The organism is Nocardia sp. NPDC057227, assembly GCF_042669725.1.
In the GTDB taxonomy this organism is placed as follows: Bacteria; Actinomycetota; Actinomycetes; order Mycobacteriales; family Mycobacteriaceae; genus Nocardia; species Nocardia asteroides_A.
Map to the genome: position 1 here is coordinate 223,669 of NZ_JBHUXA010000003.1, position 111,341 is coordinate 335,009.

The 111,341-nt window shown below is 71.9% G+C and carries 104 protein-coding genes and 2 tRNA genes (1 of these 106 running past the window's edge); 36 read left to right on the plus strand and 70 right to left on the minus strand.

What is annotated here, in order from left to right:
* The 4 genes from ACFUJ1_RS06910 to ACFUJ1_RS06925 form a co-directional block, all read right to left on the minus strand.
* Window positions 1-190 carry the beginning of an alpha/beta fold hydrolase gene (locus tag ACFUJ1_RS06910; RefSeq protein ID WP_378643423.1) on the minus strand. It extends 671 nt beyond the left edge of the window, so only the first 190 of its 861 coding nucleotides appear in the window; its start codon is at window positions 188-190; its stop codon lies off the left edge, out of view.
* A gap of 58 nt (window positions 191-248) precedes the next feature.
* On the minus strand, window positions 249-509 hold the full coding sequence (locus ACFUJ1_RS06915; protein ID WP_378643425.1) for a hypothetical protein: 261 nt from the start codon (window positions 507-509) through the stop codon (window positions 249-251).
* A gap of 71 nt (window positions 510-580) precedes the next feature.
* The gene (locus ACFUJ1_RS06920; protein ID WP_378643427.1) at window positions 581-1,261 is read right to left on the minus strand and encodes a uracil-DNA glycosylase; all 681 of its coding nucleotides are present in this window, start codon (window positions 1,259-1,261) and stop codon (window positions 581-583) included.
* Between the two features lie 10 nt (window positions 1,262-1,271).
* A complete protein-coding gene (locus ACFUJ1_RS06925; RefSeq protein WP_378643775.1) occupies window positions 1,272-2,357 on the minus strand; it encodes a thiamine-phosphate kinase in 1,086 nt (361 codons plus the stop codon).
* A gap of 99 nt (window positions 2,358-2,456) precedes the next feature.
* Here ACFUJ1_RS06925 and ACFUJ1_RS06930 point away from each other — a divergent pair, with 99 nt between their 5' ends.
* Window positions 2,457-3,173, plus strand: coding sequence for a DUF3515 family protein (locus ACFUJ1_RS06930; protein WP_378643430.1), 717 nt, complete (start codon window positions 2,457-2,459; stop codon window positions 3,171-3,173).
* On the opposite strand, the gene ACFUJ1_RS06935 is transcribed toward ACFUJ1_RS06930, so the two are convergent.
* Both ACFUJ1_RS06935 and ACFUJ1_RS06940 read right to left on the minus strand, forming a co-directional pair.
* Window positions 3,170-4,261 (minus strand): D-alanine--D-alanine ligase family protein, encoded by a 1,092-nt coding sequence (locus tag ACFUJ1_RS06935; RefSeq protein WP_378643433.1) that lies wholly within the window; start codon window positions 4,259-4,261, stop codon window positions 3,170-3,172. The two genes, ACFUJ1_RS06930 and ACFUJ1_RS06935, sit on opposite strands and share 4 nt — an antisense overlap.
* A 67-nt stretch (window positions 4,262-4,328) precedes the next feature.
* A complete protein-coding gene (locus ACFUJ1_RS06940) occupies window positions 4,329-5,339 on the minus strand; it encodes an NAD(P)H-dependent glycerol-3-phosphate dehydrogenase (protein WP_378643435.1) in 1,011 nt (336 codons plus the stop codon).
* 31 nt (window positions 5,340-5,370) lie between these two features.
* On the opposite strand from ACFUJ1_RS06940, the gene cofC reads away from it, so the two are divergent.
* From cofC to ACFUJ1_RS06955, 3 genes are all read left to right on the plus strand, one after another.
* Window positions 5,371-6,066 carry a 2-phospho-L-lactate guanylyltransferase gene (cofC, locus tag ACFUJ1_RS06945; RefSeq protein ID WP_233019806.1) on the plus strand — a complete coding sequence of 232 codons (696 nt, stop codon included), beginning with the start codon at window positions 5,371-5,373 and terminating at the stop codon, window positions 6,064-6,066.
* A 73-nt stretch (window positions 6,067-6,139) separates the two neighbouring features.
* Window positions 6,140-8,308: an RNA degradosome polyphosphate kinase gene (locus ACFUJ1_RS06950; RefSeq protein WP_378643438.1), complete on the plus strand. Its 2,169-nt coding sequence runs from the start codon at window positions 6,140-6,142 to the stop codon at window positions 8,306-8,308.
* Between the two features lie 38 nt (window positions 8,309-8,346).
* On the plus strand, window positions 8,347-9,261 hold the full coding sequence (locus ACFUJ1_RS06955) for an NUDIX domain-containing protein (protein ID WP_378643441.1): 915 nt from the start codon (window positions 8,347-8,349) through the stop codon (window positions 9,259-9,261).
* Window positions 9,262-9,429: 168 nt separating this feature from the next.
* Here the strand turns inward: ACFUJ1_RS06955 and ACFUJ1_RS06960 are convergent, their stop codons facing one another.
* From ACFUJ1_RS06960 to leuC, 3 genes are all read right to left on the minus strand, one after another.
* A complete protein-coding gene (locus ACFUJ1_RS06960; protein WP_378643443.1) occupies window positions 9,430-10,194 on the minus strand; it encodes an HU family DNA-binding protein in 765 nt (254 codons plus the stop codon).
* A gap of 156 nt (window positions 10,195-10,350) precedes the next feature.
* On the minus strand, window positions 10,351-10,959 hold the full coding sequence (leuD, locus tag ACFUJ1_RS06965; protein ID WP_378643446.1) for a 3-isopropylmalate dehydratase small subunit: 609 nt from the start codon (window positions 10,957-10,959) through the stop codon (window positions 10,351-10,353).
* A gap of 32 nt (window positions 10,960-10,991) precedes the next feature.
* The gene (leuC, locus tag ACFUJ1_RS06970) at window positions 10,992-12,416 is read right to left on the minus strand and encodes a 3-isopropylmalate dehydratase large subunit (RefSeq protein WP_378643448.1); all 1,425 of its coding nucleotides are present in this window, start codon (window positions 12,414-12,416) and stop codon (window positions 10,992-10,994) included.
* 76 nt (window positions 12,417-12,492) lie between these two features.
* On the opposite strand from leuC, the gene ACFUJ1_RS06975 reads away from it, so the two are divergent.
* A complete protein-coding gene (locus ACFUJ1_RS06975; protein WP_378610974.1) occupies window positions 12,493-13,194 on the plus strand; it encodes an IclR family transcriptional regulator in 702 nt (233 codons plus the stop codon).
* Window positions 13,195-13,224: 30 nt separating this feature from the next.
* Complete coding sequence (locus ACFUJ1_RS06980) at window positions 13,225-13,725, plus strand: pyridoxamine 5'-phosphate oxidase family protein (RefSeq protein ID WP_378643451.1); 501 nt, start codon at window positions 13,225-13,227, stop codon at window positions 13,723-13,725.
* A gap of 49 nt (window positions 13,726-13,774) precedes the next feature.
* Here the strand turns inward: ACFUJ1_RS06980 and ACFUJ1_RS06985 are convergent.
* The 4 genes from ACFUJ1_RS06985 to ACFUJ1_RS07000 all read right to left on the minus strand — a co-directional run bounded on the left by ACFUJ1_RS06985 (window position 13,775) and on the right by ACFUJ1_RS07000 (window position 16,398).
* Window positions 13,775-13,847: transfer RNA gene (locus ACFUJ1_RS06985), tRNA-Glu, on the minus strand.
* Between the two features lie 106 nt (window positions 13,848-13,953).
* A tRNA-Gln gene (locus ACFUJ1_RS06990) sits at window positions 13,954-14,025 on the minus strand.
* Between the two features lie 117 nt (window positions 14,026-14,142).
* On the minus strand, window positions 14,143-15,615 hold the full coding sequence (gene gltX / locus ACFUJ1_RS06995; RefSeq protein ID WP_378643453.1) for a glutamate--tRNA ligase: 1,473 nt from the start codon (window positions 15,613-15,615) through the stop codon (window positions 14,143-14,145).
* Window positions 15,616-15,624: 9 nt separating this feature from the next.
* Window positions 15,625-16,398: a fumarylacetoacetate hydrolase family protein gene (locus ACFUJ1_RS07000; protein ID WP_378643456.1), complete on the minus strand. Its 774-nt coding sequence runs from the start codon at window positions 16,396-16,398 to the stop codon at window positions 15,625-15,627.
* Between the two features lie 135 nt (window positions 16,399-16,533).
* Here ACFUJ1_RS07000 and ACFUJ1_RS07005 point away from each other — a divergent pair, with 135 nt between their 5' ends.
* Window positions 16,534-17,730: an MFS transporter gene (locus tag ACFUJ1_RS07005; protein ID WP_378643459.1), complete on the plus strand. Its 1,197-nt coding sequence runs from the start codon at window positions 16,534-16,536 to the stop codon at window positions 17,728-17,730.
* 178 nt (window positions 17,731-17,908) lie between these two features.
* Here the strand turns inward: ACFUJ1_RS07005 and ACFUJ1_RS07010 are convergent, their stop codons facing one another.
* The 7 genes from ACFUJ1_RS07010 to ACFUJ1_RS07040 form a co-directional block, all read right to left on the minus strand.
* A complete protein-coding gene (locus tag ACFUJ1_RS07010; RefSeq protein WP_378643461.1) occupies window positions 17,909-18,916 on the minus strand; it encodes a 3-isopropylmalate dehydrogenase in 1,008 nt (335 codons plus the stop codon).
* 26 nt (window positions 18,917-18,942) lie between these two features.
* Entirely contained in the window at window positions 18,943-20,541 is a 1,599-nt protein-coding gene (gene serA, locus ACFUJ1_RS07015; RefSeq protein WP_378643464.1) for a phosphoglycerate dehydrogenase, read from the minus strand.
* 162 nt (window positions 20,542-20,703) lie between these two features.
* Window positions 20,704-20,910 carry a cold-shock protein gene (locus tag ACFUJ1_RS07020; protein WP_233019819.1) on the minus strand — a complete coding sequence of 69 codons (207 nt, stop codon included), beginning with the start codon at window positions 20,908-20,910 and terminating at the stop codon, window positions 20,704-20,706.
* A gap of 198 nt (window positions 20,911-21,108) precedes the next feature.
* Complete coding sequence (locus ACFUJ1_RS07025; protein WP_378643467.1) at window positions 21,109-22,302, minus strand: McrC family protein; 1,194 nt, start codon at window positions 22,300-22,302, stop codon at window positions 21,109-21,111.
* Complete coding sequence (locus tag ACFUJ1_RS07030; protein WP_378643469.1) at window positions 22,299-23,471, minus strand: McrB family protein; 1,173 nt, start codon at window positions 23,469-23,471, stop codon at window positions 22,299-22,301. The genes ACFUJ1_RS07025 and ACFUJ1_RS07030 overlap by 4 nt, the downstream gene beginning before the upstream one ends.
* Window positions 23,472-23,560: 89 nt before the next feature.
* Window positions 23,561-23,785, minus strand: a complete 225-nt coding sequence (locus ACFUJ1_RS07035) for a hypothetical protein (protein ID WP_378643471.1) — start codon at window positions 23,783-23,785, stop codon at window positions 23,561-23,563.
* Between the two features lie 254 nt (window positions 23,786-24,039).
* Complete coding sequence (locus ACFUJ1_RS07040; protein WP_378643473.1) at window positions 24,040-24,972, minus strand: helix-turn-helix domain-containing protein; 933 nt, start codon at window positions 24,970-24,972, stop codon at window positions 24,040-24,042.
* Between the two features lie 230 nt (window positions 24,973-25,202).
* Here ACFUJ1_RS07040 and ACFUJ1_RS07045 point away from each other — a divergent pair, with 230 nt between their 5' ends.
* Window positions 25,203-25,379, plus strand: a complete 177-nt coding sequence (locus ACFUJ1_RS07045) for a hypothetical protein (RefSeq protein WP_378643476.1) — start codon at window positions 25,203-25,205, stop codon at window positions 25,377-25,379.
* Between the two features lie 254 nt (window positions 25,380-25,633).
* Here the strand turns inward: ACFUJ1_RS07045 and ACFUJ1_RS07050 are convergent, their stop codons facing one another.
* Together ACFUJ1_RS07050 and ACFUJ1_RS07055 are read right to left on the minus strand one after the other, a co-directional pair.
* The gene (locus tag ACFUJ1_RS07050) at window positions 25,634-26,287 is read right to left on the minus strand and encodes a Uma2 family endonuclease (protein WP_378643478.1); all 654 of its coding nucleotides are present in this window, start codon (window positions 26,285-26,287) and stop codon (window positions 25,634-25,636) included.
* A 28-nt stretch (window positions 26,288-26,315) separates the two neighbouring features.
* Window positions 26,316-27,716: a DUF2252 domain-containing protein gene (locus ACFUJ1_RS07055; protein ID WP_378643481.1), complete on the minus strand. Its 1,401-nt coding sequence runs from the start codon at window positions 27,714-27,716 to the stop codon at window positions 26,316-26,318.
* Between the two features lie 219 nt (window positions 27,717-27,935).
* On the opposite strand from ACFUJ1_RS07055, the gene ACFUJ1_RS07060 reads away from it, so the two are divergent.
* Complete coding sequence (locus ACFUJ1_RS07060) at window positions 27,936-28,289, plus strand: hypothetical protein (protein ID WP_378643483.1); 354 nt, start codon at window positions 27,936-27,938, stop codon at window positions 28,287-28,289.
* An 88-nt stretch (window positions 28,290-28,377) separates the two neighbouring features.
* On the opposite strand, the gene ilvC is transcribed toward ACFUJ1_RS07060, so the two are convergent.
* From ilvC to ACFUJ1_RS07075, 3 genes are read right to left on the minus strand one after another with little or no spacing between them, the layout of a single operon-like run.
* Window positions 28,378-29,391: a ketol-acid reductoisomerase gene (gene ilvC / locus ACFUJ1_RS07065; protein ID WP_233019827.1), complete on the minus strand. Its 1,014-nt coding sequence runs from the start codon at window positions 29,389-29,391 to the stop codon at window positions 28,378-28,380.
* A gap of 58 nt (window positions 29,392-29,449) precedes the next feature.
* The gene (gene ilvN / locus ACFUJ1_RS07070; RefSeq protein ID WP_233019828.1) at window positions 29,450-29,953 is read right to left on the minus strand and encodes an acetolactate synthase small subunit; all 504 of its coding nucleotides are present in this window, start codon (window positions 29,951-29,953) and stop codon (window positions 29,450-29,452) included.
* Window positions 29,950-31,875 (minus strand): acetolactate synthase large subunit, encoded by a 1,926-nt coding sequence (locus ACFUJ1_RS07075; protein ID WP_378643486.1) that lies wholly within the window; start codon window positions 31,873-31,875, stop codon window positions 29,950-29,952. The genes ilvN and ACFUJ1_RS07075 overlap by 4 nt, the downstream gene beginning before the upstream one ends.
* Before the next feature lie 283 nt (window positions 31,876-32,158).
* Between ACFUJ1_RS07075 and ACFUJ1_RS07080 the strand changes: the two genes are divergently transcribed.
* The gene (locus tag ACFUJ1_RS07080; protein ID WP_378643488.1) at window positions 32,159-32,857 is read left to right on the plus strand and encodes a PH domain-containing protein; all 699 of its coding nucleotides are present in this window, start codon (window positions 32,159-32,161) and stop codon (window positions 32,855-32,857) included.
* Between the two features lie 161 nt (window positions 32,858-33,018).
* Entirely contained in the window at window positions 33,019-34,860 is a 1,842-nt protein-coding gene (ilvD, locus tag ACFUJ1_RS07085) for a dihydroxy-acid dehydratase (RefSeq protein WP_378643491.1), read from the plus strand.
* Between the two features lie 330 nt (window positions 34,861-35,190).
* Here the strand turns inward: ilvD and ACFUJ1_RS07090 are convergent, their stop codons facing one another.
* Window positions 35,191-36,054 (minus strand): DoxX family protein, encoded by an 864-nt coding sequence (locus ACFUJ1_RS07090; RefSeq protein ID WP_378643493.1) that lies wholly within the window; start codon window positions 36,052-36,054, stop codon window positions 35,191-35,193.
* Between the two features lie 109 nt (window positions 36,055-36,163).
* Here ACFUJ1_RS07090 and ACFUJ1_RS07095 point away from each other — a divergent pair, with 109 nt between their 5' ends.
* Window positions 36,164-37,267 (plus strand): PQQ-dependent sugar dehydrogenase, encoded by a 1,104-nt coding sequence (locus tag ACFUJ1_RS07095; RefSeq protein ID WP_378643495.1) that lies wholly within the window; start codon window positions 36,164-36,166, stop codon window positions 37,265-37,267.
* Between the two features lie 308 nt (window positions 37,268-37,575).
* Here ACFUJ1_RS07095 and gatB read toward each other — a convergent pair whose 3' ends face one another.
* The 10 genes from gatB to ACFUJ1_RS07145 all read right to left on the minus strand — a co-directional run bounded on the left by gatB (window position 37,576) and on the right by ACFUJ1_RS07145 (window position 49,682).
* Complete coding sequence (gene gatB / locus ACFUJ1_RS07100) at window positions 37,576-39,081, minus strand: Asp-tRNA(Asn)/Glu-tRNA(Gln) amidotransferase subunit GatB (protein ID WP_378643498.1); 1,506 nt, start codon at window positions 39,079-39,081, stop codon at window positions 37,576-37,578.
* A 20-nt stretch (window positions 39,082-39,101) separates the two neighbouring features.
* Window positions 39,102-40,472 carry an alpha/beta hydrolase family protein gene (locus ACFUJ1_RS07105; RefSeq protein WP_378643500.1) on the minus strand — a complete coding sequence of 457 codons (1,371 nt, stop codon included), beginning with the start codon at window positions 40,470-40,472 and terminating at the stop codon, window positions 39,102-39,104.
* 136 nt (window positions 40,473-40,608) lie between these two features.
* Window positions 40,609-41,052 carry a hypothetical protein gene (locus ACFUJ1_RS07110; RefSeq protein ID WP_378643502.1) on the minus strand — a complete coding sequence of 148 codons (444 nt, stop codon included), beginning with the start codon at window positions 41,050-41,052 and terminating at the stop codon, window positions 40,609-40,611.
* A gap of 64 nt (window positions 41,053-41,116) precedes the next feature.
* Window positions 41,117-42,151, minus strand: coding sequence for an ATP-dependent 6-phosphofructokinase (locus tag ACFUJ1_RS07115; protein WP_378643504.1), 1,035 nt, complete (start codon window positions 42,149-42,151; stop codon window positions 41,117-41,119).
* Between the two features lie 67 nt (window positions 42,152-42,218).
* Window positions 42,219-43,106 (minus strand): serine hydrolase, encoded by an 888-nt coding sequence (locus ACFUJ1_RS07120; RefSeq protein ID WP_378643507.1) that lies wholly within the window; start codon window positions 43,104-43,106, stop codon window positions 42,219-42,221.
* A 117-nt stretch (window positions 43,107-43,223) separates the two neighbouring features.
* A complete protein-coding gene (locus ACFUJ1_RS07125; RefSeq protein WP_378643509.1) occupies window positions 43,224-43,646 on the minus strand; it encodes a hypothetical protein in 423 nt (140 codons plus the stop codon).
* Between the two features lie 31 nt (window positions 43,647-43,677).
* Window positions 43,678-44,781, minus strand: a complete 1,104-nt coding sequence (locus ACFUJ1_RS07130; protein WP_378643511.1) for an AI-2E family transporter — start codon at window positions 44,779-44,781, stop codon at window positions 43,678-43,680.
* Window positions 44,782-44,965: 184 nt separating this feature from the next.
* Window positions 44,966-47,647, minus strand: a complete 2,682-nt coding sequence (locus ACFUJ1_RS07135) for a protein kinase (RefSeq protein ID WP_378643514.1) — start codon at window positions 47,645-47,647, stop codon at window positions 44,966-44,968.
* Window positions 47,648-47,703: 56 nt separating this feature from the next.
* Entirely contained in the window at window positions 47,704-48,390 is a 687-nt protein-coding gene (locus ACFUJ1_RS07140; RefSeq protein ID WP_378643516.1) for a response regulator, read from the minus strand.
* Window positions 48,387-49,682 carry a sensor histidine kinase gene (locus ACFUJ1_RS07145; protein ID WP_378643519.1) on the minus strand — a complete coding sequence of 432 codons (1,296 nt, stop codon included), beginning with the start codon at window positions 49,680-49,682 and terminating at the stop codon, window positions 48,387-48,389. Before ACFUJ1_RS07145 ends, ACFUJ1_RS07140 begins: the two co-directional genes overlap by 4 nt.
* Window positions 49,683-49,935: 253 nt before the next feature.
* Here ACFUJ1_RS07145 and ACFUJ1_RS07150 point away from each other — a divergent pair, with 253 nt between their 5' ends.
* Both ACFUJ1_RS07150 and ACFUJ1_RS07155 read left to right on the plus strand, forming a co-directional pair.
* The gene (locus ACFUJ1_RS07150) at window positions 49,936-50,640 is read left to right on the plus strand and encodes an ABC transporter ATP-binding protein (RefSeq protein ID WP_233019843.1); all 705 of its coding nucleotides are present in this window, start codon (window positions 49,936-49,938) and stop codon (window positions 50,638-50,640) included.
* A gap of 71 nt (window positions 50,641-50,711) precedes the next feature.
* Window positions 50,712-53,204: an FtsX-like permease family protein gene (locus ACFUJ1_RS07155; protein WP_378643521.1), complete on the plus strand. Its 2,493-nt coding sequence runs from the start codon at window positions 50,712-50,714 to the stop codon at window positions 53,202-53,204.
* A 3-nt stretch (window positions 53,205-53,207) separates the two neighbouring features.
* On the opposite strand, the gene ACFUJ1_RS07160 is transcribed toward ACFUJ1_RS07155, so the two are convergent.
* Window positions 53,208-55,175, minus strand: coding sequence for a serine/threonine-protein kinase (locus ACFUJ1_RS07160; RefSeq protein WP_378643524.1), 1,968 nt, complete (start codon window positions 55,173-55,175; stop codon window positions 53,208-53,210).
* Between the two features lie 265 nt (window positions 55,176-55,440).
* On the opposite strand from ACFUJ1_RS07160, the gene ACFUJ1_RS07165 reads away from it, so the two are divergent.
* On the plus strand, window positions 55,441-56,283 hold the full coding sequence (locus ACFUJ1_RS07165; protein WP_378643526.1) for a hypothetical protein: 843 nt from the start codon (window positions 55,441-55,443) through the stop codon (window positions 56,281-56,283).
* Between the two features lie 4 nt (window positions 56,284-56,287).
* Here ACFUJ1_RS07165 and ACFUJ1_RS07170 read toward each other — a convergent pair whose 3' ends face one another.
* Window positions 56,288-56,950, minus strand: a complete 663-nt coding sequence (locus ACFUJ1_RS07170; protein WP_378643529.1) for a response regulator — start codon at window positions 56,948-56,950, stop codon at window positions 56,288-56,290.
* Between the two features lie 53 nt (window positions 56,951-57,003).
* Window positions 57,004-58,173: a sensor histidine kinase gene (locus ACFUJ1_RS07175; RefSeq protein WP_378643777.1), complete on the minus strand. Its 1,170-nt coding sequence runs from the start codon at window positions 58,171-58,173 to the stop codon at window positions 57,004-57,006.
* Between the two features lie 216 nt (window positions 58,174-58,389).
* Between ACFUJ1_RS07175 and ACFUJ1_RS07180 the strand changes: the two genes are divergently transcribed.
* The 3 genes from ACFUJ1_RS07180 to ACFUJ1_RS07190 are packed head-to-tail and all read left to right on the plus strand — an operon-like array spanning window position 58,390 to window position 60,887.
* The gene (locus tag ACFUJ1_RS07180; protein WP_378643531.1) at window positions 58,390-59,076 is read left to right on the plus strand and encodes a hypothetical protein; all 687 of its coding nucleotides are present in this window, start codon (window positions 58,390-58,392) and stop codon (window positions 59,074-59,076) included.
* Window positions 59,073-60,419, plus strand: a complete 1,347-nt coding sequence (locus ACFUJ1_RS07185) for an alpha/beta-hydrolase family protein (protein ID WP_378643533.1) — start codon at window positions 59,073-59,075, stop codon at window positions 60,417-60,419. The genes ACFUJ1_RS07180 and ACFUJ1_RS07185 overlap by 4 nt, the downstream gene beginning before the upstream one ends.
* Window positions 60,420-60,440: 21 nt before the next feature.
* Window positions 60,441-60,887, plus strand: a complete 447-nt coding sequence (locus ACFUJ1_RS07190; RefSeq protein WP_378643536.1) for an SRPBCC family protein — start codon at window positions 60,441-60,443, stop codon at window positions 60,885-60,887.
* A gap of 59 nt (window positions 60,888-60,946) precedes the next feature.
* On the opposite strand, the gene gatA is transcribed toward ACFUJ1_RS07190, so the two are convergent.
* Window positions 60,947-62,419 (minus strand): Asp-tRNA(Asn)/Glu-tRNA(Gln) amidotransferase subunit GatA, encoded by a 1,473-nt coding sequence (gatA, locus tag ACFUJ1_RS07195; RefSeq protein WP_378643538.1) that lies wholly within the window; start codon window positions 62,417-62,419, stop codon window positions 60,947-60,949.
* Entirely contained in the window at window positions 62,416-62,715 is a 300-nt protein-coding gene (gene gatC / locus ACFUJ1_RS07200) for an Asp-tRNA(Asn)/Glu-tRNA(Gln) amidotransferase subunit GatC (protein WP_378611011.1), read from the minus strand. Before gatC ends, gatA begins: the two co-directional genes overlap by 4 nt.
* Window positions 62,716-62,968: 253 nt before the next feature.
* On the opposite strand from gatC, the gene ACFUJ1_RS07205 reads away from it, so the two are divergent.
* On the plus strand, window positions 62,969-63,616 hold the full coding sequence (locus ACFUJ1_RS07205; protein WP_378611012.1) for an amino acid-binding protein: 648 nt from the start codon (window positions 62,969-62,971) through the stop codon (window positions 63,614-63,616).
* On the opposite strand, the gene ACFUJ1_RS07210 is transcribed toward ACFUJ1_RS07205, so the two are convergent.
* Both ACFUJ1_RS07210 and ACFUJ1_RS07215 read right to left on the minus strand, forming a co-directional pair.
* Window positions 63,613-63,936: a hypothetical protein gene (locus tag ACFUJ1_RS07210; protein WP_378643541.1), complete on the minus strand. Its 324-nt coding sequence runs from the start codon at window positions 63,934-63,936 to the stop codon at window positions 63,613-63,615. The genes ACFUJ1_RS07205 and ACFUJ1_RS07210 overlap by 4 nt on opposite strands.
* A 30-nt stretch (window positions 63,937-63,966) precedes the next feature.
* Window positions 63,967-65,178 (minus strand): ATP/GTP-binding protein, encoded by a 1,212-nt coding sequence (locus ACFUJ1_RS07215; protein ID WP_378643543.1) that lies wholly within the window; start codon window positions 65,176-65,178, stop codon window positions 63,967-63,969.
* A 125-nt stretch (window positions 65,179-65,303) separates the two neighbouring features.
* On the opposite strand from ACFUJ1_RS07215, the gene ACFUJ1_RS07220 reads away from it, so the two are divergent.
* Entirely contained in the window at window positions 65,304-65,687 is a 384-nt protein-coding gene (locus tag ACFUJ1_RS07220) for a hypothetical protein (protein ID WP_378643545.1), read from the plus strand.
* On the opposite strand, the gene ligA is transcribed toward ACFUJ1_RS07220, so the two are convergent.
* The 7 genes from ligA to ACFUJ1_RS07255 form a co-directional block, all read right to left on the minus strand.
* Window positions 65,684-67,774: an NAD-dependent DNA ligase LigA gene (gene ligA / locus ACFUJ1_RS07225; protein WP_378643548.1), complete on the minus strand. Its 2,091-nt coding sequence runs from the start codon at window positions 67,772-67,774 to the stop codon at window positions 65,684-65,686. The genes ACFUJ1_RS07220 and ligA overlap by 4 nt on opposite strands.
* Window positions 67,775-67,916: 142 nt before the next feature.
* Window positions 67,917-68,957, minus strand: coding sequence for a methionine synthase (locus tag ACFUJ1_RS07230; RefSeq protein ID WP_378643550.1), 1,041 nt, complete (start codon window positions 68,955-68,957; stop codon window positions 67,917-67,919).
* Complete coding sequence (gene mnmA / locus ACFUJ1_RS07235) at window positions 68,954-70,054, minus strand: tRNA 2-thiouridine(34) synthase MnmA (RefSeq protein ID WP_378643552.1); 1,101 nt, start codon at window positions 70,052-70,054, stop codon at window positions 68,954-68,956. The genes ACFUJ1_RS07230 and mnmA overlap by 4 nt, the downstream gene beginning before the upstream one ends.
* Window positions 70,054-71,283, minus strand: coding sequence for a cysteine desulfurase family protein (locus tag ACFUJ1_RS07240; protein ID WP_378643554.1), 1,230 nt, complete (start codon window positions 71,281-71,283; stop codon window positions 70,054-70,056). The genes mnmA and ACFUJ1_RS07240 overlap by 1 nt, the downstream gene beginning before the upstream one ends.
* Window positions 71,284-71,316: 33 nt before the next feature.
* A complete protein-coding gene (locus tag ACFUJ1_RS07245) occupies window positions 71,317-73,470 on the minus strand; it encodes a WD40 repeat domain-containing serine/threonine protein kinase (RefSeq protein WP_378643556.1) in 2,154 nt (717 codons plus the stop codon).
* Between the two features lie 230 nt (window positions 73,471-73,700).
* A complete protein-coding gene (locus ACFUJ1_RS07250) occupies window positions 73,701-74,015 on the minus strand; it encodes a DUF5994 family protein (protein ID WP_378643559.1) in 315 nt (104 codons plus the stop codon).
* 207 nt (window positions 74,016-74,222) lie between these two features.
* Window positions 74,223-75,065, minus strand: a complete 843-nt coding sequence (locus ACFUJ1_RS07255; protein WP_378643560.1) for a SigB/SigF/SigG family RNA polymerase sigma factor — start codon at window positions 75,063-75,065, stop codon at window positions 74,223-74,225.
* Window positions 75,066-75,630: 565 nt separating this feature from the next.
* Here ACFUJ1_RS07255 and ACFUJ1_RS07260 point away from each other — a divergent pair.
* The 4 genes from ACFUJ1_RS07260 (at window position 75,631) to ACFUJ1_RS07275 (ending at window position 79,171) form a co-directional block, all read left to right on the plus strand.
* On the plus strand, window positions 75,631-76,353 hold the full coding sequence (locus ACFUJ1_RS07260) for a GAF and ANTAR domain-containing protein (RefSeq protein ID WP_378643563.1): 723 nt from the start codon (window positions 75,631-75,633) through the stop codon (window positions 76,351-76,353).
* An 80-nt stretch (window positions 76,354-76,433) separates the two neighbouring features.
* Window positions 76,434-77,183, plus strand: coding sequence for a GAF and ANTAR domain-containing protein (locus tag ACFUJ1_RS07265; RefSeq protein WP_378643565.1), 750 nt, complete (start codon window positions 76,434-76,436; stop codon window positions 77,181-77,183).
* 108 nt (window positions 77,184-77,291) lie between these two features.
* A complete protein-coding gene (locus ACFUJ1_RS07270; protein ID WP_378643567.1) occupies window positions 77,292-78,434 on the plus strand; it encodes a N(5)-(carboxyethyl)ornithine synthase in 1,143 nt (380 codons plus the stop codon).
* Between the two features lie 101 nt (window positions 78,435-78,535).
* Window positions 78,536-79,171: a vancomycin high temperature exclusion protein gene (locus ACFUJ1_RS07275; protein ID WP_378643569.1), complete on the plus strand. Its 636-nt coding sequence runs from the start codon at window positions 78,536-78,538 to the stop codon at window positions 79,169-79,171.
* A 20-nt stretch (window positions 79,172-79,191) separates the two neighbouring features.
* Here the strand turns inward: ACFUJ1_RS07275 and ACFUJ1_RS07280 are convergent, their stop codons facing one another.
* Window positions 79,192-79,953 (minus strand): GAF and ANTAR domain-containing protein, encoded by a 762-nt coding sequence (locus ACFUJ1_RS07280; protein WP_378643570.1) that lies wholly within the window; start codon window positions 79,951-79,953, stop codon window positions 79,192-79,194.
* Window positions 79,954-80,294: 341 nt separating this feature from the next.
* Between ACFUJ1_RS07280 and ACFUJ1_RS07285 the strand changes: the two genes are divergently transcribed.
* The 3 genes from ACFUJ1_RS07285 to ACFUJ1_RS07295 all read left to right on the plus strand — a co-directional run bounded on the left by ACFUJ1_RS07285 (window position 80,295) and on the right by ACFUJ1_RS07295 (window position 83,192).
* Window positions 80,295-80,993 carry a DUF998 domain-containing protein gene (locus ACFUJ1_RS07285; RefSeq protein WP_378643573.1) on the plus strand — a complete coding sequence of 233 codons (699 nt, stop codon included), beginning with the start codon at window positions 80,295-80,297 and terminating at the stop codon, window positions 80,991-80,993.
* A gap of 226 nt (window positions 80,994-81,219) precedes the next feature.
* Window positions 81,220-82,566, plus strand: coding sequence for an ice-binding family protein (locus ACFUJ1_RS07290; RefSeq protein WP_378643779.1), 1,347 nt, complete (start codon window positions 81,220-81,222; stop codon window positions 82,564-82,566).
* A 38-nt stretch (window positions 82,567-82,604) separates the two neighbouring features.
* A complete protein-coding gene (locus ACFUJ1_RS07295) occupies window positions 82,605-83,192 on the plus strand; it encodes a class F sortase (RefSeq protein WP_378643575.1) in 588 nt (195 codons plus the stop codon).
* On the opposite strand, the gene ACFUJ1_RS07300 is transcribed toward ACFUJ1_RS07295, so the two are convergent.
* The 3 genes from ACFUJ1_RS07300 to ACFUJ1_RS07310 all read right to left on the minus strand — a co-directional run bounded on the left by ACFUJ1_RS07300 (window position 83,156) and on the right by ACFUJ1_RS07310 (window position 86,551).
* A complete protein-coding gene (locus ACFUJ1_RS07300) occupies window positions 83,156-84,205 on the minus strand; it encodes a lysophospholipid acyltransferase family protein (protein WP_378643577.1) in 1,050 nt (349 codons plus the stop codon). The two genes, ACFUJ1_RS07295 and ACFUJ1_RS07300, sit on opposite strands and share 37 nt — an antisense overlap.
* A 5-nt stretch (window positions 84,206-84,210) precedes the next feature.
* Entirely contained in the window at window positions 84,211-85,026 is an 816-nt protein-coding gene (locus ACFUJ1_RS07305; protein WP_378643578.1) for a GNAT family N-acetyltransferase, read from the minus strand.
* A 205-nt stretch (window positions 85,027-85,231) separates the two neighbouring features.
* On the minus strand, window positions 85,232-86,551 hold the full coding sequence (locus ACFUJ1_RS07310; RefSeq protein WP_378643581.1) for an NAD(P)/FAD-dependent oxidoreductase: 1,320 nt from the start codon (window positions 86,549-86,551) through the stop codon (window positions 85,232-85,234).
* Window positions 86,552-86,692: 141 nt separating this feature from the next.
* Here ACFUJ1_RS07310 and ACFUJ1_RS07315 point away from each other — a divergent pair, with 141 nt between their 5' ends.
* Window positions 86,693-87,550 carry a LysR family transcriptional regulator gene (locus ACFUJ1_RS07315; RefSeq protein WP_233019880.1) on the plus strand — a complete coding sequence of 286 codons (858 nt, stop codon included), beginning with the start codon at window positions 86,693-86,695 and terminating at the stop codon, window positions 87,548-87,550.
* Between the two features lie 59 nt (window positions 87,551-87,609).
* On the opposite strand, the gene ACFUJ1_RS07320 is transcribed toward ACFUJ1_RS07315, so the two are convergent.
* The 3 genes from ACFUJ1_RS07320 to ACFUJ1_RS07330 form a co-directional block, all read right to left on the minus strand.
* Window positions 87,610-88,539, minus strand: coding sequence for an aminoglycoside phosphotransferase family protein (locus ACFUJ1_RS07320; protein WP_378643584.1), 930 nt, complete (start codon window positions 88,537-88,539; stop codon window positions 87,610-87,612).
* Between the two features lie 159 nt (window positions 88,540-88,698).
* Window positions 88,699-89,655 (minus strand): electron transfer flavoprotein subunit alpha/FixB family protein, encoded by a 957-nt coding sequence (locus tag ACFUJ1_RS07325; protein ID WP_378643587.1) that lies wholly within the window; start codon window positions 89,653-89,655, stop codon window positions 88,699-88,701.
* A 45-nt stretch (window positions 89,656-89,700) separates the two neighbouring features.
* Window positions 89,701-90,486, minus strand: coding sequence for an electron transfer flavoprotein subunit beta/FixA family protein (locus ACFUJ1_RS07330; protein ID WP_233019882.1), 786 nt, complete (start codon window positions 90,484-90,486; stop codon window positions 89,701-89,703).
* A gap of 160 nt (window positions 90,487-90,646) precedes the next feature.
* Here ACFUJ1_RS07330 and ACFUJ1_RS07335 point away from each other — a divergent pair, with 160 nt between their 5' ends.
* Genes ACFUJ1_RS07335 through ACFUJ1_RS07345 form a run of 3 tightly spaced genes read left to right on the plus strand, consistent with a single transcriptional unit; the run spans window position 90,647 to window position 94,201 of the window.
* A complete protein-coding gene (locus tag ACFUJ1_RS07335; RefSeq protein ID WP_378643588.1) occupies window positions 90,647-91,423 on the plus strand; it encodes a class I SAM-dependent methyltransferase in 777 nt (258 codons plus the stop codon).
* Window positions 91,420-92,937, plus strand: coding sequence for a 1,4-alpha-glucan branching protein domain-containing protein (locus ACFUJ1_RS07340; RefSeq protein ID WP_378643591.1), 1,518 nt, complete (start codon window positions 91,420-91,422; stop codon window positions 92,935-92,937). The genes ACFUJ1_RS07335 and ACFUJ1_RS07340 overlap by 4 nt, the downstream gene beginning before the upstream one ends.
* 10 nt (window positions 92,938-92,947) lie before the next feature.
* Entirely contained in the window at window positions 92,948-94,201 is a 1,254-nt protein-coding gene (locus ACFUJ1_RS07345) for a glycosyltransferase family 4 protein (protein WP_378643593.1), read from the plus strand.
* A 3-nt stretch (window positions 94,202-94,204) separates the two neighbouring features.
* On the opposite strand, the gene ACFUJ1_RS07350 is transcribed toward ACFUJ1_RS07345, so the two are convergent.
* Window positions 94,205-94,744, minus strand: coding sequence for a DUF1697 domain-containing protein (locus ACFUJ1_RS07350; protein ID WP_378643595.1), 540 nt, complete (start codon window positions 94,742-94,744; stop codon window positions 94,205-94,207).
* The gene (locus ACFUJ1_RS07355) at window positions 94,741-95,493 is read right to left on the minus strand and encodes an acyltransferase (protein WP_233019887.1); all 753 of its coding nucleotides are present in this window, start codon (window positions 95,491-95,493) and stop codon (window positions 94,741-94,743) included. The genes ACFUJ1_RS07350 and ACFUJ1_RS07355 overlap by 4 nt, the downstream gene beginning before the upstream one ends.
* A 96-nt stretch (window positions 95,494-95,589) precedes the next feature.
* Here ACFUJ1_RS07355 and ACFUJ1_RS07360 point away from each other — a divergent pair, with 96 nt between their 5' ends.
* Window positions 95,590-96,975, plus strand: coding sequence for a PQQ-binding-like beta-propeller repeat protein (locus ACFUJ1_RS07360; RefSeq protein ID WP_378643597.1), 1,386 nt, complete (start codon window positions 95,590-95,592; stop codon window positions 96,973-96,975).
* On the opposite strand, the gene ACFUJ1_RS07365 is transcribed toward ACFUJ1_RS07360, so the two are convergent.
* From ACFUJ1_RS07365 to ctaD, 8 genes are all read right to left on the minus strand, one after another.
* A complete protein-coding gene (locus ACFUJ1_RS07365; RefSeq protein ID WP_378643780.1) occupies window positions 96,953-98,233 on the minus strand; it encodes a class I SAM-dependent methyltransferase in 1,281 nt (426 codons plus the stop codon). The genes ACFUJ1_RS07360 and ACFUJ1_RS07365 overlap by 23 nt on opposite strands.
* A 27-nt stretch (window positions 98,234-98,260) precedes the next feature.
* A complete protein-coding gene (locus ACFUJ1_RS07370; RefSeq protein ID WP_378643599.1) occupies window positions 98,261-99,238 on the minus strand; it encodes a class I SAM-dependent methyltransferase in 978 nt (325 codons plus the stop codon).
* 11 nt (window positions 99,239-99,249) lie between these two features.
* Complete coding sequence (locus ACFUJ1_RS07375) at window positions 99,250-100,032, minus strand: enoyl-CoA hydratase-related protein (protein WP_378643601.1); 783 nt, start codon at window positions 100,030-100,032, stop codon at window positions 99,250-99,252.
* 31 nt (window positions 100,033-100,063) lie between these two features.
* Entirely contained in the window at window positions 100,064-100,888 is an 825-nt protein-coding gene (locus ACFUJ1_RS07380) for an NUDIX hydrolase (RefSeq protein ID WP_378643602.1), read from the minus strand.
* Between the two features lie 29 nt (window positions 100,889-100,917).
* On the minus strand, window positions 100,918-101,751 hold the full coding sequence (locus ACFUJ1_RS07385; RefSeq protein ID WP_378643782.1) for an ABC transporter ATP-binding protein: 834 nt from the start codon (window positions 101,749-101,751) through the stop codon (window positions 100,918-100,920).
* Between the two features lie 143 nt (window positions 101,752-101,894).
* Window positions 101,895-102,671 (minus strand): peptidyl-tRNA hydrolase, encoded by a 777-nt coding sequence (locus tag ACFUJ1_RS07390; RefSeq protein ID WP_378643604.1) that lies wholly within the window; start codon window positions 102,669-102,671, stop codon window positions 101,895-101,897.
* A 134-nt stretch (window positions 102,672-102,805) separates the two neighbouring features.
* Entirely contained in the window at window positions 102,806-104,011 is a 1,206-nt protein-coding gene (gene serB, locus ACFUJ1_RS07395; RefSeq protein ID WP_378611135.1) for a phosphoserine phosphatase SerB, read from the minus strand.
* Between the two features lie 87 nt (window positions 104,012-104,098).
* Entirely contained in the window at window positions 104,099-105,841 is a 1,743-nt protein-coding gene (ctaD, locus tag ACFUJ1_RS07400) for a cytochrome c oxidase subunit I (RefSeq protein WP_378643606.1), read from the minus strand.
* A gap of 142 nt (window positions 105,842-105,983) precedes the next feature.
* Here ctaD and ACFUJ1_RS07405 point away from each other — a divergent pair, with 142 nt between their 5' ends.
* The gene (locus ACFUJ1_RS07405) at window positions 105,984-107,036 is read left to right on the plus strand and encodes an ABC transporter substrate-binding protein (protein ID WP_378643608.1); all 1,053 of its coding nucleotides are present in this window, start codon (window positions 105,984-105,986) and stop codon (window positions 107,034-107,036) included.
* 16 nt (window positions 107,037-107,052) lie between these two features.
* Here the strand turns inward: ACFUJ1_RS07405 and nrdF are convergent, their stop codons facing one another.
* Window positions 107,053-108,015, minus strand: a complete 963-nt coding sequence (gene nrdF / locus ACFUJ1_RS07410; protein WP_378611049.1) for a class 1b ribonucleoside-diphosphate reductase subunit beta — start codon at window positions 108,013-108,015, stop codon at window positions 107,053-107,055.
* A 155-nt stretch (window positions 108,016-108,170) separates the two neighbouring features.
* Here nrdF and ACFUJ1_RS07415 point away from each other — a divergent pair, with 155 nt between their 5' ends.
* The gene (locus tag ACFUJ1_RS07415; RefSeq protein WP_378643610.1) at window positions 108,171-109,076 is read left to right on the plus strand and encodes a hypothetical protein; all 906 of its coding nucleotides are present in this window, start codon (window positions 108,171-108,173) and stop codon (window positions 109,074-109,076) included.
* Between the two features lie 51 nt (window positions 109,077-109,127).
* Here ACFUJ1_RS07415 and ACFUJ1_RS07420 read toward each other — a convergent pair whose 3' ends face one another.
* On the minus strand, window positions 109,128-109,973 hold the full coding sequence (locus ACFUJ1_RS07420) for an intradiol ring-cleavage dioxygenase (protein ID WP_378643784.1): 846 nt from the start codon (window positions 109,971-109,973) through the stop codon (window positions 109,128-109,130).
* 279 nt (window positions 109,974-110,252) lie between these two features.
* Here ACFUJ1_RS07420 and ACFUJ1_RS07425 point away from each other — a divergent pair, with 279 nt between their 5' ends.
* The gene (locus ACFUJ1_RS07425; RefSeq protein WP_378643613.1) at window positions 110,253-110,507 is read left to right on the plus strand and encodes a type II toxin-antitoxin system Phd/YefM family antitoxin; all 255 of its coding nucleotides are present in this window, start codon (window positions 110,253-110,255) and stop codon (window positions 110,505-110,507) included.
* Window positions 110,500-110,919, plus strand: a complete 420-nt coding sequence (locus tag ACFUJ1_RS07430; protein WP_378643616.1) for a type II toxin-antitoxin system VapC family toxin — start codon at window positions 110,500-110,502, stop codon at window positions 110,917-110,919. Before ACFUJ1_RS07425 ends, ACFUJ1_RS07430 begins: the two co-directional genes overlap by 8 nt.
* Window position 110,920: 1 nt before the next feature.
* Here the strand turns inward: ACFUJ1_RS07430 and ACFUJ1_RS07435 are convergent, their stop codons facing one another.
* Window positions 110,921-111,316, minus strand: a complete 396-nt coding sequence (locus tag ACFUJ1_RS07435; RefSeq protein ID WP_378643618.1) for a RidA family protein — start codon at window positions 111,314-111,316, stop codon at window positions 110,921-110,923.
* Window positions 111,317-111,341: the final 25 nt, after the last annotated feature.

Sequence of the window (111,341 nt, forward strand, 5' to 3'; positions counted from 1 at the left end):
TCAGCACGCGCAGCTCGGCGGCGGCGAGCCGCACCCCGGTGCGCTTCCAGGAGTGCCTGGTCTGGCCGCCGCCGTGCAGGAAGACGACCAGCGGGCCGTCGGCCGGGCCGAACAGGTCGCCCGCCAGCTCCAGCCCCGACCCGGGTAGCCGCGCGGTCACGGGCCCGGCGATATCGTTCGCAGTACTCACGAAATGCAGAATGGCACAGGTTCCGACTGGAACCTGTGCCATCCGGCGAAAACGATCGTCAGCAATCCAGCCGCATCGCACTGAACGTGCGCTGGAAGAGGCAGGCGACCTTGGCGTTCACCGACGACGAGATCGTCGAGGAACCGGTCGAGGTGAACTCCTCACCGATCGGAGCGGGCGCGCTCTCGGTGACCGCGGGCTGGTAGGGCTCCAGCGGAATCGGGGCAGCGCTCGCGGTCGCGGCGCCGCCGGTCACGGCTGCGGCGACGGCGAAAGCGGCCGCCGTTCCGCGCCAGGCGCGGACGGAGGGTCGGGTCATGCGGGTTCTCCTCACTCGGTTGTGCACGCGCGTGATGTCGCTCGCACGTCGGTCTTTCCTCCGGCGCCCGCTCAGGGCAGGCGCCAGTCCACCGGCTCCGCACCGAGTTCGTCGAGCAGTTCGTTGACGCGCGAGAACGGGCGGGAACCGAAGAAGCCGCGCGACGCCGAGAGCGGCGACGGGTGCGCGGATTCGATGAAGGGCACTTCGCCCTCGGCCAGCAGCGGCTTCAGCGACGCCGCGTCCTTGCCCCAGAGGATCGCCACGAGCGGCTCGTCGCGGCCGACGAGCGCGCGGATGGCCTGCTCGGTGACGGCCTCCCAGCCCTTGCCTCGGTGCGAGGCGGGCTGGCCGGGGCTCACCGTGAGCACCCGGTTCAGCATGAGCACGCCCTGGTCGGACCAGGGGCTGAGATCGCCGTTGGAGGGGGTCTCGAAGCCGAGGTCCTTGGTGTACTCGGCGAAGATGTTGGCCAGGCTGCGCGGCACCGGCTTGACGTCCGGCGCCACCGAGAAGCTCAGCCCCATGGCGTGGCCGGGGGTCGGGTACGGGTCCTGCCCGACGATCAGCACGCGGACCGCGGCGAACGGGCGCTGGAAGGCGCGTAGCACGTTCTCCCCGGCCGGGAGGTAGCCGCGGCCCGCCGCGTTCTCCGCGCGCAGGAACTCGCCCATTTCACTGATCCGGCCCTCGACCGGGGCCAGGGCCTGCGCCCAGCCCGCATCGATGATGTCCGCCAACGGTTTCGCCACGGCCGACAACCTATCGCGGATCACCGACAGGCGGCGACTCCGCCCCGGAGAACGATTCCCAGCCGCGGGGGCCCGCGTGCCCGGCGCCGTCGACGGTGACGCCGCTGCCTGCGGTGACGCGGCCGATCGCGCGCCAGCCCGGCGGGAGTTCGGTCTCCGCCTGCCAGGTCGCGACGAAGGCGTGATCCTCGCCGCCGGTCAGGATCCATTGCGCCGCATCGCGTTCCAGTGCGGTCGCGAGTTCGGCGAGGGCGGGGTCGGCGAGCGCGGCTGAGTCGAGGTCGACGGCGACGCCGGAGGCTTCGGCGATGTGCGCGAGATCGGCGAGCAGGCCGTCGGAGGTGTCGGCCATCGCCGTCGGGCGCGCGCCCGCCCGCAGGGCGTCGAGCACCGCCGCGTACGGCGGTCGCGGAACGCGGTGCGCGGCGAGCGCGGCGGTGCGCAGGGCATCGATCCGCGGGGCGGTGCCGAGGCCGGCCTCGGGCGCGTCGCCGCCTGCCGCGCGCGCGCCCCGGCCGACCCTCCGTGCCGCGGGTGTCTCCGCGAGCAGGATGTCCAGCCCGGCGGCCGACCACCCCGACCGACCGGCCACCGCAACCACGTCACCGGCCCGCGCGCCGGAGCGCAGCACCGGCGCCCGGCCGGCGAGATCGCCGAAGGCGGTCACCGCGATGACCAGCTCCGGGCTGCGCACCAGATCACCGCCTGCGATGGAGGCGCCGCAGGCACGGGCCCCCTCGGCCCACATCCCGGCGGTGAGGCCGTCGATCACCGCGACCGGCGTCTCGCCGGGGCAGCCGAGCGCGACGACGAAGGCGGTCGGCACCGCGCCCATGGCGACCACGTCGGCGGCGTTCTGCGCGATCGCCTTGCGGCCGATCTCCTCCGGCGCCGACCAGTCCAGCCGGAAGTGCCGGTTCTGCACCAGCATGTCGGTGGTCACCGCCAGCCTGCCGTCCGGCGCGGCCAGCACGGCGGCGTCGTCGCCGGGGCCGAGCAGGACGCCGGGCGCCTGCGCGCGGCCCGCGTTGATCCGCGCGATGAGCGCGAATTCGCCCAGTTCGCGCACGGTCGCGGTGCTGTCGTCGGCGCCGATGACCCCTCCTCGCCGTCCCGGTCGGAAACGCCCCGACGGTACCCTGGGCGGGCCCGCGCACACCGCGCCGGGCCGGACGACCAGGAGGGAGCGGTTGGCATGGCCGCCGACGCGCCGGATCGGAACGAGGGCGAGCACCCGGCAGGCACGCCCGGCCAGGGCCTCGGCGAGCGCGAGGCCGGGTCGCGGGCCCCGGAGGACAGCGAGCCGATCGAACCCGGCCACAGCCCGGCCGAGCACAGGGCCGACGGCGACCCGACGCCCCCCGGACCGGCCACCCGCCCCTATCCCCCGGCCCTGATCGCCACCGCCGTCGCCCTCCCGGTGACGCTGATCGTCGGCATCCTGGTCGCCGCCTTCATCGCCGCCCGCACCCCGGTCGAGCGCGAACCCATCGCCCTCGGCCCGGTCCCCGCCCCGCAGGCCGACGGCCCCGCCTGCACCGCCCTGCTCCCTGCGCTCCCGGACGACATCGACGACTACCGCCGCGCCGAACTGGTCGACCCGGTACCGCCCGGTACCCGCGCCTGGCAGCGCGACGACCCCGCCACCGAGCCGATCGTGCTCCGCTGCGGCCTGGACCGCCCGCTGGAGTTCAACCGCGCCTCGGCGCTGCAGATCGTGAACAACGTGCAGTGGTTCGAGATCCGCGACCCGGCGGCCGCGGGCAGCACCTGGTTCGCGGTCGACCGCGAGACCTACCTCGGCTTCACCGTGCCGGACGGCTCCGGCCCGACCCCGCTGCAGGCGGTCTCGGACGCGATCACCGCCACCATGCCGGAGCGCCCGCTCGACCCGAACCCGCTGCCGAACTAGCGCAGCCCGGTCCCGCGGGCCAGCGCCGTCTCGATCAGCGTGCTGACCAGCGCCGGGTACTCCACCCCGGTCGCCTCCCACATCCGCGGGTACATGGAGATGGGGGTGAAGCCGGGCATGGTGTTGATCTCGTTGATCACCGGCCCGCGCTCGGTCACGAAGAAGTCGACCCGGGCCAGCCCGGTGCAGTCCAGCGCGCGGAAGGCGCGCACCGCGAGCTCGCCGATCTCGGCGGCGACATCGTCGTTCAGCTTGGCGGGCACGTCGAATTCGCAGACCTCGTCGAGGTACTTGGTCTCGAAGTCGTAGAAGTCGGGGGCGGCGGTCTCCGGCATCCGGATCTCCGCGGGCACGCTGGCCGCGACCCGCCCGTCCGGGAACTCCAGCACCCCGCACTCCACCTCGCGCCCGAGGATCGCGGCCTCCACGATCACCTTGGGGTCGTGCTCGCGCGCCGTCGCGATCGCCGCGTCCAGCCGGTCCCAGTCGGCCACCCGGGTGATGCCGATCGAGGAGCCGCCGCGCGCGGGCTTGACGAAGACCGGAAGGCCGAGCGCCGCACGCTGCTCCGCGGTCAGCGTCGGCACGCCGGGGCGCAGCACGACCTGCTCGCCGACCGGGAGGCCGTCGGCGGCAAGCAACTTCTTGGTGAACTCTTTGTCCATGCCCGCCGCACTCGCCAGCACCCCCGGCCCGACGTAGGGCACCCCGGCCAGCTCGAGCAGCCCCTGCAGGGTGCCGTCCTCGCCCCATGGCCCGTGCAGCACCGGGAAGACCACGTCCACCGCGCCGAGCACCGCGGCCGGGTCGTCCAGCGCGACCAGGGCGCCGGGGCGGCTCGGGTCGGCGGCCAGCGCGAGCGCGGTGCCGGTGCCGTCCACCGCGGGCAGCGCGCCGTGGCTCATGCCGAGCGCGGCCACCTCGGCGCCGCCGAGCACCCAGGTGCCCTCGGTGGTGATGCCGATCGGTACCGCCTCGAAGCGCCGCGGATCGAGGTGACGCAGCACACTGCCCGCCGACACGCACGACACCGCGTGCTCGCTGCTCCGCCCGCCGAAGACGACGGCGACCCGAATCCGGTTCGTCATGCTGGGAACCGTACCTGTAAAGGGGGCACGCGTGAGCTGCCCCGGCCCGCACCGGGTGGTGCAGCTCTCACTCCGGCTTGATCCGCCTGCCCAGCAGGTTGCCCACCGCCTCGCGCACCGACAGCCCCTCGTGGCAGACCAGGTTCACCGCGTCGGTGAGCGGCATCTCGACGTCGTGCGCGGCCGCGAGCGCGCGCACCGATCCACAGGACTTGACACCTTCCGCCACCTGCCCGTGCGTGGCCTCCTGCGCCGCCTCCATGGACCCGCCCGCGCCGAGCACGTGCCCGAACGAGCGGTTGCGGGAGAGCGGGGAGGTGCAGGTGGCGACCAGGTCACCGACGCCTGCCAGCCCGGCGAGGGTGACCGGCTCGGCGCCGAGCGCGACCCCGAGCCGGATGATCTCGGCGAGCCCGCGGGTGATCAGGCTGGCCACCGAGTTGTCGCCGAGCCCCATGCCGGAGGCGATGCCGCAGGCCAGCGCGATGACGTTCTTGCAGGCGCCGCCGATCTCGCAGCCGACCACGTCGACATTGGTGTACGGCCGGAAATACCCGGTGGCGCAGGACTGCTGCAGCGCGACCGCGCGCGCCTCGTCGCTGCAGGCGATCACCGTCGCGGCGGGCTGGCCGGTGGCGATCTCCCTGGCCAGGTTCGGCCCGGAGAGCACCGCGACGCTGCCCGGGTCGGCGCCGGTCACCTCGGCGATCACCTGGCTCATCCGCAGCAGGGTTCCGGTCTCGATGCCCTTGGCCAGGCTGAGCAGCGAGGCGTCGTTCTCGTCGAGGGCCCTGCGCAGCGCGGGTTTCCAGTGCTCGAGGTTGCCGCGCAGCGACTGCGACGGCACCGCGAGCACCACGATGTCGGCGCCGTCCAGCGCGCGCTCGTGGTCGTCGGTGGCGGCAACGGTGGGGAGCTGCACGTCGGCGAGGTAGAACGGATTGCGGTGCTCGGTGGCGAGCGCCTTCGCCACCTCCGGCCTGCGCGCCCAGATCGTGACCTCGGTTCCGGCGTCGGCCAAGACCTTGGCGTACGCAGTACCCCATGAACCCGCACCCAGTACCGCCGCCCGTGTCATCCGCCCAATATGTCATGGAAGGATCGGGGTCATGCGTCCGCACGCCGTGCACGCCGTCATCGCGGTGAAGAGCCTGGACCGCGCCAAGAGCCGGTTGGCCGATCGGCTACGCCCGGAACATCGCTCGCGGCTGGCGCTCGCCATGCTCACCGACACCGTGCACGCCGCGCTGGCCGCGGCGCCGATCGATTCGGTCACCGTGGTCACCCCGGACGAGGCGGTGGCCGCGCTGGCCCGTGCGCTCGGCGCCGTCGCGCACCCCGACCCGGGCGGCCCCGGCGCGGGGCTGGCCCCGGACGGGCTGAACAACGCCCTGACCGCGGCCGCCGAGGCGGTGCGGCGCCGCCACGGCCCGGTCGCGCTGGTGGCGATGCAGGCGGATCTGCCCGCGCTGCGCCCGGCCGAGCTGGCCGAGGTGCTGGCCGCGGCGCCGCCCGGCCGCCGCGCGATGGTCACCGACCACACCGGCGAGGGCACCGCCGCGCTGCTGCAGCTGGACGGATTCGCGCCGCTTGCGCCACGATTCGGGCCGAGTTCCGCGCTACGTCACGTGACCGGTGGCGCCTTCCCGCTGGACGGCGACTGGCCGGGGCTGCGGCACGACGTGGACACCGGCGCCGATCTGGAGCTGATCCTCCGGCTCGGGGCCGGTCCGGCGACCACTGCTGTCCTGACCGACATCGGGTATCCGAGCGCCGTTCACGAACCCGTCCACCCGGTATGCTAGATGGTCGCCACGGCCCGGGTGAGACACGCGGCATTCACCGATGCCACACTGCGCACCGAGCGGTTCGTAGGGGATGATCGAAGACGTGAGCGATACGGAAACCGTCAAGCAGCAGTTGCTCCCCTCCGCCCCCCCGGCTGCCACCCCGCTGCTGGCCGATCCGGCGACTGCTCAGTTGCCACGTGATCGCTACCTCAACAGGGAACTCAGCTGGCTGGACTTCAACGCCAGGGTGTTGGCGCTCGCGGAGGACGAGTCGCTGCCGTTGCTGGAGCGCGCCAAGTTCCTCGCGATCTTCGCATCGAACCTGGACGAGTTCTACATGGTGCGGGTCGCCGGGCTGAAGCGGCGGGCGGAGACCGGGTTGCTGGTGCGCTCCGCGGACGGCCGGTCGCCGAGCGAGCAGCTCGAGCTGATCGCCGCGCGGGCACGGGAGATCGCGCAGCGGCACGCGGGCGTCTTCCTCGACTCGGTGGATCCGGCGCTCACCGAGGAGGGCATCGAGATCATCTGCTGGGGCGACCTCTCGGTCGCCGAGGCCGAGAAGCTGTCGGGCTACTTCCACGACCAGGTCTTCCCGGTGCTCACCCCGCTCGCGGTCGACCCGGCGCACCCCTTCCCGTACATCAGCGGGCTGAGCCTGAACCTGGCCGTCACGGTGAAGGACACCACCACCGGCGGCGAGCACTTCGCCCGGGTCAAGGTGCCGGACAACGTGGATCGCTTCGTCCGGGTGCGGCGCACCGAGACGGCCACCCCGATCGCGGCCTTCCTGCCCATGGAGGAGCTGATCGCGGCCCACCTCGACCTGCTCTTCCCCGGCATGACGGTGGTGGAGCACCACTCCTTCCGGATCACCCGCAACGCCGATTTCGAGGTCGACGAGGACCGGGACGAGGACCTGCTGCAGGCGCTGGAGCGCGAGCTGGCCCGGCGCCGCTTCGGCTCCCCGGTGCGGCTCGAGGTCTCCGACGACATGACCGAGCACATGCTCGACCTGCTGCTGCGCGAGCTCGAGGTCGACCCGCGCGACGTCATCCAGGTGCCGGGGCTGCTCGACCTCTCCTCGCTCATGCAGGTCTACGGCGTCGACCGGCCGAATCTCAAGGACACCCCGTACGTTCCGGCCACCCCGGCCGCGTTCGGCGAGCGGGAGACCCCGCGCAACGTCTTCGCCGCGCTGCGCGAGGGCGACGTGCTGGTGCACCACCCCTACGACTCCTTCTCCACCAGCGTGCAGCGCTTCATCGAGCAGGCGGCGGCGGACCCGCAGGTGCTCGCCATCAAGCAGACGCTGTACCGCACCTCCGGCGACTCGCCGATCGTGAACGCGCTGATCGACGCCGCCGAGGCGGGCAAGCAGGTGGTCGCGCTGGTGGAGATCAAGGCGCGCTTCGACGAGCAGGCCAACATCAAGTGGGCCCGCGCGCTGGAACAGGCGGGCGTGCACGTGGTCTACGGCCTGATCGGGCTCAAGACGCACTGCAAGACCTGCCTGGTGGTACGGCGCGAGGGCTCCACCATCCGGCGCTACTGCCACATCGGCACCGGCAACTACAACCCGAAGACCGCGCGGCTCTATGAGGACGTCGGGTTGCTCACCGCCGCACCGGAGATCGGCGCCGACCTGACCGACCTGTTCAACTCGCTCACCGGCTACTCCCGCAAGGAGGACTACCGCAACATCCTGGTCGCCCCGCACGGCGTGCGGGCCGGGATCATCGAGCGGATCCAGCGCGAGACCGAGCTGGCGCAGCAGGGCGAGCAGGCCCGGATCCGATTGAAGGCCAATGCCCTCGTCGACGAGCAGGTGATCGACGCGCTCTACCGCGCCTCGCAGGCCGGGGTGCAGGTGCAGATCGTGGTCCGCGGCATCTGCGGGCTGCGCCCCGGCGTGCCGGAGATGAGCGAGAACATCGAGGTGCGCTCGATCCTCGGCCGGTTCCTCGAGCATTCCCGGGTGATGCACTTCCGCGCGCAGAACGAGTTCTGGATCGGCTCGGCGGACATGATGCACCGGAACCTGGACCGCCGGGTCGAGGTCATGGCCCAGGTGAAGGATCCCAAGCTGCGCGAGCAGCTGGACGGGGTCTTCGACTCCGCGCTGCACCCGGCCACCCGGTGCTGGGTGCTCGCCGCGGACGGCAGCTGGCTGGCGCAGCCCAGCGGCGACCCGGACGACGTGCAGGTGCGCGACCACCAGGAATCGCTGATGCGGCTGCGGAGGCCGGAACAGCAGTGAGCGGGACGCGGGATGACAGCTCCCTCCTGGATCCTCGCGTGACCGCCGACATCCACGCCGCGGGCGCCGTGCTGTGGCGCCCGGCGCGGGCGGCGCGCGGGGGCGAGATCGAGATCGCGCTCGTGCACCGGCCCAAGTACCGGGACTGGTCGCTGCCGAAGGGCAAGCTGGAGCCGGGCGAGTCGCCGGTGCTGGCCGCCGTGCGCGAGATCACCGAGGAGACCGGCGTGCGCTGCGTGCTCGGCCGCTACCTCGGGCACGTGAGCTACCCGGTCACCGGGCACAAGCTCAAGCGGGTGGACTACTGGGCGGCGGAGGCCGGCGAGGGCGAATTCGACCCCGGCGACGAGATCGACGACCTGGTCTGGCACTCGCCGGACAAGGTGATGCGGGAACTCTCCTACCCGATGGACCGGCAGGTGCTGCGCACCTTCGGCAATCTGCCCCCGCGGACGAGCACGCTGCTCCTGGTCCGGCACGCCAAGGCCGGGCAGCGCGGCAAGTACGCGGGCCCGGACCGGGAGCGCCCGCTGGAGCCGGCCGGCGCCGAGCAGGCGCTGACGCTGGTGCCGAACCTGCTCGCCTTCGGTGCGCGGCAGGTGTTCTCGGCCGACCCGGTGCGCTGCGTGCAGACGGTGGCCCCGCTCGCCGGTTCGCTCGGGGTCGAGGTCGGGCTGGAGCCCGCGCTCTCCGAGGACGCCTACGCCGCCGATCCGGCGGCCGCGCTGACCCGGATCCGGGAGCTGGTGTCGGACAGCGCCGTCCGGGTGGTGTGCAGCCAGGGCAAGGTGATCCCGCACCTGATGCGCGAGTGGGCGGCGGCCGACGGCCTCACGCTGCCGCCCGCGCGGAACCGCAAGGGCAGCGTCTGGGTGCTCTCCTTCGTCGACGGCCGCATGGTGGCCGCCGACCACCTGGACCGGCGGCTCTACGTGGACGACACCGAGGAGTAGCGGGCGCGAGAACGGCCCCGGGGTCGGTGTCCCGGGGCCGTTTTCCGTCTGCCTGCGGGCCGGGAGGACGATCTGGTCTTCCGGCTGCGCCGCACCGCGTTCCGATGGCACCGACCGGTCGCGGTGGACGCCGGTACGGATGTCACGGACACCGTCGTGAGCTGGGTTTCAGCTGCTACGGCGGGCCGGTGCCTTCTTGGCCGCGGTGGTCTTCTTCGCCGCCGTTGTCTTCGCCGCGGTGGTCTTGGCCGCGGTGGCGGTCTTCTTGGCGGGGGCCTTCTTCGCCGCCGCCGTCTTGGTGGCCGCCGCCTTGGTGGCGGTGGTCTTCTTGGCCGGAGCCTTGGTGGCGGCCGTCTTCGTGGCCGCGGCGGTGGTCTTCTTGGCCGGAGCCTTCTTCGCCGCGGTCTTGGTGGCGGTGGCCTTGGTGGCCGGTGCCTTGGTCGCGGTGGTCTTCTTGGCCGCGGCCTTGGTGGCGGGTGCCTTGGTCGCCGCCTTGCGGGCGGTGGTCTTGGCCGGTGCCTTGGTGGCGGCGGCGGTGGTCTTCTTGGCCGCCGTCGCCTTCTTGGCCGCCGCGGTCTTCTTGGCCGCCGTCTTCTTCGCGGCCACCGGCGCATTCACGCCGCGCTTCACGGCCGGGCCGCTCGCCGCGAGTTTCTGCTTGCCCGCGATGACGGCCTTGAACTGCGCACCCGGCCGGAATGCCGGCACCGAAGTCGGCTTCACCTTGACGGTTTCGCCGGTGCGCGGGTTCCTGGCGACGCGCGCCGCGCGCTTGCGCTGTTCGAAGACGCCGAAGCCGGTGATGGTGACGCTCTGACCCTTGTGGACGGCGCGGACGATGGTGTCGACCACGTGCTCGACTGCCGCGGTGGCCGTGCGCCTGTCCGTACCCAACTTTTCGGTCAGAACGTCGATCAGTTCCGCCTTGTTCATTGAATCCTCCGCAGACTAATGGCCCGTCGTCGGACCGACTAGGTACCACGGTAAACCCAGTTTGGGCAAGAGTCTATGTGCCACGCCAAAATTCATGTGGTTTAGCACACGTCCAGCTACCGGCCTCCATGTAGCGCAGCTAACGGCCCGAGGTGATTACGCCTGCGAAATACGCTCCGGAAGGGTGGCGGGTTTCCATGCCGGCCTTTGGCTTTCATAGGCCCCGATCCGGGCTTCCTGGCGGAGTGTCAGTCCGATATCGTCCAGACCCTCCAGGAGACGCCACCGAGTGTAGTCGTCAATGTCGAACGGCAACACGACGGTTCCTGCCGTCACGGTGCGTGCCCGCAGGTCCACAACCAATTCCAACCCCGGCTGTTCCTCGAGCAACTTCCAGAGCATTTCGACATCATTCTGTGACATCTGCGCGGCGACCAACCCGCCCTTACCCGCATTCCCACGGAAGATGTCGGCGAAACGCGACGAGATCACCGTTCGAAAGCCGTAGTCCGACAGTGCCCACACCGCGTGCTCACGGGACGACCCGGTGCCGAAATCCGGTCCGGCGACCAACACGCTGCCCCGATCATAGGGCGCGGTGTTCAGAATGAAGTCCGGATCGGTCCGCCAGGCCGCGAAGAGCCCGTCCTCGAATCCGGTGCGGGTGACGCGCTTGAGGTAAACCGCGGGAATGATCTGATCGGTGTCGATGTTCGAGCGGCGCAGCGGCACGCCGATGCCCTTGTGCACGGTGAACGGTTCCATGGAAATTCCTCCGGGTGGGGTTCGGGTGGTCGTCAGTCCAGATCCGCGGGTGAGGAGAGCGTTCCGCGCACCGCCGTCGCGGCGGCGACGAGCGGCGAGACCAGGTGCGTCCGGCCGCCCTTGCCCTGCCTGCCCTCGAAGTTGCGATTCGAGGTCGAGGCGCAGCGCTGACCCGGCTCCAGCTGATCGGGATTCATTCCCAGGCACATCGAGCAGCCCGCCTGCCGCCATTCCGCGCCCGCGGCGGTGAAGATATCCCCGAGCCCCTCCTGCTCGGCCTGCGCGCGCACCCGCATACTTCCCGGCACCACGAGCATGCGCACGCCGTCGGCGACACGCCTGCCCTGCAAGATATCGGCGACCGCGCGCAGATCCTCGATCCGGCCGTTGGTGCAGGAGCCGACGAAAACGGTGTCGACGGTGACCTGGCGCAGCGGGGTGCCGGGAACGAGATCCATGTAACGCAGCGCCTTGGCGGCTGAATCGCGCTCGGACTCGTCGGCGATCTCCGCCGGGTCCGGCACCGTCGCGCCGAGCGGCAGCCCCTGGCCCGGGTTGGTGCCCCAGGTGACGAACGGGGTCAGCGCGGCGCCGTCGATGTGCACCTCGGCGTCGAATACCGCGCCCTCGTCGGTCGCCAGCTGGTCCCAGGCCGCGACGGCGGCATCCCAGTCGGCGCCCTGCGGCGCGTGCGGGCGGCCCTTCAGGAATTCGTAGGTGGTCGCGTCCGGGGCGATCATGCCCGCCCGCGCACCCGCCTCGATCGACATATTGCAGACCGTCATCCGCGCCTCCATGGACATGGCCCGGATCGCCTCGCCCCGGTACTCAAGGACGTAGCCCTGGCCGCCGCCGGTGCCGATCTTCGCGATCACGGCCAGGATCAGGTCCTTGCTCGTGACGCCTGCGGGCAGCTCGCCGTCCACGGTGATGGCCATGGTCTTGAACGGGCGCAGCGAGAGCGTCTGGGTGGCGAGCACGTGTTCCACCTCGCTGGTGCCGATGCCCATGGCGATCGCGCCGAAGGCGCCGTGCGTGGAGGTGTGGCTGTCGCCGCAGACCACCGTCATGCCCGGCTGGGTGAGCCCGAGCTGCGGGCCGACCACGTGCACGATGCCCTGGTCCAGGTCGCCCATCGGGTGCAGCCGGATGCCGAACTCGGCGCAGTTGTGCCGCAGCGTCTCCACCTGGGTGCGGGAGACCGGGTCGGCGATCGGCTTGTCGATGTCGGTGGTCGGGACGTTGTGGTCCTCGGTCGCGATGGTGAGGTCCGGCCTGCGCACCGGGCGCCCGGCCGCGCGCAGCCCGTCGAAGGCCTGCGGGCTGGTCACCTCGTGCACCAGGTGCAGGTCGATGTAGATGAGGTCGGGCTCGCGGGCGGCGCCCTCGCCCTCCCCGCGCGCGACGATATGCTGCTCCCACACCTTCTCGGCCAGTGTGCGTGGACGATCGGCCATTCTTGGATCACCTTCCGTACCAGGGGCTGGTGGATTCGTTTTTGAATCCCAGAATACGAGACGTTAGTATCGTTCTATGAGACAGCATAGCGGCATCGGGGTCCTGGACAAAGCCGTGACGGTGTTGTACGCGGTGGCCGAGGAGCCGTGCGGCCTGAACGAGCTCTGCGCCCGCACCGGGCTGCCGAGGGCCACCGCGCACCGGCTGGCCGTCGGCCTCGAGGTGCACCGCCTGCTGGCCAGGGACAACCAGGGCCGCTGGCGGCCGGGCCCCGCCCTCGCCGAGCTGGCCGTCGGGGCGACCGACCCGCTGCTCGACGCCGCGGGCGCGGTACTGCCCCGGCTGCGCGAGATCACCGGCGAGAGCGTGCAGCTCTACGCCAGGGACGGCCACTCCCGGGTCTGCGTGGCCGCGCTGGAGCCGCCGGTGGGGCTGCGGGACACCGTTCCGGTGGGGTCGCGACTACCGCTCACCGCCGGTTCGGCGGCGAAGGTGCTGCTGGCCTGGGCCGACCCCGAGCTGCAGCGCGACCTGCTCGCCGAGGCGGTCTTCGGCGAGCGCGCGCTGGCCGAGGTGCGCAGGCGCGGCTGGGCGCAGAGCGCGGCCGAGCGGGCGGCGGGCGTGGCGAGCGTCTCGGCCCCGGTGCGCGACGTCTCCGGCGCCGTGGTCGCGGCGATCTCGGTCTCCGGCCCGATCGATCGAATGGGCCGCAGGCCGGGGGCGCGCTGGGCCGCCGACCTGGTCGCGGCGGCGGAGGCGCTGCAGAAGCGGCTCTGAACCGACTGCAACACGTTCTAGAGTGGCGGCATGGGAGTCAACCAACGCACGCAGATCGTGATGGCCGAGGCGGAGATCACCCGCTTCCTGGAGACCAGCCGGGTCGCCACCTTCGCCACCATCGGCAAGGAGGGCGTGCCGCACCTGACCGCGATGTGGTACGCCCTGCTCGACGGCGAGGTGTGGTTCGAGACCAAGGCGAAGTCGCAGAAGGCGGTGAATCTGCGCCGCGATCCGCGGGTGACCTGCCTGGTCGAGGCCGGCGACACCTACGACCAGCTGCGCGGGGTGTCGATCGAGGGGCGCGCCGAGGTGGTGGACGACCCGGAGCGGCTCTTCGCGGTGGGGGTGAGCGTCTGGGAGCGCTACACCGGCCCGTACACCGATGACCTCCGGCCGCTGGTCGAGCAGATGCTGCACAAGCGGATCGCGGTGCGGGTGGTGCCGGAGCGGGTGCGCTCCTGGGATCACCGCAAGCTGGGGATGCCCGCCATGCCGCTGGGCGGGAGCACCCTCGGCGAGCCCTCCTGACGAAAAGCGCGAGGCCCCCGATCCGAGTGGATCGGGGGCCTCGCGGTTGTAGCCCCGACGGGATTCGAACCCGCGCTACCGCCTTGAGAGGGCGGCGTCCTAGGCCGCTAGACGACGGGGCCAGGACTTGCTTGTGCTTCCCTTCCGGGAGGCGGTTGCCAGCTTAGCTGGCGGGAGCCCGGCGACCAAATCGCCGGGGTCCGAACGCTTTCGGCGATCGGCTCTCCGCTGGGGTACCAGGACTCGAACCTAGAATGGCTGAACCAGAATCAGCTGTGTTGCCAATTACACCATACCCCAATGACCAGGCGACCCCGACCTCGCTTCCGGCTGAATGCGAGAGGGCGTTTTCCGGCCGGGAAGAAGAGTACCAAAGGGGCCGGGGTAAACTACAAATCGCCTGGTCAGACCCCTGTTTCAGCCCTCGGGGCGCCACTCCAGCGCGGCGTTCAGCCGGGCCAGTGAGAGTTCCCGCCCGAGCAGCTCCATCGACTCGTACAGCGGCGGGCTGATGTGCGACCCGGTGATCGCCACCCGCACCGGCGCGAATGCCTTCCTCGGCTTCAACTCCAGTTTCTCGATCAATGCGACGCGCAGCGCCTCCTCGATCGCGGCGGTGGTCCATTCCGGCAGCGCCTCGAGTGCGCCGAGCGTGGCCCGCAGTACCGGCTCGGCGGGTTCGCCGAGATTCTTCGACCCGGCCGCGGGGTCGATCGAGAACTCGCCTGCGGGGGCGAACAGGAATCGCAGCAGCCCCCACGCGTCGTCCAGAACCACGATCCGGGTCTGGACCAACTCGGCGGCCGCGGCGAAGACCTTCTCGTCGATTTCCGCGCCGATCCGGCCCTGCCCGGTCAGGAACTCCCGGAGCCTGCGGGCGAAATCTCCGGCTTCCAGCAAACGGATGTGTTCCGCGTTGATCGCGTCGGCCTTCTTCTGGTCGAAACGGGCCGGGTTGGAATTCACCGAGGAAATGTCGAACGCCTCGACCATCTCCGTCATGGAGAACACGTCGCGGTCGTCGGCGAGGCCCCAACCGAGCAGCGCGAGGTAATTCAGCAAACCTTCGGGAACAAAGCCGCGATCGCGATGGGCGAACAGGTTGGACTCCGGATCCCGCTTCGACAACTTCTTGTTGCCCGGCCCCATGACGAAGGGCAGGTGACCGAACTCGGGGGTGAACTCGGCGACCCCGATCCGGCGCAGCGCGGCATAGAGCGCGAGCTGCCGCGGGGTGGACGAGAGCAGGTCCTCGCCGCGCAGCACGTGGGTGATCCGCATGAGCGCGTCGTCGACCGGGTTGACCAGCGTGTACAGCGGATCCCCCGACCCGCGGGTGAGCGCGAAATCGGGCACCGTCCCGGCCTTGAAGACGGTCTCCCCGCGCACCAGGTCGTGCCAGCCGAGGTCCTCGTCCGGCATCCGCAGCCGCACCACCGCGGGCCTGCCGTCGGCCCGGTACGCCGCGATCTGCTCGGCCGTGAGCTCCCGGTCGAAGTTGTCGTAGCCGAGCTTCGGATCGCGCCCCGCGGCGCGGTGCCGAGCCTCGACTTCGTCCGGCGTGGAGAAGGATTCGTAGGCCTCACCGGCCGCCAGCAACCTCTGCACGACCTCCAGATGCTGCCCCCGGCGCAGGGATTGGCGGTACGGCTCGTAGGGCCCGCCGACCTCGGGGCCCTCGTCCCAGGTGAGGCCGAGCCAGCGCAGCGCGTCCAGGATCGCGGCGTACGACTCCTCGGTGTCGCGGGCCGCGTCGGTGTCCTCGATCCGGAAGACGAAGGTGCCGCCGTGGTGCCGGGCGAACGCCCAGTTGAACAGCGCGGTGCGCACCAACCCCACGTGCGGGGTCCCGGTGGGCGACGGGCAGAAGCGGACCCGAACTTCGGTCATGGCTCTCTTTCAGCGTTTCGTGGCAACGGGATTGGTCAGCGTACCGATTCCCTCGACGGTCACGGAGACGTTCTGGCCCGCCTGCACCGGGCCGACGCCCTCGGGGGTGCCGGTCAGCAGCACATCGCCGGGGAGCAGCGTCATCACCGTACTGACGAACTCGATCAGCGTCGGAATGTCGTGCAGCAGCAGGGATGTCCGGCTGCGCTGGCGCACCTCGCCGTCGAGCTCGGTGACGATCTCCAGATCGCCCGGGTCCAGCTCGGTCTCGATCCACGGCCCGAGCGGGCAGAAGGTGTCGTACCCCTTGCCCCTGGTCCACTGCCCGTCCGACTTCTGCTGGTCACGCGCCGTGACGTCGTTCGCGACGGTGTAGCCGAGGATGACGTCGCGCGCCTTCGCGGCGGGCACGTCCTTGCACGGGCGGCCGATCACCACCGCCAGCTCACCCTCGTAGTCGACCCGGGAAGAGCTGGGCGGCAGGATGATCGGGGCGTTCGGGCCGACGATGGCGGTGTTCGGCTTGAGGAAGATGACCGGCGATTCCGGGGCCTCGCCGCCCATCTCCGCGGCGTGCGCCGCGTAGTTCTTGCCCACGCACACCACCTTGCTCGCCAGGATCGGCGCGAGCAGCCGCACGTCGGCCACCGGCCAGCTCCGGCCGGTGTAGGTCGGGCTGCCGAACGGATGCTCGGCGATCTCCCTCGCGACACTCTCGGATCCCTCGCCCTCGATACGGGCGAAGGCGACTCCGTCGGGACTGGCTACTCGACCTAGGCGCATGGCCGCAGTCTATCGACCCGGTGCCACCTGCTCGAACACACCCGACCGAGCGGTCCGCTCCGATCCGGTGTACCGTGACCTCGATGTTCAGTTTGTGAGATTACAATCCCGAAATATGGGAATGCGAGGTGGCTCATGGTGGCGACGACGGCGGCCGTCGGCGAACGGCGGCGCTGGGCCATGCTCGGGCTCGGGGTGTTCGCGCAGGCCGCGAGCGCCGTCTTCATCCACGGCGTGCCGTTCCTGCTCCCCGCGCTCACCGACGGCGGGATGGCGCTGCCCACCGCGGGGCTGCTGGTCGCCATGCCCACCGTCGGGCTGGTCTGCACGCTGATCGCCTGGGGCTGGGTGGTGGACCGGATCGGCGAGCGCAAGGTGCTCGTGGCCGGGCCGCTGATCACCGCCGCCGCCGGCGGCGCGGCCGCGTTCACCGCGCACCCGATCGCGCTGGGCGCCTTGCTCTTTCTCGGCGGGGCCGGGGCGGCCAGCACCAACGGCGCGAGCGGGCGGGTGATCGTCGGCTGGTTCCCGCCGCACCGGCGCGGGCTCGCCATGGGCATCAGGCAGACCGCGCAGCCGCTCGGGGTCGGGATCGGCGCGCTGGCGATTCCCGCGGTGGCCGCGCAGCACGGTGTACCCGCCGCGGTGCTCGTCCCGGCGGTCATGGCGTTGCTGGCGGCGGCCGCGTGCGCGGTCGGGATCATCGATCCGCCGCGGCCGCAGCGCTCGGAGGCCGATCCGGGGCTGCTCGCCAACCCCTACCGGGGCGACGGCACGCTGTGGCGGGTGCACCTCGTCTCGGTGCTGCTGGTGGTGCCGCAGGGCACGCTGTGGACCTTCGCGCTGCTCTGGCTGCACCGGGACGCTGGCTGGTCGCTGGCCGCGGCCGGGCTCCTGGTGACCGGCACCCAGGTCCTCGGCGCGATCGGCCGGATCGGCGCGGGCGCCTGGTCCGATCGGGTCGGCAGCAGGCTCGGCCCGCTGCGCACGGTGGCGATCGCGGCGGTCGTCTCGATGGCGGCGCTGGCGCTGGCCGCCTGGACCGAGTGGTGGTGGGTGGCGATCCCGCTGCTGGTGGTGGCGTCGGTGATCACGGTGTCGGACAACGGGTTGGCCTTCACCGCGGTCGCCGAGATCGCCGGGCCGTACTGGAGCGGGCGCGGGCTCGGCGTGCAGAACACCGGCCAGAACCTGGCCATGGCGGCGGTGCCGCCGGTCTTCGGCGCCGTCATCGACGCCGCAGGCTTCCCCGCGGTCTTCATCGCCGCCGCGGTGATCGCCACGGTAGCGGTCCCCTTGGTCCCGCGGGACCGCCGGCACACGGACCACTGAACCGCGCCATCCCGACATCAGCGGCCTCGGCTTGCCTGCGCGCGGCGTCCCCGACTCCTCGCGGGAGCGCGGCGTCGCGTTCCCGACGCGCTCCGGCCCGCCGCGGGCCTCCGGTGCGGAGCCCCGCTGAGACAGCTGTGCCCCACCCGAACCCGGGTGGGGCACGAGCCTGGGAACCCTAGACCGCGGCCGCGATCCGATCCCCGACCTCGACGGTCGAGGCCGAACCGGAGCGCCCGGCCAGATCCTTCGCCACCGCGCTCTCGATCCGCCCCGCCTGCTCGGTCTGCCCGAGGTGGTTGAGCAGCAACGCCACCGAGAGAATCGCGGCGGTCGGATCCGCCTTCGACTGCCCGGCGATATCCGGCGCGCTCCCGTGCACCGGCTCGAACATGCTCGGGTTGGCCCCGGAGGCGTCGATGTTGCCGCTCGCCGCCAGCCCGATCCCGCCGCTCACCGCGGCCGCCAGATCGGTGATGATGTCGCCGAACAGGTTGTCGGTGACGATCACGTCGAAGCGGCCCGGGTCGTTCACCAGGTGGATGGTGGCGGCATCGATGTGCTGGTACGCCGTGGCGACGTCCGGGAACTCGGCCCCCACCTCGGCCACCGTGCGCTGCCAGAGCGACCCGGCGAAGGTGAGCACATTGGTCTTGTGCACCAGCGTGAGGTGCTTGCGCCGCGCCTGCGCCTTGGCGTAGGCGTAGCGCACCACGCGCTCGATGCCGAAGCGGGTGTTGGTGCTCACCTCGGTGGCGACCTCGTGCGGGGTCTCCACCCGGATGGCGCCGCCGGTGCCGGTGTACGGCCCCTCGGTGCCCTCGCGCACCACGACGAAGTCGATATCCGGCGACCCGGCCAGCGGGCTGGAGACCCCCGGGTACAGCTTCGACGGCCGCAGGTTCACGTGGTGGTCGAGCGCGAACCGGGTGCGCAGCAGCAGCCCGCGCTCCAGGATCCCGCTCGGCACCGACGGGTCGCCGATCGCGCCGAGCAGGATGGCGTCGTGCTGCTTCAGCTCCGGCAGCACCGAGTCCGGCAGGATCTCGCCGGTCGCGTGGTACCGCTTCGCGCCCAGGTCGTACTCGGTGCGCTCGACGCCGGGCAGCACCGTGTCCAGCACCTTGAGCGCCTCGGCGACGACCTCGGGGCCGATTCCGTCACCGGGGATGACAGCAAGCTTCATGGTTGCTCCGTTGCTTTCCGGGCCGCTCAGGACAGGTCGATCTGCGCGATCTTGGTGGCCCCGACCGCCTCCGCGATGGCGCCCTGCACGTCGGCGGGGACCTCCTGGCCGACCCGAAGGATCACCGTCGCGCCGTCCTTGTCCGCGTCCTGGGTGAGCTGCGCGGCCAGGATGTCGACCCCGGCCTCGCCGAGCCGGGTGCCGATCTTGCCGAGCGCGCCCGGCTGGTCGTCGTAGTTCAGGATGGCCAGGTTCAGCCCCTCGGCACGCAGGTCGTAGTTGCGCCCGTTGATGTTGACGATCTTCTGCACCTGCTGCGGCTCGGTGAGCGTGCCCGCGACATTGAGCGTGCGGCCGTCGCCGAACACCGCGCGCAGGTCGACCAGGCTGCGGTGGCTCGGGCTCTCCGACACCGTGGTCACCTCGGCGCTGATGCCGCGGTCCTGCGCGAGCGCGGGCGCGTTCACGAAGGTCACCTGGTCCTCGATGAGCGCGGAGAAGATGCCGCGCAGCGCCGCGAGCTGCAGCACCGCGACCTCCTGGGCGGCCAGCTCGCCGCGCACCTGGATCTCCAGGCTCACCGGCAGCTCGTCGGAGAGCCCGCCGAGCAGGGCGCCCTGCTTGCGCACGATCTCCAGCCACGGCGCGACCTCGTCGGCCACCGCGCCGCCGGTGACGTTCACCGCGCCCGGCACGAACTCGCCCGCCAGCGCCAGCAGCACCGACTTGGCGACATCGGTGCCCGCCCGGTCCTGCGCCTCGGTGGTGGAGGCGCCCAGGTGCGGGGTCACCACGACCTGCGGCAGCTCGAAGAGCGGGCTGTCGGTGCACGGCTCGGTCTCGAAGACGTCGAGCCCCGCCGCGCGCACGTGCCCGGAGGTGATGGCCTCGGCCAGCGCGACCTCGTCGACGAGCCCGCCGCGCGCCGCGTTCACGATGATCACACCCGGCTTGGTCTTGGCGATCGCCTCACGGCCGATGATGCCCTTGGTCTCCGGGGTCTTCGGCAGGTGCACCGAGATCAGGTCGGCCCGCTCCAGCAGCTCGTCCAGGGGCAGCAGCTCGATGCCGAGCTGCGCCGCCTTGGCCGGCGACACGTAGGGGTCGTAGGCGACGATCTTCGTCTCGAACGCGGCGAGGCGAGCGGCGAAGAGCTGCCCGATCCGGCCCAGCCCGACCACGCCGACCGTCTTGCCGAAGATCTCCACGCCGTTGAACTTGCTGCGCTTCCAGGTGTGCTCGCGCAGCGTCGCATCGGCCTGCGGGACCTGGCGGGCGGCGGCGAGCAGCAGCGTGACGGCGTGCTCGGCCGCGGTGTGGATGTTCGAGGTGGGCGCGTTCACCACAAGCACGCCGCGCTCGGTGGCGGCCGGAACCTCGACATTGTCCAGCCCGACCCCGGCCCTGGCCACGATCTTCAGCCGCTTGCCCGCGTCCAGCACCTCGGCGTCGACGGTGGTGGCGGAGCGCACCAGCAGCGCGTCGGCCTCCGGCACCGCGGCCAGCAGGGCCGGACGGTCCGGGCCGTCCACCCAGCGGACCTCGACACCGTCACCGAGCGCGTCGACGGTCGACTGGGCGAGCTTGTCGGCGATCAGGACAACAGGACGGCCAGCTTGGCTCACGGTGGGTTACTCCTGGGGAAGGGGGTTGGTTGCCACCGAGCAGCTTAATAGCCCAGGACAGCGCCGTGGACGCCCCCCTCGGCCGCAGCCGCCGTCCTGTGGCCGAACACACCTCGGGCCCCGCACCTGTCCAGGTGCGGGGCCCGAGAGAGACCTGAGGGATCAGGGGACGAGGCGCACGTCCTGCGCCTGCGGACCCTTCTGACCCTGCCCGATCTCGAACTCCACCCGCTGCCCCTCATCGAGGGAGCGGAAGCCGCTGCCGCTCACAGCCGAGTAATGCACGAAGACGTCGGGGCCCCCGCCGTCCTGCGCGATGAAGCCGAAGCCCTTCTCGCTGTTGAACCACTTCACAATGCCTTGAGCCATTTCATTCTTTCCTGTAGACGAGCCGGGAAACTTCTGTTGCAACTCCCGGTCTCGCCGTCCAGCTTGCCAGGTGCAGGGGGATTCCTCCACCTGGAAGAGGTGGGGGAAGTGTGAGGTAGATGACGTGGCGGGGGGTGATTTCCCATGTATGACCGGGGCATCTGCCGCACTCGCGTGATGTGAAGCTGGCTGTCCGGGTCATCCCTGAGAAATTCTCAGGATTCGTACCGCGAGTGCGTCGATGTGTTCGAGCATGGTGTCCGGTTCGGCTGCCAGATCCAGCGCGTGGCAATAGATCGTGATTCCGCAATTCCGGATCGGGTGCACGCTCTCCGGTTCGTGCCCCCTGGCGTAGACGAGATGGCCCTGTCGAAGTCCGAGCACGGAGCAGTAGGCGAGCATCTGATAGATGTCCCCCTCGGGATATGTCCGATTCCGGCCACTGCCCTGCTCCACCTTGTACTTGGCGTCGATCACCGCGACCGGCGCGCCGTCGGCGGCGTAGCACACCAGATCGGGCCGCAATCGGATCGTGGAGTTCGTCGTCAGGAGGTGCTGGTCCTGCGTCGCCACCCGGAACCCGCGTGGCGCGATCGCCGCCCGGAGCGCTCCGGTCACGAAGTCCTCATAGATCCGCCACATGTCGAAGAGGAACGCCCGGACCGTGAGCGCTCCTCTGCTCAGCTCGAACGAGCCGCCGTCGAGAATCACGAGCGATAGGCGCAGTACATCGTGGTAGGCCCGGTTTCCGCGATCGAAGGCGAAAGTCGGCCGCGGCTCGCTGCGCGACAGAATCCGCACATCCTGGAGTGAATGCGCGATCTTCCGCAGCTTTCGCAGGGTGGCGACCGGCAGCTCCGGCAAGCCCTGCAGCAGCCGCGTCGCCGCGAGCAGGATCTGGTTCTCCGCCGTGTCCACCGTGTATTCGTCGCGTTCGATATGAATCGGCACCGCGACGCCGAACTGCCGGGTGGCCTGTTCACGGACGCGCATTCGCCCCGAAGGGATGGCGGATACCGTCGTTTCAGTTCGGTACCGCCGCAGCGGTCCCCGGGCGAGAGCGCGCGAAGCGAGCTGCACGAAGGAATCGGCGAAAGCGGTGGAGAATCCGCTGACGGCTTCCAGTCGCACGAACTCCGGGCGCCAAACATCGCCGCCGGTGTTGTACCCGAGCAGGAACGGAACTCTTCTCAATTCGGTCACTTTGGGATGCAGGACCAACTGCAGATCCCCGAGCCTGATCGCGCCGACCTTGCCCTTCGGATTGAGCTGATACCGCTCCGAGAACAGGGGCGTCACCGCGATGGAATCGAGCGCCCGAATCGCTTCGTACTGTGACCTGGTGAGCTCGACCTCGGTGTTCGCGTGTTCGACCAGATCGATCGATCTCACTCGCTGTCGCCCCAGTCGCCGAGTTCGGTGCTCATGCGGCTCTCGATCTCGGAGAGCGCGTAGCGCGCGTCCACATCGACGTCGGGCTCGTTGAGGTGGTAGTCCTCCAGCAGCGGGATGATCCTGGTCTGCCAGGTGATCTCCATTTTGTGCCTGGACTGCGCGGCCGGCCCCATCAGATACGAGGGGCCGAGCTTGAAATCGTCGTCGTCGATCGAACTGTTCAGCACGTCCAGGAGTTCGGCGATCACCCGGGAGTGGCCGTTCTTGTCGAGCCAATTCCGGAGCAGATCCCTCGTCGGTTCTCGGCTCGGATGCAGGTGCACGAAGGAGAAGCGCCGGCGCATCGCCGTGTCCAGCGAGGCCACCGAGCGGTCCGCGCGGTTCATCGTGCCGATCACGAGGATGTTCTCCGGCAGTCGGAAGGGCATCCGCTCCCCGGAGTACATCAGCTGGATGGTCTCGTCCCGGTACTCCAGCAGGTAGTACAGCTCGCCGAAGATCTTCGAGAGATTGCCGCGGTTGATCTCGTCGATGACGAGCGCGTGTAGCCGATCCGGTTCCCGCTGCGCCTGCTCGGCGACCTGCCGCAGAGGGCCGTGGTGCAATTCGTAGGTGATCTGGCCGCCCTCGGTCGAGGCCGGGCGCAGCCCCTCGAAGAAGTCCTCGTAGGAGTAGGTCGGGTGGAACTGCACCACGGTCACCCGGTCGCCGCAGAGGTGCTCGGCCAGTTTTCGAGCCAGGTACGTCTTACCGGTGCCCGGCGGCCCGTAGAAGATGAGCTGGGGCCGGTCCCGCAGCAGCTCGATGGATCGCTGCAACCACTCGACCGGCATGAGCAATTCCTCCGCCAGTTCCTCGGTCGCCGGTGCGAACTTCTCGATCACCGGCGCGGCCGTATCGGCCTCCGGGGCTCCGTCCTCCACCCAACCCAGCTTCAGTTCCCGATTGAAGATGCGCACGAGTTCGATGGCGTCCGCGCGGCTCAGCTGGAGCGACTGGCTGCTCTTCGGATTCGACTGCCGACCTTCGGATCCGAACGTCGAGAGGTGCACCAGCGGGTCGCCGTTCTCGTCGCCGATGACTTGCCACTGGCAGGTCACCGCGTTCTCCGGCTTGTGCGCGGCCACCCGCTGCGTGCCCTCCACGATCCTGCGAATACGGGCCATCGCCTGCCACTCCCTCCGGTCCGGTACGCGAAGGCAAGCGTATCCACTCGGTACGAACGAGCGCGTGCCGATCAGTGCGCGAGTTCGGATCAGGAGATTTCCATCGGGAAGGGAAGGGAGGTGCGGATTCCGTTCTCGTCGGCGGCGGTCCACTCGTCGATGACGAGATAGTTGGCGGGGCGGAGAGGCCGCGCGCCGCCGGGAAGGGGTCCGTGACCGGCCGCGAGCGCATAGGCGCGGACCATCTCGATCGCAGTTCCGGTGCGCGCGGTAGCCACCTCCCAGTTGCAGGGAATGTCGGCGTCGGAGGGCATTCAGTATTGCGGTACACGACGAAATCGGGGACCAGGCAATCGAATTCACCTGCGACAGAGAACAAGCGGCTTGGCCGGGCACCGACCGTACTCCCATCGGGGGTCGAGCGCGTGAGCGCGCTCAGTAGACGATCGGCGACATTTCCCCGGGCCAGGACTCGTGCACCGGTACAGGACAGGGCTCCCCGGCACTCCACCAAACGCACTGGTTTCAGCGGCGCATGCCATACACGGGCGCTACACAGACAGGATGCTCAGTGCGGCACGTCGATTTCGCCGCTGGCCGCGGCCCGCCACTTGACCGCCCACGGCGCGCGGCGATGCTCCTCGGGCAGAGCCTCGACGGCTGCGACGACTTCTGCCGATGCCTGTTCGGTCAGTCCGAGTGTGCGCAGCACTCGGGCGCGCTGGAGGCCGTAGAAACCTGGCGTGTACCAGTACCCTGCCTCCGGCGGCGTCTCGTCCTCCGCCGCGGCCTGCGCATGGTCGGCATCGGCCAGCGCCGCCTCAGCGGCACGGGGCTCCCCGGTGAGGGCCAGCACGCGTGCGCGTTGGAATCGTTCGTACACGCCGAGCAGGGGGTGCGCGCCGGGCACGGCTACGGCTGCCGCGCTCAGCGCGTCGGCGGCGGCGTAGTTCGCGCTCTCCGCCTCCACGTAGGCACGGAAGCTCAGTGCGTGGGTCAGCCGGTCCGGGTCGCCACACTCCTCGGCGAGCTTCAGTGCCGTGCTCAGGCTGCGCCGGGCCGCCGGGTCGGCACCCGCGGCGTGTTCCAGCCAACCACGGAATTGGCTGACTTCGGACGCGAGCCGGGCGGCAGGGGCCGCGATGGACCCGCGGCTCACCCCGGCGAACTGCTCCGACATCTCCGCCATGCCGCGCACCGCGGGCAGCACGGCCACCGAGCCCACACGATCCTCCAAACGGCGAGTCGCGGCCAGCATGTCAGCCACGTCGTCCAGCGCCGAGGCGTCCACATGCTGCGGGCTGGCCGTGGCCGACGCCAGCCTTCCCACATCGGCCCCCAGGGTGCCCTCGTACGCGGCCACGATCTCCGGCGTGACCGGTCGTTGGCCGTTCTCCACCTGGGAGAGGTACCCCGGAGAGTAGTGGGCGCACCGGGCCAGCGCGCGCAGCGAGACACCCGCCGCCTCCCGGGCGGTGCGCAGCGCCTTGCCGGATTGCATCGCGTCCCCTCCACGCTTCAGCAGCGAACACCTGCGAACAGCGTAGGGATTCCGGACCCGGAGGCGCACGCATAGCTTCGATTTCGGCTTCGTCGCCGGGCAAGACCGTGAGTCCAGGCAACGTCCGGATCCAGCTCCGACGGCGGGTGCTCACCAATCGAAACGACAGGGGGTGTCGGGCTGTGGGGTTCGGGACATCGAAGGCGGAGACCGCCGTACTCTCCGTGCTCGTGCCGGGCGGAATGCTGACCGCCGCACAGATCCAGCGAGACGCGCAGCTGACCGGCTGGGGCGCGCGCCGCGCGATCGGGCAGCTGGAGTCACGCGGGCTGATCATGGCCGCGCCGTACTCGGCACCGTGGTCGATCACCCCCCGTGGGCTGTCGACTACGCGGGGTGATCGGTGATCGGCGACGGCTGGACCACCGTTGGCATGGCCGTGGCTGTTGGCCTGCCGCTGACAGTGTTGATCGTCGCCCTGGTGTGGCCTTCGGATTAGAGGTCGCCGATGCGCCGCCCGCGGGCCGGCGGTCGCCGCTGGTACCCACCGAAGCATCGTGGCGGCCATCATCGAGGATTCCGACCTTCGCCCGGACATTCGCTGGTAGATCGGGGCGGTCTTCGCACGGACCGTCGAGGCGCAGAGCCCGGTCTCGGCCGATCAGTAGGCCAGCTCGGACCACGGTATGTCGATGGGGAACGGGAAGGCGATACTGACACCGTGCTCGTCGGCTGCGGTCCACTCCCCGACGACACGGTAACTCGCTGGACGAAGAGGGCGAACGCCGTCAGGAAGATGGCCGTGCCCGGTCTCGAGAGCGTAGGCACGAATGGTGGCGATGACGCTTTCCGTGCGGGCAAGGGTCACTTCCCAATACCAGGGAATGCCCGCGCCGGCATAGCGATCCCGTTTCGCCTCCATGTCGGCCCGAGTGTTGGACGGCGACAGGACTTCACCGATCAGCAGAGTGTCGGCTGCGCGGACGTCCTCGTACGAGGAGCCGAGGCATCGGAAGACCAAGAAGTCGGGGGTCAAGAAGTCGGATTTGCCTGTGCTGCCGAGGAATACGTTGGTTTCGATGTCCACCTGCCAGCAGGTTTCAGGCTCGTCGACCATGCTTTTACGAGCACAGCGCTCGATGGCATTCCGCGCGCGGACGGTGAAGCGCTGATGTTCGCTGGGACCGCGACGTACCCACACCACCCGCCCCTCCCAGAGTTCGATCTGTTCGGCGATCTCGTCGGGAAGCTGTTCGAGGTCCTCCCAGGTCATATGATCGGGGAGGTCCGGGCGCTCGATTTCCGGCACGGTCATGTCACCAATCGTAGATCGAGGCGAGTGCCTACCAACCCTTCTCCGCTGCTGCCACTTCACCGGAAGCGATAGCATCCACCAGCCTCTGGTGATCGACGACGGTCTGATCCGCGTACGCCAGCGCGAAACGGCCCATCGCACGGTCGAAGACATCGGAGCTGCCGAGGTAGGAAGCGATGGCGACCCGATCACCGGAGCGAGCGTGCGCGCGGGCCAGGGTGCGGCCGCAGAGTGCGCCGTAGGCGCGGAGGACGCCGGGGGTCATGGTGTCGACATCCGCCGACCCTTTCATGTCCCGCAACTGCCGCCAGTAGAAGAAGCGCCCTTCCGGCCCGCTGCACCACCCGAGGAAGATGTCCGCGGTGGACTGGATGACTCGCTGACCGTGCACCACCCGGCGCCCCTGATGCCGGTACTGACTCGGCTCCAGATGCGCCGCGAGTACGGACTGTTCGGCCTCCTTCACCTGGAGGAACAGCGGGTCCCCGGTATCCCGATCGGCGAGCAGGACGATGAAGCAGCGCGTCCCGACGCTGCCGACGCCGACGACCTTGCGCGCCGCGTCGACCACGCGATAGCGGTCGAGGAGCACCTGCCGATCCTCGGGAAGTGACTCGCGGTAGGCGTGGAAGACGGCGGTGACGGCGTCGGCGTCGATCTGCTCGATGGGGACGAGCAGGGGTGGGCGGTGGCGGATGCGGGGACCGTCCGGCCCGGGCTCGGTGAGTTTGCCGACGGCTTGCAGGGTGGTGCGGGCGCGGGCGGCGTCGAGGGTGTGTTCGACTCGGCGGCGGCGGGCGGGTTTGCGGATGAGGGCGAGGCCGGATTCGGCGTCGGTGCGCTGGTACCAGACCGAGAGGCCGTCCATGGCGGCGTACTCGCGCATGGCGGCGCGGTAGGCGCCCGCGGCGGATTCGGCGCAGCGCACGGCGCAGGTGTCGTCGAGGCCGTTGGCTCGGGCGGCTACCGCGAGGCCGGCGGCCAACCGCTTGACGTCCCATTCGAAGGGGCCGGGGAGGGTTTCGTCGAAGTCGTTGAGGTCGAAGACGAGGGCGCGCTCGGGGGAGGCGAAGAGGCCGAAGTTGACGGGGTGCGCGTCGCCGCAGAGTTGCACGGTCAGGCCGGTGTGCTCGCCGGCGGCCAGGTCGGCGGCCATGACGGCGGGGGCGCCGCGCAGGAACGGGAACATGCCGCTGACCATGCGGGCGTAGCGGATGGGGACCAGTTCGGGCACGCGGGTGGCGGCCTGCTGCTGGAGGATGGCGATGGGGTCGGGGCGGCCGGGGGTGGGCGACCACTCCCCCAGCGCGGAGCGCGGGACGCGGCGCCGGACCTCCTTCGCCGCGGCGCGGTCGGGCGGTGCCGAGCGATCGTTCGGGGTCTTGCCGCCGGAGCCGTTGCGTTCGGTGGAGACAGCCGAAGTCGTCATCGGGACAGTGTCCGCCTCGCGGATCGGCGCCGCAAGGGTTAAGCAAACAGTGGGCTACCACTGGTTGTGTCAGGCCGACCCTCGGTACCGGGGTATCAGGGTTGTCTCATACGAAGGGATGAAACTCTCCCCGAAGCGGGGAACACCCCTGGCTTTTGTCGGATATCCGGAGCAGGGTGAGAGGAGCAATCCTTCCCCGCAGGAGTGAAAGGAACAACCGTGTTCGCTACATCCAGCCCCCGCAAGGCGCTGATCCGCCTGGTCGTCGCAGGCGCGCTCGCCGCGGCGCCGGTGGTCGCGCTCGCCGCGCCCGCCACCGCCGACCCGGCCTCGGGCCCGGTCGTCACCGAGGTCCGCCACGACCGGTACGACCGGCACCAGCGCAACGATCTGTGGCGCGACCCGTTCGCGCGCAACCCCTTCCAGCAGCAGTGCAACTGGTGGAATCCGAACGCTCCCTGGTGGGAGCGGTGCGACTACAACCCCTGGAACAACAACAACCCGTGGAACAACAACCCCTTCCAGCAGCCGTTCAACCGCAACTTCGGGCCGGGCACGTTCGGCAGCAGCTGATCCGGCCGGGCCGGCGGCGGGGCTCCGGCACGGACGAAACGACAGGGCCCGGTCGCCGCAGCGACCGGGCCCTGTGCGTTGCGAGAAGTCAGGCGGTCTCGGTGATCGGCCGGTCGACCCAGCTCATCAGCCCGCGCAGCTTGGCGCCGGTGACCTCGATCGGGTGCTCGGCGTTCTGCTTGCGCAGCCCCTCGAGCTCCTTGTTGCCACCCTCGACATTGGCGACGAGGCGCTTGACGAACGAGCCGTCCTGGATGTCCTTGAGGATGTCCTGCATCCGCTTCTTGGTGTCGGCGTCGATCACCCGCGGGCCGGACACGTAGCCACCGAACTCGGCGGTGTCGGAGACCGAGTAGTTCATCCGCGCGATGCCGCCCTCGTACATGAGGTCGACGATCAGCTTCAGCTCGTGCAGCACCTCGAAGTAGGCCATCTCCGGCGCGTAACCGGCCTCGACCATGACCTCGAAACCGGTCTTGACCAGTTCTTCGGTGCCGCCGCAGAGCACGGCCTGCTCGCCGAAGAGGTCGGTCTCGGTCTCTTCCTTGAAGGTGGTCTTGATGACGCCGGCCCGCGCGCCACCGATGGCGGCGGCGTAGGAGAGCGCCAGCGCCTGGCCCTCGCCCTTCGGGTCCTGGTCGACCGCGATGAGCGCGGGAACGCCCTTGCCGTCGACGAACTGGCGGCGCACCAGGTGGCCGGGGCCCTTGGGGGCGACCATGGCGACGGTGACGAAGGCCGGGGCCTTGATCAGCCCGAAGTGGATGTTCAGGCCGTGGCCGAAGAACAGCGCGTCGCCGTCCTTGAGGTTCGGCTCGATGTCATTGGTGAAGATCGACGCCTGCGCGGTGTCGGGGGCGAGCACCATGATGACGTCGGCCCACTCCGACACCTCGGCGGGGGTGCCGACGGTGAGCCCGGCCTCCTCGGCCTTCGGCCGCGACTTCGAGCCCTCGGCGAGCCCGACCCGGACATCGACGCCGGAATCGCGCAGGCTCAGCGAGTGCGCGTGGCCCTGGCTGCCGTACCCGATGACCGCGACCTTCCGGCCCTGGATGATCGAGAGATCGGCGTCGTCGTCGTAGAACAGTTCGACTGCCACTGTGGTTTCGTCCCTTCTGAAACGGTGAGTCCCCGCGCGGCGGGGAACGATTGTTGAACTAGCGGGTCGCGGTGATGGACTTCGGACCGCGCCCGAGCGCGACCACACCGGACTGCACGATCTCGCGGATACCGTACGGCTCCAGCATCCGCAGCAGCGCGTCGAGCTTGGACCTGGTGCCGGTCGCCTCGACGGTCAGCGCGTCCGGCGAGACATCGATGACCTTGGCGCGGAACAGCGTGACCGCCTCGATCACCTGGGTCCGCACGCTGGCATCGGCGCGCACCTTCACCAGGATCAGTTCGCGGGCCACCGAGGCGTCGGGGTCCTGCTCCACGATCTTGATGACGTTCACCAGCTTGTTCAGCTGCTTGGTGACCTGCTCGAGCGGCAGGTCCTCGACGGTGACGACGATCGTCATCCGGGAGATCTCCGGCACCTCGGTGGCGCCGACGGCGAGCGACTCGATATTGAAGCCGCGCCGGGAGAACAGGCTCGCGACCCTGGCGAGCACGCCCGGCTTGTCCTCGACCAGAACGCTGAGGGTGTGCGTAGTGCTCACTGTTCCTGTCCGTTCTGGCCGTGGGTCAGCGCCTCGTGGATCACGGCGGGCTCGGCGGCCTGCTCGTCCTCGTCGAAGAGCGGGCGGATGTCGTGCGCGAACATGATCTCGTCGTTGCTGGTGCCCGCGGCGACCATCGGCCAGACCTGGGCATCCTTGCCGACGATGAAATCGATCACCACCGGCCGGTCGTTGATCGACTGCGCCTCGCGGATCGCGGCCTCCACGTCCTCTTCCCGCTCCACCCGGATGCCGTGGCAGCCGAGCGCCTCGGCCAGCTTGACGAAGTCCGGGATGCGCAGGGTGTGCGTGCCGAGGTCGGTGTTGGAGTAGCGCTCCTGGTAGAAGAGAGTCTGCCACTGCCTGACCATGCCGAGGTTGCCGTTGTTGATCAGCGCGACCTTGATCGGCACGCCCTCCACCGCGCAGGTGGCGAGCTCCTGGTTGGTCATCTGGAAGCAGCCGTCGCCGTCGACCGCCCAGACCTCCTTGTCCGGCGCGCCCATCTTGGCGCCCATGGCCGCCGGGACGGCGTAGCCCATGGTGCCGAGGCCACCGGAGTTCAGCCAGGTGCGCGGCTTCTCGTACTTGATGAACTGCGCGGCCCACATCTGGTGTTGGCCGACGCCGGCGCAGTAGATCGCGTCCGGCCCGGCGAGCCTGCCGAGTGCGTCGATGACGAACTCGGGGGCGAGCGAGCCGTCGCTCGGCGGGGTCCAGCCGAGCGGGTAGGAGTCGCGGAGTCCGCCCAGGTAGGTCCACCATTCGGCGAGGTCGAGCAGCGGGGTGCGCGCGGCGGCCGGGTCGCCCCTGAGCGTCTCGATCAGCTCGGCGATCACCTCGCGGCAGTCGCCGACGATCGGCACGTCGGCGTGCCGGTTCTTGCCGATCTCGGCCGGGTCGATGTCGGCGTGGATGACCTTGGCGTTCGGTGCGAAGGAGTCGAGCTGGCCGGTGACCCGGTCGTCGAAGCGGGCGCCGAGCACGATCAGCAGGTCCGACTTCTGCAGCGCGGCCACGGCGCCGACGGTGCCGTGCATACCCGGCATGCCCATGTTCAGGGTGTGCGAGTCCGGGAAGGCGCCGCGCGCCATCAGCGTGGTGACCACGGGGATGCCGGTCAGCTCGGCCAGCTCGAGCAGCTTGTCCGAGGCCTCGGCCTTGATCACGCCGCCGCCGACGTAGAGCGTCGGGCTCTTGGCCTCCAGGATCATCCTGGCGGCCTCGCGCACCTGCTTGCCGTGCGGCTTGGTGACCGGGCGGTACCCGGGCAGCCGCAGCTCCGGCGGCCAGCTGAAGGTGGTCTGCGCCTGCAGCACGTCCTTCGGGATGTCGACGAGCACCGCGCCCGGGCGGCCGGAGGCGGCCAGGTAGAACGCCTCGGCCATGATCCGCGGGATGTCGACGCCGTCGGTGATCAGGAAGTTGTGCTTGGTGATCGGCATGGTGATGCCGGAGATGTCGGCCTCCTGGAAGGCGTCCGTTCCGATCAGCCCGCGGCCGACCTGGCCGGTGATGGCGACGATCGGCACCGAGTCCATCTGGGCGTCGGCGATCGGGGTCACCAGGTTGGTGGCGCCGGGGCCGGAGGTCGCCATGCAGACGCCGACCTTGCCGGTGGCCTGCGCGTAGCCGGTGGCCGCGTGCCCTGCGCCCTGCTCGTGCCTGACCAGCACGTGCCGCACCCGGGTGGAGTCGAAGAGGGGGTCGTAGACGGGAAGGATCGCACCGCCGGGAATCCCGAATACCGTGTCGACCTCGAGCTCCTCGAGGGACCGCACGACGGACTGCGCGCCGGTGACCCGCTCGGGCGGGAGCTGGCGACGCGTGGTCGCGGTTGCAGTCGCGACGGGTGTCTGCGAAGTGGCCGAAGGCACAGGCTTGCGGGCCGAGGGCCCGGGCCTGGCGGTAGGTGCGCTCACCGTCTTTCCTCACTGCTTGTGGTCTTGAACCCCGAACACAAAAAAGCCCCCGATCAGCATGGCTGTTCGAGGGTGGCGCGTCGCAACGCGAGCTGTCGTAATCGACTAGGAAGTCGTGCTCAACGCTGGACGCGCCGGCCGAGTACGAGAAGCTCGATTGGATTCACGCGTTCGACGTTAAGCGCGCGTGAACCGTCGAGTCAAACAGCCGACCCTCGCCGTCCCATTATGTGGGAGCACAGTGGTTGCTCGAGTCCGCTCGGCCGAATGCGAGGATGGGGGGGTGTCATCACCGCATCAGTCCGTGCCACCACCTGCATCGTCCCACATCGCCGAGGCGGGATCCGCCACGGGTGGGCGCCTGCGGCGGATCGCGGCGGTCGCGGTGCCGCTGCTCTACCTGGTATTCCTCGCCGTGGCGTTCGCGCTGGACTGGCCGCAGTGGCTGCGCTGGGGCGTGATCCCTCTGGTCGGGGTGCTGAGCTGGCTGCTCTGGCCGCGCTCGCCGCACGGCGTCGAGCCGGGCGTGCGGGTGATCCGGGTGCCGCAGCTGGCCTACATCGGTGTGCTGATCCTTACCTTCAGCGTCTTCTTCCCCTTCGTCGGCTGGCCCTCCCTGCTGTGGCCGCTGCTACTGATCCCGGTCGTGATGCTGCTCTGGGTGGAGCGCACCCGGACCACGGTGACGCCGGAGGGGCTAGAGCTGCGTACGGTCTTCACCACCAAGTCGGTGGAGTGGTCGCGGGTGGCCGGGGTGCGGCTGCCCAAGCGCGGGTTCGTGCGGGCGCGGCTCACCGACGAGTCCGAGGTCAAGCTCCCCGCGGTGGGGTACGACCGGCTGCGCGAGCTGATCGCGGCCTCGGACGGGCGGATTCCGGATGTCTTCGCCCAGGCCGAGGAGGCGATCCGGGAGCAGTCGGCGGCCGAGCGGGCCGCCGCGGCAGCGAACGACGCGGCGGAGCCGTCCGCGAAGGGCGAGTGAACCGCGGCCGGTGACCCGGCGGTGCGTCGGGGGCGCACGACCGGTGACCGGCGGTGCGCGGGGGCGCGAGTACCGTTGAAGCGCCGCAGGTGCGGCCGTCGTGTTTCTCCCCGACCGGCCACCCGCGGTCGCTCCAGCCCGCGACCAGACGAGGACGCCCCATGCCACCGCTTCGTTCCCGCACCACCACCATCGGCCGCAATGCCGCGGGCGCCCGCGCGCTCTGGCGGGCGACCGGGATGACCGACTCCGACTTCGGGAAGCCGATCGTCGCGATCGCGAACTCGTACACCCAGTTCGTGCCGGGTCACGTGCATCTCAAGAACGTCGGCGAGATCGTGGCCGATGCGGTGCGGGCGGCCGGTGGCGTTCCGCGCGAGTTCCACACCATCGCCGTCGACGACGGCATCGCGATGGGCCACGGCGGGATGCTCTACTCGCTGCCCAGCCGCGAGATCATCGCGGACTCGGTGGAGTACATGGCGAACGCGCACACCGCGGACGCGCTGGTCTGCATCTCGAACTGCGACAAGATCACGCCGGGCATGCTGAACGCGGCCATGCGGCTGAACATCCCGGCGGTCTTCGTCTCCGGCGGGCCGATGGAGGCCGGGAAGGCGGTGGTGGTCGGCGGGGTCGCGCAGGCGCCGACCGACCTGATCACCGCCATCTCGGCGAGCGCCAACGCCGCCGTCTCCGACGAGGGGCTGGACGAGGTCGAGCGCAGCGCCTGCCCGACCTGCGGCTCCTGCTCCGGCATGTTCACCGCCAACTCGATGAACTGCCTCACCGAGGCGCTCGGGCTCGCGCTGCCCGGCAACGGCTCCACGCTCGCCACGCACGCCGCCCGCCGGGCGCTCTTCGAGCGGGCGGGCACGGTGGTCGTCGACATCGCGAACCGCTGGTACCGCGAGGACGACGCCTCGGTGCTGCCGCGCACCGTCGCCAACGCCGACGCCTTCCGCAACGCCATGGCGCTCGACGTCGCCATGGGCGGCTCCACCAACACCGTGCTGCACACCCTCGCCGCCGCGCAGGAGGGCGAGATCGACTTCGACCTCGGCACCATCGACGAGATCAGCCGCCGGGTGCCGTGCCTCTCCAAGGTCTCGCCGAACTCCGATTACCACATGGAGGACGTGCATCGGGCCGGTGGCATCCCGGCCATCCTCGGCGAGCTGCGCCGGGCCGGGCTGCTGGCGGAGAACGTCTCGACCGTGCACACCGCGAGCTTCGACGAGTGGCTCGACACCTGGGACATCCGCTCCGGGAAGACGTCGGCGGAGGCGTTGGAGCTCTTCCACGCGGCGCCGGGCGGGGTGCGCACCGTCGAGCCCTTCTCCACCGAAAACCGCTGGTCGTCGCTGGACACCGACGCCGAGGGCGGCTGCATCCGCGATCTGGAGCACGCCTACACCGTCGAGGGCGGGCTGGTGGTGCTGCGCGGCAATATCGCGCCGGACGGGGCGATCCTGAAGACCGCCGGTATCGACGAGGACCTGTTCTCCTTCCAGGGACCGGCCGTCGTGGTCGAGTCGCAGGAGGAGGCGGTGTCGCTGATCCTCGGCAAGCAGATTCAGGCGGGGGACGTGCTCGTTGTCCGCTACGAGGGGCCGTCCGGCGGGCCTGGCATGCAGGAGATGCTGCACCCCACCGCGTTCCTCAAGGGCGCCGGGCTCGGTAAGAAGTGCGCGCTGATCACCGACGGGCGGTTCTCCGGTGGCACCTCCGGGCTCTCCATCGGGCACATCTCGCCGGAGGCGGCCAGCGGGGGCGTGATCGGGCTGGTCCGGAACGGGGATCAGATCCGGATCGACGTCGCCACCCGGGCGCTGGAGGTGCTGGTCGAGGACGCGGTGCTGGCCGAGCGGCGGGCGAAGATGGAGGCGGCGGAGCGGCCGTGGCAGCCGGTGGACCGGGTGCGCCCGGTGACCACGGCGTTGCGCGCCTACGCGGCGCTGGCGACGTCGGCGGACAAGGGTGCGGTCCGGCGCGTGCCGTGAAACGGGAGTCGGCACCCCTCGGGTGAGGGGTGCCGGTCCGGCGCGGGGTGCCGACTCGGCGCGCGGTGCCGACTCGGCGCGTGGTGACTGCGGTGCGCGGGGTGCGCGCACGCGCGTGTTGACGTGGGGCTGCGGCAGGTCGCCCCGGAAGTCGCGGAGCCCGCCGCACCGTCGGGGCTGCTCCGGGCGGAGCGACCCGTCCGCACCGGCGGGGCTGCTCCTCGTGGAGCGACCCGTCCGTACCGGCGGGGCTGCTCCTCGTGGAACGACCCGTCCGTACCGGCGGGGCTGCTCCTCGTGGAACGACCCGTCCGTACCGGCGGGCTGGGGTCAGCCGGCGAGCGGATTGCCGCCGTGCAGGTACCACCAGGTCAGGGCTGCCGCGGCGACGGCGAGGACCAGGATCAGGAGCGAGCCCCAGCTGGGGCGGGTGGCCCAGCCGCGGCCGCGGTCGAGGGACCAGCGGCCGGGGCCGGTGAGCAGCACCGCGACGGCGGTGCCTGCGAGCACGCTCTCCAACTCGACCGCGCCGGGCCCGGCCTTGTACTGGAAGCCGGGGTACATGCCCTGCTTGAAGGCCCATGCGTCGAGGATCACCGCGAGTACCGCGCCGGCGGCGAGCGGCGTCGCGAGGCCGAGCACGAGCAGGATTCCGCCGCCGATCTCCCCGGCGATGAGCAGCGGGGCCGCCAGCGAGGCATGCTCCCAGCCACCCTGGGTCAGGAAGTCCTTCGTGCCGTCGAAGCCGGGCCCGTGGAACCAGCCGAACAACTTCTGCACACCGTGGTAGACGAAGGTCGCCCCGACCACGAGGCGCAGCACGAACAGCCCGAAGTCCAGGGTGCCGCGCCGGTCGTCGCGGTTGCGGCGCAGGCGGTCCGGGTCGGCCGGGGCGTTGGCGGCGGGCGGGATGCTGGCATAGGAGTAGGTCGCGTCGTCGGCGGGCGGCTGCGGCGCGGTGGTTGGCAGCACCTCGGTGCGTGCCTCGGCATTGGGTAGGTCGTCCGGGTCGAGCCCGAGCTCGTCGTCGGTCCGCGGGACCTCCTTGCCCAGGTTCGGGCGGGCGAATTCCTGTGTCACGTGCTGGTCCATGGGGCTGCCGACATTGCCGACGGCGCCGGTCTGCGGGATGGGACCTGCGGGCGACCGGCCGGCGTCACCGGAATCCGGTGCGCCCTTCGACTTCTCCGTCACAACCGTCCACCCTAGGCCGAATCGGGCGACGCGCGGAATGGTTCCCCGCGGTGTGTCCGGTTCGGGGGTGGAGCGGCGTGCCGCGAAGTTCTTCCGTAACGTCTGAACCATGAATGTGGTTGCCGTCGGCCGGGTGGCGCTCGGCCTGGTGCTCGCCTCGACCGTGCTCGCCGGCTGCGCCCGCTTCGACGACTCCGCGTCGAGCCCGTTCACCCCGGAGCCGACCTTCGGTGGCGCCGAGATCGGGCCGAGCGAGAAGCAGCCGCCGTCCTCGACGCCGCGGCCGACCGGGCCGTGCATCGACCCCGATCCGGCGGTTGTCGCGACCTGCCTGGACCCCACCGCGGGGCTGGTCGCCGTCGGTGACGGCGCGCTGGTGGCGGAGCGGCGCACCGGGCGCATCCTCAAGGTGGTTCCGGAGCAGCCCCCGGTCGAGATCGCCAGGATCGACGTGGACGGCTCCGGTGACGGCGGGCTCAACGACCTCGCGCTCTCGCCCACCTACCGGGAGGACGGGCTGATCTACGCCTACATCACCACCGGGTCGGACAACCGGGTGGTGCGGATCGCGGCGGGCGGGCCGCCCAAGGAGATCCTCACCGGCATCCCGAAGGGGGCCACCGGCAACCACGGCGCGCTGGAGTTCGTGACGCCGGAGAAGTTGCTCGTGCTCACCGGCGACGCCGGGAATCCCGGCGCCGCGCAGGCGCCGGGCTCGCTCTCGGGCAAGCTGCTGAGCATCACCAACCCGCGCTCCGGCGGCGGGGTGCGGCCGGAGACGCTGCTCTCCGGGATCGGCACCGCGGGCGATGTGTGCCGGGACGCGGTGGACGGGGTGTGGATCACCGACCGCACCGCCACCGAGGACCGGTTGCAGCGGCTCGGGCCGGACAATACCGCGATCACCGCCTGGACCTGGCCGGATCGTCCCGGCGTCGCCGGCTGCGCGACCACCGCGGACGGGGTGGCGGTCGCGCTCGGCAATGCCAGGGCGCTGGCGCTGGTGACGGCGGATCCGGCGTCGCGGGCGGTGACGACGGCGCCGACGCTCTTCGCGCAGGACAAGTACGGGCGGCTCAACGGGGCGACGCCGGGGCCCGATGGTGCCGTGTGGGTCGGGACCGTCAACAAGGACGGTGGGCAGCCGGGGCCCAATGACGACCGGGTCGTGCGGATTCCGCCGCCCGCCGGTGGTGGAGGTGGTCCGGACTAGCGTCCGGAAAGGGAGGTTTTCCCGGGGGCAGGCCCCCGGACCCCCGGTTCCGCCTGCCGGCGGGGGATGTCGGGCCGGGTGGCCCGACCCGCGGGTGCCCGTCCGGCAGGCCGAGCCGCCGGTGCCGGCCCGGGCAGGCCGAGCCGCCGGTGCCCTCTAGGGCAGGCCGACCCGCGGGTGCCCGCCAGGGCGGCCCGACCCGCCGGTGCCCGCCGGGGCGCCCGAGCCGCCGGTGCCCGCCCGGCAGGCCGAGCCGCCGGTGCCCGCCCGGGCAGGCCGACCCGCGGGTGCCGCCCGGGTAGCTCGGATCAGGCGCAGGCGGCGAGGACGAGTTCGCGGACTCGGGCGGCGTCGGCTTGGCCGCGCGTCGCCTTCATGACGTCGCCGACGATCTTGCCCGCCGCCTGCACCTTGCCGGAGCGGATCTTGTCGGCGATGTCGGGGTTGGCGGCGAGCGCCTTCGCCACCTCGGTCTGCAGCGCGCTCTCGTCGCTGACCATGCCGAGCCCCTTGGCCTCGACGATGGCGGCGGGCTCGCCCTCGCCGTCGAGGACCAGGTCGACGACCTGCTTGGCGACCTTGTTGTTCACCGTCTTGGCCTCGACCAGCCCGATCACGGCGGCTACCTGGGCCGGGGTGATGGGCAGCTCGTCGAGCGCGACCCCGCGCTCCTTGGCCTTCTCGGTGAGGTAGGCGACCCACCAGGAGCGCGCCTCGTTGGCGGGGGCACCCGCGTCGACGGTGGCGATGATGAGGTCGAGCGCGCCCGCGTTCACCAGGTCGCGCATGACCTCGTCGGAGAGCCCCCAGTCGGACTGGATGCGGGCCCGGCGCAGCCACGGGTACTCCGGAATGGTGCCGCGCAGCCGCTCGACCCACGCGGCGTCCGGCGCGATCGGCTCCAGGTCCGGCTCGGGGAAGTAGCGGTAGTCCTCGGCGGTCTCCTTGCGGCGGCCGGGCGAGGTGGAGCCATCGGCCTCGAGGAAGTGCCTGGTCTCCTGCACGATCTCGCCGCCGTCGGTGAGCACCGCGGCCTGCCTGCGCATCTCGTAGCGGACGGCGACCTCGACGCTGCGCAGCGAGTTCACGTTCTTGGTCTCGGTGCGGGTGCCGAAGACGTCGGCGCCGATCGGCATGAGCGAGACGTTGGCGTCGCAGCGCAGCGAGCCCTGGTCCATCCGGACATCGGAGACGTCCAGCGACTTCAAGAGGTCGCGCAGCGCGGTGACGTAGGCGCGCGCCACCTCGGGAGCGCGCTCCCCGGCCCCGGTGATCGGCTTGGTGACGATCTCGATGAGCGGCACCCCGGCCCGGTTGTAGTCGAGCAGCGAGTGGCTGGCGCCGTGGATGCGCCCGGTCGCGCCGCCGACATGCAGCGACTTGCCGGTGTCCTCCTCCATGTGCGCGCGCTCGATGTCGACCCGGAAGGTGCTGCCGTCGTCGAGCACCACGTCCAGGTAGCCGTGCTGCGCGATCGGCTCGTCGTACTGGCTGATCTGGTAGTTCTTCGGCTGGTCCGGGTAGAAGTAGTTCTTCCTGGCGAACCGGCCCCACGGCGTGATCGTGCAGTTCAGCGCGAGCCCGATCCGGATGGCGGACTCGACCGCCTGCTGGTTCACCACCGGAAGCGCGCCGGGCAGCCCGAGGCACACCGGGCACACCTGGGTGTTCGGCTCGGCGCCGAATTCGGTGGGGCAGCCGCAGAACATCTTGGTCGCGGTGGACAACTCGACGTGGACCTCCATGCCGAGCACCGGCTCGAAGCGGGAGAGGACGTCGGCGTAGTCCAGCAGATCGACCGTGGGTGCGCTCATGCGCCCAGTCTAAATAAGGCTCAGCGCGGCGGAATCCGGGTGGTCAGCCAGTCGGTCATGAACGCGAGCGCGGCCGGGTCGATGGTGGTCTCAATGGCCGCGTACTCCGACGGCGAGCCGGTGTTCGCGGGCTGCAGCAGGTGGTTCAGCCCGGGGAAGGTGCGCACGGTCGGGTCGGGGGCGCCGGCGAGCAGGTCGCGCATGGGCTGCTCGCTCTGCGCGGGCGGCACCTGCAGGTCCTTGCCGCCGAAGACGGCGAGCGTCGGCACCCGGACGGCGCGCAGCGCGGGCGCCGGGTCGTAGGCGAGGAAGGAGCGCATCACCGGCGCCTCCTGGGCGTCCAGCGCGGCCGGGGTGCTGCGCTGCTCCGGCGGCAGCGCCGCCTCCTGCCGCTCGGTGGCGGCCCGCGCCGCCGCGGTGTCACCGGCGACGAGCAGCGCCGACCACTCGGCGACGTACTCCTGCTGCGCCCGCGCCTCCTCGGGGGTGGCGCCTGCCGCGGCGAGCAGCAGCCCGTTCTGCTCGATCAGCACGTCCCGGCCGGGCACCGACGGCCCGGCCATGAGGACGAGGAAGTCGATCTGCTCGCCCTGCTTCGAGGCGGCCAGCGGCGCGAGGTAGCCGCCCTCGCTGTGCCCGAACAGCCCGATCCGGCCCGGATCGATCTCGGAGCGGCCGCGCAGGAAGGTGGTGCCCGCGGCGATGTCGCCCGCGAGCACGTCGTAGGTGGCCGTGTTCAGGTCGCCGCCGGTGCCGCCGACGCCGCGATCGTCGGTGCGCAGCACGGCGTACCCGGCGCGGGTCAGGGTGTCGGCGACGAGCAGGAAGACCTTGTGGCCCATCAGCTCCTCGTTGCGGTCCTGCGGGCCGCTGCCGGTGACGAGCTGCACGGCGGGGAACGGGCCGGTGCCCTCGGGCAGCGTGAGGGTGCCTGCGACGGTGATGTCGCCGCTCGAGTAGCCGACGTCCTCGGAGCGGTACGGGAACGGCGGCTTCGGCTCCTGCGGCCGGGCCGGCGGCGGCAGCGCGCCGCGCTCCAGGTTCAGCGGGAAGCTCTGCCCGGCCTGGGTGAAGTCGCCGGTGATCCGGTCGTCGGCATAGCGGCCATGGAACACCGGGTCGCCGGGGATGTTCTGGAGCTTGAAGCCGACGTTCTCGGGATCGGTGGTGACCTCGGTGAGCGGCCCGTCCTGGACACCCTGCACCGGGATGTCGATGGTGGCGCCGCCGTCGGCGAAGGTGACCCCGATCGGTAGCGGCTGCCCAGGCACCTCGATCGAGCCGTGCCACTCCCCCGCCACAGGATCGGGCGGCGCGCTGTCGGCGGAGCACCCGGCGACGAGGGCGAGGATCGCGAGCAGGACTATCGGGAGCAGCCGTCGATCGCGCATGGTTCCAGTCATACCCGTTCCGGGGCGGCCCGGGCGAGCGTCGTGCACGCTCGGGCGCGGCGCGAGAGTTCGCGTCCCGGCCCGAGCACGGCGCGGAAGTCGCGTCCGTGCCGGGCGCGGGAGCTCGAGTCCGGCGCTACAGCCCGCGCGCGTACGCGACCGACTCGGCGATGGCGTCCATGTCCATCCGCAGCGACGGATCCCGCTCCTGCACCTCGGCGAACTCGAGCAGCGCGTCGGCGACGGTGCTGCGCCTGGCCACACCGATCAGCTCCTGCCGGACGTACTCGCCGAGCGGGAGCCCGGCGGCATCGGCCCTGCGGGCGAAGACCGCGACCGCCTCGGTCGGCAGGTCGTAGTGGCTCCACAGCGCGACCGCGTCCGGCTCGGCGAGGCTCGGCTCCGGTACGCCGCGCTCGGCGCGGAACTCGACCACGCCGTCGATCGGCACCCGGCGCCGCGCCAGCGTCAGCAGTTCCTGGCGGACGTGCTGCTCCGGCGAGCGGCCGTCGGCCCTGGCCCGGCGGCGCAGCACCGCCGCGGCCGCCTCCGGTAGTTCGTCCACACGCAGATCGACCATGGCGGACAGGCTAACGGCCCCGGCCGCGGCGCGCAGCCCCCGGTCCGCCAAGCCCCCTGCGCACTCAGCCGAAGAAGGCCTCGGCCTCGCGGTAGCGATCGGCCGGAACCCGCTTGAGCTGCTTGGTCGCCTCGGCCAGCGGCACCAGGTCGATGGCGGTGCCGCGCAGCGCCACCATCTGGCCGAAACGGCCCGCGTGCACCGCCTCGGCGGCGTGCAGCCCGAACCGGGTGGCGAGCACCCGGTCGTACGGGGTCGGGCTGCCGCCGCGCTGTACGTGGCCGAGCACGGTGGTGCGCACCTCCTTGCCGATGCGCCGCTCGATCTCGATGCCGAGCTGCTGCGCGACGCCGGTGAAGCGCTCGTGCCCGAATTCGTCGATGCCGCCCTCGCGCAGCGCGAAGCCGGAGTCCTCGGCCGGGTGCGAGCCCTCGGCGACCACGCAGATGAAGTGCTTGTCGCCGCGCTGGAAGCGGCGCTTGATCATGGCGCAGACCTCGGCCACGTCGAACGGCTCCTCCGGGACCAGGGTGAGGTGCGCGCCCGCCGCCATGCCCGCGTTGATCGCGATCCAGCCCGCGTGCCTGCCCATGACCTCGACCAGCATGACGCGCTGGTGCGACTCCGCGGTGGTGTGCAGCCGGTCGATGGCCTCGGTGGCGATGGAGAGCGCGGTGTCGTGGCCGAAGGTGACGTCGGTGCAGTCGATGTCGTTGTCGATGGTCTTCGGCACGCCGACCACGGGGACGCCCTCGTCGGCGAGCCAGCTGGCGGCGGTCAGGGTGCCCTCGCCGCCGATCGGGATGAGGGCCTCGATGCCGTTGTCGTCCAGCGTCCGCTTGATCTGGCCGAGCCCGGCGAGCAGCACGTCCGGGTTGGTGCGGGCGGTGCCGAGGATGGTGCCGCCCTTGGTGAGCAGCCGATCGGTGCGGTCGTCGTTCTGGATGACGATCTTGCGGTCCTCCAATAGCCCGCGCCAGCCGTCCTGGAAGCCGACCACCGCGTCCCCGTAGCGGCCGTTCGCGGTGCGAACGACGGCTCGGATCACGGCATTCAGTCCCGGACAGTCCCCGCCTCCGGTCAAGACTCCGATGCGCATGGCGTTCATCTTGCCCCGCAGCGCCATCCGGTGCCGCTCCGCCCCCGTGAACCCTGGGTAACGGGAATCAGCGCCTGCACTTGCCGCTCGGCAGCTCCCTCAGGTGCGCCGCGAGCACCGTCGCCATCCGGTTCAGCGTCTGCATGCCGTCGCTGAAGGCGCCGGAGTCCGGCTTGGCGGCGAAGGCCACCGCGACCTGCCCGGACGGCCCGTCCACCAGGCCGAACTGCCGCACCAGGTAGTCGCCGGACGGGTCCGGGCCCCAGCCGCCCTTGAAGTCGGCGCCCGCGATGCTGCCCATCCCCCACCGGTGCGCGGGGACGATCTCGGCCATGAGCGAGGTGACGCCGGCCGAGCCGCTCAGGCAGGGCAGCTTGGCGGCGAACTTCACCTGGTCGGCCAGGCTCCACTCGGTCTGGCCGAAGGCCGAGTGCTCGGTGCGGGGGCGGGTGGCGGGCACCTTCGTGGTGGTGTCGCCGCCCTCGCGCAGCACCGCCTCGACGGCGGTGGCCGCCTCCTGCCCGGAGCCGAGCGACTGCCAGAGCGCGTCGGCCGCGGTGTTGTCCGACTCGGTGATCGCGGCGGTGGCGGCGTAGGTGTTGGTGCCCGGCGCCTTGCGCTGCGCGGCCAGCACCAGCGGGACCTTGATGGTCGACCAGGCAGGGCCGGTGCTCCAGGTGCCGAAGCTCAGCGCCGAGGTGCCGCCGACCGGCATGGCCGCGAGCCCGATCGTGCCGCGGGTGCTCGCCTGGAGCTCGGCGAAGTCGGCGGCGAGAGTGCCTGGCAGCGCGTACGACAGGTCGTGCTGCTCGGTGCGGGCCGCGGCCTCGGTAATGGTGGTCTCGTCGGTCCCGGAGACGTTCGTACCGGCCGCACACGAGGTGAGCAGGGCGGCCGCCGCTAGCACGGCGCAGCCGATGGCCGCGCGGGCACGGCCGGATCGATCAGCAGACATTCCTCGACACATTCTCGTTGCGAAACTTCCGCACAACGTACTGTGTCCGCGCCCGGCGCGCCGCATCTATCGGCGGCCGGGCCTGCCCTCCGGGGTGTGCTCGCGGATCGCCGGGCGTCAATCGCGCAGCGGCCGCCAGGTGGCAACGCCCCAGATCACCACCACGTTCAGCGCGATGACCAGGATCGACCACCACGGGAAGTAGGGCAGCCAGAGGAAGTTGCCGACGATGGAGACCGCCGCGATCACGATCGCCGTCACCCGCGCCCAGCCCGCCCCGGTGACCAGCCCGAGTCCGGCGACCACGAGCAGCACGCCGAGCACGATGTGGATCCAGCCCCAGGTCGTCAGGTCGAAGGCGTAGACGTACTCCGGGCCCGCGACGAACACCTCGTCGTCGAGCACCGCCGAGATGCCCTCCAGCAGCGAGAGCGCGCCGACGGTGAGCAGCAGGATCGAGGCGCCGATGGAGGTGCCCGCCGCCAGGCCCTGCCGGAGTGTGTGGTCCTGCTCGATGTGGGTTTCGGTCGTGTGCGTCATCCTCGACCCCTTCCGTTTGGTGGGCGCGCTCTCACCCTCCCGCCGCGGCCGGGCCGGGCGCCTCATCCGTTTCGGGTGAATCCGCCGCGCGCCCGCTGCTGCCGATGAGCACGTCCACCCAGCGGGTGGAGGGATCGATGTCGAGCAGCAGCGCCTTGGCGAGCAGGGTGAGCGGCACCGCGAGCAGCGCGCCGAGCGCGCCGAGCACCCACCCCCAGAACACCAGCGAGAGGAAGGTGACGGTGACGCTCAGCCCCACCGCGTCGCCGACGAACTTGGGCTGGATGATCGACTGGATCACGAAGTTGATCACCGAGTAGACGACGAGCACCCAGAGCATGAGGGTGGGGCCGCCCTCCAGCAGCGCCAGCGCGGCCGGCGGGATCACGCCGATGACGAAGCCGATGTTCGGGATGTAGTTGGTGACGAAGGAGACCAGCGCCCAGAGCACCGGAAGCGGAACCCCGAGCAACCACAGCGCCGTGCCGTCGAAGACCGCGACCACGAAGCCGAAGATGGTCGAGACCACCAGGTAGGAGCGGGTGCCGTGGACGAAGGTGGCGAAGGCGGCGGCGATGTCGGGGCGCATCCGGGTGACCACAGCCATCCGCGGGCCGATGCTCATGCCGTCGAAGGCCATGAACATCAGCAGCGCGAGCACGAACACCAGGTTCGTGAGCACGCCGAGCAGCCCGCCGAGCACGCCGTCCAGCGTGGCGACGACGGTGCCGACATCGATCTCGCTGAGCGCGGCGTGGATCCGGTCCTCCGAGATGCCCGCGTTCGCCAGCTGCTCGCGCGCGGTGTCGAGCAGGGCGGTCAGCTCGTCGGCGTAGCGCGGCAGCTCGGAGGCGAGCTGCGCCGCCGAGAAGAGCAGCGCGGCGACCAGCGCGACCAGCACCACGACGACGGTGCCGAGCGCGGCGAGCAGCCCGAGCCAGGCCGGGCCGCCGCGCCCGCGCACCCAGCCCTGCACCGGCTGCACCGCGACGGTGAGCATGAGCGCGAGGAAGACCGGGCCGAGCACGCCGGCGAAGGCCCGCATGCCGACCACGACGACAACGGCGCCCGCGCCGGCCAGCAGGACGATCAGCCCGCGCGGGATCGACCAGCCCGCCGCCCCGTCCGGGGACACGGCGGCGCCCCTACCCCGCGGCGATCGGGCCGGGCCGACTTCGTGCGGCGCGGGAGCTGTCCACCCGGTTTCCGGCCACGGGAGCGTCCTTTCGTCCGCGGACGCGCTCCGGTGGCGCGCCCGCGCACGAGGCTAAGCGCGGCTCCGGTGCCGCCGCCTCGCCCGAATCGGGTGAAATCCCCGGTCAGTACACGTAGACCACGGCGTTGTCGCCGCCGGTGCAGGTGACCACCTTGCCGTCCGGGGTGCAGGTCATCGTGTAGCGGCGGCCGGTGACCGGGCTGATCGCCTCCACCGACTGCGGGGTGCCGCCCGCCGCGCTGTACGCCTCCTGCACCGCCTCGGCGAAGCCGCAGCTGGTGGCGCCGCTTCCGGTCGCGGTCCGGGAGTACGGCGTGCTCGCCGAGCCCTGCTCGCACGGCGAGGCGCCCGCGGGCAGGCTGACCGAGCCCGCGCTGGTGGTCGCGGAGGTGGTCGAGGTGCGCGAGGCCGAGGTGGTGCTGCTCCCGGTCGTCGTGCTGCTCGTCGGCGCGGTGGTGGTGGTGGTGGGGTCCGGCCTGGTGGTGGTGGCCGGGCCGGTGGGGGCGGCGGCGCCGGTGAGCCCGGCGGTCGGGGCGACGGCGGTGGCGTTCGGGCCCGCCGCCGACGGAACCGCGCTGTCGCCGCCTGCGAAGCGCTGCCAGCCGATGGTGCCGACGACCGCGATCGCGAGCAGCACGACGACGGTGGCGAGTACCGGCCCGAGCGCCGCGCGGGCGCGCGACCTCGGCTTCGGCTCCTCCTCGTAGTACCCGTCGTCGGCGTAGCCGTCGGGGTCCTGCGGGCCGTACGGGTCGTAGGAGCCGTAGCGGTCGTCGTCGTAGTTCGGGTCGCCGTAGCCCTGCTCGGGGTAGCCGCCGCGGTCGGCGTAGCCGTCGTCGTAGGAGCCGGGGTCGGCATACCCGGCGGGGCCGAGGTACTCGGTCCGCGGGTTGTCCCGGTCGTAGCCGGCCGGGTCGACGGCGGGCTCCACCGCGGAGTACGCCTGCTCCGGGATGTAGCGGGTGGTCTCGGCCGCCGGTGCGGGCGGCTCAGCGCCGTAGCGGCTCGTCTCGGCGGCCGGCCGCGGCGGCTCGGCGGGGTACCGGCGGGTCTCCGGGGCGGCGCCGGTGACCGGCGGGATGTACTGGGTGGTCTCGTTCGCCGTCGCGTCCGGGGGCTGGTAGCTCTCCGGCGGCAGGTACTGCTGGCCGCCCGCGTACAGGTGCGCGTCCGGGAAGGCGCGCATCTGGCCGCTGCCCGGCGGGGGCTCCGGCGCGGGGTCCGGCTCCGGCGGGAGCGAGAACTGCACCTCGCCGAGGCGCACCTCGGTGGCGCCGCTCGGCCGCACCACCTTGTGCTCGCCGGTGGCATCGGCCTTGCGCTCGGATTCCGGGAGCAGGTGGTCGGGCACCCGGACCACGAGCGTGGCGCCGGTGGCCGGGTTCGGCACCGGGGTGCCCGCCGGAACGGGCCTGGCCGCGGCCGGGTCCGCCGGGGCGTCCGGCGGGGTCGGCTGCGGCTGGATGGGGTGGCCGCCGGTCGGCGGGCGGCCGGGGCCACCTGGGTAGGGGCGTGGGCCGGGCGGGGTGATCGGATGTCCTCCGGTACTCGAAAGGTCCGGCTGAGCCGGCGCGGGGCCGGTGCCGGTGCCGCGGAGCGCGGCGGGGGTCGGTGCGGCGTCGTCCGGGGCGCTGGCGCCGCCGAACGGGGTGCCGGGAGGTTGCGCGGAGCCGAAGCCGGGTGCTCCGGCAGCGGCGATCGGCCCCTGCGGTTCCGCGGGAACCGCGGCGGAGCCGAAGCCGGCCGTTCCACCAGCGGCGGGCCCGCCGAAACCGGCGGCGGGCGTGGCGAACGGGTTCACGGTGCCGTTGCCGCGGAGTGCGGCGGGCTCGGGTTCCGGCTCGCCGAAGGCGGAGAACTCCGGTGCTGCGGCGGGCTCGGGCGGCGGCGCTTCGGCGGCGCCGCCCTCGAACCAGGACTGCGGGGCCGCGGCGGCCGGGCGCACCGATCCGGCGGCGCCGCCGACGGCGGCGCGTGCGGCGCGGGCCAGGTCGAGCGCGCCCGCGTACCGCTCCTCGGGCCGCTTGGCCAGCCCGCAGGCGATGACCTCGTCCAGCCCGGCGGGCACACCGGCCCGCTGCAGGCTCGGCCGCGGCGGGGGCTCGGTGAAGTGCGCGCGGATGAGCACGTTCAGTGAGCTCGCCGGGTACGGCGGCACCCCGGTCAGGCACTCGTACAGCACGCAGGTCAGCGCGTAGATGTCGACGGCGGCGGTGACCGGCCCCGAGTCGAAGCGCTCCGGCGCGGTGTAGGCGTAGGAATCCAGCCCGACCCCGACCATGGTGACGGCGGCGTCGCCCTCGGTGTCGGCGATGCCGAAGTCGGTGAGGTAGGCGAAGTCGGTGGCGGTGAGCAGGATGTCGGAGGGCTTGACGTCCCGGTGCACCAGCCCCGCGCTGTGCGCGGCGTCCAGCGCGGCGGCGATCTGCTCGACGACGCCGACCGCGCGCTCCGGCGCCAGCACGCCGTCGCGGGCCAGCACGGCGCGCAGGTCGATCCCGGCGATCAGCCGCATGTCGAGGAAGAGCGTCCCGTCGATGACGCCCCAGTCGTGGATCGGGACGACGTGCGGGTCGGCGAGCCGCGCTGCGGCCTGCGACTCCCGGCGGAAGCGGACCTGGTAGACCGGGTCGCGCGCGAGCTCCTCGGTGAGCAGCTTGACCGCGACCGTGCGGTTCTTGACGGTGTCGAAGGCCTCGTACACCTCGCCCATACCGCCGCGGCCGAGCACCGACCGCAGTTCGTACGGCCCGAAGCGGGTGCCCGTCCGTGTTCCGTGTGCCACGCCGTCGGTCTCCACCCCGTCCTTCCCTCACCGTCCGGTTCCAGACGCGCCGCGCGTCAACCTGTGGATTCTCCTGGGGAAACCACCCCGTGGTCAAACGCGAAGACGATAGCGGCCGCGCGGTCGCGCAGGGCGAGCTTGCCGAAGATGTGTCCCACATGACTTTTCACCGTGACCTGGCCGATTCCGAGCGCCCGCGCGATCTCGCCGTTGGCGAGGCCGCGGCCGATCAGCTGCAGCACCTCGTACTCGCGGGCGGTGAGCTCGGCCAGCCGCCCGGCGTCGCGGTCCACCGCGGGCCGGACCCGCCGGTACCCGGCGAGCACCCGGTCGGTGACCGACGGATCCAGCCAGGAGCCGCCCGCGGCGACCGTGCGCACCGCCCGGATCAGATCCTCGGCGGGCGAGTCCTTGAGCAGGAACCCGGCCGCGCCCGCGCGCAGCGCGCCGGAGAGCAGCTCGTCGTCGTCGAAGGTGGTGAGCACGAGCACCGGGGGCGCGGTGGGGTCGTGCCGCAGCGCGCGGGTGGCGTCGATGCCGCCGACCCGCTTCATCCGCAGGTCCATGAGCACCACGTCCGGGCGGGCGGCGGCGACCGCGGCGGGCACCTCGTCGCCGTCGGCGCACTCGGCGATCGCGAAGCCGTCCCTGCGGCGCAGGATCCGACGCAGCCCGCCGCGGACCAGCTCCTGGTCGTCGACGACGAGCACGGTGACCGGATCGTCCGGCGCGGCCGCCGTCATCGCCGCTCCCGGTCGGCGATACCGCTGTCCAGAGCGCCGCGCACCGGGCAGCAGCCGCCGGAGCGCGCCTCGGCCAGCGGCACCCTGGCCCTGACCGTCCAGTACCCGTCCCGCGCGCCCGCGCTGAGCTCGCCGCCGAGCAGCTCCGCGCGCCTGCGCATACCGGTGACGCCCATGCCGGCGGGGTCGCCCGCCCGGCCGGACGGCAGCGAGTTGCGCACGGTGAGCGTGACGTGCCCGGCGCCGACCGCGAGCCGCACCGCGCCGCTGGCGCCGGGCGCGTGCTTGGCGACGTTGGCGAGCGATTCCTGCCCGATCCGGTAGAGCCCGAGCCCGGCCGCCGCGGAGACGGCGTCCGGGTCGCCCTCGGTGCGGAAGCTCAGGTCGAGCCCGGCCCGGACGAAATCGCCGACCAGGTCCGCGATCTCACCGACGCCCGGCTCCGGCGCCGGGGAGGCGGGGCGGGTGTCGAGCAGCCCGACGGTGCGCCGGATGTCGGCCATCGCCTGCCTGCCGAGGCGCTCGGCGTCGACCAGCGCCTCGGTCGCCTCGGTGACGTCCTCGTCGGTCTGCAGCGCGCGGCGGGCGGCGGTCAGGTGCAGCAGGGTGATGCTCAGCGAGTGCGCGATCACGTCGTGCACCTCGCGGGCGATCCGGCGGCGCTCCTCGTCGGCCGCCTGCGCACTGCGAATGGCCTGGTAGGCCCGCTCCTGGTAGAGGAAGCGGCGCTGGTTGCGCAGCATCTCGCCGCACATCCAGCCGAGCAGGACGCCGACGCAGTACATCGGCAGCCCGGCCAGCCCGGTGTCGAGCCACTCCAGGTTCCCGGCCAGGTCGAAGCCGATCAGCAGCGCCAGCGCCACCAGCGCGCTCGGCACGCTCAGCCGCTTCGGGGTGACGGCGGCGATCTCGCCCACCGCGACCACCAGGATGAACGGCGCGAAATCGCCCTCGACCGGCTGCGCGAGCAGCGCGGCGGTCGCGGCCAGCGCGGGCAGCCCGAGCGTGGCCGGGGTCGGCTCGACGGCGGTGAAGGTGAACAGCGCGAGCGCGCCGAGCAGCAACCCGACCGCGATCACCGGGAGCAGCGTCGGCAGGTAGGCGTGCCGCTGGAAGCCGGCGGCGATCGCGATGGAGAGCATGGCCGCGTCGGCGAGCAGGATCACCGAGGGCGGGTAGTCGACCGGCGGGTTGTCCAGCCTGGCCCGGATCGCGGCGACCGTCCGGTCGCGCAGCGCGGGCAGCCGGTCGCGCACCGCTGCACTCCGCCGCACCGGCTCGGGCACTCCCATCCGCCCAGGTTACCGCCGGGGTGACGGCGCGCACATCGTGCCGGGGCCGGAGCCGCCTCCACCCGTGGGCGGAGCGCGGAAAACGTCCCGGGGCACGAGGACGGGCGGGCACCGCGCGCCGTACCGTGGGAACGGCACCGCACCGATCAGGGGGACCCGTCCGACCGATCCGCCGCCCGCCCGGCGCCGGGATGCTTCGATCGGAGGGGAGCGGGCAACACGCGGGGAATCGCCCCGAGCGAGGGAGTACGCGATGACGCAACCGGCCATGCTGGAGTTGAGCGGAGTCGGCAGGCACTACCGGGTCGGAGATCAGGTGGTGCGTGCCCTGGACGGAATCGACCTCCAGCTACGGAGTGGCGAATTCACCGCGATCGTCGGGCCGTCGGGTTCCGGTAAGAGCACGCTGCTGCACCTGCTCGGCGCGCTGGACCGCCCCGATACCGGATCGATCAGGTTCCGCGGCACCGAGATCGGCGCGCTGGACGAGGAGAAGCAGGCCGAGTTCCGGCGCAGCCAGGTGGGTTTCGTCTTCCAGTTCTTCAACCTGCTGCCCACGCTGACCGCCTGGGAGAACGTCGCCATCCCGAAGCTGCTGGACGGCACCGGGTTACGCCGGGCCAAGCCCCGCGCGCTGGAGTTGCTGGACCGGGTCGGGCTGGCGGACCGCGCCGAGCACCGGCCCGCCGAGCTCTCCGGCGGGCAGATGCAGCGGGTCGCGGTGGCGCGGGCGCTGGTCATGGAGCCGCCGCTGATCCTCGCCGACGAGCCGACCGGCAACCTCGACTCCCGCACCGGCGCCGCCATCCTGGAGCTGCTCGGCGAGATCGCCGGGAACGGGAACGCCGTCGTCATGGTGACCCACGACCGGAGCGCGGTGGCCGCGTGTGACCGCGCGATCACGTTGCGCGACGGGCGGATCGGCTCCGACGAGCGAGCCGGGGCGATCACGGCATGAGCGCGTCAGGCCCGGAGGCGGGAGCGGAGCGTAACCACGAAGGGCCCGCGCGCATGCCGGGACGGCGCAGCATGAGTGCCGGGTGGGATCGGCTGCGGTTGTTCAATCTGGGTGAGCTGCTCGCGCATCGGGGGCGGACCGCGCTGTCCCTGATCGTCATGGCGGTGTCGGCGGCGCTGCTGGTGGCGGTGCTGAGCATCTCCGGCTCGGTCACCGGATCGGTCGACGCGCTCACCAGGAGCCTGGCCGGCGCCGCCGAACTGGAGGTCACCGGCGTGACCGATGCCGGGTTCGAGCAGTCGCTGCTGCCCGCCATCGCCGCGACGCCCGGTGTGGCGCACGCGGTCCCGATGCTGCGCACGCAGGTCGGCACCGGCGCGAACCGGCAGCTGCTGATCGGCGCGGACGCCAGCATCGGCGCACTGGACGGCGCGCTCACCGCGCCGATGGCGGGCCAGGCGGGCAAGCTGCTCACGGTGCCGCGCGGCGTCCTGGTCGGCGCCGCAACCGGGCACGCCGAGGGCGACACCTTCCCGCTCGGCCTCGGCGAGGTCACCGTCGCCGGCGTCCTGGACGACGACACCTCCGCCAAGCTCAACGGCGGCCACCTGGTCGTCGCCCCGCTCCCGCTGGCACAGCTGGTCACCGACCGGCCGGGCAGGCTCGACTCGATCCAGGTGGTGCTCACCCCCGGCGCCGACGCGACAGCGGTGCGCTCGGCGCTCACCGACGCGGTCGGCGGCCGCGCGGTGGTCGCCGATCCGGGGCTGCGCACCGTGCAGGCCAGCGGCGCCATCCAGATCGTGCGCTACTCCACGCTCATGTCATCGGCGGCAGCGCTCATCGTCTCCGCCTTCCTCATCTACAACGCCATGAGCATGGCGGTGGCGCAGCGTCGGCCCACGCTCTCGCTGCTGCGCGCCATGGGCGCGGCGCGCGGCCCGATGGTCCGCGACCTGCTCGCCGAGGCGGCGGTGATCGGCCTGATCGGCGGCGCGCTCGGCGCGCTGCTCGGCACCCTGATCGGGCGCGGCGCGATCGAGGCGCTGCCCGCCGCCATCCTGGAGTCGGTCGAGGCGCGCACCGAGTACCTGGTGCCCTGGTACGCGATTCCGCTCGCCGTCGCGGCCTGCGTCATCGCCGCGGTGGTCGCGGCGGCGGTGGCGGCGCGGCAGGTCTACCGGGTGGCCCCGGTGGAGGCGCTGGTGCCGCTCGACGCCGGGACCACGGAGGCGGATTCGCGGGGGCTGCGGATCGCGGCGGGGGCGCTCGGCGCCGCGCTGGTCGCGGTGGCGATCGTGGTCGCGACCACCGACCTCGGGCGGTACTCGCTGGCGGCGGTCTCGCTCTCGTTCACCGCCTCGGTGCTGCTCGCCTTCGCCGCGACCCGGCCGATCGTCCGGGCCACCGCGGCGGTGGCCGGGCTCTTCGGCGCGCCGGGCACGCTCGGCGCGACCACGCTGGAGCGGGCGCCGCGCCGGGTCTGGGCCACCGCCATGACGGTGCTGATCGGCGTCGCGGCCACGGTCGCGGTCGGCGGCGCGGGCACCAATATGGTCGACTCCGCGACGACGACCTTCGACCAGCTCGCGGAGAACGACTTCTACGTCAGCCCGGCCTCGCTGGAGCAGTTCCCCACCGGCCCGCTGCTGCCGCCGACGGTGCGCGACGAGGTGGCGCGGCTGCCCGGAGTGGCAGCCGTGCGCCCGGCGCAGATGGCCTTCGCCACGCTCGGCACCGGCCGGATCATGCTGCAGGGGTACGCGGCCACCGACCCCGGCTCGCCGAACTGGCGCGCGGTGCGCCCCGACGTTCTGCCCGGGCTCGCCGCCGGCGACGGCGTGGTGATCTCGCGCGACATCGCCCGCACGCTCGACGTCGGGCAGGGCGACCGGATCACCCTGCCGACGCCGAGCGGCACCCGCACCGTGACGGTGCTCGAGGTGATCCCGTACTTCTCCGCCATCTCCGGCGTGGTCATGCTCGACCTCGACCACATGCGCGACTGGTACCAGCGCCCCGGCGAGACCATCCTCGCCGTCGACCTCGCGCCCGGCGCCGACCCCGCCGCGGTGCGCGCCGAACTCGACCGCGCGATCCCGCCCGACCTGTACGTGACCTCGGGGGACGACTCGGTGGCGGCGATCTCGTCGAGCATGCGCCAGGGGTCGGCGCTGAGCACCATGATCCTGTGGATCGTCGTGCTGGTCTCGACGGTGGCGCTGCTCAACACGCTCATGCTCTCGGTGCTGGAGCGGCGCAGGGAGCTGGGGGTGCTGCGGGCCATCGGCACCGGGCGCCGCTTCCTGCTGCGCTCGGTGCTCGCCGAGGCGGCCGGGATCGGGCTGGTCGGGGCCGTGCTCGGGCTCGCGGTCGGGGCGGCGGTGCAGTACCTGGCCACGCTGGCCATGGGGCACGCCATGACCATCGACATCGTCTACCGGCCCGGCGCGATCCCGGTGCTGTACGGGGCGATCGCGCTCGGGCTCGCCATGCTCGGGGCGATTCCGCCCGCGCTGCGCGCGGCCCGGATGCCGGTGGTGGAGGCGCTGGCGGTCGACTGACCGCTACAGCGGGGCCTCCTCCCACCAGTCGTCGACGACGGCCTGCGCGGAGGGGCCGGGGCCGGTGCCGCTCGCCTCGCCGTGGTTGGCGACGGAGATCAGGAAGGCCGAGCGCTGCGGGTCGTCGCCGAAGCTCACGATCAGCCTGGCGGTGCTCTTCGGCTGGGTGAAGGGGCCGGCCGGGTCGGGGCGGAGCCAGCGGTGCAGCGTGACCGGGGCGCCCTCCTTGCGCTCGACGGACCTGGTGTGCGCGGGCAGCGAGTCGATCACGGCGCGGGCCGCGGCCGGGGCGGGGAACTGCAGCACCACGTAGCTCAGCGAGCCGGGGTCGGTGCCGTCGCGGTCGCAGCGCCAGGCGCGGGTCCAGGTGCCGGTGCTCAGCGCGAGCTCCTCGAAGCGGATCCGGTCCTCGTCCGGGGTGACCAGGACGCAGCGGGCGCCGAGGTACCCGGTGCCGTCCGCGTCCCTGCCCGCCGGGACCAGCCGCGGGAAGGCGCGGCGGCTCACCGCGAGCGGGTCGGCCTCCGCCGTCGCCGTCTGCGGTGTCTGCGTCGTCTGTGCCGGGGTCGGGGCGATCGCGCGGCCCTGGGTGGTCGACGAGCCCTCGTCGCCGTCGGTGCGCAGGACCACGAACAGGATGCCGACCAGCACCAGCAGGGCCACGACGACGACCACCAGCCAGCCCAGGAGCAGGGTGCCGATGATCCGACGCCCCCCGCCCCGCCGCCGCGGGGGACGCGGGCCGGGCGTCATCCCGTGACCGGGTCCGGGCGGCAGCGCGCCGCCGTTCCCGTTCCGCGGAGGTCCGGCCGACGGACCACCTTGCGGAGGTCCGGCCTGCGGAGGTCCGGCCGACGGACCGCCTTGCAGAGGTCCGGCCTGCGGAGGTCCGGCTGGCGGACCGCCCTGCGGAGGTCCGGCCTGCGGAGGTCCGCCTTGCGGAGGAGCACCTTGCGGCGCGCCGGGCGGGTTCGGTGGTGGTTTTCCGGGCGGCACCGCTCCCACACCGGGGGCGTTGGGTGGATGAGCGGCGGGTATCGGCGCGGGCGCGTTAGGCGGTATCGGAGCACCCTGAGCCGCGCTCGGTGCTCCCGGCGCGCCGACCGGCGCGACCGCGGCGAGACCACCGCTCACGGGCGCGTTCAACGCCGCCCGCGCCGCGGCGGCGAACTCCCCGCAACTCCCGTACCGGTGCGCCGGATGCTTCGCCATCGCCTTGGCGATCACCAGGTCCATGGCGGGCGCGATCCCGGGCCGCCGCGGCGCGATCGGCGCGGGAACCAGGTTGAGGTGCCCGTGGATGATGTCCGCCGGGTTGGGCGAGTCGAACGGCCCGATCCCGAGCAGCAGCCAGTACAGCGCGCAGGCGAGGGAGTACTGGTCGGTGCGGTGGTCGAGCGGATTGCCGGTCATCTGCTCCGGCGAGGCGTAGGCGAGGGTGGCGGTGAACATCCCGTCCTGGGTGAGGTGCGTGGAGTCCTCGCGCAGCCGGGCGATCCCGAAGTCGGTGAGGAAGACCCGCTCGCCCTGCCCGCCCTGGGAGCGGGCCAGCATGATGTTCCCCGGCTTCACGTCCCGGTGCAGGATGCCCATGCTGTGCGCGTAGTCGAGCGCCGCCGCGACGCCCTCGATGATCTGCACCGCGCGCTCCGGCGGCAGCTCGGTGACGTCGACGGCGCCCGCGTCGACCCCGTCCACGTACTGCATGGAGATCCAGAGCTGCCCGTCCTCGGTGCCGCGGTCGTACACCGCGACGATCGAGGGGTGGTCCAGCTGCGCCACCAGGTCGGCCTCGCGCTCGAAACGCGCCCTGACCTCGGTGTGCGTGAACAGCTCCCGGTTCAGCAGCTTGAGCGCGATCAGCCGGTCCATCCTCGGCTGCCTGGCCAGGTACACCGAGCCCATGCCGCCCGCGCCGAGCAGCCGCTCCACGCTGAATCCCGCGAACACCTCACCGCGCTCCAGCAACACGCCCCCTTCCGGTGACACCCAGGCTGAGAGCCTACCCGCAGCCCCCACCACCACGGAGTTTCGGTTTCGAGCGAAAATCGGTGAAACTGATTCCGCGGGGCGTGCCCCGCGAGTTGTCGAATGGCTTGTCGTGCACCGCCGGAGATCGAACGCACTACGCGGGTGGCAGTTGGTGGTGGGGAGGACGCGCGTTGTGAGGTCGAAGTGGCGGGCCGGTGGCCCCGGGCGACTACGGCGCGGAGCCGGGTGGTCGATCCGGACCCTGATGGTGACCGTCGTCCTGGTGAGCTCCTCGTGCGCGCTGCTCTCCGGCAGAACCGATTCCTCGCCGGTCACCGTGGCCACGCAGACCGGCGCCGCGGACTGGCGGGCCAGGGTCACCTATCGCCCGAACGCGCTGGTGGCGGACTTCAACCGGCTCGAGGAGGATCTCCCCGGCCAGGTCGGGCTGGCGGTGCTGCCGGTCGGCGGCGGCCGGATGACGGTGCTCGGTGACTGGACCTCGGGTGTCGCCTGGTCCACCATCAAGGTCCCGCTGGCGCTGGCCGCGCTGCGCAGGGACTCGGAGGCCGCGTACGAGGCGGCCGAGGCCGCGATCACGGTGTCCGACAACGACGCCGCGTGGGAGCTGTGGCAGCAGCTCGGCGACGACGCCGAGGCGGGCGCCGCAGTGCAGGAGGTGCTCGACGAGGCCGGGCACTCCGCCACCGGCACCGCCGTCACACACCCCGAACTGGACGGCTCCTCCTACGGCAGCACCGAGTGGAGCCTGACCGATCAGGCCACATTCGCCGCCGAGCTGCCCTGCCTCTCCGGCAGCGAGATGGTGACGGCGCTGATGGGGTCGGTCACCCCCGACCAGTCCTGGGGACTGGGCCGCTTCTCGACCGCCCAGTTCAAGGGCGGCTGGGGCCCGGACGACGACACCGGCGAGTACACCGTGCGCCAGTTCGGCACGGTCGGCACCGTCACCGGCCGGGTCGCGGTCGCCATGGCGGCGCGCGCCGACTCCGGCAGCTACGAGGACGGCACCGCGCTGCTCGACACCCTGGCCCAGCTGCTGGCCAGGCACATCGGGACGCTGCCGAGCGGCGGCTGCCCGCACTGAGCGCTCACCCCGGGGTGACGAGGCCCGATTCGTAGGCGAGCACGACGGCCTGCGCCCGGTCGCGCAGGTTCAGCTTCGAGAAGATCTTCGAGACATGGGTTTTCACCGTCTGCTCGGCCACGAAGAGCGTCTCCGCGATCTCGGTGTTCGACATGCCGCGGGCGACCAGCTCCAGCACCTCGCGCTCGCGCGGGGTGAGCTGCTTCAGGTGCGGCGCGGGCTTGACCCGGCCTGCCCGGCGGCGGGTGACGTCGGCGATCAGCCTGCGGGTGACGGTCGGGGCGAGCAGCGCCTCCCCCTCGGCGACCACCCGGACCGCGCGCACCAGCTCCTCGGCGGGCGCGTCCTTGAGCAGGAAGCCGCTGGCGCCGATGCCGAGCGCCTCGTAGACGTAGTCGTCGATATCGAAGGTGGTCAGCATCAGTACCCGGACCGGCGGGTCGAACCCGGCGGCCAGGATCGCGCGGGCGGCATCGAGGCCGTTCATCTCCGGCATGCGGACGTCCATCAGGACCACGTCCGGGCGCAGCCGGGCGGCCTCGGCCACCGCGGCCCTCCCGTCGGCCGCGTCGCCGACCACGCTGATGTCCGGCTGGGCCGCGAGCAGGGCGCCGAACCCCTGCCGCACCATCGCTTGGTCGTCGGCGATCAGCACCGTTATTGCCACGCGCCCACCCTAATTGCCCCGGGGTGCGCGCCCCCGTTTCCGGGGGTGCCGGTTCACCGCTTCCCGAGCGTCGCCGGCTGCGGCACCACCGTCACCCCCGCGGCGAGCGGAAGCCGCGCCCGCACGTCGTACCCGCCGCCGGGGCGTGCCCCCGCCACCAGCTCGCCGCCGACGGCGACCGCGCGGGCGTGCATCCCGGCGACTCCGTGCCCGCCGTTCCCGGTGGGGCCCGGCGTTCCCGGCCCGTTGCCGATCCACACCGCGAGTTCGGTGCCGCACACCACGTCCACCTGCACATCGGCCCCGGCCGCGTGCCTGGAGGCGTTCGACAGCGACTCCTGCACGATCCGGTAGAGCGCGAGCCCGACCGTCTCCGGCACCCCGCTCAGCTCGCCCTGCACGGTCCAGGTGAGCGGCACACCGGCCCGCCGGGTGGCGTCGAGCAGGGCGGGCAGGTCGGCGGCGGTCGGCTGCGGCGCGTGCTCGGGCAGCTGGCCGTCGCTGCGCAGCACGCCGAGCATGCCGCGGATCTCGTTCAGCGCCTCGCGCGCGGTGGCGCCGATGGACTCGAACTCGGCGCGCGCCCCCGCGCTCACCCCATCGACCCGGTACGGCGCGGTCTGTGCCTGCACCACGACCAGCGACATGTGGTGCGCGACCACGTCGTGCAGGTCGCGGGCGATCCTGGCCTTCTCCTCCAGAATGGCCCGCCTGGCCCGCTCCAGCTCGTTCTCCTCCTCGAAGGCGGAGAGCTGCCGCCGGGAGAGCACCAGCCAGCGGATGAGCAGTGCGAAGAGGACGAGCGCGCCGAACCCGAGCGGCCAGCCCAGCTCCGCCCCCGGACCGGGCATGGTCGCGCCGACCAGCAGCGACGTCGCCAACCACGCCACCCCGACCAGCGGCAGCGGCGCGCGCAGCCCGACCGCGAAGAGCAGCACGATCAGGCAGATCAACTGCACCACCTGGAACGGCAGGTCGCTGCCCGGCTGGTGCGGCACCGCCGCCGCGATGAGCAGCGCGGAGCCCGCCGAGACCGCCCAGCCCAGCGCCGGATTCACCCGCACCAGCAGGATCGGGAAGGCGGCGAGCGCGGCCAGGAACGGCTGCACCGGCGGCGTGACCACATGCGTGACGTGCAGCGTCGGCCAGGCCACGGAGTAGAAGGTGACGACGACGACCGCGGTGCAGGCGTCGACCCACAGCTTCGCGGGGATACCCCGCATCCGCCGTTTCACGCCGCGCTCCGCCGCGCGGTTACCCTGATTTCCCTCATGACCTCGACAGTAGGAACTCCGGAGGAGACTGTCCTCACTCCGGCGGATGACGCAACCCCCCTACCCGGGTACGGGCCCCCCGATCCGCTCCCCCACCGGAACCGGTGCGGGAAACCACCCGAGCGGGAGGTTACGACCGGGCCGGCGTCCCTAGCGTCGACCGGCATGAGCAGATGGAAGCGCAGCACCCCGCATCGGCGGCTCGCGGCGGTCACCGCGACCGGGGCGGTGCTCGCCCTCGTCGTCGCCCCCGCCCTGACGCTCACCGCGGGCGAATCGGCGGCCAGCGCGCCCGTGCCCGCCGAGGACACCGACGCGGCCGCCGCTGTGCTCGCGCTGAGCGCCGACGAGCTCGACATCGCCGTGCCGCAGGGATTCCCCGAGCACTTCGGCTACCGGCCCGCCCTGCTCGACGGCCTCGTCGTGCGCCCGGACGGCGACTGCTCCTCCCCCGTCACGCTGCCCGCCGAGTTCGAACTGCCGTGCAAGGGCCACGATCTCGGCTACGACCTGCTGCGCTTCGCCGACCAGCGGGGCGGCCCGCTCGGTCCGTGGGCGCGCCGCGACCTGGACGCCGCGCTCACCGCGCACATGCACCGGGCCTGCGACGTCCGCCCGGACGAGTTCTCCCGCACCCGCTGCCACTTCATGGCCGACGTGGCGAGCGCCTTCGTCCGGGCCAACTCGCGTAGGCAGGACTTCGGGGTCCCGGTGGTCGAGGGGGTGACGGTGCCGGACCCGGAGGGGAACAACGCGGGCATGCTCGCCGGGGCCGGGGTGCTCGCCTCCGGCGCGGTGGCGCTGCGCTTCTCCCGCCGCGGGAAGACGCACGGTACGGGGGCACGGCCGTGATCGTCGACCGCGCCCCGCGGGTCGTCGCCGTGGCGCTCCCCGCGCGCGCCGACGCGCTGCCGCGCGTGACCACCACGCTCGCAACGGGGTTCGCCGTCGTGGCCTCGCTGGCCCCCGGCCTGCTGCCCCGCAGCCCGCTCACCCAGGCGGTCCTCACCGCCCTGCTCGTCGCGCTCGCGCTCGGCGCCGCACGGGTGGTCCTGCACCGCGGCAGCACGTCCGGCGACCCGTCGGAGGTCGCCGATCGCGGCGCGGTCCTCGCGCTCACGGCGTGCGCGGTGCTCGTCGGCTGCGCGGCGGCGGGGCTGTGGCAGAACACGCTGCGCACCGCCATGGACGCGCCCCCGATCACCCCGGTGCACTGGGCGCTCTGGGCGCTGTTCAGCACCGCGCTGCTGACCGCGCCGGCGCTGCTCGTGCGCGGCGTGCGCCTGGCCCCGCGCCGCGCCGCGGTCGGCGCGCTCGCGCTCGGCGTCGCGACCGCCGTCCTGGTCCCGCTGCCGCACGGCGCGCAGGCCGTGGCGAGCCCGAATGCACCGCTCCCATACACCCGCTCGGGCTCCGCGCACTCGACCGTCCCGTGGGACTCCCTCGGCGCCCAGGGCCGCCGCTTCGTCGCCGACGGCAGCGCCGACGCCGTCCGCGTCTACATCGGCCTCGACTCCGCCCCCACCCTGGACGACCGAGTCACCCTCGCGCTGCGCGAACTGCGGCGCACCGGCGGCCTCGCCCGCCGCCACCTCGTGCTCGCCGTCCCCACCGGCTCCGGCTGGCTGGACGCCAGGGCCGCGCAGGGCATGGAGACCCGCTTCGCAGGCGATGTCGCGGTCGTCGCCCTGCAGTACTCCGCCGCACCGAGCTGGGTCACCTTCGTCACCGGCCGGGAGCGGGCGGCGGAATCCGCGCGCGCCCTCTTCACCGCGCTGGAGCGCGAGCTGGCCGCGCTCCCCGACCCGCCGCGGCTCTACGTCTACGGCCAGAGCCTCGGCGCCTGGGGCGGCAGCGCCGCCTTCGCCGACGATGCCGACCAGCAGCGCCGCACCTGCGCGGTGCTGTGGGCGGGCCCGCCCGCGGGCGCGGTGCATCGCGCGGGCGCCACCGTCCTCGCCAACCGCTCCGACCCGGTCGTGCACTGGTCACCCCGATTGCTCTGGCACCGCCCCGATCTCACCGCCACCCGCCCGGACGCCCCGGTCCCCGAATGGCAGCCGGTGCTGTCCTTCCTGCAGACCGGAGCCGACCTGCTCGGCGCCCTCGACGCCCCCGCGGGCCACGGCCACCGCTACGGCACCGACCAGGGCACCGCACTCGGCGACTGCACCGCGCACCTTGCCCCGAAGTGAAACTTGTTCTAGTTTCGCCGCATGGCCTTCGTCCTCGATCACGTCGTCGAGATCGACGCCCCCGCCGAACTGGTCTGGGACGTCGTCACCGACCTGCCGCGCTACGGCGAGTGGAACCCCTTCGTCCCGGAGTGCCGCAGCACCCTGGAGCCGGGCGACCCCATCGACATGCACGTCCGGCTCCGCGGCGCGAAACCGCGCAGGCAGCGCGAGTGGATCGTCGAGCACACTCCAGGCAGCACGCTCGCCTACCGGATGAAGCCGGTCCCGCTCGGTGCCATGCACAGCCTGCGCTCGCACACGGTGACCGCGCTGGACGCCGGGCGCACCCGCTACGCCTCGCACTTCGAGCTGAACGGCTGGCTGCACCCGCTCGTCGCCACCCTGCTCGGCGCCGACCTGCGCCGCGGCTTCAGCGGCATGACCGATGGCGTCAAGACCCGCGCGGAGACGCTCCACGCAGGCTGACATCGCGCGCCCGACCCGCGGTCGACGGGGCACCGCCCGGCGCGCGGGCGGACCCGCCGTCAGGCGATCGGCCCGCGCGCGACCTCGTACGCCGCGCCGACCCGGTACAGCCGGTCGTCGGCGAAGGCGGGCGCCATGATCTGCAACCCGACCGGCATGCCGTCGTCCGCGCTGAGCCCGGACGGCACCGACATGGCCGGGTGCCCGGCCAGGTTGGTGGGCAGGGTGCAGAGGTCGGAGAGGTACATGGCGAGCGGGTCGTCCACCTTCTCGCCCAGCTTCCACGGGGTGAACGGGCTGGTCGGCGAGATCAGCACGTCGACCTGCTCGTAGGCGCGGTCGAAGTCCTGCGCGATCAGCGTGCGCACCTTGAGCGCCTGGCCGTAGTAGGCGTCGTAGTACCCGGCCGAGAGCGCGTAGGTGCCGAGCATGATGCGCCGCTTGACCTCGGGGCCGAACCCGGCCGCCCTGGTCAGCGCCATCACCTGGTCGGCGCTGTGCTTGCCGTCGTCGCCTGCCCGCAGGCCGTAGCGCATGGCGTCGAAGCGGGCCAGGTTCGAGGAGACCTCGGACGGCATGACCAGGTAGTACGAGGACAGCCCGTACTCGAAGTGCGGGCAGGACACCTCGATCACCTCGGCGCCGAGCTCCTTCAGCACCGCGACCGCGGCGTCGAAGGAGGCGAGCACGCCGGACTGGTAGCTGTCCGAGTGCAGCTCCCGCACCACGCCGACCTTCACCCCGGCGAGATCGGCGCGCGCGCCCTCGCGGGCGGCGGCGACCACGGCCGGGATCGGCACGTCGCGGGAGGTGGAGTCGCGCGGGTCGTGCCCGGCGATCACCTCGTGCAGCAGCGCGGTGTCGAGCACGGTGCGACCGCACGGGCCGCCCTGGTCCAGCGAGGAGGCGCAGGCGACGAGGCCGTACCGGGAGACGGTGCCGTAGGTCGGCTTGGTGCCGACGGTGGCGGTGACCGCGGCGGGCTGCCGGATCGAGCCGCCGGTGTCGGTGCCGATCGCGAGCGGCGCCTGGTACGAGGCGAGCGCCGCCGCCGAGCCGCCGCCGGAGCCGCCGGGAATCCGGGTGGTGTCCCAGGGATTCCGGGTGGGGCCGTAGGCCGAGTTCTCGGTGGAGGAGCCCATGGCGAACTCGTCCATGTTGGTCTTGCCGAGGATCGGGATGCCAGCGGCGCGCAGCTTGGCCGTCACCGTGGCGTCGTACGGCGAGATCCAGCCATCGAGGATCTTCGAGGCGCAGGTGGTCGGCATGTCGGTGGTGGTGAAGACGTCCTTGAGCGCCAACGGGACTCCGGCCAGCGGCGAGGCGGGCTCCGCGCCTGCGGCCAGGCTCGCGTCCACCACGCGGGCGGCGGCCAGCGCCGCCTCCGGCGCGATGTGCAGGAAGGCGTGGTACTCGCCGTCCACCTCGGCGATCCGATCCAGGTGCGCGCGGGTGACCTCCTCGGAGGAGAGCTCGCGGGCGTGGATCTTCGCGGCCAGCTCGGCGGCGGAGAGCTGCGTGGCGTCGCTCATTCGCCCTCCCCCAGGATCTGCGGCACCAGGAAGCGCTGCTCCTCGACGGCGGGCGCGCCGGAGAGCGCCTGCTCCGGGGTGAGGCACGGCCGCACCTCGTCCAACCGGGTGACATTGGCGACCGGGTTCGGCGTCGCGGTGGCCGGGACGTCCGCGGCGGCCACCTCGGAGATGGTCCGCACGTGGCTCAGGATCGAGTCCAGCTGTCCGGCGAACTGATCCAGTTCGTCGTCGGACAGCGCGAGCCGGGACAACCGGGCGAGGTGTGCGACCTCGTCGCGGGAGATGGCGGGCACCGCGGGACCCCTTTCGGCGTCGGTGATGGTGGGTTCGAGCAGGTCGTCCCCGGCACGTGGCGCCGGGGGCGACGGACCGCTACAGCCTAGTCCGCGCGGCCGGGCGGATTCCCCCGCCCCGGCCCCGGCGTGAAATCGACTGTGGCGTACGTCACTGCGCCGAGTTCGGGTCGATAACCGCGCCCCACGGGTGTAAGTATTGCGTGACCCGGGTATCCGTACAGAGCCTCGGCTACCAAGGAAAGGAACGCGCGTGTCTTACCTGCTCCGCGTGCAACTTCCGGATCGCCCGGGAAGCCTCGGTGCACTCGCGCTGGCATTGGGATCGGTCGGGGCCGACATCATCTCGCTGGACGTGGTCGAGCGCGGTGCCGGGTTCGCCGTGGACGACCTGGTGGTCGACGTTCCGCCCAACGCGCTCCCGGACACCCTGATCACCGCCGCCGAGTCGATCGGCGACGTCATCGTGGACTCGATCCGCCCCTACTCCGGCCTGCTCGACACGCACCGCGAGCTGGAGCTCATCGACCAGGTCGCGAGCGCGCGCGACGACCGGCTGCAGGTGCTCGTCGACGGCGTCCCCCGGGTGCTGCGGGTCGGCTGGAGCACCATCATCGACACCGGGCTGCAGGGCGCCTACCGGGTGGTCGGCAGCCAGAGCGCGCCGCAGACCCAGGCGGGCTCCGCGCCGTGGCTCCCGCTGGACAAGCCGACCGTGCTCGACCCGGAATCCGAATGGGTGCCGGAGATCTGGCGCGACATGGACACCAAGCTGGCCGCCGCGCCGCTCGGCCACCACGGTCGCGCGCTGCTGCTCGGCCGCCCCGGCGGCCCGGACTTCCGCCCCTCCGAGGTCGCCCGGCTCGGCTACCTGGCCGGGATCGTCGCCGGGGTGCTCTAACCGGGCTTGATGATCTGCCAGCGGTCCGGTTTGCCTGCCGGGTAGATCACCGGCAGGGTGTCGCCGATGGCGGGCCAGTAGGCACCGTCCCACACCAGCCGCTGGTAGACCTGCGTAGCCGCGACACCCGGCCCGGTGAGATTCCCGGTCACGGTGACGAACTGCTCGCCGAACGCCTCCGGCCGCGGGCTCACCCCGGTGATGTGGAGCGAGCCCCGCTCGGGCTCGGCGATCGGCATGCCGCGCCTGCCCCGCCGGTAGAGCACCACCAGCGCGACCAGGGTGGCCGCCATGATCAGCAGCATCGCGAACTCCAGCACACCACCCACCGTACCGGGCAATCCGGGCGCTCAGTCGGCGGCGAGCTCGCTGGTGCCGTGCTCGGTGCGGCGGATGGTCCAGCCGCGCCCGGTGTCGAGCGGCTCGCGGCTGGTGAAGATCAACTGGGCGCCACGGGAATTGATCTCGGGGGCGCGGAAGAGCCCGATCAGGCGCTGCGCGGTGGCGGCGGGGAGCGCGGCGTCGAGCTCGTCGACGGCGAGCACCCGGCCGGTATCGATGGCGTCCAGCACGGCGGGGAGCAGCCGCAGCAGCGCCAGCGCCGACGCCGGTTCGTCGGCGAGCGCGAAGGGCGCGTCGATCCCGGCGTGCAGCAGCCGGACGCCGGGGCCGGAGCGCGCCGCCATCCGGGCGAAGAGCGCGTCGCGGGCGCCGCGCAGCGCGGTGAGCTCCCTGGCCAGCGCGGTCTCGGTGAGCCCGTGCTGCCGCAGCAGCAGGTCGGCGTGGCCGGGGCGGGTCGCGCAGAGCTCGAGCTGTTCGGCGCCGCCCGCCAGATCGCGGTCGAGTTCGGCGAGGTACTCGGCGTAGCGCGGGTCAGGCTCCGGGAGCAGCAGATCGGTGATGCCGAGCCCGGCCTCGCCCGCCAGCTCCAGCAGCCGGACCGCGCCGCGCGGCTCCCTGGAGAGGTAGCCGCCGAGCCGCAGCGCGACCGCCGCCGGGTCGAGCGGGCCGCGCTGCACCTCGAGCAGCGCGGCGAACCAGCGGTAGGCGGGCACCAGCGCCTCCGCGTTCAGCTGCCCGGCCAGCGCGAGCAGCAGCGCGTTCGGCCGGACCAGCGGGACCAGCGCGCCGAGGCCGAACCGCGCGGCCTCGAACGTCGGCCCGATCCGCACCTGCTCGCCCTCGCGCTCGAAGACGATGCGCCTGCGGCCGCGCGGGTGGGTGTGCAGCCACTCGGCGGCGACCTCGGCGTCGGTGAGCCGGAAGCCGTAGCTGTACGGCACACCCTCGGCGACGAAGCCCGCGACGAACTCGGTGGGCCGCTCCGCGAAGGCCGGGTGCGGGGTGCGCGGCGGGCCCGCGTAGGGGTCCCAGCCGGTGACCGAGTGCAGCACCGCGTCCCGCATGCGGTCCAGCGCGTCGATCAGGTTCGACTTTCCCGCGGCCGGCGCGCCGGTGATCCCGGTGACCGGCACCGCGACCGGGCCGCTGCCGCGGGCGGGCCGCAGCTCCTGCGGGTCGGCCAGCGACCTGTGGTTCGTCACCAGGAAACTGCGCAGCATCGGGCTATCGTCGCAGCCTGCGCCCGGCGGGCGAAGGCCGGGCGGGGTAGCATCCCGGGTGCCACGGCCGGTGCCGCTCCCGTGGCTGCATCCTGCCGGACCCGTTGCGAACAGGTGGTCGCCCCATGAATCGAAATGCTGCCGTCACCGCCGTTGCCGCGCCGCGGCCGGATACCGCCGCGGTGCGCTTCGTCGCCGGCGGCTGCGCGGTCGCCGCCGTCGCGCTCGGGCTGGTGCTCGCCGCCCCGGACGCGAAGGCCGATTTCGAGTGCGCCGAGGGCAATGCCCGGATCTTCTTCCACGACTCGACCTACACCTGCCAGACCGGCAGCACCGGCTACGGGCTGAGCCCCGCCGTGGTGAAGGTCTGCTCGAACAGCGGCTCGAATGTCGTGGTCGAGGTGCAGAGCGAGCGCAAGAAGCAGCGCCGCACGGTGGAGCTGAGCAACAACCACTGCGCCAAGTTCGACCCGCGCGGCACCACCGGCGTCACCGTCTCCGTCAGCTAGTCCGCCGCGGGCGGGCGCACCGCGTCCGGCCCGTCCGCGAGCAGGGTGCGGAAGCCGTCCTCGTCCAGGATCGGCACGCCGAGCTCCTCCGCCTTCGCCGCCTTGCTGCCCGGCGCCTCGCCGACCACGACGAACGCCGTCTTCTTCGACACCGACCCGGCCGCCTTCCCGCCGCGCGCCAGGATCGCCTCCCTCGCCTCGTCCCGGGAGAAGCCGGGGAGTGAGCCGGTGACCACGATCGACAGCCCGGCCAGATTCCGCTCGATTCCGGCGTCCCGCTCGTCCGCCATCCGGACCCCGGCGGCGCGCCACTTGGCCACGATCGCCCGGTGCCAGTCCACGGTGAACCACTCGGCCACCGCGGCCGCGATGGTCGGGCCGACACCGTCGGCGGCGGCCAGCTCCTCCAGCGTCGCGGCCTCGATCCGCTCCATGGTCTCGAACTCGGCGGCCAGCGCCCGCGCCGCGGTGGGCCCGACGTGCCGGATCGACAGCGCGACCAGGACCCGCCAGAGCGGCCGATCCTTCGCCGCCGCCAGGTTCTCCAGCAGCCGCCCGCCGTTGGCGGAGAGGCTGCCGTTCTTGTTGACGAACAGCGGGGTGCCGAGCAGCCGCGGCTCGTCCAGGTCGAAGAGGTCGCCCTCGTCGGTGATGGCGCCGGAGCGCAGCAGCTCGATCGCGGCCTCGTAGCCGAGCGCCTCGATGTCGAAAGCGCCGCGCCCCGCCACGTGGAAGACCCGCTCGCGCAGCTGGGCCGGGCAGGAGCGGGTGTTCGGGCAGCGGATGTCGGCGTCGCCCGCGCGCTCCGGGGCCAGCGGCGTCCCGCACTCCGGGCAGTGCGTCGGCATCTCGAAGGCACGCGCGTCGGCCGGCCTTGCGTCCACCACCGGGCCGAGCACCTCGGGGATCACGTCGCCCGCCTTGCGGATGGTGACCGTGTCGCCGATCAGCACGCCCTTGCGCACCACCTCGGCGGCATTGTGCAGCGTCGCCATGGAGACCGTCGAGCCCGCGACCGAGACCGGCGCCATCACCGCGAACGGCGTCACCCGCCCGGTGCGGCCGACGTTCACCTTGATGTCGAGCAGCGTGGTGGTCGCCTCCTCCGGCGGGTACTTGAAGGCGATCGCCCAGCGCGGCGCGCGCGAGGTGGAGCCGAGCCTGCGCTGCAGCGCGACCTCGTCGACCTTGATGACCTGGCCGTCCAGCTCGTGCTCGATGTCGTGCCGGTGCTCACCCCAGTAGGCGACCCGCTCGATCACCGCGTCGATCCCGCGCACCCGCCGGGTGTGCGGGGAGACCGGCAGCCCCCAGGCGGCCAGCGCGTCGTACGCCTCGGACTGCGAAGCAGGCGCGTAGCCGCGGATCCGGCCGAGGCCGTGGCAGATCATCCGGAGCCCGCGCCGCGCGGTGACCGCCGGGTCCTTCTGCCGCAGCGAACCGGCGGCGGTGTTCCGCGGGTTCGCGTACGGCGGTTTGCCGTCGGCGACGATGGCGGCGTTGAGCGTCGCGAAGTCCTCGAGCCGGAGGTAGACCTCGCCGCGCACCTCCAGCAGCTCCGGAATCGGGAACGTCTCGCTCGGGGTGAGCACGTGCGGGATGTCGTCGATGGTGCGCGCGTTCAGCGTGACGTCCTCGCCGGTGCGGCCGTCGCCCCTGGTGGCGCCGCGCTCCAGCCTCCCGTCCCGGTAGACCAGGTTCAGCGCGACGCCGTCGATCTTCACCTCGCACAGGTAGTGCAGGTCGGGCCCGGTCTCCGCCTCCACCCGGCCCGCCCAGGCGCGCAGCTCGTCCAGGTCGAAGACATTGTCCAGCGAGAGCATGCGCTCCAGGTGGTCCACCGGGGTGAAGTCGGTGGCGAAACCGCCGCCGACCAGCTGCGTCGGCGAATCCGGGGTGCGCAGGTCGGGGTGTGCCTCCTCCATGGCTTCGAGGCGGCGCAGCAGCGTGTCGAACTCGCCGTCGGTGACGATCGGCGCGTCCCGCACGTAGTAGCGGAACTGGTGCTCACGCACCTCGTCCGCGAGCTGCTGCCAAGCGCGCTGCTCCTCGGCCGTGGCCGGAGCGGGGGCCTCGGGTTCGGTCACAACTGGCACGATAGTCCAGGGGTATGACCTGTCCGGGACGCACCGCCGCACGTCGACGCGAACCAGGACGCCGAGGTTCTCAGCCGATCGCAAGGCGAAGAATCAGTCGAGCGCGAAGCAGGCGACCTACGCGTACACGGACCTACTCCGCACCGAGCGTCTCCGGCTCCTCGGTATAGGCGCGAGCGATATCAGCGGTGAGATCCAACGCGCGGCGCGCCCACTCGGGCGTCGCGCCCGCCAGCCCACAGGCCGGACTGACCAGCACCCGCTCCGCCAGGGTGCGCCGCGAGAACCCGAGCCGGTCGACCAGCCGAGCCCCTGGCTCAGCGAATTCCCGCCACCCCGGCGCACCCGCCGGCTCCGCACTCGGCACCAGCCCGAGAACCACCAGCTTCCCCGCATCCAGCGTCTCACCGACACCGTCCAGGTCGGCGGTGCGCAAGAGCGCGACGTCGATCGCCAGCGCGGCAGCACCGCTCGCTCGAAACAGCCCGAGCGGCGGCGGTTCGGCGCAACTGTGCACGATCACCGGCGCACCCTGCGCCCGGATCACGGTATCGAGCAGCTCCAACGCCTCCGGCTCGGGCAGCGCGCGCACCGAATCCAGCCCACTCACCCCCCGCAGCGAACCCTCCAGCACCGAACCGGCGAGCGGTTCGTCGAGCTGCAGCACCACCGGCGCGTCCAACCGCTTACCGACCTCGGCGGCATGCCGAGCCAGCCCCTCGGCCAGCGACTCCGCGAGATCCCGCCGGGCACCGGGATCGGTGAGCACCCGATGCCCGTTCACCAACTCGACCTCGGCAGCCAACGTCAAAGGCCCCGCGACCTGTAGTTTCACCGGCCGCCCCGTACCAGGTGCCCCCGCCTTCTCCCACGCCTCCTCGAGCGCGTCCAGATCGGTGCGCAACAGATCATGGGCACGCCGCGCGACCCCACCCGGCCGCGCCGCGAACCGGTACCCGCGGGTCGTACTGTCGAACGGCAGATCCACCAGCAACGCGCACCCGCGACCGAGCAGATCGGCCCCGACCCCGCGCGCGGGCAACTCCACCAGATGCGCCAACCCGGGCAACTCCCCCACCACGGTGGCCGCCGCCTCCCGCGGATCCGTCCCCGGCCAGGAGCCGACTCCCGTGGCGACCCCGCCGCGCAGCGCGGCCTCGACGGCGGCGCTCACCGGGCGCCTGCCAGCGGCGCGGTGCTGTCGGTCCCCGCGATGGTTCCGCTGCCGATGACCTCGTCACCGGCGCCGTCCGGCCGGTAGAGCACCGCGGCCTGCCCGCGCGCCACACCCGTCAGCGGCTCGCGCAGCCGCACGGTGAGCCCGGAGTCGGTCGCCTCGGCCACCGCGGGTGCCGTCCCGCCGTGCGCGCGCACCTGCACAACGCAGTCGATGGCACCGTCGGGCGCGGCCCCTGAGGTCCAGATCGCCCGCTCGGCACGAACCGTCCACACCTGCAACTCCTCGGCAGAGCCCACGCGGACCTCACCGGAGTCCGGATCGATCCCGGTCACGTACCGCGGCTTCCCGTCCGGCCCCGGCCCGGGCAACCCGAGCCCCTTGCGCTGCCCGATGGTGAACCCGTGCACCCCCTCGTGCTCGGCGAGCTTGCGCCCGTCGGCATCGACCACAGCACCCGGCCGAACACCGATCTTCGCCCCGAGGAACGCCCTGGTATCGCCGGACGGAATGAAGCAGATGTCGTGACTGTCCGGCTTGTCCGCCACCGCGAGCCCGCGCGCGGCGGCCTCCGCGCGAATCTCCGGCTTCGGCGTATCACCGACCGGGAACATCGCCCGGCTCAGCTGCGCCGCCGTGAGCACAGCGAGCACATACGACTGATCCTTGTCGGCATCGACGGCCCGCCGCAGCACCCCGTCCGCCAGTCGCGCGTAGTGCCCGGTCGCGACCGCGTCGAAGCCGAGCGCGACCGCACGATCGGCCAGCGCCGCGAACTTGATCTTCTCGTTGCAGCGCAGGCAGGGATTCGGCGTCTCACCCGCGGCATAGGAGGCGACGAAGTCGTCGATCACGTCCTCCTTGAACCGCTCCGCGAAATCCCACACGTAGAACGGAATCCCGAGCACATCGGCGGCCCGCCTGGCGTCTCCGGCGTCCTCCTTCGAGCAGCAGCCCCGCGACCCCGTGCGCAGCGTGCCCGGGGTGGCCGACAGCGCCAGGTGCACCCCGACCACGTCGTGCCCGGCGTCGACGGCGCGCGCCGCCGCCACCGCGGAGTCGACACCGCCGCTCATCGCGGCGAGAACCCGCATCAGTACGCTCCCTTCGCGCTCGTGAGCCCGGCCGCCCTGGCCCGCTCCACCACTCCCGGCAACACCGTGAGCAGCGTCTGCACATCGTCGGCGGTGGAGGTGTGGCCGAGTGAGAAGCGCAGCGAGCAGCGCGCCTGCCACGGCTCGACCCCCATCGCCACCAGCACGTGACTCGGCCCGGAGACCCCGGCCGTGCAGGCCGAGCCGGTCGAGCACTCGATGCCCGCCGCGTCCAGCAGCATGAGCAGCGAATCGCCCTCGCAACCGGGGAAGGTGAAGTGCGCGTTCCCCGGCAGCCGCAGCTCACCGGCGGGACCGTTCAGCACCGCCTCCGGATCCACCGCCCGCACCCCCTCGATCAGCGCGTCGCGCAGCGTGCCCAGCTCCTTGCTGCGCGCGGGCAGCTCCGCCGCGGTCTGCCGCAGCGCGGCCGCCAGCCCGACCGCACCCGGGATATCCGAGGTGCCGGAGCGCAGGTCCCGCTCGTGCCCGCCGCCGTGCAGCAGCGGAACGCACGGCACCTGCCTGCCGAGCAGCAGCACGCCGACCCCGTGCGGCCCGCCCACCTTGTGCCCCGCGAAGCTCGCCGCGGCCAGCCCGACGGCACCGGTGTCGATCGGCAGCTGCGCCGCCGCCTGCACCGCGTCGCTGTGCAGCGGAACGCCGAACTCCCGCGCCACCGCCGTCAGCTCCGCGATCGGCGCGATCGTCCCCACCTCGTTGTTCGCCCACATGAGCGTGACCAGCGCGACCTCGTCGCCCTGCTCGTCCAGCGCCGCCCGCAGCACCGCGGGAGTGACGAACCCCTCGCCGTCCGCCGCCAGCCAGGTGACCTCCGCGCCCTCGTGCCGCTCCAGCCACTCCACCACGTCCAGCACCGCGTGGTGCTCGGTGGCGCCGACCAGAATCCTGCGCCGCCGCGGCTCGGCATCCCGCCGCGCCCAGTAGATGCCCTTGATCGCCAGATTGTCGCTCTCGGTACCCCCCGAGGTGAAGATCACCTCGGACGGCCGGGCGCCCAGATCCGCCGCGATCGACTCCCGCGCCTCCTCCAGCATCCGGCGCGCCGCCCGCCCCGATCCGTGCAGCGAGGAGGCGTTTCCGACCCGGCCGAGGGCAGCGGTCATCGCCTCGAGGGCGGCGGGGTACATCGGTGTCGTTGCCGCGTGATCGAGGTAGACCGTCTTGGGCACCGCGTGCGAGGGGGTGCCCGGGCAAGCCGACTTCATGACCATCAAAGGATAGCGGCCCCGTTCCGCTCCTTATTCCCCGCTGGCCGCCGCCGCCGATTCGCGCCACCCCCGGCGCACCTCGGCCAACTTCCACAACCGCACCTTCCGGTCGTGGCCCGCGGTGGCGAGCAGTTCCCCGTCCGGGCCGAACGCGACCGAGGACACCGCATCGGTATGGCCGGTGAGCGGCCGCCCCACCGCCGCACGGGTCCGGACGTCCCACAACCGAGCCGTCGCATCCCTCGCTGCGGTGGCGAGCAACTCGCCGTCGGGGCTGAACGCGACCGCGGAGACCGCATCGGTATGGCCGGTGAGCGGCCGCCCCACCGCCGCGCGGGTCCGGACGTCCCACAACCGAGCGGTCCCGTCCTCGCCCGCGGTAGCGAGCAACTCCCCATCGGGGCTGAACGCGACCGCGGACACCGCTCCGGTGTGACCGAGCAGCGGCCCGCCCACCGCCCGACGGGTCCCGACATCCCACAGCCGCGCCGTCGCATCCGCACCGGCCGTGGCGAGCACGGCACCGTCGGGGCTGAACGCCACCGTGGACACCGCGTCGGTGTGGCCGATCAGCGGCCCGCCCACCGCCCGACGGGTCCGGACGTCCCACAACCGCACCCGCGGCACGCTCTCCTCCTGAGCGAAACCGGCGGTGGCGAGCAGCAGCGCACCGCCGGGGCTGAAGGCCAGTGCCACGAACCGCTCATCGGCGGCGCCGACGAGCGGCGGGTCCACCGGTTCCCGGCTCCACGGATTCCAGAGGAGCACCTTCGGCTCGGCGTCCCCGAGGCTGAAGCCCGCGGTGGCGAGCAGCGAGCCGCCCGGGCTGAACGCCGTCGCCGTCGCCCGGAATGGGTCCCCGGTGAGGGGACGACCGATCGGAAAGCGGCTGTGCGCGTTCCACAATCGAACCTTCCTGCCCTCGCTGGCGGTGGCGAGAACCTTGCCGTTCGGGCTGAACACCACCGCGAACACCGGCCCGTTGTGCCCGGTGAGCACGTCGAAGTCCGTGCCTGCCGAGTATTCGGGGGCGGTGCTCGGCGGGGCCGGTTCGGGTGCAGGCGGCGGTACCGCCCGTGAGCTCTGACCGACAGCCGGTTCCGGTGGTTTCCGTCGACGGCGGCGTTTGGGCGGTGTCTCGGGAACCGGCGGCGACTCCGGGACCGGTGCCGCGGCCGAACTCCCGCTTCGCCCCTGCGGCGGGGCCACGACGGGACGTTCGCGCGGCGCCTGCTCCGGAACGCGGTGCGCGGTCGCCAGTGGATGCCGGACCTCGGTGGGGGCGAGGCGCCGCGCGAGGGTCGGCGACGGCGCGGACGCCGATGGTCTCGCGGGCGCGGACGGTGGGAGCGCGCGAAGGGCATCCCGGGTCGCGTGCGCGAGGGCTGTGCACGTGGCGTATCGGCCTGCGGGATCCTTGGCCAGGGCGACCGCGATCACGGTGTCGAGCTGCCGGGGCAGCTCCGGCCGGATTCGGCCGGGGGCCGGGGGCGGCTCGGTGAGATGCGCGCCCATGAGCGCGACCGAGTCGGCGTAGGGGAACGGGTGCCTGCCGGTGAGCAGGTGGTACAGGGTGGCGCCCAGCGAGTAGATGTCGGTGCGGTGGTCGACGACGGCGCCGGAGAAGCGCTCCGGCGCGGTGTACGCGAGGGTGCCGAGCGGCGAGCGGAGGGTGGCCGTGCTGTTCACCGCGCGGGCGATTCCGAAGTCCGTGAGCAGCGCGCGCAGCCCGTTGCGGGGATCGTTCTCCAGCATGAGGTTGGCCGGTTTCACATCGCGGTGCAGCACGCCCTGCCGGTGGGCGTAGTCCAACGCGGCGGCGGCGTCGGTGATCAGGTCCACTGCCAGCGGCGGTGCGATTCCCCCCGGGTTCCGGCGGAGCAGTCCGGCGACATCCCCGCCCGGGATGTAGCGCATGACCAGCCACAGCAGCGGATCGTCGGCAGCGCTGCGGTCGTAGACGGGGACGATGTTCGGATGGTCGAGGCTCGCGGCCAGCTCGGCTTCGCGATCGAACGCGGCGTGCGCCTCCCGGTCGGCGACCAGGTCACCCTGCAGGATCTTCAGCGCGACCACCCGCTTCATGCGCGGGTGGCGTACCGCGTAGACGACGCCCCACCCGCCGCGCCCGAGCTCCCCCTCGATCTCGAATCCGGCGAAGACATCGCCTACCCGCAGAGCCACCAGCTTCCCTTGTTCTCCTCGCCGATCCCCGCCCGATGCTTGAAAGTTACCGCAATCCGGGCTCTGCCCGCTCGAGACCGTTTTCCTGGCACTCCGTCGAGGACAGCACGCTGCTGCGGTGTTGCGGGGCCGGACATGGTTGCCCTCGCCACCGTCGGCGACCTGATCGCCCGGGAATGAACCCGCGGGGTTCGGCGGCGCCGAGTTCGGGGGCGAGCGCTCGAACCGGCCTAGGCGGGGACGACCAGCACCACGAGGACGATGCCGTCGGCTCCGTAGACGTACATGGTCTCGGACAGCTCGAAGGTGTACGGATCCAGCCGGACCGTGCCGCCGTCCACCACCAGGTGCGGCGGCGCGGCCGACCAGGCTGCCGGGTCGTAGACCACCCGCGAGATCGGCCAGGATTCGGGCTGGAGCGCGGTGATCAGATCGGGTAGTTCCGTGCCGAGGTCGGTGGAGCGCGGCCACCAGGTGGCATCGACATAGCCGCTCGGGTCCGGATGCTGGGCGAAACGGGATGCGGGGGCAGGTGGCGGCGTCATCGGACGCTCCCGTCGAGGCCGGGGGAAAGGCCGGGTCGTCGATCCGGCGACGACGCAGCCTCTACTGGTCAGCGCGCGGGTTGCCGCCGGATAACGCCGACCCTACGCCGCGCGCGCGGCGGGTCGGGGCACCGACAGGCCGGGAGGGCGACGGTATCCAGGTGGGCGCGGCGGGTTCCGCTTCGCGCGGCGCGGCCGGATCGGCGGTCAGTCCCGTAATGCCTGCTCGCGCAATCGGTTCAGCGTCCTGGAGAGGATACGGGAGACGTGCATCTGGGAGACGCCGAGCACTTCGGCGATCTCGTTCTGGGTGCGGAACTCGAAGAAGCGCATCCTCAGCACCCAGCGGTCGCGCTCGGAAAGCGCCGCGATCAAGGGCTCGACCGCGAGGTAGTCCTCCACGACCTGGTACTCGGGCTCCTCGGCACCGAGCGCGCCCGCCAGCGCCCGGGGCGCCCCCTGATCGTCGTCGAGGGCGGCCGCATCGATCGGCACCGACCGGTACGCGTTGTGGGCGATCAGGGCGTGGGTGACCTCGACGGTGTCGACCCCGAGTTCCGCGGCGATCTCGCGCGCCTTCGGCGGCCTGCCGAGCCGGTGGGTCAGGGCCTCGGTCACGGGGCCGAGCGCCTGGTGGATGTCTTTCACCCGGCGCGGAACCCGGATCGCCCAGGCGTGGTCGCGGAAATGCTTGCGGACCTCGCCCATCACGGTCGGCACCGCGAAGGCGAGGAAATTCGTGCCGCGATCGGGATCGAAGCGATCGATCGCGTACAGGACCCCGACCCTGGCGACCTGGACCAGGTCGTCGAGGCTCTCCCCGCGGCCGGAGTAGCGGCGGGCGATGTGCTCGGCCAGCGGCAGGCACCGCCGGATCGCCAGCTCCCTGAGCATGTTCCGGCGCGGGTCGGCGGCCGCGAGCGCGACCATTTCGGCGAGCAACGGCTCCAGATCGTCGTAGCTGTCGCTGCCGCGGTGCCTGCGAGACGCGGGAGCCGGCGGCGCCGCCAGGAACTCCGAGCCCGTGTGGGTGTCGACGCCGGGGCTCATCGGCCGGCCTCCTCGGCAGCGCGGGCGAACACGACCGTGTCCGAGGGTCGATACCTGTTATCCGATAGCGGTTTCCGCATCGTGCACTCCCTGCGAAAGCAGCATCCGGCGCGCCGAATATCTGGGCGCCGGGCACTGTCGAACGTCCGGTGGGGGAGGCGGTCTCGCTGTTGAATCCCGCGTCCCGGCGACGGCGTCAGCAGGCTCGCGGCGAATGATCGACGCCGCGTCGTCTACCGTGCGGAGATACTCGATCTGTCCCGCAATGACACCGGCTGAAGTCGTGCTTTGTACGACTGCCGGGGTCACGGACAGTGAGGAGAATTTCGAATGTGAGGAACAGCCGTGTCCTCGAGGTCAGTCTAACAGCGATCGCCCCGGCAGGTGAGACAGCGCCGATCGGGGGTACAGCTCGTCGGGTAACCGGCGATCGACGCCGGTACCCCGGCCCGCTGGACTCGGCTCGGTTCCGGTCGCGTCGTCAGGGAGGGGAAACAGTGCGAGCAAGGAACGGGCGACACGACGGAGACCGAGGTCGCACGCCCCCACGGAGAGGTCCCTGCCGGTGACCGGGAGTGACCGGACGAACAACGGGGGCGACGGCCTCCGCGCGGCGCTGCTGCGCGCCCTGGGCGAGAGCGGCGGCGGCCTGGCGGCGGTCACGCGATTGGCCCGGCTGGCGGTGGAGTCGTTGCCGATCGACGGGGCCTCGGTCTCGCTGATGGCCGACACCGGGAACCGCGAAACCCTCTACACCAGCGACGACGTCATCGCGGAGATCGAGAACCGCCAGTTCGACCTCGGTGAGGGGCCGTGCTTCGAAGCCTTCGAGACCCGCCGCCCGGTGCTGATCGCCGATCTCGATTCCCCCGATGGCGCCCGGTGGCCGATCTTCGCCGCCGAGCGGGATGAGCGCATCGCAGCGGTCTACGCCTTCCCCCTGGTCACCGGCGCGACCTGCCTCGGAGTCGTCGCCCTCTACCGCGCGCGGCCGGGATGGCTGTCCACCGCCGACCTCGCCGTCACCCTGCGCATCATCGACGCCGTCACCGTCGCGCTGCTGGAGATGGGCGCCGAGCACCGCACCGCGCCCTGGACCGACCTGCCTGCCAACCACCCGCACATCCATCAGGCGACGGGCATGCTCATCGCGGCTCTCCAGATGCCCGCCCAGCACGCTCTGGCGCGACTGCGCGGCTACGCCTTCAGCACCGGACGCCCGCTCGCCGACGTCGCCGACGACCTCGTCACCCGCCGGCTCGACCCGCACGACCTCGATCAGTGCTGAACCGGCCCCGGACACCCGACGACGACTCGGACGACATGAGTTGCCGAGCACTACGCTCGACACAGAGGAAGGAGACCCGGATGCCTGAGACGATCAAGACATCTGGCGAACGAGAAGCCAGGTTGGTCGACGCCTTCGTGCGGATGGCGGACACCCTGGTCGACGACTACGACATCGCCGACGTCCTGCACGAATTGGTGTCGCACTGCGTCCGCCTGTTCGACGCCGCCGCCGCCGGTATCGTGCTGTCCGACCAGCGCGGCAGCCTGCGGGTGCTGGCCTCGTCCACCGAGCAGACGCGAATGCTGGAATTGTTCCAGCTCCAGACCAGCGAAGGGCCGTGCTGGGACTGCGTGCACACCGGGCAGCCGGTCTCGATCGCCGACCTCCGCGCCGAACGCGACCGCTGGTCCTCGTTCGTGCCGCGCGCGCTCGACTACGGATTCGTCTCCGTGCACGCCATCCCGATGCGACTGCGCCGCGACACCATCGGCGCCATGAACCTGTTCGGCCGCGAACCCGGCCACCTGCCCGCCAGGGACCTGCGCACCGCCCAGGCCCTCGCCGACACCGCGACCATCGGCATCCTGCAGGAACGCGCCATCCACCGCGGCGAGGTCCTGACCGAACAGCTCCAGGCCGCCCTGACCAACCGCATCGCCATCGAGCAGGCAAAGGGAGTGCTCGCCTACGCGGGCGGCGTCGACATGGACCAGGCGTTCCAGGCGCTCCGCGGCTACGGCCGCAGGCGCAGCATCCGGCTCTCCGACATCGCCAGGCAACTGGTCACCGGAGCCGTCACCCCCGACGCCGTGCTCGCCGACCTGTGACCGACACCGGACCCGGTCGGTAGCGGGCCCCGCTACCCACCGCCCGATCCCCAGCTGGCCCGGGTGCTGACCTGCGGATTTCCCTCCGCCGGTGGGTAGACTGGTTCGGTGAAGCAACTGACCATCGGTGTAGTTGCGACCTCCCGCAAAGAGGACGAGCACCGGTTGGCGATCCACCCCGCGCACTTCGATCGGATCGACCCAGGGCTGCGCGCCCGCGTTTTTCTCGAGCACGGCTACGGCGACCGCTTCGGCTACCCCGACGCCGACCTCGCCCCGCTGGTCGGCGGCTCGCGGACCCGTGCCGAGCTGTTCGCCGAGTGCGACGTGCTGCTGCTGCCGAAGCCGGTGGCCGATGACCTGCGGAACCTGCGGCCCGGCCAGGTCGTGTGGGGGTGGCCGCACTGCGTGCAGGACGCGGAGCTCACGCAGCTGGCCGTCGACCGCGGGCTGACCCTGATCGCCTGGGAGGAAATGCACCACTGGACGAAGGAGGGCAACTTCAGCGTCCACGTCTTCCACAAGAACAACGAGCTGGCCGGCTACTGCTCGGTCCTGCACGCGCTACAGCTGCGCGGCTCCACCGGCGACTACGGGCGGCGGATGCGCGCCGCCGTGATCAGCTTCGGCGCGACCGCCCGCGGCGCCGTCCGGGCGCTATCCGCGCTCGGGATCAGCGATGTCACGGTGTTCACCCAGCGCAGCGTCTCCGCGGTCGCCTCGCCGTTCGCCTCGGTGCGGATGCAGCATTTCCAGCGGGATCCGGCCGACTCCGGCCGCGTCCTGGCACTGAAGGCGCCGGAACCGGGCCCGCTGGCGCAGGTGCTCGCCCAGTACGACGTGGTCGTCAACTGCATGCTCCAGGACACCGACGAGCCACTGGTGTTCGTGCGCAACGACGATCTGGAGCTGTTCGCGCGCGGCACGCTGTTCGTCGACGTCTCCTGCGACGCGGGCATGGGCTTCGAATGGGCCCGCCCGACCTCGTTCGCCGACCCGATGTTCACCGTCGGCACCGACCTGCACAACTACGGCGTCGACCACAGCCCCTCCTTCCTGTGGAACTCCGCCACCTGGGAGAACTCCGAGGCGCTCCTGGAGTACCTGCCGACCGTGCTGGCCGGCCCGGACGCCTGGGACGGCAGCGAGACGATCCGGCGCGCGATCGAGATCCGGGCGGGGCGGATCCAGAATCCCCGGATCCTCTCCTTCCAGGGCCGCGCCGCGGCCTACCCGTACGCCGTCGCGTGAGCCGGGTGTCCCCGCGCACCGGGCCGGACACGCAAACTGGACGCATGGAGAAACGAGGGGACGCACGGCGGAAATGGCCACGGCCGCGGACGCTGGTGCGCGTGGGAGCGATCTCGGCCCTGGCGGTCGCCGTGGTGGCGGCGAGCTCGATCGGCTGGGTGCGGTGGCGCGGGGCCGGGACGGACCACACGGTCGCCTCGGTGCCCGCGGCCGATGTGGCGATCGTGTTCGGGGCACAGATCTACGAGAAGGCGGGCGAGCCGTCGCCGTACCTGGCGGCGCGGCTGGATATCGGGCGCGAGCTGCTGGCGGCGGGCAAGGTGCGGGCACTGCTGGTCACCGGGGACAACGGGACGCCGGAGCACGACGAGCCCACCGTGATGCGCGACTACCTGGTGCGCACCGGAGTGCCGGAGCGCAAGGTCGCGCTGGACTACGCGGGGTTCGACACCTACCAGTCCTGCGTGCGGGCCAGGGAGATCTTCGGGGTCACGAGCGCGATCGTGGTGACCCAGGACTTCAGCATGCCGCGCACCATCGCACTGTGCCGCACGGCGGGGATCGAGACCGACGGCGTTGCCGACAGCGGGCAGCCGCGCAATGGAATCTGGTGGAAGTGCTGGGTGCGTGACCAGTTGGCGGCGGGCAAGGCGGCGATCGCCATGATCACGCGGCCCGCCCCCCGTTTCCTCGGGGACCGGGAGACGAGCGTGCGGGACGCGATGAACGCGCCGTAGCGGGTCGCCGAGCGCGGCCGCTACCCGCCGATGTAGTGCTCGCCGAGCACGGTTTCGGGGCTTATCTCGCCGGTGACCAGGTGCTGCGCGATCTCGGCGAGCCGGGCGCCGCGACGCCTGCCGTAGCGCCGCAGTGCCTGGAATGCCTGGTCCATATCGATGTCACCGGCGTGCACGAGCACGCCCTTCGCCTGCTCGATGGTGCTGCGGTTGGCGAGTGCGGTCTGGAGTTGTTCGGCCAGCATCTCGCCGCGACGGATGGCCCGATCCTGCAGGATTCCGATCGTCGCGGTGTCGGCGAGCGCCTGGACCGCGCGGAGGTCCTGCTCCGGCATGGCGCCCGGCATGCGGCCGAAGAGATTGAGCGCGCCGATGGTCTCGCCGCGCAACCGCATCGGGATCGCGTGCACGGACCCGAACCCCTCGTCGAGGGCGCGGGGAACGAACAGCGGCCAGCGGCCTGCTGCGGCGGTGAGGTCCGGGATCAGGACCGATCCGCCGGTGTGCACACAATCCCAGCACGGCCCCGCACTGGTCTGCAGCTGGTAGAGCTCGAGTACGCGCGTCTGCTCGGTCGACGACGCCAGCACCTGCAGGCTGCCCCGCTGGTCGGACAGGACGATGCCCGCGGTGGCGGCGTCGAAGAAGCGCACGCAGTGGTTGACGAGATCGTGCAGAACGTCGACCACGTCGTAGTCGTCGACCAGGGTGTCCGCCATGTGGACGAAGGCGTCGACGAGCCGCGCTTCGCGCTCGTCCGTCGACAACGGGGTACCGGTCATCTACGGTGACTCCTTCGTTCGTGCCGTGCGCTCGGGTGATCGGGCTCCTGTCGATATCGAGCTCTTGCCGCTCCCCCGGCGATCGTCGGCACCACTCTCGACCCTGTGGACATACCCACGAAACCGGCACCTACGTGCGGAGACGCGCAATTGCCCTGCGCTTCCGACGGCGGCGGCGGCACGCCGGACGCCGGCCCGGCGAGATGTGGTGCGGCAGTGCGAAGGATGTCGAACGGCGGATCGCACCGGAGGCTCTAGACTGGCGGAGTGGGGCTACGCCCCTCGCTCTCCTGTCCCTGACCCCGGCAGTCGAACACCCACCTCGATCTGCAGGAGTACGGATGCGGACACACCGCGATCAGTGGCCGGTTTCCCCCGCTCTGCCCGGCCGCCGCCTCGCGGCCGGCGTCGCGTGGAGCCTGGTCTGCACCTATCTGATCGCGGAGATCGTCACCGCCACCGCGTGGCGGCAGATGCCCTACAGCTTCCGCCACGACACCATCAGCGATCTCGGCGTCACCAGTTGCACGCTACACGCCTGCTCCCCGCTGCATCTGATCATGAACGCGACCTTCGTCGCGCTGGGATTGGTGACCATCGCCGGGGCCATCGGTTTCCGTGACTACATCCCGCACGGCCCGCGGCAATGGTCGATCGTCGGCCTCGCCGTCGTCATCGGCACGAGCACGGCCGCGACCGGCATCTTCCCGTCCAACGACGGCATCGTGGTGCACGCTCTCGCGGTGCTGCCCGCACTGGTCTCCCGGCACATCGTGCTGATCCTGCTCGCGGTCTGGCTCTGGAAGCAGCGCAGGCTCGCCGCGGTGTGGTCGGCCTGCTGTGCCTCCGTCGGGATCGCAGGCACGGTCCTGATGGTCGTCGGGCTCGAGATCGGCGTCACCGAGCGGCTCGTCTTCTATCCCCTGCCGACCTGGATGGCCGTCATCGGGGCCGCCATCGTGATCGCGTCGCTCCGAGACGCGGCGCGGCGGCGCCCGGATCGTGTCCCGATGAATTCGCTCCGGACATTACCGACCTGAAGTTTTATTTGGTTCCGAACTCTGCACGGCGTGATGTCGAATTGATCGGAACGCGACGCTTCGCTACGAGGCCGGTCGCTGTCGGATATCTCTCGGGTGCCATGACCCAGCATCCCTTTTCAGGCCAGTCGATGCGAGTCTCCTTTCGCATATCCAGGCCGATCTGCGTTTTTTCGCACTGAGTCTTTACCTTCGGGTAATTTCACTGTCAAGGGATGTGTTTCCTATGGTCATGCCGAATTATGCTGCTCCACCGCCACGAGCTTCGACGCGCAGGCGAATAGGGCTGCTGCTCACCGGCGGTGCCCTGACCGCGGCGGTCGCCGTTTTCGGCGCGCTTGGCGAAACCCCCATCGCCGGCGCCGCGCAACCGCCGGTCGGGCTGGGCACGGCGACGTCGTTCGCGGTCCTGGCAGGCGCCGCCGTCACCAATACCGGACCGTCGGTGATCTCCGGCGATCTCGGGGTCAGCCCGGGAACGGCGGTCACCGGATTCCCGCCCGGCGAGGTGAACTCCGGCACCATCCACTCCGCCGACGCGGTGGCCCTGCAGGCCCAATCCGATCTCGTCACCGCCTACAACGACGCGGCGGGCCGCACCCCGCCGAATATCGTGACCAGCGATCTCGGTGGACAGACCCTGGTGGCCGGGGTGTACCGGGCCGCGTCGGCGATGTCGCTCACCGGCACCGTCACCCTGGACGCACAGGGCGATCCCAACGCCGTCTTCATCTTCCAGGCCGGATCGACGCTGATCACCGCATCCAACAGCACCGTCGCGCTGATCGGCGGCGCTACCGGGTGCAACGTGTTCTGGCAGGTCGGCAGCTCGGCCACCCTGGGTACCAACACCACCTTCGTCGGTACCGTGATGGCCCTGACCTCGATTTCGGTCCAGACCGGCACCAATGTCAACGGGCGGATGCTGGCCCGCAACGGGCAGGTCAGTCTCGACACCAACCGGATCGTCAGGCCGCTGTGCGACACCCCGACACCGACGACGACAACAACGACCACGACCACGACCACCACGGCGACGACGACGCCCGACGTGCCGACCACCACTGTGGTGCCGACGGTTCCCGGGCTGCCCGGGGTGCCGGTGCCCGTCATCCCCGGTGTGCCGACCATTCCGGGGCTGCCCGGTGTTCCGGCCATCCCCGGACTGCCCGGCGGACCCGGCGGGCCCCCGATTCCCGGTCTCCCGGGGAACCCCGGCGGACCGGGTGGACCCGGCGGACCGGGTGGACCGGGCGGACCCGGCGGACCTGAAGGCCCCGGCGGACCCGAAGCTCCCGGTGGACCCGGCGGACCTGAAAGCCCCGGTGGACCCGGCGGACCCGAAGGACCCGGCGGACCTGAAGGACCGGGCGGACCCGGCGGTGAAGGCGAGCAGGGCGCACCGGGACCGGGAGCCACCCCGAGGGGTGCACCCGACACCGGTGAGGGCGGCACAGCGAACCAGCTGATGGGGCTCGGCCTGCTCGTCGTACCCGGCGTCGGTCTGGCAGCGAGCCGGATCGTCCGCGGGCATCGGACCCCGCCCCCGCAGCACGGCCGGAACCGGCGGTGATCCGATCCGCCTCGCCCGAGCACGCACGCCGCTCGCCGGTGTCCCAGCGACACCGGCGGGCGGCGGTGGGGCTGCTGCTCCTCGCCGCGACCGGTCTGCTCACGGGCCTGCGGCAGGCTCCGCCGCCGACGCTCGAACCCGGCCGGGTCGCACCGGTGTCACTCGCGACAGCGGTGCCGGTGAACCTGGACATCCCGGCTATCGACCTCACCGGGCCGGTGATCGAGATCGGCCTCGATCCCGATGGCACCGTTGAACTTCCACCCGCCAACGAGATCACCGGCTGGTACCGCTACGGCCCCGCGCCCGGCGAGGTCGGCGCCGCGGTGATCCTCGGGCACGTGGACTCCTACACCGGGCCCGCGGTGTTCTTCCGGCTGTCCGCGCTCCGCCCCGGGGACCAGATCCACGTCACCCGGGCGGACGGATCGGTCGCGCACTTCCTGGTGCACAACGTGTCCAGCTATCCGAAGTCGGAGTTCCCCACACGGGAGATCTACGAGTCGAAGGGGTTCAGCGCACTGCACCTGGTGACGTGCGGCGGCGAATTCGACACCGGCGCGCGAAGTTATCTCTCGAACATCGTCGTCTACTCCGCCCTCATCGGGATCACCCCGCCGGTGTGAGCGAGCCGCCGCGCGGCCCCGAGTTCCGGGTCCTGCACGCGGGTGAACCCCGCCTCGATCCAGCTGCCGTGCCGGGGGCTGGACTCCCCGCGGACCGCGCGCTCGACCCGGCGGGCCAGGTCACGGCGGTCGGAGCCGGGCAGTTCGCGCGGTTCGAGCACCACCTCGGCGACCATGCCGCGGGCGCGCAGCACCCGCGCGGCGGAGGTGGTGAAGCCGTCGTCGCCGATGAAGGCGGGGACGGTGCAGGAGTTGCCGTTCCCGTCGCGGTAGGCGAGGCGGACCGGCTGGACCGGGGTGCCCGCGTCGATGGCGGCCTGGAAGAGGGCGGGGCGCAGGGAGCCGTAGGCGCGGCCGCACCAGGTGGTGCCCTCGGGGAACGCGGCTACTCGGTCGCCCGCCTGCAGGCGGTCGCGGAGCCGGGTGACGACGTCGGGGAGTTTGCGGAGGCTCTCGCGTTCGATGGGGATCACGCGCATGCGGACCGCGAGTTTGCCGAGAACGGGCCATTCGAGCATGTCGGCTCGGGCTACGAAGCCGACGGGCTGTACTGCTGCCAGTACCAGTACGTCGGACCAGCTGATGTGGCCTGCGATGATCAGCGCGCCCTGGGCGGGTTCGGCGAATCGCGTCCGCTTCGCGACTCGACTGGATTCGCGGCCCGAGTGGGCGTTCGGGTTCGGCGCGATGCTGCCCGGGTCGACCACGGAAGCCGGCGTGGCCCCGGCCGACTGCGGGTTGTCGCGGTTGTCGATCACCGACAGCCGGATGCCGAGCACGCTCAGCATGGCGCGCGCGTACCCGCGGTGCAGCGGCTCCCGGCGGCCCGCGGGGGTGAGGCCGTTGACGACCGGAAAGCTCAGCAGCAGCCCGGCGACCCCGGCAATCCTGGCCGCCACCCGGACGCGGCCGACTCGATCCCCCTCGTCGATGCAGCCGCTCCCGCACGGGCAGGCGGGCATCCAGGCGTGCACGGGCGCCGCCTTGGGCGCGGCGAAGATCTCGGTCACCATGGCGATCAGCCTCCGAAGCCGGCGGCCGCGTCCTGCAGCCGATTCAGGTAGCGGGTGTTGATGGTCGAGAAGCCGAGCATCACGACGAAGTCGGCGACGGCGAAGTCGGGGTCGTGCGCGGGCTCGCCGCAGACCTCGGCGCCGAGGCGCAGGTAGCCGCTCATCAGCGGCGGCAGCTTCGGGCGGCGCGGGGCGGGCAGTTCGTCCAGCGTCCGCCCGTCGACCACCACCGGGTGGTACGGCCGGACCCGGCGCTCGCTCGCGTGCTTCGCCATGACCTGGTCGCGCACGCCGCGCACGTTCACCCCGGCCGGGTCTTCCGGCCGGTCCCGCATCGGGACCGAGACGCAGCCCATGACCCACTCGTGGCCGGTGAGCTGGATGTAGTGCAGGATGCCCGCCCACATGAGGGTGACGACCGAGCCGTTGCGGTGCGCGGGCAGCACGCAGGCGCGACCCATCTCGACGATCCGGTTGCCGTGCGGGTCGAGCGCGCTCAGGTCGAATTCGGTGGCGGTGTAGTAGCCGCCCGCGGCCGCGGCGCTGTCCGGCGGCAGCATGCGGTAGCAGCCGACGTACTCGCCGGTGGCCTCGTCGCGGACCAGCAGGTGGTCGCAGAATTCGTCGAAGCGGTCGGCGTCGAGGCCGGTGCCGGTGTCGGGGATCGAGAAGCCGGGCTCGTCGGCGAAGACGCGGTAGCGCAGCCGCTGCGCGGCCTCGCGGTGCTCGGCATCGGACGAGACGACCAGGGCGTAGCGGGCTCTTTCCACCCCCGCGTCCGACGGTCGAGCCGGGGCTGTCAGCACGGACGAGATTGTCATGTACCCGATGAACTCACCCGGAAACCGCGCAGCGGCGTCCGCGTGGTGTCAGGAGCGTGCCCGTTCGGTTAACGAGATATTCGTCACTCCAGCTGTTCACCGGCCCGTCGGTGCCGGTTCGCCCGCCCGTGCCGCCGCCGATGCCGGGTGCCCGAAATGCGACGATCGCGCCGTCCGAGCGGGACGGCGCGATCGGTCGCGTCGGTCAGGCGGCCAGGCGTTCCCGCTCCAGCGCGGCGATCTCCTCCGGCTCGACCTCGTCGAAGCCGGGGCGGCCGGTGCCGATGAAGGCGACCAGCCAGGAGACGACCGCGGCGAACCGGTTGCGGAAGCCGACCAGGTACAGCAGGTGCACCGCGAGCCACATGAACCAGGCGATGAAACCGCGGAAGGTGATGCGCTCGTTCAGCTTCACCACGGCGCTGAACCGGCTGATCACCGCCATGCTCCCCTTGTCCCAGTAGTGGAACGCGGTGCCCGGCTGCTTGCGCCTGGCGATGACGTCGGCGACGTGCCTGCCCTCCTGCATGGCGACCGGCGACTGCCCCGGGTAGCCGTTCAGCGAGGTCATGTCGCCGATGGCGTAGATGTCGGCGTAGCCGGCGACGGTCAGGTCCGGGTTCACCAGCAGCCTGCCCGCGCGGTCGGTGGCGACGCCGGTGGCCTCGGCCAGCACCGTCGCCAAGCCGCCCACCTGCACGCCCGCCGACCAGACCACGGTCTCGGCCGGGAGCGGGCGCTCCACCCCCGCCTTGTCCTTGACGGTGACCTCGCCGTACTGGATGTCGGTGACGAAGGTGCCGAGCAGCACCTCGACGCCGCTCCCGGCGAGCGTCTCCTTCGCGTACTCCGAGAGCCCGCCGCCGAAGGGCGGGAGCACGGCGCCGGCGCCCTCGACCAGGGTCACCGAGATCTCCTGGTGGTAGTGCCGCTTCGCGAGCTCCTTCAACTGTCCCGCGACCTCGACGCCGGTCGCGCCCGCGCCGACCACGACGAAGCTGAGCAGCTTGCGCCTGGTCTCGGCGTCGGCGTGCTTCGCCTCCGCGAAGACCCGCTCGATCTGGGCCCGCAGCGCCTTGGCGTCGTCGATGGTCTTGAGCGAGAACGTCTTCTCCGCGAACTCGTCGCGGCCGAAGTAGGACTGGCTGGCGCCGGTGGCCGCGATGAGCGAGCCGTAGCGCAGCCTGCGCTGGATGCCGTTCGGGGTGGCGTAGGTGAGCACCGCGGTGGCCGGGTCGACGGCGACGACCGTGCCCTGCCTGACATCGGCCTCCTCGTGCCTGCGCAGCACCGAGGCGATCGGCGGGGCGATCTCGCCGGACTCGAGCACGCCGGTGGCGACCTGGTAGAGCAGCGGCTGGAAGAGGTGCTCCCTGGTGCTGGAGATCAGCACGAAGTTGATGCCCGCCTTGGCGAGGCGCTTGGCGGCGGCCAGGCCGCCGAAGCCCGAGCCGACGATGACGACGTCGGCGTGTTCGACGTTCTCGGTACCGAGCGGAGTGGTGTCGGCCAACGGCTGTTCCATGATCGGTGTCCCCTCACCAGGTGCGGTGTTTCGTTTCCTTCTCTCATTACTAACCGTCATTCATATCGGAGATATTTCACCCGATGGGGCGCATAATCGGGATGACTCTTATCTGACTCGCTCATGAATAGGGGACTTTGCGTGGAGCTGCGTCAGCTGGCATACTTCGTCGCCGTCTGCGAGGAGCTGAGCTTCAGCCGCGCCGCCGCGCGCTGCTTCATCTCGCAGTCGGCCATCAGCCACCAGATCGCCCGGCTGGAGCGCGACCTCTCGGTCCAGCTCTTCGAGCGCACCACCAGGGCCGTGGTCCCCACCGACGCCACCACCCGGCTGCTGCCGCTGGCCAAGCAGATGCTGAGCCTGGAGTCGGCGATCAGGGCGGCGGTGCGCAGCACCGGAAGCCGAATCCGGCTGGCGGCCAACATGTCGTTCGCCACCCGTTCGCTCTCCGCCATCGCCGGGGCGAGGGAGGCGCATCCGGGGGCGGAGATCGAGTTCGTGATCAAGCCGTTCCGGCAGCGGATCTCGGCGGTCGCGGACGGGGATTGCGATCTGGCGCTCATCCGGGGGTCGGTGGACCAGCCGGGCATCGCGGTGGAGCAGCTGTGGGTCGAGGAGCTGATGCTCGCGGTGGCGCCCGCGCACCCGCTGGCCTGGCGCACCAACGTGACGCTGCGCGAGCTCAGCGACTTCCCGCTGCTGCTGCCGCCGGAGTCGGAGCAGGTGCTGCTGCACACCGTGATCCGCTCGGCCTTCGCCGAGCTGCCGGTCGGGCCGACCTACGGCCCGCCGATCCCCGCGGACCACACCGCCACCATGGAGCTGATCAACCATCCGGACGCGTGGACGGTGCTCTACGCGCACAGCCCCACCGACGGGATCGCCACCGTCGAGCTCGCCGATCACCGGCTGCGGGTGCCGGTGAACGCGGTGATCCGGGCCGAGGCGAGGCAGTCCCCGGTGCTCAAGACCCTGCTCGCGGCGCTGCACAGCGCGTGATCCGCACGGCGGTCCCGTGCCGGGCCGATCCCGCGCTCGACGGGATGCGCCGGACCGCGTCAGCGCAGGGCCGCGGCGATGGCCAGGTTGCGGTCGCGGTCGGCGGGGCGGTCGTCCTCGACGGCCCAGGCGACCTCCTCGACGGCGCGCAGGAAGGCCCAGGAGCGGGCGCGGCGCGCACCGACGCCGAGCGCGTCGGCGGTGCGTGTGGTGACGCGGCGAGCCTGATCGGCGCCGGGAGCGCTCGCCACCTGGATGAGCACGAGGAAGCCCGCGTCGAAGGCGGCTTCGCCGAGGTAGGGCTTGGGGTCGATGAGCAGCAAGGGCTCGCGTTCGGCGGCGACGATATTGCCGAGGTGGTTGTCGCGGTTGACCACGAGGAGCGGGCCGTCCGGCTCGGCCAGCTCCGCGCATCGGTCGCGGGCGCGGGAGCGCAGGGGCGGGTCGAGCACCGCGGCAGCGGGTCCGGTCAGCCAGGCGGACCACTCGGCGACCACGTCGGCCACCGTCGGCAGCGGCGGGTAACCGTCGGGTAGCTCTCCCGGCGCGCGGCGGAGGCGCCGGAGCAGATCGCAGGCGAGCCGGACTCTCCCTGCGTTCTCCGGCAGGCCCTCGAGCGGCGTTTCCGGCTGCGGGAGCAGCGGCGTTCCCGGCCGGGCGTACTCCAGCAGGAGCGCTCCCGACCCGGGATCGAAGTCGTACAACCGGACGGCCCCGTCCCCGCCGTACCAGTGCAGCCCCGCCGCCTCCCCCGCGTTCTCCGGGTCACGGACCGGAATCTTCAGCACAGCGAGCGAACCGTCGGCCCGCCGCACCGGCGCAACCCACGAGTGCGTCCCACCCGTCATCGGCGCCCCCACCTGCACCAACCCCCAGGTCGCGCAGAGCCCCCGAAGCACCGCGGGCAGCTCCCCCAGCCACCGCTCCCCCCGCGCCCCGAAGATCTCCACGATATTGCGCACCACGTCCGGCGGCAGAGCCGAGCTCATCCCCGCACCCTGCACGCCTCGTTCCGCCGCGGGCAACCGAATATCGGCGAGCGTGGGAACCGAGCCAACGGCAAACCGGACCGCCCCGGGCGCCGGGGACGACCCCGAACGGCCGGAAGGCCCGGCTCCACAGCGGAGCCGGGCCTTCCCAGGGCAAACTCAGCCCTTGTGCTTCTTCACCTCGTCGGTGAGCTGCGGCGCGACATTGAACAGGTCGCCGACGATCCCGTAGTCGGCGATCTCGAAGATCGGCGCCTCTTCGTCCTTGTTGACGGCGACGATGGTCTTCGAGGTCTGCATCCCGGCCCGGTGCTGGATCGCGCCGGAGATGCCGAGCGCGACGTACAGCTGCGGGGAGACCGTCTTGCCGGTCTGCCCGACCTGGAACTGGCCCGGGTAGTAGCCGGAGTCGACGGCGGCGCGGGAGGCGCCGACGGCGGCGCCGAGCGAGTCGGCCAGCTCCTCCACCACGGAGAACTTGTCGGCCGAGCCGACACCGCGGCCACCGGAGACGACAATGCTCGCCTCGGTGAGCTCGGGGCGGTCGCCACCCTCGATGGGATCGCGCGAGGTGATCTTGACGACCCCCTCCTCCTGCGCGGGCACCTCGACGGTGACTTTCTCGCCCGCACCGGCCTGCGGAGCCGCCTCGATGGCGCCGGGGCGCACCGAGATCACCGGCACGTCGCCGGTGGCCTTGGCGTCGACGGTGAAGGCGCCACCGAAGATGGAGTGCACCGCGGAGCCGTCGGAATTCACCGCGACCACGTCGGTGAGCAGCCCGGAGCCGATCCGGGCGGCGAGCCGGCCGGACACCTCCTTGCCCTCGGCGCTGGCGGCGGTGATGATCGCGGCGGGCGAGGCCGACTCCGAGAGCGCGGCGAGCACGTCGACCTTGGGGGTGACCAGGTAGCCCTCGGCGTCGTCGGACTCGGCGACGTAGATCTTCTCGGCACCGGCCTGGGTCAGCGCGTCGGCCAGCTTGTCGGCGGTGCCGGGGGCGGCGACCACGACGGCGGCCGGCTCGCCGAGCGAGCGGGCGGCGGTGATGAGTTCGGTGGTGACCTTCTTCGGGGCACCCTCGGCGTGCTCGACCAGCACGAGTACTTCAGCCATGTCTTCTCTCTCCTGAAAAGTCCGTGTGCGGGCGGGTGACCCGGATCAGATGACCTTCTGCCCGACCAGGTACTTGGCGATCTTGGTGCCGCCGTCGCCCTCGTCGGTGACCTTCTCGCCCGCGGTGCGGGGCGGCTTCGGGGTGGCCGCGGTGACCGTGCTGCCCGCGTTCGCCACGCCGACCGTGTCCGCCTCGACGCCAAGGTCGGCGAGGGTGAAGGTCTGCACTTCCTTCTTCTTCGCGGCCATGATGCCCTTGAAGGAGGGGAAGCGCGGCTCGTTGATCTTCTCGTTCACGCTGACGATGGCGGGCAGGTTCGCCTCCAGCTTGAACACGCCCTCGTCGGTCTCCCGCTCGCCGGTGACCTTGTCGCCGTCGACGGTGAGCTTGCGGAGGTGGGTCAGCTGCGGCAGGCCGAGGTACTCGGCGATGATCGCCGGAACCGTGCCCATGCGGCCGTCCGTTGCCTCGTTACCGGAGATGACCAGCTCGACGCCCTCGATCTGGCCGAGCGCCGCGGCCAGCACGTACGAGGTCTGCACCACGTCGGAGCCGTGGATCGCCGGATCGTTGATGTGGATGGCCTTGTCGGCGCCCATGGAGAGCGCCTTGCGGATGGCCTCGGTGGCCCGATCCGGACCGGCGGTCAGCACGGTCACCTCGCCACCCTGCGCCTCCTTGATCAGCAGCGCCTCTTCGACCGCGCGCTCGTTGATCTCGTCGAGGACGGCGTCGGCGGCTTCGCGGTCGAGGGTGTAGTCACCATCGCTGAGCTTGCGCTCGGACCAGGTGTCGGGAACCTGCTTGATGAGTACGACGATGTTCGGCATCGGTCTTCGTCGACCTCCTTCTGGGGCACGGGTCGGCGGTCGCCCGGTCTGGCGGCGCCTTTCTAATGGCTCGATCGAGGAGATTACCCTACGTTAAGTTACTCGTGGGTAACTTACTCCGAGCGTACCGGTGGAATGCCCGACCAGTAACGTCGGAACGATGACCGAGGCTGTGATCCCTGCCGCATCGGACGCCGATGCCCCCCTGCCGCTCACCGGCGAGCGCACGGTGCCCGGAATCGCGGAGGAGAACTACTGGTTCCGCCGACACGAGGTGGTCTACGCGCGCCTGCTCGACCGCTGCGCGGGCCGCGAGGTGCTGGAGGCCGGCTCCGGCGAGGGGTACGGCGCGGACATGATCGCCGGCGTCGCGCGCCGGGTCACCGGCGTCGACTACGACGAGTCGGCGGTGGCGCACGTCCGCGCGCGGTATCCGCGGGTGGAGATGGTGCGGGGGAACCTGGCCGCGCTGCCGCTGCCGGACGCCTCCGTCGATGTGGTGGTGAATTTCCAGGTCATCGAGCACCTCTGGGATCAGGGGCAGTTCCTGCGCGAGTGCCTGCGGGTGCTGCGCCCCGGCGGCGAGCTGCTGATCAGCACGCCGAACCGGATCACCTTCTCGCCGGGCCGGGACACCCCGCTGAACCCGTTCCACACCCGCGAGCTGAACGCGGCCGAGCTGACCGAGCTGCTGGTCGAGGCCGGGTTCACGGTGGCCGAGCTGACCGGCGTGCACCACGGCCCCGCGCTGCGGGCCCTCGACGCCAAGCACGGCGGCTCGTTCATCGACGCGCAGATCGAGCGCGCGCTGGCCGGTGAGCCCTGGCCCGAGACCCTGACCGCCGACGTCGCCGCGGTCGGCATCGACGACTTCGCGCTGCGCGCCGACGACATCGACGCCAGCCTGGACCTGGTCGCCATCGCGGTGAAACCGTGACCGCTTCCGTCCCTGGGCAATTCACGCTGGTGCTGCACTCGCACCTGCCGTGGCTGGCCAACCACGGCCGCTGGCCGGTCGGCGAGGAGTGGCTCTACCAATCCTGGGCCGCCTCCTACATTCCGGTGCTCCGGGTGCTGGAAGAGCTTGCCGCCGATGGCCGTTCGAACCTGCTCAGCCTCGGCGTGACGCCGGTGCTCGCGGCCCAGCTCGACGACCCGCACTGCCTCGCTGGCATGCACCACTGGCTCGGCAACTGGCAGCTCCGAGCCGACGAGGCGGCGCTCGCGGGCAAGCCGGCGCTCGGCCGGTACGAGCACCGGCTGGCCACCGCCGCGCTCGCCGATTTCGAGACCCGCTGGCGGCACGGCGCCGCGCCGGTGTGGCGCGCGCTGGCCGAGGCCGGCACGGTGGAACTGCTCGGCGGCCCGCTGGCGCACCCCTTCCAGCCGCTGCTCGAGCCCCGGCTGCGCGCCTTCCAGCTGGACGAGGGGCTGGCCGACGCCCGGCTGCGCTGGGGACACCGCCCCGCGGGCATCTGGGCGCCGGAGTGCGGCTTCACCCCGGGCATGGAGCACGGGTACGCCGCCGCCGGTGTGACGCATTTCATGGTCGACGGCCCCGCCCTGCGCGGCGACAGCAGCCTGGGCAGGCCGGTGCTCGACTCCGACGTGGTCGCGTTCGGGCGCGACCTGCCGGTCAGCTACCGGGTCTGGTCGCCCAAGTCCGGCTACCCCGGGCAGGCCGCCTACCGGGACTTCCACCACTACGACCACGGCACCGGGCTGAAGCCGGCCAGGGTCACCGGCAAATCCGTGGCCGGGCCGGACAAGGCGCCCTACGACCCCGCGCTCGCGGCGGCCGCGATCGAGCGCGACGTGGCCGACTTCGTCGGCACCGTGCGCGAGCGGCTGATCGCGGAATCCGACCGGATCGGGCGCCCCGCGCTGGTGGTCGCCGCCTTCGACACCGAGCTTTTCGGACACTGGTGGCACGAGGGGCCGCAGTGGCTGGCCGGCGTGCTGCGCGCGCTGCCGGAGGCAGGCGTGACCGTCGGGACGCTGGCCGACGCGCGCGCGAACGGCTACGTCGGGGCGCCGGTCGAACTCGCGGATTCCTCCTGGGGATCGGGCAAGGACTGGCGGGTCTGGGCCGGTGAGCAGGTGCAGGACCTGGTCGAGCTGAATGCCGACGTGGTCCGGCTCACGCTCGACACGCTGGACAAACTGCATGCCGGGCGCGGCGAGCACGGGCTGCGCGACCGGGTCGCCGACCAGCTGGTGCGCGAGGCGATCCTCACCGTCTCCAGCGACTGGGCCTTCATGGTCAGCAAGGACTCCGCGGCGGGGTACGCGCGGGAGCGGGCGCACCGGCACGCGCACGCCGTCCGGGAGATCGCGGGGGCAGCCACCGCGGGACAGCTCGCCAAAGCCGACCGGTTGGCGGCAGGATGGAACGTGGCCGACGGGCTCTTCCCCGCTCTCGACGCGCGACGCCTGGCCGGCCGGGCCTAGAAGGACGCATATGAAGATCTTGATGGTGTCGTGGGAGTACCCGCCGGTGGTCGTCGGCGGGCTCGGCAGGCACGTGCACCACCTGGCGGTCGAGCTGGCCGCCGCGGGCCACGAGGTGGTCGTGCTCTCCCGTCGGCCCACCGGCACCGACGCCACCAGCCACCCCACGCACTCGTTCGTCGCGGAGGGCGTCCTCGTGGTCGCGGTCGCGGAGGACCCGCCGAGCTTCGACTTCGGCACCGACATGCTGGCCTGGACGCTGGCCATGGGGCACGCCATGGTGCGCGCCGGGATCGCGCTGCACAAGCCCGGCATCGGCGAGGGCTGGGTGCCGGACGTGGTGCACGCGCACGACTGGCTGGTCGCGCACCCGGCCGTCGCGCTGGCCGAGTTCTACGACGTCCCGCTGGTGAGCACGCTGCACGCCACCGAGGCGGGCAGGCACAGCGGCTGGGTCGCGGGCCGGGTGAACAAGCAGGTGCACTCGGTGGAGTGGTGGCTGGCGAACGAGTCGGACGCGCTCATCACCTGCTCGGGCTCGATGCAGGACGAGGTGGAGCGGCTGTACGGGCCGGAGCTGCCGCCGGTCACGGTCATCCGCAACGGCATCGACGTGGCGGCCTGGCAGTTCCGCGCCCGCGCCCCGCGCACCGGCCCGCCCCGGCTGCTCTACGTCGGGCGGCTGGAGTACGAGAAGGGCGTGCAGGACGCCATCGCGGCGCTGCCCCGGATCCGCCGCGCGCACCCAGGAACCACGCTCACCGTGGCAGGCATCGGCACCCAGTTCGAGTGGCTGCGCGAGCGGGCCCGGGTGCACCGGGTGGCGCGCGCGGTGACCTTCACCGGGCAGCTCGGCCACCAGGAGCTGCTCGGCTGGCTGCACGGCGCGGACGCCATCGTGCTGCCGAGCCGCTACGAGCCGTTCGGCATCGTGGCGCTGGAGGCCGCCGCGGCGGGTATTCCGCTGATCGCCTCCAGCGCGGGCGGGCTCGGCGAGGCGGTGCTGGACGGCGTCACCGGCGCCTCCTTCGAACCCGCCGACGTGGACGGCCTGGTCGACGCGGTGCGCGCGGTGCTGGACGATCCGGCCGCCGCGCAGAGCCGCGCCGTCGCGGCCAGGGAGCGGCTCACCGCCGACTTCGCCTGGGACATGGTGGCGGCCGAGACCGCGCAGGTCTACGCCGCGGCCAAGCGCCGGGTGCGGATTCCGCTCGGCCGCCCATCGATCGTGGAGCGGCCGCTGCCGGAGCGCGACCCGGAGTAGCGGCTAGGACTCCATCTTCTTCACGATGCGCTGCACCGTGAGCCAGGTGCGGGTGGTGATGTCCTTGCCGTACGCCTTCTCCAGCCAGACCATGAAGTCCGGGGTCTTGCCCGGCTCGCTGTTGTCGATCACGGCGAGGAAGGCGCGGGCGTCCGCGTCGTACCCGATCACCTCGGTGCGCGGGTCGTCCAGCTCGGGGAGCTCGGTGGTCGCGCCGTGCTTGAAGAAGGTGGCGATGAGGTAGCTGCCGCGGCCGTGCTCGCGGCCCTCGAAGGGGTCGCGGTCGAGCAGCGTGCGGAGCTCGGCGTGGCTGCGCACGATGGTGCCGCCGCCGATGCCGAGCTCGGCGCGCAGCGCCTCCTGGATCCGGTCCTCCAGCGCGGGCACGTCGTCGTCCGCGGCGTCGAAGACGATATTGCCGCTGGCCAGCACCGAGCCGACCTTCGTGTGGCCGAGACCGGCGAACACGCCGCGGAGCTTGTCGTTGGCCATGTTCTTGTTGCTCGGCATGATGCCGCGGAGCAGGGCGGCGTAGGTGGTCATGCGGCGCCGCCGCCGACCCCGCTCTTCTTGCGCTCGATATCGGCCAGCGCGGCCAGGTACTTCTCCCGCTCGGCGGCGCCCGCCTCCCAGGTGACCTTGCGGTTCTTCACCACCCGGGCCGGGGCGCCGACGGCGATGCTGTAATCCGGGATGTCGCCCCTGACCACCGCGTGCGCGCCGAGCACGCAGCCGCGGCCGACCCTGGTCTCGCGCAGCACGGTGACCTTGGCCGCGATCCAGGTGTCCGGGCCGATCCGCACCGGGCTCTTGACGATGCCCTGGTCCTTGATCGGCAGCGTGATGTCGTCCATCCGGTGGTCGAAATCGGTGATGTAGCACCAGTCGGCGACCAGGGTGGACTCGCCGATCTCGATGTCGAGATAGGTGTTGACCACGTTGTCCTTGCCGAACACCACCTTGTCGCCGATGCGCAGCGAACCCTCGTGGCAGCGGATGGCGTTGCCGTCGCCGATGTGCACCCAGCGGCCGATCTCCAGCCGGCCCAGCTCGGGGGTCGCGTGGATCTCCACCCCCTTGCCGAGGAACACCATGCCGCGCAGCACGACGTGCGGATTGGCCGCCTTGAACTTGAACAGCCGGTAGTAGCGCACCAGGTACCAGGGCGTGTACGCCCGGTTGGCGAGCACCCAGCGCAGCGAGGCCAGGGTCAGGAACCTGGCCTGTTTCGGATCGCGGCGCCGCGATCCCCGCCAGCGCGAGTGCAGCGGCGCACCCCACATGCTCGTCACGAAGTCTCCTCCGTCGATCGGTCTTCGGATACCACAGACTAGTCTTGCCCTCGGCCGGTCTCGGCGCCGGCAACGACCACGAGGGGAGAGCAGCAGGTGCGAAGCGGCGGTGCACGTTCGGCGTCCCGGTGGGCGGCTCCCGCTCCGCGCCCGCGTTCGGGCGCACGCGCGCTACCCGCGGCTCCCGGCGCGCGCCGTGCGGCGGCGCTCGCCGCCGCGGCGCTGGCCTGCCTCGCGCTCACCGCCTGCGGCACCGACGTCGACGACATCACGCAGGGCCCCGGCTTCGGCTGGACCGCCGCGCACAACGACGGCCGCAACAGCGGCACCACCGCGGTCGAGGGCTCGCGCCAGCTCGGCCCGGCCTGGCAGCGCCCGCTCGGCGGGCCGGTGGCCGCGCCGGTGACGGTGGGCTCGCAGGGGCAGATGTTCGTCACCACCCGGACGGCCAACTGCGCGATCTACTCGTTCCAGATGAGTGGCCGCAAGCGCTTCTGCAATCAGCTCGGCCCGAACGCGATCGCCGCGCCGACACTGCTCGATTCGGCCAACAATGTCTACGTCGGCGACGACAGCGGCGTGAACTCGGACAATTTCCTCGGCCAGCCGCGCTGGCGCACCCCGGTCGCCGGGGTGCCGGTGACCATGCAGTTCACCGGCGACGGCCATGTCCTCTCGATCACCCAGACCGGCCAGGTGGACGTGCTGGAGCGGCAGACCGGCAAGCGCATGGTGCCCACCGCGCAGCTGCTCGGCGAACCGGACTTCCTGCGCGCCCCCGACCTCACCTGGCCCGCCGCCGGGCAGGGGCTGGACGACTGCGCCACCGGCGGCCCGCGCTGCGCCGTCTCCACCCAGGCGGCGGTCGACGGCGCGAGCGGGCGGATCTACGCGACGGTGTGGGAGCCGGGCCGCCCGGCCGCGGCGCTGGTGGCGCTGCGCTACACCGGCGATCGGATCGAGCGGCTGTGGAGCGCCGAGCTGCTCACCGGCGGCGCGGCCGCCGGGCCGACCGTCTCCGCCGACGGCAGCACCGTCTACGTGGGCGACAACAGCGGCAGGCTGCTCGCCATCGATACCGCCGACGGCCGTACCCGCTGGGCGCACGAACTGGGCTGGGCCCCGCGCGGCGGGCTCTCGGTCGATGCCGACGGGCTGCTCGTCCCTGCGGGCGACGACGGCTACCTGCTCGCCCTGCGGGACACCGGCGACGCCGTGGAAACCGCCTGGGAGCGCAAGGATCTGGCGCTGCGCGGCACCCCGGTGCAGACGGCGGGCGGCACCGGCTACACGGTGGCCGCGATCGGCGACGGGCTCACCCTCATCACCTTCGACACCGAGACCGGCGCGACCGTCGACTCCGACGTGCTGACCGACGCGCAGGGCACGACCACCGGCACCGCGGTCGGGCCGAAGGGCGAGGTGGTGACGGCGACCAGGATCGGCGAGCTGTTCGTCTTCACGCCGGTGTCGCAGGGGTAGCGGTGCACAGGAAGACCGCGGCGGCGCGGCCGATCCTGGTGACCACCAGGGTGTAGGGAGTGCGGCCGCTCGGGGCCAGGGTGCGGCGCAGGCGGTCCGGGTCGAGGTCGACGCCGCGGACCAGGATCTCCAGCGGGCCGCAGTCGCGGCGGCGCAGTTCGGCGCGGAGGGGTTTCTCGCGCAGTTCGAAGCGGTCGAGGACGCGGAAGCCGCGGGTGCCCGGTGGGACGGTGTCGCCGGTCAGGTAGGCGATGCGGGGGTCGAGCTGCCAGAGGTCGTTGGCGGCGGCGTACTGCCGGACCAGCCCGGCCCTGACGATGGCGCCGTCCGGGTCGACGATCCAGGCGCCGGGGTCGCGCTCGGGGATGTCGTCCGGGTCGGCGTCGGTCAGGGTGGTCGATCGCTGCCCGGTCCGGAGCACCGTGGCGCGGCGTTTCGTGCCCGGCTCCGCGAGCCCGGGTGACCAGAGGCAGGCTTCGCGGACGCCACCGTCCAGCGAGACCAGCTCGATCTCGCCCGGCCAGTCCAGGCGGGAGAAGTCGAGGCCGGGCGCGCACTTCACCACCAGGTCGCGGCCCGCGTAGGCGGCGAGCAGCTCCGGCAGCGGAGGCTGTAGTGCCGCCGGGTCGTGCGTGCGCTTCCCGCCCGCGCGGCGGCCTGGGTCGGCCACGACGACGGTGTCCCGGCTGCACGGCGTCAGCGCGTCCGCGCGGAGCAGTACCACCGGTGCGCTGCCCGCGGGGTATGGCGCCGCGGGCGCCGGATCGGTGCCGTCGCCCGCCGCCCGGGTCTGCCCGCGGCTGGGCCTCGGCTCCGGCTCCGCGGTGCCGTTTCGGCCCCGGCGGCACACGCCGTCGCCCGCGACCGCGAGGTTGTACGCGGCCATGTCGAGCCGAACCGGGTCGAGATCACTGCCGATGACAGCGGTACACGTCGCGGCGAGGGCGGCGAGTTCGCCGCCGATCGAGCAGGTGACGTCGTGCACCGCGCGCCCGGCGAGCCGGGCCGCCCGATGCCTGGCGACGGCGCTCGGCGTCGCCTGCTGCAGCGCGTCGTCGGTGAACAGCCACTCCCCCGCGCCGTCCAGCTTGACGGCGGCGCGCCGGCGCAGCCGCACCGTCTCCACCAGCGCCGCGGCCGCCGCACCGTGCGCCCGCCTGACCCGGCCGAGATCGGCGAGCAGCGACCCGTCGGTGAGCGGCAACCCGTCCGTCTCGGCCAGCGCCGCGCGCCCGGCCGCGCTCGCCAGGAACGCGATATCCGAGCGCGCGAAGGAGTATCCCAACTACTGGGCCGGCGCGCCCGGCTTCACGCCGGTGATCATGGCGTTGTAGAAGAAACGCCGCGGCACGATCCGGTGCAGCACCTTCTCGTCCAGCGCGCTCAGCTTGAGCCACGCCTTGTACTGGAACAACCGGTACCGCATGGTGAGCTTCTCGTCCGGAACGGCCGCCTCGAAGGTGCGCACCGGCCAGCCCCAGAGCGCCGCCGCGAACTCCTCGGTGTGCGCGAGCGCGTCGACCGCACCCGCCCGGCGGGCAATGGCCTCCAGCTCACTCGGCTCGAAGGTGTGCAGGTCGACCACGGCCTCCAGGGCCGCGGCCCGGGACGACTCGTCCAGTTCGGACTGCGGGCGCCGCCAGCCCGCGAGCGCGGGCAGCTTGGTGATCGTTGTCGTGATCTTCCAGGTGATCCGGCCGAGCCAGCGAGCGTAGAAGTTGCCCGCGGTGGTCGGCTCGCCGGCGAAGACGAAGCGGCCGCCCGGCTTGAGCACCCGCAGGCACTCCTTCAGCGCCAGCTCCACGTCGGGGATGTGGTGCAGCACGGCGTGCCCGACCACCAGGTCGAAGGTGTCGTCCTCGTACGGGATGGTCTCGGCGTCGGCCACCCGGCCGTCCACGTCGAGCCCGAGGTGCTCCGCGTTGCGCAGCGCGACCTTCACCATGCCCGGCGAGAGGTCGGTGACCGAGCCGCTCTTGGCGATCCCGCCCTGCATCAGGTTCAGCAGGAAGAAGCCGGTGCCGCAGCCGAGCTCGAGGGCACGGCCGTAGGGCAGCTCGACCTGGCCGGCCGCGAGGTCGAAGCGGCCGCGCGCGTAGTCGATACACCGCTCGTCGTAGGAGATCGACCACTTGTCGTCGTAGGTCTCCGCTTCCCAGTCGTGGTAGAGGACCTGGGCGAGCTTGTTGTTCTCCCGCGCGGCTTCCACTTCGGCCTCGGTGGCGTGTGGGTTCGGCGCAGGGTCGTCGGGGCGTACCGTCATGGGTTCAGAGCCTACCGTCCGGTTCCCGGTACCTGGTTCGGGCCGTCCGCCGCGTACGCGCCCGCGGCCCGCTGCGGCTCCCCGGTTTGCGCGAGCCCGATCCACGCCGAGATCGCGTGCGAAGAGTGCTGCGCGGGCGCCTCCAGCACCGACTTGGCGGCGGCCACCGCCGCGCCGGGCAGGCCGACGAACCGCTCGGCCCAGCGGTGCGCGGCGTCGTAGACGTCGTCCGGGGCCACGACCTCGTCCACCAGCCCCAGCCGCAGCGCCTCGTCGGCTTCCACGTAGCGCCCGCTGTAGACGAGGTCGCGGGCGGTGCGCAGCCCGACCGTCCGGATCAACCGGTCCATCCCGGCCGTCGGGACGGTGCCGCGGTGAATCTGCGGCAGCCCCAGCTTGACGTTGTCGCCGACGATCCGCCGGTCCGCGCCGAGCGCCAGCTCCAGCGCGCCGCCCAGGCAGTAGCCGGTGATCGCGGCGACCGTCGGGCACGGCACCGGCGGCAGGCAGTCCAGGTGCTGCGCGTGGTCGCTCGCCAGCGCGGCCGCCTGGTCCGGGCTCCAGGTCGCGATCTCGGCCAGGTCGTCGCCCGCGCTGAAGATCCGCTCGTCGCCGTAGACGACCAGCGCCGCCACCCGTTCGTTCTTCCCCGCCCGCTTCGCCGCCACCGCGATCTCGCGGGCCAGCTGCAGGGTGATCAGGTTGGCCGGGGGCCGGGAGAACCGCAGCACCGCAACCCCGCGCTGCTCCGGCAGCTCCAGGGTGGTGAACTCCGCGGGCGTGTTGTTCGACATGGCTGGCGAGATTACCCGGCGGAACTCCCGGTCAGCGCGCCGAGCCGCGCAGCTCCATGGGGTTCGGCAGGTCGGCGAAGTACCGTTCGTGGTCCGGGAATTCGAGCACCGTGCGGCCGCCCTGCCGCGCCACCACCGGCTCGATCGGCTCGATCACCGGCTGCGCGGCGAGCACCGCGGCGGTATCCGGGTACCGCTCGATCGCCACCAGCTGCGACCAGGTGGGCGGGAGCAGCACGTCCTGCCCGGCGCGCCAGCGCGCCAGCGCCTCGGCCGGGGTGCGCCAGTGCACCAGATCGGCCTCGGAGGTGGCGCCGTCCGCGCGCTGACCAGCGGGCAGCACCGCGACGAAGAAGCGGGTGTCGTAGCGGCGGCGCTCGATGACCGGGGTGACCCAGTTGGCCCAGGGCCGAAGCAGGTCGGCGCGGAGCACGAGGCCGGTCTCGGCCAGGAAGGCGGCCAGCGAGGTCGCCCGCGACTCCAGTGCGTGTCTGGCGTCCCGGTACTCGGTGGTGTCGGAGACGACGGTCTCGGCGGTGGGGCCGGCGAGCAGCACGCCGCACTCCTCGAACGTCTCCCTGACGGCCGCGCAGACCAGCGCCTGCGCGCGCGGGCCGGTGGTGCCGAAGCGCTCGGCCCACCAGTCCGGGCCGGGCCCGGCCCAGGCGATCTCGGCGTCGGCGTCGGACGGGTCGACCCCGCCGCCGGGGAACACCGTCATCCCCGCGGCGAAATCCATGCCGGTGACCCGGCGCTGCAGAAAGACCTCGGGCCCGGCGGCGCCGTCGCGCACCAGCACGACGGTCGAGGCGTCCCGCAGCGGGGCGACGGGCTCGGGATCGTTCGGCTCGCTCACCGATCCACCCTAGCGTTTGTTCGGACGGGTCAGCGGTGCCGGTGCTTGCCGGAGCGCCGCGCCCGGCGCGCGAACCAGCGGCCGTCCACCTGGTCGAGCGCGATGGACTGCCGGAAGGCCGCGCTCAGGTTCTCCGCGGTGAGCACGTCGGCCAGCAGCCCCTGCGCGACCACCTCGCCCTCGCGCAGCAGCAGGCCGTGCGTGAAGCCGGGCGGGATCTCCTCCACGTGGTGCGTGACCAGCACCATGGCCGGGGCGTCCGGGTCGCTCGCCAGGTCGCCGAGCCGCTCCACCAGCTCCTCGCGGCCGCCGAGGTCGAGGCCGGCGGCGGGCTCGTCGAGCAGCAGCAGCTCCGGGTCGGTCATCAGGGCGCGGGCGATCAGCACCCGCTTGCGCTCGCCCTCGGACAGCGTGCCGTAGGTGCGGTCGGCGAGGTGCTCGGCGCCGAGGCTCTCCAGCATGTCGAGCGCGCGCTCGGTGTCCACCCGCTCGTACTTCTCCCGCCACCGGCCGAGCACCGCGTACCCGGCCGAGACCACCAGGTCGGCGACCTTCTCGTCGGCGGGCACCCGGGCGGCGACCGCGGCGGAGGAGAGGCCGATGCGCGGGCGTAGCTCGGTGACCGCGACTTTGCCCAGCACCTCGCCGAGCAGGTTCGCGGTGCCCGCGGTGGGGTGCACCTCGGCGGCGGCCATCCGGAGCAGGGAGGTCTTCCCCGCGCCGTTGGGGCCGAGCACCACCCAGCGTTCGTCCAGTTCGACCTGCCAGGTGACGGGGCCGACCAGGGTGCGGCCGGACCGTCGGATGGTCACGGCGCTGAAGTCGATGAGGAGATCGGGATCCGGTTGCGACACGGCCTCCATCTTGGACCACGGGCGGCGGCCGCGCCCGGCCACCCTCGGCGCGGTGTGCCCGAAGTTCTCCGGCGGCGCAGGGTGATTGCCCGCGGGCGCGTCGGGGGCGGCGTCGCCGGGGCGCTGCCTGCCGCGGCGTCCGCGGGCCAGGCTCATCCGAGTGCGGGTGGCACGGCGATGACCGTGATGGAACCGGGCGCGACCTCCGTGTACCCGGCGTCGCGCACCGCGACCGCGCCGCCACCCGCCTGCAGCGCGAGCAGCTCCTTCCACTGCTCCGGCCCGGCTTCGCGCACCGCGCAGCGGAATTCGTCGCGGGCCCAGCGGGCCGCGGCCGCCAGCGGGAGCGCACCGGCGAGCAGCATGCTCGCGTGCCCGACCTGCGCCGCCGCCTTGCCCACCGTCATCCCGAGCTCCCGGTTCACCCAGAGCACGGGCGCGTCGGCCGCCGGCTGCCCCGGTTCGTCGGCGAGCAGCTCGGTGCCGCCGATCTGCAGCCGCTTGATCCGCGGGTCGACCGCGCCGACCGGGCCGGGCACCAGCGCCCGCGCCTGCGCGCCGCGCACGGTCAGCGTGATCCCCGCAACCTCCTGCGCGGCCCGCCACTGCGCCCCGCGCGCCCGCCGCGCCACCTTGCGGATGCGGGCCCGCTTCCAGGTGAGATACCCCTGCTCCCACGGCCCGCCGGGCGCGGAGCGCTCGTCCAGGCAGAGCGCGACCGCGACGGCAGCGGCGGCCGCGAGCAGGTCGCTGCGGGCCGGTGGCTCGATCTTGGGCAGGTGCAGCACCATCTGCATGGCCTGGACCTGTGCCGGATCGGCCGGGTCGGGGGTATTGCCGTAGCCGCGCGCGAGCTCGGCGTGCAGTGCGCTGAAACCCGCTGTGGGGGTTCCGTTCTCGTCCACCCCGAGCTCGGCACCGACCGGCACGCACGGACAACTCGCACCCGCCTCACCTCGCGTATCGAAACCGACGTCCTCCACCCTCGAACCTCCGTCCGTCACGCAAGCGAAACTCCGTGAGAATACGTGGCGGAGCGGGCGCTCGCCGGGTGAACGGCGGGTCAGCCCAGTGGAACCCGGCGCAGCAGCCCGTCGCGGGCGTCGGCCGCCTCCACCTCGTCGCGGGTCACGCCGAGCACGAAGAGCACCGCGTCCAGGAACGGGTGCGAGAGCGCGGCGTCGGCCACCTCGCGCAGCGCCGGCTTGGCGTTGAAGGCGACGCCGAGCCCGGCGGCGTTGAGCATGTCGATGTCGTTGGCGCCGTCGCCGACCGCCACCGTCTGCTCCATCGGCACCCCGGCCTCGGCGGCGAAGCGGCGCAGCGCGGTGGCCTTGTAGGCGCGGTCGACGATCTCGCCGGTCACCCGGCCGGTGAGCTTCCCGTCCACGATCTCGAGCGTGTTGGCCTGCACGAAGTCCAGCTCCAGCTCGTGCGCGAGCGGCTCGATCACCTGCCGGAAGCCACCGGAGACGACCCCGCAGCGGAACCCGATCCGGCGCAGCGTCCGAATGGTGGTGCGGGCGCCGGGGGTGAGCTCGATCCGCTCGGCGACCTCCTCGATCACCGACTCGTCCAGCCCGGCCAGGGTGGCGACCCGCTGCCGCAGCGATTCGGCGAAGTCGAGCTCGCCGCGCATGGCGGCCTCGGTGACCGCGCGCACCTCGTCCTCGACGCCCGCGTGCGCGGCCAGCATCTCGATCACCTCGCCCTGGATCAGCGTGGAGTCGACGTCGAAGACGATGAGCCGCTTGCCGCGCCTGGCCAGCCCGGCCCGCTCCACGGCCACGTCCACCTGCTCGGCCACCGCCACCTCGGCCAGCGCGGTGCGCAGCACCGCGTCCTCGTCGGGCGCGGTGACCAGCAGCTCCATCCCGGTCACCGGGTAGTCGGCGATGCCGCGGATGGAGTCGATATTGGCGCCGAGCTGGGCCAGCCTGCGGGAGACGGCGCTGAACGCCCGCGCGGTCACCGGCGCGCCCAGGATCACCACGGCGTGCGTGGAGACCGGCTGCCTGCCGATGGCGGCATCCACCTCGACGTCGACGTTCATTCCGACGGTGTTCATCGCCTCCTCGACCTCGTCCTGCAGCAGCTCCGGGTCGGCCGGGCAGGTGACCAGGACGCCGAGCGTGAGCCTGCCGCGGATCACCACCTGCTCCACGTCGAGCAGGTGCACGCCGTGCCGCGACATGGCCGCCAGCAGCACGGAGGTCACGCCCGGGCGGTCGGGCCCGGTGACGGTGACGAGAACGATGGTGTCGGCCACGCGGTTGCTCCAGGGTCGGTCGGGTGCGCTCACGAAACGAGTGTGCACCCGCCGGGGATCGGCGGGTGCACACTCGGGGTCACACGGTTACTTGGAGAGCGCCACCCGCTCGTCGGACTCGGCCTGGTGCTTCGTGGTGCCCCAGCCGACGTGCGCCTCTTCCCGCATCCGGTCGATCATGTGCGGGTAGTGCAGCTCGAACGCGGGGCGCTCGGAGCGGATGCGCGGCAGCTCGTAGAAGTTGTGCCGCGGCGGCGGGCAGGTGGTCGCCCACTCCAGCGAGTTGCCGTAGCCCCACGGGTCGTCGACGGTGACCACCTCGCCGTACCGGAAGCTCTTGAAGACGTTCCAGATGAACGGGAGCATCGAGGCGCCGAGCACGAAGGCGCCGATGGTGGAGATGGTGTTCAGCGTGGTGAAGCCGTCGGTCGGCAGGTAGTCGGCGTAGCGCCGCGGCATGCCCTCCGCGCCAAGCCAGTGCTGCACGAGGAACGTGGTGTGGAAGCCGATGAAGGTGGCCCAGAAGTGCCACTTGCCGAGCCGCTCGTCCATCATCCGGCCGGTCATCTTCGGGAACCAGAAGTAGATGCCCGCGAAGGTGGCGAACACGATGGTGCCGAAGAGCACGTAGTGGAAGTGCGCGACCACGAAGTACGAGTCGGTGACGTGGAAGTCCAGCGGCGGGGAGGCCAGGATGACGCCGGAGAGGCCGCCGAAGAGGAAGGTGACCAGGAAGCCGAGCGAGAAGAGCATCGGTGATTCGAAGGTCAGCTGGCCGCGCCACATGGTGCCGATCCAGTTGAAGAACTTCACGCCGGTCGGCACCGCGATCAGGAACGTCATGAAGGAGAAGTAGGGCAGCAGCACCGCGCCGGTGGCGTACATGTGGTGCGCCCACACCGCGATCGAGAGCGCCGCGATCCCGAGCGTCGCGTAGACCAGGGTGGTGTAGCCGAAGATCGGCTTGCGCGAGAACACCGGGAAGATCTCCGACACGATGCCGAAGAAGGGCAGCGCGATGATGTAGACCTCGGGGTGCCCGAAGAACCAGAACAGGTGCTGGTACAGCAGGATGCCGCCGGTGGCCGGGTCGTAGATGTGGCCGCCGAGGTGCCGGTCGTACGCGAGGCCGAAGAGCGCGGCGGTGAGCAGCGGGAACGCGAGGATGACCAGCACCGAGGTGACGGCGATGTTCCAGGTGAAGATCGGCATCCGGAACATGGTCATGCCAGGAGCGCGCAGGCAGACGACCGTGGTCAGCATGTTGACACCGCCGAGGATGGTGCCGAGGCCGGAGACGGCCAGGCCGAGGATCCACAGGTCGGTGCCGACGCCGGGCGAGTGCAGGATGTCGGTGAGCGGCACGTACGCCGTCCAGCCGAAGTCCGCGGCACCGCCGGGGGTGATGAAGCCCGCGGTCGCCATGGTCGCGCCGAACGCGTACAGCCAGTAGCTGAAGGCGTTCAGCCGCGGGAAGGCGACGTCGGGGGCGCCGATCTGCAGCGGCAGGATGATGTTCGCGAAGCCGAACACGATCGCCGTCGCGTAGAAGAGCAGCATGATCGTGCCGTGCATGGTGAACAGCTGGTTGAACTGCTCGGGCGAGAGGAACTGCAGGCCGGGGCGGGCCAGCTCGCCGCGCATCAGCAGCGCCATCAGGCCGCCGATGAGGAAGAAGCTCATGGAGGTGGTCAGGTACATGACACCGAGGACCTTGGGGTCCGTGGTGGTGACCATCTTGTAGAGGAACGACCCCTTCGGCCCGGTGCGGGCTGGATACGGCCGAGACGCTTCCACCTGTTTGACCGGCTGGGGCTCAACAGCAGTCACTGATCCTCCTCGTTCGCGTGCGCTCCCCAGATCGTAAACCTTATGGCCGGGGCGGTCCGACTCCGGTCCTACTCTGTGTCGTATTTCCGTTCCGGGCCGATGCGCAGGTGGGTACCACCCACTCCGCCTGTACCCTCACCGCATGCCGGTGAGTGCCCGCGTCCGCACCCGATTCCTGTCCGCCAGCCCGCGCACCCTGGTGGTGCTCGCGGCGGGCACGCTGCTGCTGGCGGGTTGCGGTCAGCAGACCGACGATGCCAGCACGATCATCCGCACCACCACCAATATCGCGGGGGCGGGCGTGGTCGGGCTGGAGCGCGACACCAGCCAGGCGTGCCCGCTGCCGAGCCGCCCCGACCCGGGGCCTGGCACCCGCGCGGTGACGCACACCGGCGGGGTCGCCCAGGTGCCCGCCGACCCGCAGCGCATCGTCGTGCTCGGCACCCCCGCGCTCGACGCCGCCTGCGCGCTCGGGCTGTGGGAGCGGGTCGTCGGCACGACAAGCCCGGACGGCCCGCAGCCCGACTACCTGGGCTACGGGGTCAAGCGGATCGCCTCGGTCGGCCCGGACGGCGCCCCGGACCCGGCCCGGATCGCCGAGCTGGACCCGGACGTCATCATCGGCACGCAGGGCCAGGGCGACTACGCCGCGCTCGCCGCCGTCGCCCCCACCGTGCTGGCCGGGAGCGGCAGCGGCTGGGCCGCCGAGTTCGTCGGGCTCGCGGCCGGGCTCGCCCGCGCCGAGGTCGCCGAGGCGGCGCTGGCCGGCTACCGCGCCGACGCCCCCGCCATCGGCGCCGAACCCGCCGTCGCCGCCGCGCAGTCGCAGGCATCGGTGATCCGGTTCGGCGCGGACAGCATCACCGTGCAGGGCACCGACACCTTCGCGGGCGGCGTGCTCACCGACATCGGGGTGCGCAGGCCGCAGAACCAGCGCGGCGCCTCCTTCACCGTCGGCGCGGACGACCTGGACCAGGTCGAGGGCGACGTGATCTTCGTGCTCTTCGATGGCGAGGCGGGCCGGGAGTACGGCGAATCGGTGCTCCGCTCGAGCGCCTGGAAAGAGCTCGGCGCCGCCACCGACCAGCGGGTCTTCGCGGTGGAGGACTCGGTCTGGCACGGCAGCGGGCTGGTCGCCGCCCGCGCCCTGCTCACCGACGTGCGACAGAACCTGAACGGCTACGTCACCGGGTGACGTAGCCGCCGTCGGCTCAGAACTCCCAGTCCTCGTCTTCGGTGTTCACGGCCTTGCCGATGACGTAGCTGGAGCCGGAGCCGGAGAAGAAGTCGTGGTTCTCGTCGGCATTCGGCGAGAGCGCGGAGAGGATGGCCGGGTTCACGTCGGTCTCGTCCTTCGGGAAGAGCCCCTCGTACCCGAGGTTCATCAGCGCCTTGTTGGCGTTGTAGCGCAAGAACTTCTTGACGTCCTCGGTGAGCCCGACCTCGTCGTACAGATCCTGGGTGTACTCCGCCTCGTTCTCGTACAGCTCGAAGAGCAGCTCGAAGGTGTAGTTCTTCAGCTCGTCGCGCTCCGCCTGCGAGACCAGCTCCAGGCCCTTCTGGTACTTGTAGCCGATGTAGTAGCCGTGCACCGCCTCGTCCCGGATGATCAGCCGGATCATGTCCGCGGTGTTGGTCAGCTTGGCCCGCGAGGACCAGTGCATCGGCAGGTAGAAGCCGGAGTAGAAGAGGAAGCTCTCCAGCAGCGTCGAGGCCACCTTGCGCTTGAGCGGATCGTCGCCGTTGTAGTACCCGAGCACGATCTCGGCCTTGCGCTGCAGGTTGCGGTTCTCCTCCGACCAGCGGAACGCCTCGTCGATCTCGCGCGTCGAGCAGAGCGTCGAGAAGATCGAGCTGTAGCTCTTCGCGTGCACCGACTCCATGAACGCGATATTGGTGAGCACCGCCTCCTCGTGCTGCGTCACCGCGTCCGGGATCAGGCTCACCGCGCCGACCGTGCCCTGAATGGTGTCCAGCAGGGTGAGCCCGGTGAAGACCCGCATGGTGAGCTGCTTCTCGTCCGGGGTCAGCGTCGCCCAGGACGGGATGTCGTTCGACACCGGCACCTTCTCGGGCAGCCAGAAGTTGCCGGTCAGCCGGTCCCACACCTCGGCGTCCTTCTCGTCGGGCACCCGATTCCAGTTGATGGCCGACACCCGATCGATCAGTTTCATGCTGCAGCCTCCGGTTAGCGACGTGGTCCCGAGAACACTACCTCTTGTGGACCGGGAGCCTTCGCAGCACAAGAACTAGTGGCATGAATGTCGCGAATCCGCCGCGTACGGTGGCTCTCGGCACCTGCCGTCGCGGCCGTGCCGGAGGGGGAAACGTGTTCTGGAAGCTGCTGTCGCTCGTCGCCTGCTGCCTGGCGCTGTCCGGTTGCGGGCGCGGGCAGGCCGAACCGGACTACTGGGCACAGCGGCCCGCCGGTGACGCGGAGCTGGGCGCACTGCTGGAGCGGGCGAGGGCCATCGACGTCTGTGCGCTGCTCGAGCCCGCCGAGCTCGCCGAAGCGGGGTTCGGCGAGCCCCCCGTTCCCGCCGGGCTGGATATCTGCGGGATCATCGCGGACGATCCGGCGGTCGCCGTCATGTGGCAAGTCGCCTCGGCGAACGGCCCGCTCGAGCCGGGGACGGATGCCGTCGCCACAACCATTGACGGCGCACCGGCCACCGTGCGCGAGACCGCCCCCGAGCCCGGCGGGCCGCGGTCCTGCGAGACGACCGTGCGGCTCGGCCCGGTACTCGAGCTGGACCTGGACCTCACCTCGCGGAGCGCGGAGAGCTGCGCTCCCGCCACCCGGCTCGCCGGCGCGGCCGCCGCGCGCTGGCGGGCGGAGCCGCGCCGGGCGAGTACCCCGTTCGCGAACACCGACCCGTGCGCGGTCACCGCGGCGCTCGGCGTCCGGGCCGAGGCTGTCCGGCTGTGGGAGTGCCGGTTCGCTTACCGCGAGCAGCGGTTCCTGCTGACGCTCGGCCAGGTGGGCGAGCAGCAGCTCGGCGCAGTGCGCTTCGAGGTCGACGGGCACCCGGTGCACTGCGACGATTGCGAAGCGGTCGGGCTCATGCACGCTGTGCGGGTGCCCATCGGGCCGCCGCTGCCCGCTACCGCCTTCGATGAAGAGGCCGGGCCGCGCCGGGCCGCGGTGAGCCTCGGCACGATCCAGCCCGATGACCTGACCCCTGAGGTCGTGGCCGAGGTCCTCCGCGCCGCCGTCCCGCTCGCGGCCGGGTAGGGCGCGTCCTCTGCAGGCAGCCCAACGAGCGGCTGTATCTCACGAAACGAGTCAGCGACCGGGCGGCGGCCCGCCCGGCGGCCCTCCACCGGGCGGCGCCTGCTGAGACTGCGTGTTCTGCGACTTCTCCGCCACCCCGACCGTGATCGCGACCTGCACTCGATCACTCGGCGAGCCGGTGACGGTGGCGAGCTCCGCGTCCCAGCCATCACCGAAGACATTGTCGGAGTCGAGCGAGACCTGCGCGATATTGCGGGTGCTCTGCGCGTACCCCGGGTCGGCAGCGAAAACCTGCTCGCAGGCGTCCTGCGGGAGCGCGATCTGCGAGGTGAGCCGCGCGTTCTCACCCGCGATGGCTACCTCGAGCGAGTCGTAGACCTCGAAGTGGATGTGCGGCCAGCGGCCGGAGTAGCAGGCCGGGAAGATCGAGGTGAAGGTGACGGTGCCGTCCGCGTCCGCCACCTGGACTCCGCGCAGGTAGTTCTGCTCGGTGATGCCGCTGCCGTACAGCGAGTACTCGCCGTCCCGGTCGCAGTGCCACACGTACACCGCCATCCCGGTGCCGGCCGCGCCGGAGTTCGCCAGGTCCTTCAGGGTGATCCGCAGCGTCATCGGCACCCCGTCGGCGGTGCCGGTGAACCCGCCGAAGCTGGTGGTGATGTCGCTGCGCACCACGCCGGACTGCACCAGCACGTTCGGCCCGTTGGAACCGTCACCCGGGTATGGCCCCGCCGTCTCCTGCGGGGCCGCGGCGACGGAGGTGCTCGCCGTTGTGGTCGCGGCGGTCGAGGTCGTCGCGGTGTCCGAGCCGGACGCGCACCCGGCCGCCGCCAGCCCCGCCGCGCCCGCGCCCGCGCCGAAGAAGAACAGTGCCCGCCGACGCGACATGGTGCGCATGTCGTGCGCCAGCCCCAGATCGTGCTCGTGCCGCTCGCCCGAGTGCCCCACTGCAACCCCTTTTCGTCGTTTCCGCTGGTCAGGAGCGACAGTAGGGGCCGGGCCCGGCACGAAGCTGGATGCGCGCTGGGAGAATCCTGTGTGTCGGTGGCCCGCACTACAGTGACCGCCACCGACGCGGTCGCGTCTACTCGAGGGGCTTCAGGGGGATTCATGCTTCGACAGATCACGCGCGATAACCGGATAGCATCCGATAGCACCCGCCGCTATCATCGGCATATGACCAGGACGATCAGCCAGGCCGAACTCCGCAATGGAAGCGCGGGCGTCATGGACGCGCTCGAAGCGGGTGAGGACTTCATCATCACCCGCAACGGGCAGCCCGTCGGCGAGCTGCGTCCACTCACCCGCCCCCGAGGCCTGACGACCACCGAACTACGGCGGCGGCTCGCCAGGTTCGCGGGCCAGGCGAGCGGAGCGGAGGAACGCGCGGAGATCGACGCCGCATTCGGCGAGGAGCGGCTGGATGACTGAGCCGGGGACGAAGTTCCGCTACCCCGTCGGGCTGCTCGATACCTGCACCCTGATCGATCTGGGGGACCTCGAGGAGGACGACCTTCCGATCGAGGCGAGAATCTGCACGGTCACGCTCGCGGAGCTGGGACTGGGAATAGCGATGGCACCCGACCCGACGGCGCTGGCACTTCGTACCGAACGCCTCCTGGAGATCGAGCACGCCTTCGACGCACTACCGTTCTCCGCCACCGCCGCCCGCCGATTCGCTTCGATAGCGAAATTGACCGTCGCGGCGGGGCGGAATCCGAGGCCGCGCCGAATGGACCTGATGATTGCCGCGATCGCCTCGTCCAACGATTTGCCCCTGTTCACCCGCAATCCGGACGACTTCAAGGGCTTGGATCCGCTGCTGACCGTGGTAGCGGTGTAGCTCAGTCCACGGCGGTCCCCTCCAGCTCGACCAGCTGACCGGGGACCGCGAGGCGGGTGACGCCGAGCATGGTGGTGGCGGGGGCAGTGCCCGCCGCGCCGAGTCGGGCGGCGAGCACGCCGTAGTGCTGGAAGAGCAGGTCGACGTCGGTGGTGTAGACGTTCAGCCGGATCAGGTTCGGGAGGCCCATGCCTGCGGCGGCGAGGACGGCTTCCAGGTTGTCCAGGGTCAGGGCGAGCTGGGCGGCGAGGTCGCCGGGGTGCTGGGGTTCGCCGTCGGCGTTCATGGCGGTCTGGCCGGAGCAGTAGAGGGTCCGGGTGGGGGTGGTGACCAGCTCGGCCTGGTTGAAGCCCAGCGGCAGGGACCAGGTGACAGGGTTGATCGCGGTTCGTTCCATGCGGACCAGCCTCGCAACGAATCAC

Bases quoted from the DNA above. Each gene is read 5' to 3' on its own strand.
- ACFUJ1_RS06915 (WP_378643425.1), bottom strand. From the start codon at position 509: ATGACCCGACCCTCCGTCCGCGCCTGGCGCGGAACGGCGGCCGCTTTC.
- ACFUJ1_RS06930 (WP_378643430.1), top strand. From the start codon at position 2,457: ATGGCCGCCGACGCGCCGGATCGGAACGAGGGCGAGCACCCGGCAGGC.
- ACFUJ1_RS06935 (WP_378643433.1), bottom strand. From the start codon at position 4,261: ATGACGAACCGGATTCGGGTCGCCGTCGTCTTCGGCGGGCGGAGCAGC.
- ACFUJ1_RS06940 (WP_378643435.1), bottom strand. From the start codon at position 5,339: ATGACACGGGCGGCGGTACTGGGTGCGGGTTCATGGGGTACTGCGTAC.
- cofC (WP_233019806.1), top strand. From the start codon at position 5,371: ATGCGTCCGCACGCCGTGCACGCCGTCATCGCGGTGAAGAGCCTGGAC.
- ACFUJ1_RS06950 (WP_378643438.1), top strand. From the start codon at position 6,140: ATGATCGAAGACGTGAGCGATACGGAAACCGTCAAGCAGCAGTTGCTC.
- ACFUJ1_RS06960 (WP_378643443.1), bottom strand. From the start codon at position 10,194: ATGAACAAGGCGGAACTGATCGACGTTCTGACCGAAAAGTTGGGTACG.
- leuD (WP_378643446.1), bottom strand. From the start codon at position 10,959: ATGGAACCGTTCACCGTGCACAAGGGCATCGGCGTGCCGCTGCGCCGC.
- leuC (WP_378643448.1), bottom strand. From the start codon at position 12,416: ATGGCCGATCGTCCACGCACACTGGCCGAGAAGGTGTGGGAGCAGCAT.
- ACFUJ1_RS06975 (WP_378610974.1), top strand. From the start codon at position 12,493: ATGAGACAGCATAGCGGCATCGGGGTCCTGGACAAAGCCGTGACGGTG.
- ACFUJ1_RS06980 (WP_378643451.1), top strand. From the start codon at position 13,225: ATGGGAGTCAACCAACGCACGCAGATCGTGATGGCCGAGGCGGAGATC.
- gltX (WP_378643453.1), bottom strand. From the start codon at position 15,615: ATGACCGAAGTTCGGGTCCGCTTCTGCCCGTCGCCCACCGGGACCCCG.
- ACFUJ1_RS07000 (WP_378643456.1), bottom strand. From the start codon at position 16,398: ATGCGCCTAGGTCGAGTAGCCAGTCCCGACGGAGTCGCCTTCGCCCGT.
- ACFUJ1_RS07005 (WP_378643459.1), top strand. From the start codon at position 16,534: ATGGTGGCGACGACGGCGGCCGTCGGCGAACGGCGGCGCTGGGCCATG.
- ACFUJ1_RS07010 (WP_378643461.1), bottom strand. From the start codon at position 18,916: ATGAAGCTTGCTGTCATCCCCGGTGACGGAATCGGCCCCGAGGTCGTC.
- ACFUJ1_RS07020 (WP_233019819.1), bottom strand. From the start codon at position 20,910: ATGGCTCAAGGCATTGTGAAGTGGTTCAACAGCGAGAAGGGCTTCGGC.
- ACFUJ1_RS07030 (WP_378643469.1), bottom strand. From the start codon at position 23,471: ATGGCCCGTATTCGCAGGATCGTGGAGGGCACGCAGCGGGTGGCCGCG.
- ACFUJ1_RS07035 (WP_378643471.1), bottom strand. From the start codon at position 23,785: ATGCCCTCCGACGCCGACATTCCCTGCAACTGGGAGGTGGCTACCGCG.
- ACFUJ1_RS07040 (WP_378643473.1), bottom strand. From the start codon at position 24,972: ATGCAATCCGGCAAGGCGCTGCGCACCGCCCGGGAGGCGGCGGGTGTC.
- ACFUJ1_RS07050 (WP_378643478.1), bottom strand. From the start codon at position 26,287: ATGACCGTGCCGGAAATCGAGCGCCCGGACCTCCCCGATCATATGACC.
- ACFUJ1_RS07055 (WP_378643481.1), bottom strand. From the start codon at position 27,716: ATGACGACTTCGGCTGTCTCCACCGAACGCAACGGCTCCGGCGGCAAG.
- ilvD (WP_378643491.1), top strand. From the start codon at position 33,019: ATGCCACCGCTTCGTTCCCGCACCACCACCATCGGCCGCAATGCCGCG.
- ACFUJ1_RS07095 (WP_378643495.1), top strand. From the start codon at position 36,164: ATGAATGTGGTTGCCGTCGGCCGGGTGGCGCTCGGCCTGGTGCTCGCC.
- gatB (WP_378643498.1), bottom strand. From the start codon at position 39,081: ATGAGCGCACCCACGGTCGATCTGCTGGACTACGCCGACGTCCTCTCC.
- ACFUJ1_RS07105 (WP_378643500.1), bottom strand. From the start codon at position 40,472: ATGCGCGATCGACGGCTGCTCCCGATAGTCCTGCTCGCGATCCTCGCC.
- ACFUJ1_RS07110 (WP_378643502.1), bottom strand. From the start codon at position 41,052: ATGGTCGATCTGCGTGTGGACGAACTACCGGAGGCGGCCGCGGCGGTG.
- ACFUJ1_RS07115 (WP_378643504.1), bottom strand. From the start codon at position 42,151: ATGCGCATCGGAGTCTTGACCGGAGGCGGGGACTGTCCGGGACTGAAT.
- ACFUJ1_RS07120 (WP_378643507.1), bottom strand. From the start codon at position 43,106: ATGTCTGCTGATCGATCCGGCCGTGCCCGCGCGGCCATCGGCTGCGCC.
- ACFUJ1_RS07125 (WP_378643509.1), bottom strand. From the start codon at position 43,646: ATGACGCACACGACCGAAACCCACATCGAGCAGGACCACACACTCCGG.
- ACFUJ1_RS07140 (WP_378643516.1), bottom strand. From the start codon at position 48,390: ATGACGGCGGCCGCGCCGGACGATCCGGTCACCGTGCTCGTCGTCGAC.
- ACFUJ1_RS07145 (WP_378643519.1), bottom strand. From the start codon at position 49,682: ATGGGAGTGCCCGAGCCGGTGCGGCGGAGTGCAGCGGTGCGCGACCGG.
- ACFUJ1_RS07150 (WP_233019843.1), top strand. From the start codon at position 49,936: ATGACGCAACCGGCCATGCTGGAGTTGAGCGGAGTCGGCAGGCACTAC.
- ACFUJ1_RS07155 (WP_378643521.1), top strand. From the start codon at position 50,712: ATGAGTGCCGGGTGGGATCGGCTGCGGTTGTTCAATCTGGGTGAGCTG.
- ACFUJ1_RS07165 (WP_378643526.1), top strand. From the start codon at position 55,441: ATGGTGACCGTCGTCCTGGTGAGCTCCTCGTGCGCGCTGCTCTCCGGC.
- ACFUJ1_RS07175 (WP_378643777.1), bottom strand. From the start codon at position 58,173: ATGCGGGGTATCCCCGCGAAGCTGTGGGTCGACGCCTGCACCGCGGTC.
- ACFUJ1_RS07180 (WP_378643531.1), top strand. From the start codon at position 58,390: ATGAGCAGATGGAAGCGCAGCACCCCGCATCGGCGGCTCGCGGCGGTC.
- ACFUJ1_RS07190 (WP_378643536.1), top strand. From the start codon at position 60,441: ATGGCCTTCGTCCTCGATCACGTCGTCGAGATCGACGCCCCCGCCGAA.
- gatA (WP_378643538.1), bottom strand. From the start codon at position 62,419: ATGAGCGACGCCACGCAGCTCTCCGCCGCCGAGCTGGCCGCGAAGATC.
- ACFUJ1_RS07215 (WP_378643543.1), bottom strand. From the start codon at position 65,178: ATGCTGCGCAGTTTCCTGGTGACGAACCACAGGTCGCTGGCCGACCCG.
- ACFUJ1_RS07220 (WP_378643545.1), top strand. From the start codon at position 65,304: ATGAATCGAAATGCTGCCGTCACCGCCGTTGCCGCGCCGCGGCCGGAT.
- mnmA (WP_378643552.1), bottom strand. From the start codon at position 70,054: ATGCGGGTTCTCGCCGCGATGAGCGGCGGTGTCGACTCCGCGGTGGCG.
- ACFUJ1_RS07240 (WP_378643554.1), bottom strand. From the start codon at position 71,283: ATGAAGTCGGCTTGCCCGGGCACCCCCTCGCACGCGGTGCCCAAGACG.
- ACFUJ1_RS07250 (WP_378643559.1), bottom strand. From the start codon at position 74,015: ATGACGCCGCCACCTGCCCCCGCATCCCGTTTCGCCCAGCATCCGGAC.
- ACFUJ1_RS07255 (WP_378643560.1), bottom strand. From the start codon at position 75,065: ATGAGCCCCGGCGTCGACACCCACACGGGCTCGGAGTTCCTGGCGGCG.
- ACFUJ1_RS07265 (WP_378643565.1), top strand. From the start codon at position 76,434: ATGCCTGAGACGATCAAGACATCTGGCGAACGAGAAGCCAGGTTGGTC.
- ACFUJ1_RS07280 (WP_378643570.1), bottom strand. From the start codon at position 79,953: ATGACCGGTACCCCGTTGTCGACGGACGAGCGCGAAGCGCGGCTCGTC.
- ACFUJ1_RS07285 (WP_378643573.1), top strand. From the start codon at position 80,295: ATGCGGACACACCGCGATCAGTGGCCGGTTTCCCCCGCTCTGCCCGGC.
- ACFUJ1_RS07290 (WP_378643779.1), top strand. From the start codon at position 81,220: ATGGTCATGCCGAATTATGCTGCTCCACCGCCACGAGCTTCGACGCGC.
- ACFUJ1_RS07300 (WP_378643577.1), bottom strand. From the start codon at position 84,205: ATGGTGACCGAGATCTTCGCCGCGCCCAAGGCGGCGCCCGTGCACGCC.
- ACFUJ1_RS07305 (WP_378643578.1), bottom strand. From the start codon at position 85,026: ATGACAATCTCGTCCGTGCTGACAGCCCCGGCTCGACCGTCGGACGCG.
- ACFUJ1_RS07310 (WP_378643581.1), bottom strand. From the start codon at position 86,551: ATGGAACAGCCGTTGGCCGACACCACTCCGCTCGGTACCGAGAACGTC.
- ACFUJ1_RS07320 (WP_378643584.1), bottom strand. From the start codon at position 88,539: ATGAGCTCGGCTCTGCCGCCGGACGTGGTGCGCAATATCGTGGAGATC.
- ACFUJ1_RS07325 (WP_378643587.1), bottom strand. From the start codon at position 89,655: ATGGCTGAAGTACTCGTGCTGGTCGAGCACGCCGAGGGTGCCCCGAAG.
- ACFUJ1_RS07330 (WP_233019882.1), bottom strand. From the start codon at position 90,486: ATGCCGAACATCGTCGTACTCATCAAGCAGGTTCCCGACACCTGGTCC.
- ACFUJ1_RS07335 (WP_378643588.1), top strand. From the start codon at position 90,647: ATGACCGAGGCTGTGATCCCTGCCGCATCGGACGCCGATGCCCCCCTG.
- ACFUJ1_RS07345 (WP_378643593.1), top strand. From the start codon at position 92,948: ATGAAGATCTTGATGGTGTCGTGGGAGTACCCGCCGGTGGTCGTCGGC.
- ACFUJ1_RS07350 (WP_378643595.1), bottom strand. From the start codon at position 94,744: ATGACCACCTACGCCGCCCTGCTCCGCGGCATCATGCCGAGCAACAAG.
- ACFUJ1_RS07370 (WP_378643599.1), bottom strand. From the start codon at position 99,238: ATGACGGTACGCCCCGACGACCCTGCGCCGAACCCACACGCCACCGAG.
- ACFUJ1_RS07375 (WP_378643601.1), bottom strand. From the start codon at position 100,032: ATGTCGAACAACACGCCCGCGGAGTTCACCACCCTGGAGCTGCCGGAG.
- ACFUJ1_RS07385 (WP_378643782.1), bottom strand. From the start codon at position 101,751: ATGGAGGCCGTGTCGCAACCGGATCCCGATCTCCTCATCGACTTCAGC.
- ACFUJ1_RS07405 (WP_378643608.1), top strand. From the start codon at position 105,984: ATGCCGGTGAGTGCCCGCGTCCGCACCCGATTCCTGTCCGCCAGCCCG.
- nrdF (WP_378611049.1), bottom strand. From the start codon at position 108,015: ATGAAACTGATCGATCGGGTGTCGGCCATCAACTGGAATCGGGTGCCC.
- ACFUJ1_RS07420 (WP_378643784.1), bottom strand. From the start codon at position 109,973: ATGCGCACCATGTCGCGTCGGCGGGCACTGTTCTTCTTCGGCGCGGGC.
- ACFUJ1_RS07425 (WP_378643613.1), top strand. From the start codon at position 110,253: ATGACCAGGACGATCAGCCAGGCCGAACTCCGCAATGGAAGCGCGGGC.
- ACFUJ1_RS07430 (WP_378643616.1), top strand. From the start codon at position 110,500: ATGACTGAGCCGGGGACGAAGTTCCGCTACCCCGTCGGGCTGCTCGAT.
- ACFUJ1_RS07435 (WP_378643618.1), bottom strand. From the start codon at position 111,316: ATGGAACGAACCGCGATCAACCCTGTCACCTGGTCCCTGCCGCTGGGC.